The sequence below is a fragment of the Pseudonocardia sp. GCM10023141 genome, from assembly GCF_042653605.1.
In genome coordinates, this window is record NZ_JBHSIR010000082.1 from 112,951 (window position 1) to 205,320 (window position 92,370).

General features: G+C 72.3%; 97 protein-coding genes, 3 pseudogenes and 1 riboswitch (1 of these 101 only partly in view). Of the genes and pseudogenes, 67 read left to right on the plus strand and 33 right to left on the minus strand.

The window, feature by feature from the left end:
* Both glnA and ACFPFQ_RS44995 read left to right on the plus strand, forming a co-directional pair.
* Window positions 1-356, plus strand: partial view of a type I glutamate--ammonia ligase gene (gene glnA / locus ACFPFQ_RS44990; RefSeq protein ID WP_379629427.1) — the 3' end only. 988 nt of this gene lie to the left of the window's left edge; the window shows 356 of its 1,344 coding nt (coding positions 989-1,344); its start codon lies beyond the left edge, outside the window; it ends in the stop codon at window positions 354-356.
* Window positions 357-382: 26 nt separating this feature from the next.
* On the plus strand, window positions 383-1,222 hold the full coding sequence (locus tag ACFPFQ_RS44995; RefSeq protein WP_379629428.1) for a GNAT family N-acetyltransferase: 840 nt from the start codon (window positions 383-385) through the stop codon (window positions 1,220-1,222).
* A 70-nt stretch (window positions 1,223-1,292) separates the two neighbouring features.
* Here the strand turns inward: ACFPFQ_RS44995 and lysS are convergent, their stop codons facing one another.
* Window positions 1,293-3,029, minus strand: coding sequence for a lysine--tRNA ligase (gene lysS / locus ACFPFQ_RS45000; RefSeq protein WP_379629429.1), 1,737 nt, complete (start codon window positions 3,027-3,029; stop codon window positions 1,293-1,295).
* Window positions 3,030-3,155: 126 nt separating this feature from the next.
* Between lysS and ACFPFQ_RS45005 the strand changes: the two genes are divergently transcribed.
* Entirely contained in the window at window positions 3,156-6,191 is a 3,036-nt protein-coding gene (locus ACFPFQ_RS45005; protein WP_379629430.1) for a bifunctional [glutamine synthetase] adenylyltransferase/[glutamine synthetase]-adenylyl-L-tyrosine phosphorylase, read from the plus strand.
* A 31-nt stretch (window positions 6,192-6,222) separates the two neighbouring features.
* A complete protein-coding gene (locus tag ACFPFQ_RS45010) occupies window positions 6,223-6,858 on the plus strand; it encodes a LysE family translocator (RefSeq protein WP_379629431.1) in 636 nt (211 codons plus the stop codon).
* A 315-nt stretch (window positions 6,859-7,173) separates the two neighbouring features.
* Here ACFPFQ_RS45010 and ACFPFQ_RS45015 read toward each other — a convergent pair whose 3' ends face one another.
* Complete coding sequence (locus ACFPFQ_RS45015) at window positions 7,174-8,073, minus strand: MerR family transcriptional regulator (RefSeq protein ID WP_379629432.1); 900 nt, start codon at window positions 8,071-8,073, stop codon at window positions 7,174-7,176.
* Window positions 8,074-8,142: 69 nt separating this feature from the next.
* On the opposite strand from ACFPFQ_RS45015, the gene ACFPFQ_RS45020 reads away from it, so the two are divergent.
* The 5 genes from ACFPFQ_RS45020 (at window position 8,143) to ACFPFQ_RS45040 (ending at window position 11,308) form a co-directional block, all read left to right on the plus strand.
* The gene (locus ACFPFQ_RS45020) at window positions 8,143-8,841 is read left to right on the plus strand and encodes a M50 family metallopeptidase (protein WP_379629433.1); all 699 of its coding nucleotides are present in this window, start codon (window positions 8,143-8,145) and stop codon (window positions 8,839-8,841) included.
* 97 nt (window positions 8,842-8,938) lie between these two features.
* Window positions 8,939-9,364, plus strand: coding sequence for a nitroreductase family deazaflavin-dependent oxidoreductase (locus ACFPFQ_RS45025; RefSeq protein ID WP_379629434.1), 426 nt, complete (start codon window positions 8,939-8,941; stop codon window positions 9,362-9,364).
* Window positions 9,365-9,414: 50 nt separating this feature from the next.
* The gene (locus ACFPFQ_RS45030; protein ID WP_379629435.1) at window positions 9,415-9,852 is read left to right on the plus strand and encodes a GlcG/HbpS family heme-binding protein; all 438 of its coding nucleotides are present in this window, start codon (window positions 9,415-9,417) and stop codon (window positions 9,850-9,852) included.
* On the plus strand, window positions 9,849-10,805 hold the full coding sequence (locus ACFPFQ_RS45035) for an EamA family transporter (protein ID WP_379629436.1): 957 nt from the start codon (window positions 9,849-9,851) through the stop codon (window positions 10,803-10,805). The genes ACFPFQ_RS45030 and ACFPFQ_RS45035 overlap by 4 nt, the downstream gene beginning before the upstream one ends.
* Window positions 10,806-10,816: 11 nt before the next feature.
* The gene (locus ACFPFQ_RS45040; RefSeq protein WP_379629437.1) at window positions 10,817-11,308 is read left to right on the plus strand and encodes a pyridoxamine 5'-phosphate oxidase family protein; all 492 of its coding nucleotides are present in this window, start codon (window positions 10,817-10,819) and stop codon (window positions 11,306-11,308) included.
* On the opposite strand, the gene ACFPFQ_RS45045 is transcribed toward ACFPFQ_RS45040, so the two are convergent.
* Window positions 11,305-11,766 (minus strand): DUF1992 domain-containing protein, encoded by a 462-nt coding sequence (locus ACFPFQ_RS45045; protein ID WP_379629438.1) that lies wholly within the window; start codon window positions 11,764-11,766, stop codon window positions 11,305-11,307. The two genes, ACFPFQ_RS45040 and ACFPFQ_RS45045, sit on opposite strands and share 4 nt — an antisense overlap.
* Window positions 11,767-11,920: 154 nt before the next feature.
* On the opposite strand from ACFPFQ_RS45045, the gene ACFPFQ_RS45050 reads away from it, so the two are divergent.
* Window positions 11,921-12,283, plus strand: coding sequence for a cupin domain-containing protein (locus tag ACFPFQ_RS45050; RefSeq protein ID WP_379629439.1), 363 nt, complete (start codon window positions 11,921-11,923; stop codon window positions 12,281-12,283).
* Here ACFPFQ_RS45050 and ACFPFQ_RS45055 read toward each other — a convergent pair.
* Window positions 12,268-13,431 carry a helix-turn-helix domain-containing protein gene (locus tag ACFPFQ_RS45055; RefSeq protein ID WP_379629440.1) on the minus strand — a complete coding sequence of 388 codons (1,164 nt, stop codon included), beginning with the start codon at window positions 13,429-13,431 and terminating at the stop codon, window positions 12,268-12,270. The two genes, ACFPFQ_RS45050 and ACFPFQ_RS45055, sit on opposite strands and share 16 nt — an antisense overlap.
* Before the next feature lie 95 nt (window positions 13,432-13,526).
* Between ACFPFQ_RS45055 and ACFPFQ_RS45060 the strand changes: the two genes are divergently transcribed.
* From ACFPFQ_RS45060 to ACFPFQ_RS45075, 4 genes are all read left to right on the plus strand, one after another.
* Window positions 13,527-14,180, plus strand: coding sequence for an ATP-binding cassette domain-containing protein (locus tag ACFPFQ_RS45060; RefSeq protein WP_379629441.1), 654 nt, complete (start codon window positions 13,527-13,529; stop codon window positions 14,178-14,180).
* Window positions 14,168-16,108: a YhgE/Pip family protein gene (locus tag ACFPFQ_RS45065; protein ID WP_379629442.1), complete on the plus strand. Its 1,941-nt coding sequence runs from the start codon at window positions 14,168-14,170 to the stop codon at window positions 16,106-16,108. Before ACFPFQ_RS45060 ends, ACFPFQ_RS45065 begins: the two co-directional genes overlap by 13 nt.
* Window positions 16,109-16,250: 142 nt before the next feature.
* Window positions 16,251-17,519, plus strand: coding sequence for an aspartate aminotransferase family protein (locus tag ACFPFQ_RS45070; protein WP_379629443.1), 1,269 nt, complete (start codon window positions 16,251-16,253; stop codon window positions 17,517-17,519).
* 57 nt (window positions 17,520-17,576) lie between these two features.
* On the plus strand, window positions 17,577-18,299 hold the full coding sequence (locus ACFPFQ_RS45075) for a GntR family transcriptional regulator (protein ID WP_379629444.1): 723 nt from the start codon (window positions 17,577-17,579) through the stop codon (window positions 18,297-18,299).
* A gap of 16 nt (window positions 18,300-18,315) precedes the next feature.
* Here ACFPFQ_RS45075 and ACFPFQ_RS45080 read toward each other — a convergent pair whose 3' ends face one another.
* On the minus strand, window positions 18,316-19,728 hold the full coding sequence (locus tag ACFPFQ_RS45080) for a DHA2 family efflux MFS transporter permease subunit (RefSeq protein WP_379629445.1): 1,413 nt from the start codon (window positions 19,726-19,728) through the stop codon (window positions 18,316-18,318).
* 94 nt (window positions 19,729-19,822) lie between these two features.
* Here ACFPFQ_RS45080 and ACFPFQ_RS45085 point away from each other — a divergent pair, with 94 nt between their 5' ends.
* The 12 genes from ACFPFQ_RS45085 to fdhD all read left to right on the plus strand — a co-directional run bounded on the left by ACFPFQ_RS45085 (window position 19,823) and on the right by fdhD (window position 31,213).
* A complete protein-coding gene (locus tag ACFPFQ_RS45085) occupies window positions 19,823-20,299 on the plus strand; it encodes a MarR family winged helix-turn-helix transcriptional regulator (protein ID WP_379629446.1) in 477 nt (158 codons plus the stop codon).
* 101 nt (window positions 20,300-20,400) lie between these two features.
* Window positions 20,401-20,802: a hypothetical protein gene (locus ACFPFQ_RS45090; RefSeq protein WP_379629447.1), complete on the plus strand. Its 402-nt coding sequence runs from the start codon at window positions 20,401-20,403 to the stop codon at window positions 20,800-20,802.
* On the plus strand, window positions 20,799-21,002 hold the full coding sequence (locus tag ACFPFQ_RS45095; protein WP_379629448.1) for a hypothetical protein: 204 nt from the start codon (window positions 20,799-20,801) through the stop codon (window positions 21,000-21,002). The genes ACFPFQ_RS45090 and ACFPFQ_RS45095 overlap by 4 nt, the downstream gene beginning before the upstream one ends.
* Window positions 21,003-21,061: 59 nt before the next feature.
* The gene (locus tag ACFPFQ_RS45100; protein ID WP_379629449.1) at window positions 21,062-21,760 is read left to right on the plus strand and encodes a response regulator; all 699 of its coding nucleotides are present in this window, start codon (window positions 21,062-21,064) and stop codon (window positions 21,758-21,760) included.
* On the plus strand, window positions 21,757-23,121 hold the full coding sequence (locus tag ACFPFQ_RS45105) for a HAMP domain-containing sensor histidine kinase (protein WP_379629450.1): 1,365 nt from the start codon (window positions 21,757-21,759) through the stop codon (window positions 23,119-23,121). Before ACFPFQ_RS45100 ends, ACFPFQ_RS45105 begins: the two co-directional genes overlap by 4 nt.
* A 117-nt stretch (window positions 23,122-23,238) precedes the next feature.
* The gene (locus ACFPFQ_RS45110) at window positions 23,239-24,168 is read left to right on the plus strand and encodes a LysR family transcriptional regulator (RefSeq protein WP_379629451.1); all 930 of its coding nucleotides are present in this window, start codon (window positions 23,239-23,241) and stop codon (window positions 24,166-24,168) included.
* Between the two features lie 92 nt (window positions 24,169-24,260).
* The gene (locus ACFPFQ_RS45115; protein ID WP_379629452.1) at window positions 24,261-25,298 is read left to right on the plus strand and encodes a hypothetical protein; all 1,038 of its coding nucleotides are present in this window, start codon (window positions 24,261-24,263) and stop codon (window positions 25,296-25,298) included.
* Between the two features lie 68 nt (window positions 25,299-25,366).
* Complete coding sequence (locus tag ACFPFQ_RS45120) at window positions 25,367-25,843, plus strand: formate dehydrogenase subunit gamma (RefSeq protein WP_379629453.1); 477 nt, start codon at window positions 25,367-25,369, stop codon at window positions 25,841-25,843.
* The gene (locus tag ACFPFQ_RS45125) at window positions 25,840-27,342 is read left to right on the plus strand and encodes a formate dehydrogenase beta subunit (protein WP_379629454.1); all 1,503 of its coding nucleotides are present in this window, start codon (window positions 25,840-25,842) and stop codon (window positions 27,340-27,342) included. The genes ACFPFQ_RS45120 and ACFPFQ_RS45125 overlap by 4 nt, the downstream gene beginning before the upstream one ends.
* On the plus strand, window positions 27,339-30,164 hold the full coding sequence (gene fdhF / locus ACFPFQ_RS45130) for a formate dehydrogenase subunit alpha (protein ID WP_379629455.1): 2,826 nt from the start codon (window positions 27,339-27,341) through the stop codon (window positions 30,162-30,164). The genes ACFPFQ_RS45125 and fdhF overlap by 4 nt, the downstream gene beginning before the upstream one ends.
* A 17-nt stretch (window positions 30,165-30,181) precedes the next feature.
* A complete protein-coding gene (locus ACFPFQ_RS45135; protein ID WP_379629456.1) occupies window positions 30,182-30,370 on the plus strand; it encodes a formate dehydrogenase subunit delta in 189 nt (62 codons plus the stop codon).
* Window positions 30,371-31,213, plus strand: coding sequence for a formate dehydrogenase accessory sulfurtransferase FdhD (gene fdhD / locus ACFPFQ_RS45140; RefSeq protein WP_379629457.1), 843 nt, complete (start codon window positions 30,371-30,373; stop codon window positions 31,211-31,213).
* Between the two features lie 76 nt (window positions 31,214-31,289).
* On the opposite strand, the gene ACFPFQ_RS45145 is transcribed toward fdhD, so the two are convergent.
* Together ACFPFQ_RS45145 and ACFPFQ_RS45150 are read right to left on the minus strand one after the other, a co-directional pair.
* The gene (locus tag ACFPFQ_RS45145; protein WP_379629458.1) at window positions 31,290-31,742 is read right to left on the minus strand and encodes a hypothetical protein; all 453 of its coding nucleotides are present in this window, start codon (window positions 31,740-31,742) and stop codon (window positions 31,290-31,292) included.
* A 2-nt stretch (window positions 31,743-31,744) separates the two neighbouring features.
* The gene (locus tag ACFPFQ_RS45150) at window positions 31,745-32,707 is read right to left on the minus strand and encodes a ribonucleotide reductase (RefSeq protein ID WP_379629459.1); all 963 of its coding nucleotides are present in this window, start codon (window positions 32,705-32,707) and stop codon (window positions 31,745-31,747) included.
* Between the two features lie 201 nt (window positions 32,708-32,908).
* Here ACFPFQ_RS45150 and ACFPFQ_RS45155 point away from each other — a divergent pair, with 201 nt between their 5' ends.
* Both ACFPFQ_RS45155 and ACFPFQ_RS45160 read left to right on the plus strand, forming a co-directional pair.
* Window positions 32,909-33,151 carry a hypothetical protein gene (locus tag ACFPFQ_RS45155; RefSeq protein ID WP_379629460.1) on the plus strand — a complete coding sequence of 81 codons (243 nt, stop codon included), beginning with the start codon at window positions 32,909-32,911 and terminating at the stop codon, window positions 33,149-33,151.
* Window positions 33,152-33,211: 60 nt separating this feature from the next.
* Window positions 33,212-34,936 (plus strand): aminotransferase class V-fold PLP-dependent enzyme, encoded by a 1,725-nt coding sequence (locus tag ACFPFQ_RS45160; protein ID WP_379629461.1) that lies wholly within the window; start codon window positions 33,212-33,214, stop codon window positions 34,934-34,936.
* Between the two features lie 7 nt (window positions 34,937-34,943).
* On the opposite strand, the pseudogene ACFPFQ_RS45165 reads toward ACFPFQ_RS45160, so the two are convergent.
* Together ACFPFQ_RS45165 and ACFPFQ_RS45170 are read right to left on the minus strand one after the other, a co-directional pair.
* A pseudogene (locus ACFPFQ_RS45165) lies at window positions 34,944-35,606 on the minus strand (aldo/keto reductase); the annotation flags it as partial.
* 40 nt (window positions 35,607-35,646) lie between these two features.
* Window positions 35,647-35,853: pseudogene (locus tag ACFPFQ_RS45170) on the minus strand (aldo/keto reductase); the annotation flags it as partial.
* 97 nt (window positions 35,854-35,950) lie between these two features.
* On the opposite strand from ACFPFQ_RS45170, the pseudogene ACFPFQ_RS45175 reads away from it, so the two are divergent.
* Together ACFPFQ_RS45175 and ACFPFQ_RS45180 are read left to right on the plus strand one after the other, a co-directional pair.
* A pseudogene (locus ACFPFQ_RS45175) lies at window positions 35,951-36,196 on the plus strand (GntR family transcriptional regulator); the annotation flags it as partial.
* Between the two features lie 317 nt (window positions 36,197-36,513).
* Complete coding sequence (locus tag ACFPFQ_RS45180; RefSeq protein WP_379629462.1) at window positions 36,514-36,777, plus strand: hypothetical protein; 264 nt, start codon at window positions 36,514-36,516, stop codon at window positions 36,775-36,777.
* Here ACFPFQ_RS45180 and ACFPFQ_RS45185 read toward each other — a convergent pair.
* Together ACFPFQ_RS45185 and ACFPFQ_RS45190 are read right to left on the minus strand one after the other, a co-directional pair.
* The gene (locus ACFPFQ_RS45185) at window positions 36,746-37,441 is read right to left on the minus strand and encodes a CPBP family intramembrane glutamic endopeptidase (protein WP_379629463.1); all 696 of its coding nucleotides are present in this window, start codon (window positions 37,439-37,441) and stop codon (window positions 36,746-36,748) included. The two genes, ACFPFQ_RS45180 and ACFPFQ_RS45185, sit on opposite strands and share 32 nt — an antisense overlap.
* A gap of 59 nt (window positions 37,442-37,500) precedes the next feature.
* Entirely contained in the window at window positions 37,501-38,442 is a 942-nt protein-coding gene (locus ACFPFQ_RS45190; RefSeq protein WP_379629464.1) for a helix-turn-helix domain-containing protein, read from the minus strand.
* Window positions 38,443-38,652: 210 nt separating this feature from the next.
* On the opposite strand from ACFPFQ_RS45190, the gene ACFPFQ_RS45195 reads away from it, so the two are divergent.
* The gene (locus ACFPFQ_RS45195) at window positions 38,653-39,561 is read left to right on the plus strand and encodes an alpha/beta hydrolase (RefSeq protein ID WP_379629465.1); all 909 of its coding nucleotides are present in this window, start codon (window positions 38,653-38,655) and stop codon (window positions 39,559-39,561) included.
* A 176-nt stretch (window positions 39,562-39,737) separates the two neighbouring features.
* Here the strand turns inward: ACFPFQ_RS45195 and ACFPFQ_RS45200 are convergent, their stop codons facing one another.
* Both ACFPFQ_RS45200 and ACFPFQ_RS45205 read right to left on the minus strand, forming a co-directional pair.
* On the minus strand, window positions 39,738-40,904 hold the full coding sequence (locus tag ACFPFQ_RS45200; RefSeq protein ID WP_379629466.1) for a flotillin family protein: 1,167 nt from the start codon (window positions 40,902-40,904) through the stop codon (window positions 39,738-39,740).
* A 2-nt stretch (window positions 40,905-40,906) separates the two neighbouring features.
* Window positions 40,907-41,161 (minus strand): hypothetical protein, encoded by a 255-nt coding sequence (locus ACFPFQ_RS45205; RefSeq protein ID WP_379629467.1) that lies wholly within the window; start codon window positions 41,159-41,161, stop codon window positions 40,907-40,909.
* Between the two features lie 208 nt (window positions 41,162-41,369).
* Between ACFPFQ_RS45205 and ACFPFQ_RS45210 the strand changes: the two genes are divergently transcribed.
* The 6 genes from ACFPFQ_RS45210 to ACFPFQ_RS45235 all read left to right on the plus strand — a co-directional run bounded on the left by ACFPFQ_RS45210 (window position 41,370) and on the right by ACFPFQ_RS45235 (window position 45,122).
* On the plus strand, window positions 41,370-42,170 hold the full coding sequence (locus ACFPFQ_RS45210) for an alpha/beta fold hydrolase (RefSeq protein ID WP_379629468.1): 801 nt from the start codon (window positions 41,370-41,372) through the stop codon (window positions 42,168-42,170).
* Window positions 42,171-42,251: 81 nt separating this feature from the next.
* The gene (locus tag ACFPFQ_RS45215; protein ID WP_379629469.1) at window positions 42,252-42,995 is read left to right on the plus strand and encodes a GntR family transcriptional regulator; all 744 of its coding nucleotides are present in this window, start codon (window positions 42,252-42,254) and stop codon (window positions 42,993-42,995) included.
* Window positions 42,996-43,063: 68 nt separating this feature from the next.
* Window positions 43,064-43,966, plus strand: a complete 903-nt coding sequence (locus ACFPFQ_RS45220; RefSeq protein ID WP_379629470.1) for a VOC family protein — start codon at window positions 43,064-43,066, stop codon at window positions 43,964-43,966.
* A 26-nt stretch (window positions 43,967-43,992) separates the two neighbouring features.
* Window positions 43,993-44,577, plus strand: a complete 585-nt coding sequence (gene mug, locus ACFPFQ_RS45225; protein ID WP_379629471.1) for a G/U mismatch-specific DNA glycosylase — start codon at window positions 43,993-43,995, stop codon at window positions 44,575-44,577.
* Window positions 44,574-44,948, plus strand: a complete 375-nt coding sequence (locus ACFPFQ_RS45230; RefSeq protein WP_379629472.1) for a hypothetical protein — start codon at window positions 44,574-44,576, stop codon at window positions 44,946-44,948. The genes mug and ACFPFQ_RS45230 overlap by 4 nt, the downstream gene beginning before the upstream one ends.
* Window positions 44,949-44,954: 6 nt before the next feature.
* On the plus strand, window positions 44,955-45,122 hold the full coding sequence (locus ACFPFQ_RS45235) for a hypothetical protein (protein ID WP_379629473.1): 168 nt from the start codon (window positions 44,955-44,957) through the stop codon (window positions 45,120-45,122).
* A gap of 9 nt (window positions 45,123-45,131) precedes the next feature.
* On the opposite strand, the gene ACFPFQ_RS45240 is transcribed toward ACFPFQ_RS45235, so the two are convergent.
* Window positions 45,132-46,376 (minus strand): PucR family transcriptional regulator, encoded by a 1,245-nt coding sequence (locus ACFPFQ_RS45240; RefSeq protein ID WP_379629474.1) that lies wholly within the window; start codon window positions 46,374-46,376, stop codon window positions 45,132-45,134.
* Between the two features lie 156 nt (window positions 46,377-46,532).
* Here ACFPFQ_RS45240 and ACFPFQ_RS45245 point away from each other — a divergent pair, with 156 nt between their 5' ends.
* The 3 genes from ACFPFQ_RS45245 (at window position 46,533) to ACFPFQ_RS45255 (ending at window position 51,260) form a co-directional block, all read left to right on the plus strand.
* Window positions 46,533-47,972, plus strand: coding sequence for a class I adenylate-forming enzyme family protein (locus ACFPFQ_RS45245; protein ID WP_379629475.1), 1,440 nt, complete (start codon window positions 46,533-46,535; stop codon window positions 47,970-47,972).
* Window positions 47,973-48,060: 88 nt separating this feature from the next.
* Complete coding sequence (locus ACFPFQ_RS45250) at window positions 48,061-49,848, plus strand: DUF3556 domain-containing protein (RefSeq protein ID WP_379629476.1); 1,788 nt, start codon at window positions 48,061-48,063, stop codon at window positions 49,846-49,848.
* Window positions 49,845-51,260, plus strand: a complete 1,416-nt coding sequence (locus ACFPFQ_RS45255) for a phytoene desaturase family protein (protein ID WP_379629477.1) — start codon at window positions 49,845-49,847, stop codon at window positions 51,258-51,260. The genes ACFPFQ_RS45250 and ACFPFQ_RS45255 overlap by 4 nt, the downstream gene beginning before the upstream one ends.
* A 62-nt stretch (window positions 51,261-51,322) precedes the next feature.
* Here the strand turns inward: ACFPFQ_RS45255 and ACFPFQ_RS45260 are convergent, their stop codons facing one another.
* Entirely contained in the window at window positions 51,323-52,495 is a 1,173-nt protein-coding gene (locus tag ACFPFQ_RS45260) for an FAD-dependent oxidoreductase (protein ID WP_379629478.1), read from the minus strand.
* Window positions 52,496-52,586: 91 nt separating this feature from the next.
* Here ACFPFQ_RS45260 and ACFPFQ_RS45265 point away from each other — a divergent pair, with 91 nt between their 5' ends.
* The 8 genes from ACFPFQ_RS45265 to tsaA all read left to right on the plus strand — a co-directional run bounded on the left by ACFPFQ_RS45265 (window position 52,587) and on the right by tsaA (window position 58,995).
* A complete protein-coding gene (locus ACFPFQ_RS45265) occupies window positions 52,587-53,150 on the plus strand; it encodes a TetR family transcriptional regulator (RefSeq protein ID WP_379629479.1) in 564 nt (187 codons plus the stop codon).
* A 193-nt stretch (window positions 53,151-53,343) separates the two neighbouring features.
* Window positions 53,344-53,838, plus strand: a complete 495-nt coding sequence (locus ACFPFQ_RS45270) for a cupin domain-containing protein (RefSeq protein ID WP_379629480.1) — start codon at window positions 53,344-53,346, stop codon at window positions 53,836-53,838.
* 5 nt (window positions 53,839-53,843) lie between these two features.
* Entirely contained in the window at window positions 53,844-55,088 is a 1,245-nt protein-coding gene (locus tag ACFPFQ_RS45275; RefSeq protein WP_379629481.1) for an MFS transporter, read from the plus strand.
* Window positions 55,085-55,456 carry a DUF3870 domain-containing protein gene (locus ACFPFQ_RS45280; RefSeq protein WP_379629482.1) on the plus strand — a complete coding sequence of 124 codons (372 nt, stop codon included), beginning with the start codon at window positions 55,085-55,087 and terminating at the stop codon, window positions 55,454-55,456. Before ACFPFQ_RS45275 ends, ACFPFQ_RS45280 begins: the two co-directional genes overlap by 4 nt.
* Before the next feature lie 101 nt (window positions 55,457-55,557).
* The gene (locus tag ACFPFQ_RS45285) at window positions 55,558-56,418 is read left to right on the plus strand and encodes an MBL fold metallo-hydrolase (RefSeq protein ID WP_379629483.1); all 861 of its coding nucleotides are present in this window, start codon (window positions 55,558-55,560) and stop codon (window positions 56,416-56,418) included.
* Window positions 56,418-57,401 (plus strand): quinone oxidoreductase family protein, encoded by a 984-nt coding sequence (locus ACFPFQ_RS45290; RefSeq protein WP_379629484.1) that lies wholly within the window; start codon window positions 56,418-56,420, stop codon window positions 57,399-57,401. Before ACFPFQ_RS45285 ends, ACFPFQ_RS45290 begins: the two co-directional genes overlap by 1 nt.
* Entirely contained in the window at window positions 57,398-58,399 is a 1,002-nt protein-coding gene (locus tag ACFPFQ_RS45295; protein ID WP_379629485.1) for an NADPH:quinone reductase, read from the plus strand. Before ACFPFQ_RS45290 ends, ACFPFQ_RS45295 begins: the two co-directional genes overlap by 4 nt.
* Window positions 58,400-58,413: 14 nt before the next feature.
* Window positions 58,414-58,995 (plus strand): tRNA (N6-threonylcarbamoyladenosine(37)-N6)-methyltransferase TrmO, encoded by a 582-nt coding sequence (gene tsaA / locus ACFPFQ_RS45300; RefSeq protein WP_379629486.1) that lies wholly within the window; start codon window positions 58,414-58,416, stop codon window positions 58,993-58,995.
* 19 nt (window positions 58,996-59,014) lie between these two features.
* Here the strand turns inward: tsaA and ACFPFQ_RS45305 are convergent, their stop codons facing one another.
* Window positions 59,015-59,674 (minus strand): pyridoxine/pyridoxamine 5'-phosphate oxidase, encoded by a 660-nt coding sequence (locus ACFPFQ_RS45305; RefSeq protein ID WP_379629487.1) that lies wholly within the window; start codon window positions 59,672-59,674, stop codon window positions 59,015-59,017.
* A gap of 44 nt (window positions 59,675-59,718) precedes the next feature.
* On the opposite strand from ACFPFQ_RS45305, the gene ACFPFQ_RS45310 reads away from it, so the two are divergent.
* Together ACFPFQ_RS45310 and ACFPFQ_RS45315 are read left to right on the plus strand one after the other, a co-directional pair.
* Window positions 59,719-60,309 (plus strand): hypothetical protein, encoded by a 591-nt coding sequence (locus tag ACFPFQ_RS45310; RefSeq protein WP_379629488.1) that lies wholly within the window; start codon window positions 59,719-59,721, stop codon window positions 60,307-60,309.
* 39 nt (window positions 60,310-60,348) lie between these two features.
* Window positions 60,349-60,996, plus strand: coding sequence for a class I SAM-dependent methyltransferase (locus ACFPFQ_RS45315; RefSeq protein WP_379629489.1), 648 nt, complete (start codon window positions 60,349-60,351; stop codon window positions 60,994-60,996).
* Here the strand turns inward: ACFPFQ_RS45315 and ACFPFQ_RS45320 are convergent.
* Window positions 60,970-61,305 carry a cupin domain-containing protein gene (locus ACFPFQ_RS45320; protein WP_379629490.1) on the minus strand — a complete coding sequence of 112 codons (336 nt, stop codon included), beginning with the start codon at window positions 61,303-61,305 and terminating at the stop codon, window positions 60,970-60,972. The genes ACFPFQ_RS45315 and ACFPFQ_RS45320 overlap by 27 nt on opposite strands.
* A 498-nt stretch (window positions 61,306-61,803) precedes the next feature.
* Here ACFPFQ_RS45320 and ACFPFQ_RS45325 point away from each other — a divergent pair, with 498 nt between their 5' ends.
* From ACFPFQ_RS45325 to ACFPFQ_RS45345, 5 genes are all read left to right on the plus strand, one after another.
* On the plus strand, window positions 61,804-62,664 hold the full coding sequence (locus ACFPFQ_RS45325; protein WP_379629491.1) for an amidohydrolase family protein: 861 nt from the start codon (window positions 61,804-61,806) through the stop codon (window positions 62,662-62,664).
* A 109-nt stretch (window positions 62,665-62,773) separates the two neighbouring features.
* On the plus strand, window positions 62,774-63,358 hold the full coding sequence (locus tag ACFPFQ_RS45330) for a dihydrofolate reductase family protein (protein ID WP_379629492.1): 585 nt from the start codon (window positions 62,774-62,776) through the stop codon (window positions 63,356-63,358).
* A gap of 54 nt (window positions 63,359-63,412) precedes the next feature.
* A riboswitch (cobalamin riboswitch) is annotated at window positions 63,413-63,596 on the plus strand.
* Window positions 63,597-63,631: 35 nt separating this feature from the next.
* Entirely contained in the window at window positions 63,632-64,696 is a 1,065-nt protein-coding gene (locus ACFPFQ_RS45335) for an ABC transporter substrate-binding protein (RefSeq protein ID WP_379629493.1), read from the plus strand.
* Window positions 64,697-64,700: 4 nt separating this feature from the next.
* Window positions 64,701-65,774: a FecCD family ABC transporter permease gene (locus ACFPFQ_RS45340; RefSeq protein ID WP_379629494.1), complete on the plus strand. Its 1,074-nt coding sequence runs from the start codon at window positions 64,701-64,703 to the stop codon at window positions 65,772-65,774.
* Window positions 65,771-66,550, plus strand: a complete 780-nt coding sequence (locus tag ACFPFQ_RS45345; protein ID WP_379629495.1) for an ABC transporter ATP-binding protein — start codon at window positions 65,771-65,773, stop codon at window positions 66,548-66,550. Before ACFPFQ_RS45340 ends, ACFPFQ_RS45345 begins: the two co-directional genes overlap by 4 nt.
* Window positions 66,551-66,603: 53 nt before the next feature.
* Here the strand turns inward: ACFPFQ_RS45345 and ACFPFQ_RS45350 are convergent, their stop codons facing one another.
* Both ACFPFQ_RS45350 and ACFPFQ_RS45355 read right to left on the minus strand, forming a co-directional pair.
* Window positions 66,604-68,403 (minus strand): glycoside hydrolase family 15 protein, encoded by a 1,800-nt coding sequence (locus ACFPFQ_RS45350; RefSeq protein ID WP_379629496.1) that lies wholly within the window; start codon window positions 68,401-68,403, stop codon window positions 66,604-66,606.
* A gap of 1 nt (window position 68,404) precedes the next feature.
* A complete protein-coding gene (locus tag ACFPFQ_RS45355; protein WP_379629497.1) occupies window positions 68,405-69,451 on the minus strand; it encodes a glucose 1-dehydrogenase in 1,047 nt (348 codons plus the stop codon).
* Window positions 69,452-69,572: 121 nt separating this feature from the next.
* Between ACFPFQ_RS45355 and ACFPFQ_RS45360 the strand changes: the two genes are divergently transcribed.
* The gene (locus tag ACFPFQ_RS45360) at window positions 69,573-70,877 is read left to right on the plus strand and encodes an NAD(P)/FAD-dependent oxidoreductase (RefSeq protein ID WP_379629498.1); all 1,305 of its coding nucleotides are present in this window, start codon (window positions 69,573-69,575) and stop codon (window positions 70,875-70,877) included.
* Window positions 70,878-70,988: 111 nt separating this feature from the next.
* Here the strand turns inward: ACFPFQ_RS45360 and ACFPFQ_RS45365 are convergent, their stop codons facing one another.
* Entirely contained in the window at window positions 70,989-71,117 is a 129-nt protein-coding gene (locus tag ACFPFQ_RS45365) for a hypothetical protein (protein WP_379629499.1), read from the minus strand.
* An 18-nt stretch (window positions 71,118-71,135) separates the two neighbouring features.
* On the opposite strand from ACFPFQ_RS45365, the gene ACFPFQ_RS45370 reads away from it, so the two are divergent.
* The 3 genes from ACFPFQ_RS45370 to ACFPFQ_RS45380 all read left to right on the plus strand — a co-directional run bounded on the left by ACFPFQ_RS45370 (window position 71,136) and on the right by ACFPFQ_RS45380 (window position 72,796).
* The gene (locus tag ACFPFQ_RS45370) at window positions 71,136-71,762 is read left to right on the plus strand and encodes a TetR/AcrR family transcriptional regulator (RefSeq protein ID WP_379629500.1); all 627 of its coding nucleotides are present in this window, start codon (window positions 71,136-71,138) and stop codon (window positions 71,760-71,762) included.
* Window positions 71,763-71,802: 40 nt separating this feature from the next.
* Window positions 71,803-72,021 (plus strand): hypothetical protein, encoded by a 219-nt coding sequence (locus ACFPFQ_RS45375; protein ID WP_379629501.1) that lies wholly within the window; start codon window positions 71,803-71,805, stop codon window positions 72,019-72,021.
* A 160-nt stretch (window positions 72,022-72,181) separates the two neighbouring features.
* A complete protein-coding gene (locus ACFPFQ_RS45380) occupies window positions 72,182-72,796 on the plus strand; it encodes a maleylpyruvate isomerase family mycothiol-dependent enzyme (protein ID WP_379629502.1) in 615 nt (204 codons plus the stop codon).
* 134 nt (window positions 72,797-72,930) lie between these two features.
* On the opposite strand, the gene ACFPFQ_RS45385 is transcribed toward ACFPFQ_RS45380, so the two are convergent.
* Window positions 72,931-73,131: a hypothetical protein gene (locus ACFPFQ_RS45385; RefSeq protein ID WP_379629503.1), complete on the minus strand. Its 201-nt coding sequence runs from the start codon at window positions 73,129-73,131 to the stop codon at window positions 72,931-72,933.
* 125 nt (window positions 73,132-73,256) lie between these two features.
* Here ACFPFQ_RS45385 and ACFPFQ_RS45390 point away from each other — a divergent pair, with 125 nt between their 5' ends.
* The gene (locus ACFPFQ_RS45390; protein WP_379629504.1) at window positions 73,257-73,820 is read left to right on the plus strand and encodes a hypothetical protein; all 564 of its coding nucleotides are present in this window, start codon (window positions 73,257-73,259) and stop codon (window positions 73,818-73,820) included.
* Between the two features lie 8 nt (window positions 73,821-73,828).
* On the opposite strand, the gene ACFPFQ_RS45395 is transcribed toward ACFPFQ_RS45390, so the two are convergent.
* The 5 genes from ACFPFQ_RS45395 to ACFPFQ_RS45415 are packed head-to-tail and all read right to left on the minus strand — an operon-like array spanning window position 73,829 to window position 78,225.
* Window positions 73,829-74,596 (minus strand): SDR family NAD(P)-dependent oxidoreductase, encoded by a 768-nt coding sequence (locus ACFPFQ_RS45395; RefSeq protein ID WP_379629505.1) that lies wholly within the window; start codon window positions 74,594-74,596, stop codon window positions 73,829-73,831.
* Complete coding sequence (locus ACFPFQ_RS45400) at window positions 74,593-75,306, minus strand: nucleoside/nucleotide kinase family protein (protein WP_379629506.1); 714 nt, start codon at window positions 75,304-75,306, stop codon at window positions 74,593-74,595. The genes ACFPFQ_RS45395 and ACFPFQ_RS45400 overlap by 4 nt, the downstream gene beginning before the upstream one ends.
* A gap of 53 nt (window positions 75,307-75,359) precedes the next feature.
* Window positions 75,360-76,175 (minus strand): ATP-binding cassette domain-containing protein, encoded by an 816-nt coding sequence (locus tag ACFPFQ_RS45405; RefSeq protein WP_379629507.1) that lies wholly within the window; start codon window positions 76,173-76,175, stop codon window positions 75,360-75,362.
* Window positions 76,172-77,185, minus strand: a complete 1,014-nt coding sequence (locus tag ACFPFQ_RS45410) for an ABC transporter permease (RefSeq protein WP_379629508.1) — start codon at window positions 77,183-77,185, stop codon at window positions 76,172-76,174. Before ACFPFQ_RS45410 ends, ACFPFQ_RS45405 begins: the two co-directional genes overlap by 4 nt.
* Window positions 77,182-78,225: a substrate-binding domain-containing protein gene (locus ACFPFQ_RS45415; protein WP_379629509.1), complete on the minus strand. Its 1,044-nt coding sequence runs from the start codon at window positions 78,223-78,225 to the stop codon at window positions 77,182-77,184. Before ACFPFQ_RS45415 ends, ACFPFQ_RS45410 begins: the two co-directional genes overlap by 4 nt.
* A 176-nt stretch (window positions 78,226-78,401) precedes the next feature.
* On the opposite strand from ACFPFQ_RS45415, the gene ACFPFQ_RS45420 reads away from it, so the two are divergent.
* On the plus strand, window positions 78,402-79,634 hold the full coding sequence (locus ACFPFQ_RS45420; protein ID WP_379629510.1) for an ROK family transcriptional regulator: 1,233 nt from the start codon (window positions 78,402-78,404) through the stop codon (window positions 79,632-79,634).
* A 20-nt stretch (window positions 79,635-79,654) separates the two neighbouring features.
* Here ACFPFQ_RS45420 and ACFPFQ_RS45425 read toward each other — a convergent pair whose 3' ends face one another.
* Window positions 79,655-79,999: a VOC family protein gene (locus ACFPFQ_RS45425; RefSeq protein ID WP_379629511.1), complete on the minus strand. Its 345-nt coding sequence runs from the start codon at window positions 79,997-79,999 to the stop codon at window positions 79,655-79,657.
* Between the two features lie 112 nt (window positions 80,000-80,111).
* Here ACFPFQ_RS45425 and ACFPFQ_RS45430 point away from each other — a divergent pair, with 112 nt between their 5' ends.
* Window positions 80,112-81,086, plus strand: a complete 975-nt coding sequence (locus tag ACFPFQ_RS45430; RefSeq protein ID WP_379629512.1) for a zinc-binding dehydrogenase — start codon at window positions 80,112-80,114, stop codon at window positions 81,084-81,086.
* Here the strand turns inward: ACFPFQ_RS45430 and ACFPFQ_RS45435 are convergent.
* Window positions 81,041-82,039, minus strand: a complete 999-nt coding sequence (locus tag ACFPFQ_RS45435; RefSeq protein WP_379629513.1) for a helix-turn-helix domain-containing protein — start codon at window positions 82,037-82,039, stop codon at window positions 81,041-81,043. The two genes, ACFPFQ_RS45430 and ACFPFQ_RS45435, sit on opposite strands and share 46 nt — an antisense overlap.
* Window positions 82,040-82,124: 85 nt before the next feature.
* Between ACFPFQ_RS45435 and ACFPFQ_RS45440 the strand changes: the two genes are divergently transcribed.
* A complete protein-coding gene (locus ACFPFQ_RS45440; RefSeq protein ID WP_379629514.1) occupies window positions 82,125-82,340 on the plus strand; it encodes a hypothetical protein in 216 nt (71 codons plus the stop codon).
* 88 nt (window positions 82,341-82,428) lie between these two features.
* Here the strand turns inward: ACFPFQ_RS45440 and ACFPFQ_RS45445 are convergent, their stop codons facing one another.
* From ACFPFQ_RS45445 to ACFPFQ_RS45465, 5 genes are read right to left on the minus strand one after another with little or no spacing between them, the layout of a single operon-like run.
* A complete protein-coding gene (locus ACFPFQ_RS45445; RefSeq protein ID WP_379629515.1) occupies window positions 82,429-83,958 on the minus strand; it encodes a hypothetical protein in 1,530 nt (509 codons plus the stop codon).
* A gap of 42 nt (window positions 83,959-84,000) precedes the next feature.
* Window positions 84,001-84,375 carry a hypothetical protein gene (locus tag ACFPFQ_RS45450; protein WP_379629516.1) on the minus strand — a complete coding sequence of 125 codons (375 nt, stop codon included), beginning with the start codon at window positions 84,373-84,375 and terminating at the stop codon, window positions 84,001-84,003.
* Window positions 84,372-85,292 (minus strand): hypothetical protein, encoded by a 921-nt coding sequence (locus tag ACFPFQ_RS45455; protein WP_379629517.1) that lies wholly within the window; start codon window positions 85,290-85,292, stop codon window positions 84,372-84,374. The genes ACFPFQ_RS45450 and ACFPFQ_RS45455 overlap by 4 nt, the downstream gene beginning before the upstream one ends.
* Window positions 85,259-86,071 (minus strand): hypothetical protein, encoded by an 813-nt coding sequence (locus ACFPFQ_RS45460; protein ID WP_379629518.1) that lies wholly within the window; start codon window positions 86,069-86,071, stop codon window positions 85,259-85,261. Before ACFPFQ_RS45460 ends, ACFPFQ_RS45455 begins: the two co-directional genes overlap by 34 nt.
* Window positions 86,041-86,733: an ATP-binding protein gene (locus ACFPFQ_RS45465; protein WP_379629519.1), complete on the minus strand. Its 693-nt coding sequence runs from the start codon at window positions 86,731-86,733 to the stop codon at window positions 86,041-86,043. Before ACFPFQ_RS45465 ends, ACFPFQ_RS45460 begins: the two co-directional genes overlap by 31 nt.
* A 157-nt stretch (window positions 86,734-86,890) precedes the next feature.
* Between ACFPFQ_RS45465 and ACFPFQ_RS45470 the strand changes: the two genes are divergently transcribed.
* The 4 genes from ACFPFQ_RS45470 to ACFPFQ_RS45485 all read left to right on the plus strand — a co-directional run bounded on the left by ACFPFQ_RS45470 (window position 86,891) and on the right by ACFPFQ_RS45485 (window position 92,349).
* A complete protein-coding gene (locus tag ACFPFQ_RS45470; protein WP_379629520.1) occupies window positions 86,891-87,118 on the plus strand; it encodes a hypothetical protein in 228 nt (75 codons plus the stop codon).
* Entirely contained in the window at window positions 87,096-88,346 is a 1,251-nt protein-coding gene (locus ACFPFQ_RS45475) for a 5-methylcytosine restriction system specificity protein McrC (RefSeq protein WP_379629521.1), read from the plus strand. Before ACFPFQ_RS45470 ends, ACFPFQ_RS45475 begins: the two co-directional genes overlap by 23 nt.
* Before the next feature lie 192 nt (window positions 88,347-88,538).
* On the plus strand, window positions 88,539-90,623 hold the full coding sequence (locus ACFPFQ_RS45480) for a hypothetical protein (RefSeq protein ID WP_379629522.1): 2,085 nt from the start codon (window positions 88,539-88,541) through the stop codon (window positions 90,621-90,623).
* Window positions 90,624-90,696: 73 nt separating this feature from the next.
* Window positions 90,697-92,349: a fibronectin type III domain-containing protein gene (locus ACFPFQ_RS45485; RefSeq protein WP_379629523.1), complete on the plus strand. Its 1,653-nt coding sequence runs from the start codon at window positions 90,697-90,699 to the stop codon at window positions 92,347-92,349.
* Window positions 92,350-92,370 lie beyond the last annotated feature (21 nt).

Here is a 92,370-nt window from a genome sequence, read left to right on the forward strand (position 1 = left end):
CCTCCACGCGCCGGGTCGAGATCCGCACGCTCGACACCGCCTGCAACCCCTACCTCGCGTTCGCCGTGATCCTCGGCGCCGGGCTGCAGGGCGTGGCGAAGGGCTACGAGCTGGGCGCCCCCACCGAGGACGACGTCTGGTCGCTCACCGAGACCGAGCGCCGCGCCATGGGCTACGAGTCGCTGCCCCAGAACCTGACCGAGGCGCTCGCCGCGATGGAGCACTCGGAACTGGTGGCCGAGATCCTCGGCGAGCACGTCTTCGACTTCTTCCTGCGCAACAAGCGGGCGGAGTGGGACGGCTACCGGCGCCAGGTCACCCCCTACGAGCTGGCCACGTATTTGCCTGTCCTCTGACCGCACCCGCGTTCTACCGTGGCGCGATGGAGATCGTCGCGCATGACGACACGGCCGCGTTCGCGCAGCTCGTGATGCCCCTGCTGGCCGCCGACCCGCTGCGCCACACCGTCACGATCACGGTGCTGGACGGCCACCTCGGTACCGGTGACGAGATGGCCGTGCGGCTGACGCTGCAGGACGCCGGCGGCGTCGTCGGGGCGGTCCTGCGCAGCCCTGGCCGGGCCGCGATGGGGTCGGCGGTCCCGGTGGAGCACGCGGAGACGGTGGTGGCCGCGCTCGCCGAGATCGACCCGGAGCTGCCGGGGGTGTCGGGTCCCGTCGCCGAGGCGGAGGCGATCGCGGCGGCGTACGCCGCGCGCGGCGGCGCCACGGACGTCGCGATGCGGCAGCGCCTGTTCGCCCTCGACACGCTCGTGCCACCCGCGGGCGTGCCCGGGGCGGCGCGGGTGGCCGATGCCGCGGATCTCGACGTGCTCGGTGGCTGGCGCCATGCGTTCGCCGAGGAGGCGAGCCCGCACGGCTGGGAGGGCACGATCAGCCCGCGTCACACCGTGGAGCGGGCGCTGCGGGGCGGGGCCGGTGAGCTGCTGTGGGAGGTCGACGGCGAGGTGGTGGCGCAGGCGTCGGCCCGGCGGCCGTCGGCCGGGATGTCGCGGATCGGGCCGGTCTACACCCCACCCGAGCACCGCGGCCACGGCTACGCGGCGGCCGTCACGGCGGCGGCGTCGCAGTGGGCGCGCGATGCCGGGGCCGATCGGGTCGTCCTGTTCACCGACCTCGCCAACCCGACCGCCAACCGGCTCTACCCGCGCATCGGTTACCAGCCGGTGCACGATGCGGTGGAGTTCACCTTCACCCGCTGACCGTCGAGAACGTACCTACCGTGATCATCAGCCGCTGTGGATCACGGGAAGTACGTTCTCGACGGGGTCGTCAGCCGGTGAGCAGCGCCCGCACCCGGTCGGCGCCCACGGCCAGCAGCAGCGTGGGCAGCCGCGGGCCGGTGTCTCGCGTGACCAGCAGCCGGTAGAGCAGCGCGAAGAACGTGCGCTGGGCCACCTTCAGCTCCGGGGTGGGCGGGGCGTCGGCCGTGAGCCCGGCCTGCAGCTTCGGCACCGCGTAGACGAGCGTGGTGAGGCCGTCGAGCGACCAGTGGTCGTCGAGGCCGTCGAGCAGGATGCGCAGCGCGTCACGCTCGGTGTCGCCCAGCGACGCGAGCAGCTCGGCGTCGGGGCTCTCGCGCACCTGGGTGCGCTGCTCGGCATCGACGTGGGTGGTGATCCACGACTGCGCGCGGTCCAGCCGCGGGCGAACCTCGTCGAGGTCACGGACCGGGTTCTGCGGGTCGAGCTCGGCGAGGATCCGCAGCGTCTGCTCCTCGTCGCCGGTGGTGACGTCGACGACGGAGGCGAGCGTGCCGAACGGCAGCGTGCGCGGCGTGACCGGCAGCTCCCGCTCGGCCGTGCGGGCGGCGCGGCTGTGCGCAGCGAGGTCGGCGGGCTGCGCGGTGCCCGCGGCGATGCGTCGCTCGAGGGAGTCCCACTCGTCGTAGAGGCGCTGGATGGCCTGGTCGAACCCGACGGTGAAGGACTGGTTGGGCCGGCGCCGCGCGTAGAGCCAGCGCAGCAGCGGCGCCTCCATGATCTCCAGCGCGTCGGACGGGGTGGGCACCGCGCCCTTCGACGACGACATCTTGGCCATGCCGCTGATCCCGACGAACGCGTACATCGGGCCGATCGGCTGCACGCCGCCGAAGACCTCGGCCACGATCTGCCCGCCGACCACGAACGACGAGCCGGGGGAGGAGTGGTCGACGCCGGACGGCTCGAAGATCACGCCCTCGTAGGCCCACCGCATGGGCCAGTCGACCTTCCAGACCAGCTTGCCGTGGTTGAACTCCGAGAGCTTCACCGTGTCGCCGTGGCCGTAGCTGCACGTCCACGTCAGCTCGGTGGTGCCGTCGTCGTAGGCCGTGACGGTGGTGGTGTCGCGGTCGCACACCGTGCAGTAGGGCTTGTACGGGTAGTAGCCCGCCGCGCCGGTGCTGCCGTCGTCCTCGTCGGCCGCACCCGAACCCGCCGCGGCCTCCAGCTCGGCCTCGTCCACGGGCTTCTGCTGCTTCTTCGCGGGTGCCGGCTTGGCCTTGGTGCGGTAGCGCGCCAGCACGGCGTCGATCTTGGCCCGCTCGCGCATCGCGAACAGGATCTGGTCGCGGTAGGCGCCCGAGGTGTACTGCTCGGTCTGGCTGATGCCCCGGAACCCGATGCCCAGCTCCGCGAGCGCCGCCTTCATGGGGGCGATGAAGTGCTCGGCCCATGAGGCGTACGGGCTGCCGGGGGGCGGCGGCACCGCCGTCAGCGGCTTGCCGATGTGCTCCGACCACGACGGGTCGATGCCGGCGGGCACCTTGCGGAACCGGTCGTAGTCGTCCCAGGAGATGATGTGGACGCAGTCGCGGCCACGGCGGCGGATCTCGTCGGCCACCAGGTGCGGCGTCATCACCTCACGCAGGTTGCCCAGGTGGATCGGGCCCGACGGGCTCAACCCGGACGCGCAGACGATCGGCTTGCCCGGCGCGCGGCGATCCGCCTCGGCGATGACCTCGTCCGCGAAGCGGGAGACCCAGTCGGCCACCCCGTCCGTCACCCCGTCCGTCTCTGCCGCAGCCACGATCGGCACGTCCCTTCCCACATCCACAGCGAATACCGCGCCATTGTCCCGCGCGGCACGAAACGCGCTGCGCACGGGCGCCCGATCCGACGGTCGGGTCGCGGCGGGGTAGGGCAGGATCAGTGTGTGGATCGGCGCACCGGAGGATCGCTCGCTCGACTGGGCCTCACCGAACCCTGGGCGGAGGCCACGCTCGCGGAGCTGGGCTGGTGGGCGGGCGACAAGCCGATCAACGGCGCCGAGTCGATCATGTGGGCGCTCGCGCGCAGCCCCGATCCCGATCTGGCGCTGCGCTCGATCGAGCGGCTCTTCGCCGTGATTCCCGATCGCGCCGACATCGAGGCCGCGCTGCGCAGCGACGAGGCGCTGCGCGGCCGGCTGATCGCGGTGCTCGGCAGCTCCACGGCGCTGGGCGATCACCTCGTCACCCACCCCGACCGCTGGCACCGGCTCGGCGGGGAGGTCGGGCCCGCCGACGCCGAGGGAGCCATCACCACCATGCTCGCGGCCGTCGGCGCGGATCCGGACGGGCTGCCGCCGGGTTCGGCGGGCGGAGCGGTCGCCCGGCTCACCGGCGCCGAGGCGATCATCGCGCTGCGCACCGCCTACCGCGACGAGCTGCTCGCGCTCGCCGCCGCCGACGTCGCGGCCGTGAGCGAGCCGGAGCTCCCGGTGCTCGACGTCGCCGACGTCGCCGCCCGGCTGGCCGACCTCGGCTCGGCCGCGGTGCACGCCGCGCTGGCCGTGGCCGCCGCGGAGAGCGCCGGCAGCGAGCCCGGACGGCTCGCCGTGATCGCGATGGGCAAGACCGGCGGGCACGAGCTCAACTACGTCAGCGACGTCGACGTCGTGTTCGTCGCCGAGCCCGCCGACCAGGCCACCACCCGGCTGGCCAGCCGCATGATGCGGATACTCGGCGAGGCCTGCTTCGAGGTCGACGCCAACCTGCGCCCGGAGGGCCGCCAGGGTGCGCTCGTCCGCACCCTCGACGGGCACGTGTCCTACTACCAGCGCTGGGCCAAGACCTGGGAGTTCCAGGCGCTGCTCAAGGCACGTCCGATCGCGGGCGACGTGGAGCTGGGTGCCGCGTACGCCGAGGCGGTCGCGCCGATGGTGTGGAGCGCTGCGGGCCGCGACGACTTCGTCGCCGACGTGCAGGCGATGCGTCGCCGCGTCGAGGAGCACATCCGACCCGACCAGGCCGATCGCGAGCTCAAGCTCGGCCCCGGGGGCCTGCGTGACGTCGAGTTCGCGGTGCAGCTGCTGCAGCTCGTGCACGGGCGCACCGACGAGTCGCTGCGCTCACCATCCACGTTGGACGCGCTGGTGGCGCTGTCGGACGGCGGGTACGTCGGCCGGGAGGACGGCGCCAACCTGGCCGCGTCCTACCGGTTCCTGCGGCTGCTCGAGCACCGGCTGCAGCTGCAGCGGATGCGCCGCACCCACCTGCTGCCCGAGGCGAAGGACACCGCGGCGCTGCGCTGGCTGGCGCGCGCCTCCCGGATGCGGCCCGACGGCAGGCGTGACGCCGTCGGCGTGCTGATGGCGGAGTGGACGCGCAACGCGCGGCGCGTGCGCAGGCTCCACGAGAAGCTGTTCTACCGCCCGCTGCTCACCGCGGTGTCGCGCATGTCGGCCGACACCGCGCGGCTGTCGGAGTCCGCGGCCGCGGCCCGGCTGAGCGCGCTGGGCTGGGTGTCGCCGGAGGGCGCGCTCGGCCACCTACGAGCGCTGACCTCAGGGGTCTCCCGGGCCGCGGCGATCCAACAGACGCTGCTGCCGGTACTGCTCGACGAGCTCGCCCGCAGCCCCGACCCCGACCGCGGGCTGCTGGCCTACCGGCGGGTGTCCGAGGCGCTGGCCACCACGCCCTGGTACCTGCGGCTGCTGCGCGACGAGGGGCTGGTCGCCCAGCGGCTGATGCGGCTGCTCGGCACGTCCGCGCTGGTGCCCGACCTGCTGGTGCGTGCGCCGGAGGTGCTGCGGCTGCTCGCGGCGCCCGCGGGCGGTGGCGACGAGCTGATCAAGGACCCGGCCGAGGTGGCCGCATCGCTGCGCGCGGCCGTGGCCCGGCACCAGGACCCCGACTCGGCCGCGGCCGCCGCGCGCTCGGTGCGCCGCCACGAGATGCTGCGGGTGGCGTGCGCCGACCTGCTCGGCGTGATGTCCACCGAGCAGGTGTGTGCCGCGCTGAGCTCGGTGTGGGCGGCGGTCCTGCAGGCCACGCTCGAGTCGGTGGAACGCGCACTCGCGGCCACGTCCGGGAAGCCGGCGCCGGCCACGATCGTCGTGATCGGGATGGGTCGCCTCGGCGGCGCGGAGCTCGGCTACAGCAGCGACGCCGACGTGATGTTCGTCTGCGAGCCTGCCGCCGGAGCAGGCGAGCAGGACGCGGTGCGCTACGCCACCACGGTCGCGGAGACGGTGCGGCGCCGCCTGTCCGCGCCCAGCCCCGACCCCGCGCTCGTCGTCGACGCGGACCTGCGGCCGGAGGGCCGGTCCGGGCCGTTGGTGCGCACGCTCGAGTCCTACCGGGGCTACTACGCGCGCTGGTCGGAGACCTGGGAGTCCCAGGCGCTGCTGCGGGCCCGGCCGGTGGCGGGCGACGACGACCTGGGCCGCCGCTTCGTCGAGCTCATCGACCCGATCCGGTACCCGGAGGCGGGGCTGCCGGCGGCGGCCGTCGGGGAGATCCGGCGGATCAAGGCCCGGGTCGACGCCGAGCGGCTGCCCCGCGGGGCCGACCGCAGCCTGCACACCAAGCTCGGACTCGGCGGGCTCGCCGACGTCGAGTGGACGGTGCAGCTGCTGCAGTTGCAGCACGCCGGCACCGTGGCGGGGCTGCGCACCACCGCCACGCTCGACGGGCTGCGCGCGGCCCAGGCCGGCGGCCTGCTCGCGGCCGAGGACGTCGTCGCGCTCGCCGCGGGCTGGACGATGGCCACCCGCGCCCGCAACGCCGTGATGCTCGTGCGCGGCAAGCCGGGTGATCAGCTGCCGCGATCGGGCCGCGAGCTCGCCGCGGTCGCCTACGCGCTGGGGCACGCGGCCGATGCCGACCCCGGCATCTTCCTCGACGAGTACCGCCGCACCACGCGGCGCGCCCGTGCCGTGGTGGAGCGGGTGTTCTACGGCTGGTCGCAGGAGCGGGAAAGCCCGTGAGTTGCTCCGCCCGAGCGGCTACGTTGCAGGGGTGCCCACCGTCTCGACGCTCCTGACCTTCGCGCTCGCCGGTGTCGTACTGGTGGTGATCCCCGGGCCGAGCGTGCTGTTCATCGTCGGACGTGCGCTGGCCCACGGCAGGCGCGCCGCGCTCACCAGCGTCGCGGGCAACACGGTCGGGGCGTCGCTGGTGGTGCTGGTCGTCGCCTTCGGGTTCGGGGCGGTCGCGGCGGAGTCCGTCGAGGTCTTCACGGTGCTCAAGCTGGTGGGCGCCGCCTACCTCATCTACATCGGCGTGCAGACGTTCCGCTCCCGCGGCGACCTCGCCGCCGCGCTCACCGGACCGGCGGGCCCGCTCGGCAAGCGGCTGTTCCTGCAGGGCGTGATCGTCGGCGTCACCAACCCCAAGGTGCTGGTGTTCTTCGCCGCCGTCCTGCCGCAGTTCGTCGACGCGCATGCGGGCAACCCCGTCACGCAGATGCTGGTGCTCGGCCTGCTGTTCGCGGTGCTCGCCTCGTCGCTCGACAGCATGTGGGGGCTGGCCGCGGGCTTCGCGCGCAACTGGTTCGTCACCTCCCCGGCCCGCCTGCGCCGCGTCGGCGGCATCGGCGGCATCATGATCATCGCGATGGGCGCGGGCCTGGCCGTGAGCGGCCGCCGGGACTGACGCCCCGACGCGCAGCGCCGTCCACCCCAACTCGCGGTGCAATCCATCGCAACTCGCGGGGCCGTTCGTCGCAACTCGCGGTGCACTTCGTCGCAACTCGCGCGCAGTCCGTCACAACTCGCGGTGCGTTCTGTCCCGACTCGCGCGCAGCGGGTGATCCCGCGCCCCGCGAGTCGGGGTGGATGTGCCCGCGAGTCGGGACGAACGGCCCCGCGAGTTGCGCTCAAGTGCCCCGCGAGTTGGGGTGAACGGGCCCCGCGAGTTGGGATGGATGGGCCCGCGAGTTGGGGTGAATGGGCCCCGACCCGCGGCCGGTCAGGCGCGCAGGGCGGCGATCATCCACTCGAAGAGTGGGACGGCGGGTTCGCGCTGCGGCCAGCCGTTGAGCGTTCCCAGCAGGGACCAGTACCGCTCGACGCGACGGTCGGTGAAGACCCCCATCTGGTCGGCGAGGCTCGCGCGGCCGGCCGCGTCGAGGTCGTCGGTCAGGATGTTGGCCAGCACGGCCGCGGCCTCCGGCGCGTCCGGGGCGATCCCGGCTGCCATCGCCGGACCGACGTGTTCGATGACCGTGGCTGGTTCGTAGGACGTCGGCCGTGCGGTGGCGTCCGATCCGGCCACCGCCATCTCCCGCACCCGTTCGCGGAACGACGGGTCGGTGACGAGCTCGGCCAGCTCCACCCACGCCTCCACCTGCTCGGTGGTCGGGTCGTCGGGCAGCTGCGCCGGCATGATGCGCATCGAGTCGGCGATGCCGGCGCCGGGGGCGTCGGGGTCGGTGCCGGCGAACGCCGTCTCGACGAACTCGTCGATCAGTTGCTGGCGCTCGGCGGCGGAGAGTCGGGCGAGGTCGTTCATCAGTGTTGCCTTCCGGGCGGACGGTGCTCCCCGCGCGAGCAGCGTGCACACGGCGCGCTGCGTCCGCAGGGTGCGGATCTGGGAGTCGATGGCGTGGACGTGCGCCGCGGCGACGTCCTCGACGGTGCGACGGCGTTCCAGCACGAGCCGGACGTCGTCGAGGCCGAGGCCGAGCTCGCGCAGCGTGCGCACGAGATCGAGACGCGCGACGGCACGGGCGTCGTAGCGGCGGTAGTTGCCGTGGGAGCGGTCCGTCTCGGGCAGGACGCCCTCGTCGGACCAGAACCGGATGGTGCGAACCGGGACGCCCGAGCGCCGGGCGAGCTGCCCGATGGTCAGCAGGGTCGTGTCGGTCATGGCACCAGCCTCGACTCTCCAGTGGGTGGAAGGTCAAAGCAGTTAACACCGTCCTGCCAGACTGGGCACGTGCAGGATCCGACGACGGTGCTCGACTCCCTGCGCATGCTCGTCGCCGACCGCCCGGTCCCGCTGATCGCGGCCGTGCTCGCCCTGATCGCGGTGGGATGGCCGCTGCTGTGGCGCCTGACGCGCACGGTGGTCACGATCGCCCACGAGGGCGGGCACGCCGTGGTCGCCGTGGTGGCCGGGCGCGGGCTCACCGGCATCCGGCTGCACCCCGACACGTCCGGCGTCACGGTCTCCACCGGCGCGCAGCGCGGCCCCGGGCTCGTGTTCACCTTCCTCGGCGGCTACCCGGCTCCGTCGCTGCTGGGGGTCGGTGGTGCCGCGCTGGTGGCCGTCGACCGGTCCGCGCTGATGCTGTGGATCGCGGTGGGGCTGCTGGTGCTGACGCTGGTCCAGATCCGCAACGTCTACGGCGGTGCCGCGGTCGTCGCCACCGCCGCGCTGGTCGGCGCGGTGGCGTGGTGGGGCGAGCCGCGGCTGCAGACCGGGTTCGCCGCAGCGCTGTGCTGGTTCCTGGTGTTCGGCGGGCTGCGGGCCGTGCGGGAGTTGCAGCGCGGCCGCCGCGGCGGGCGGCGCGGCGACTCCGACGCCGACATGCTCGCGCAGCTCACCCACGTGCCCGGTGGTGTCTGGGCCGCGTTCTTCTGGCTGCTGGGCGGCGTGGCCGTGATCGTCACCGGGTGGGTACTGCTGTTCTGAGCCGAGCGATGTCCCGCAGACGATCGCAGCGTCGGAATATGGGACTCTTCCAACAGGTTTGCTCGGGAAACGCGGGCACAGCAACGGAGGAGACAGCATGACGAGTCCGGCAATGAACGACTGGAACAAGGGCATCATCGACGAGTTCCGGGCGAACGAGGGCAGGGTCGGTGGGCCGTTCGAGGGCGCCCCGATGATCCTGATCCACCACGTCGGCGCGAAGTCCGGCACCGAGCGCGTCGCGCCGCTCGTCTACTTCCCGCAGCCCGACGGCAACATGGTGATCGTGGCGTCCAAGGGCGGCGCCCCGACCAACCCGGACTGGTACCACAACCTCAAGGCCAACCCGAAGATCGACGTCGAGGTCGGCACCGAGACGTTCCCCGTGGTCGCGACCGAGCTCGACGAGGCGACCCGTGACGAGCTCTGGGTGAAGATCGTCGAGGAGCGCCCCGGCTTCGGCGAGTACCAGACCAAGACCACGCGCAAGATCCCGGTGTTCGTGCTGACCCGCGAGGGCTGAAAAGGCAGGATGCTCCTGGAGCACTCCGCCGACCTCGAGGACGAAACACCGTGAGCATCACCCTGGATCAGGCCCAGACCATCGTCGCCGCTGCGCTGCAGCACGGCACGCACGCGGGCTTCAACCCGCTGACGGTCGCGGTGCTGGATCCGGGGGGTGCGCTCGTCGCGCTCGGGCGCCAGGACGGCTCGGGCAACCTGCGCCCCGACATCGCCGTGGCCAAGGCCTGGGGCGTGCTCGGGATGGGCATGACCAACCGGGCGATCGCGGCCCGCGCCGCTGACTCCCCGGAGTTCTTCACCTCCGTCGCGGCGCTGGCGGGCGGGCGGATCCTGTCGGTCCCCGGCGGCGTGTTCGTCCGCGACGCCGACGGCAGGCTGCTCGGGGCCGTGGGTGTCACCGGCGACGCGTCGCTCAACGACGAGGCGGCGGCCGTTGCCGGTATCGCGGCGGCCGGCCTCGTCGCCCAGACCGGCGCCGAGGATTGATCGGCGGGTCCGCAGCCGGCCGCACCCGCGCGGGCCTCGCCCTCGCCGTCGTCTCCGCCCTCACGTTCGGCACCTCAGGCCCGTTCGCCAAGGCCCTGGCCGATACCGGCTGGTCGTCGTCGGGCATCGCGCTGGTCCGCATCGGTGGCGCGGCGCTGATCCTGCTGATGGTGCTCGCGATCGTGCGCCCCGGAGTAGTGGCGGCGCTGCGCGCCGACGGCCCGGCGCTGGTGCTCTACGGCGTGCTCGCGATGGCGTTCGTGCAGCTGGCGTTCTTCAACGCGCTGCGCACGCTGCCGGTCGCCGTCGCGCTCCTGATCGAGTACACCGGCCCGGTGCTGGTGATCGCCTGGGTCTGGGTGGTGCGGCGACAGCCCCCGAGCCGGCGCACGCTGGGCGGTGCGACCGTCGCGATCCTCGGACTCACGCTGGTGGTGCAGCTCTGGGACGGCGTCGGCATCCAGGTCGAGGGGCTGCTGTGGGGCCTGCTCGCCGCTGTCTGCCAGGCGTCCTACTTCCTGCTCGCCGACCGCGCGGGCAGCGCGACGCCGCCGCTGGTGCTCGCGGGCGTCGGGATGACGGTCGGGGCGGTGGTCGTGGGCCTGCTCGGGATCGTGGGGCTGATGCCGATCGTGATCAACACCGCCGCCCCGGAGGTGCTGCTGGCCGGGACGAACGTCGGCTGGCCGGTGACGGCGACGCTGCTCGTGGTGGTCTCGTCGGTGATCGCCTACCTCACGGGGGTGCTCGCGATCGCACGGATCGGGGCGTCACGGGGTGCCCTCGTCGCGCTGCTCGAGGTGGTGGCCTCGGCGATCGCGTCCTGGCTGTTGCTGGGCGAGGTGCCCACGGCCATGCAGATCGTGGGCGGCGGGCTGATCCTCGTCGGCGTCGCGGCCACCACCCCACGGGCCCGGGAGAACCTGACGGAACCTGACAGGGTTGGTGCCTAAGGTCGGTGACCATGACGACATGGCAGGAGTTCACTGCGGTCGCGCCGCGGATCGCCGAGATCTTCGAGCGCCGCCACACCGCCACCGGCAACCTGTGCATGCTGGGCACGCTGCGGCCCGACGGGTTCCCGCGCATCAGCCCGATGGAGCCACGGTTCTTCGAGGGGCAGCTGTGGATCGGCGGCATGCCGGACACGGCCAAGTTCAACGACCTGGTCGCCGACCCGCGCTTCACGCTGCACACGGCCACCGTCGACACCCAGGTCAGCGAGGGTGACGCGAAGGTGTGGGGCACCGTGCAGGATGTCCACGACCCGGCGCTGCACCAGCGCTACGCCGAGGACCTGTACGCGCAAACAGGCTTCGACCTGCGCGGCGCCACGTTCGACCACTTCTACGCCGCCCACCTGGTGGGTGCGGCGGCGGTGGAGGTCGGCGACGGGCACATGGACGTGACGGTGTGGAAGGAAGGCGCCGCGGAGCGGGTGATCCGCAAGCACTAACCCCGCCGCTGCCACCAGCGCCTGCGGGCCGGCGGTGGCGGAGCCGCGGGCTCGGCGCGCTCGACCGGCGCCGGGTGCTCGGCCCGCCAGCGCTGCACGGCAGCGTCGACGTCGATCCGGTGGATCGGCAGCTTCGGTCCCTGCGGCGCGCGCAGGAACGCGACGATCCGCCCGTTGAGCTCGGTGACGGTGTCGCGGACGGCGCCTTCGGTCGGCATGCCGCGCAGCGCGTCGGGCAGGCGATCGATCTCCTTGCGCAGCTGGATCGACGGCGGCAGCAGCGCCTCCACGGAGACGCCCTCGCGCTTCATCCAGTCGTCGATCCACCAGTTGTCGTTGTGCGGCTGGTCGATCCCACGCAGCGGTTTGCCCTTGCCCGGCAGGTTGTCGAACGCGCCCTGTTCCTGGGCGAGCCGGATCTGCTTGTCGACGGTGGTCTCGTACGGCTGCGGCTCCATGGCGGTACCCCCCGTGGTGAGCTCCCTCGGATGATCTCGACGATACCTGCGGTGAACCGCCCGGCCACCCACGTCAGGAAGGACGCCCTCCTGACGTCGAGCGTCGGCAGGGACGCCCTCCTGACGTCGGGGACCGGCTGGCAGGATCGGCCCCATGCCACGACTGATCCCCTCCCCGAGCCGCGTCACCGCCGCGGGTGAGCCGCCCAAGACGATCGACGAGTTCGTGGGGCGCGTGAACTCGGGTGACGGTGCGCTCTCGATGGCGCACATGCGCAGCCCGTCGGGCTGGGCCGAGCCCGGCCAGACCCCGGAGTTCGACGAGTACACCCTGGTCCTGCGCGGCGCGCTGCGTGTCGAGCACGCCGATGGCGACCTCACCGTCGCGGCCGGGCAGGCCGTGCACACCGCGCCGGGGGAGTGGGTGCGCTACAGCTCGCCAGGGCCCGACGGCGCCGAGTACGTGGCCGTCTGCCTGCCCGCCTTCGCCATGGAGATCGTTCACCGCGACGAGTGATCGGCTACCTGCGCCAGGCTGCGCGCCACGTCCAGGGCCAGGCGCTGCCAGGCGTCGCGCGGATCGCGGCCGGTCAGCGCCGTGACGCGGCGCAGCCGGTAGCGCAACGTCTGCGGGTGCAGGTGCAGCAGCTCCGCCGCCCCCGACGCCGATCCGGTGGACAGGAACCCGGCGAGCCCGTCGAGCAGGTGCCGGTTGCCGGGTTCGGTGAGCGGCCCGAGCACGCTGCGCACCACGGCCGCCGGATCGGCGCCGGGGCGTGCCGTGAGCAGCGTGAGCAGTTGCGCGTCGCCGTCGTCGAGCAGGACGCGCCGGTGGAACGCGTGCTCCGGAGCGGTGTCGAGGGCATCGACGGCCAGCCGCAGCGCCGCGGGGCCGGACGTGACCGCGCGCAGCAGGCAGCCGCGCCACCCGCGGCCGCGCAGAGCCGGTTCGACGGCTCCGGCGACCCGGTCGGGCAACAGCAGCACCGTGCGCCGGTCGCGGACCGTGGCCAGGTGCTCCTGCCCCGGCCCCGCCACCAGTCCGAGCGACGGCAGCAGCTCGGCAGCCGTCGCGGCGTCGACCACGAGCAGCAGCGGGGCAGGCGGCAGCGTCACGTCGAGTTCCCGGCAGCGGCTCGCCAGCACCCCCGGTGAGGTGTGCCGGCCGGCGAGCAGGTCGTCGAGCAGGTCGCGCAGCGCGCGGTCGCGGTCTCCGGTGAGCCGGTCGCGCGCCGCGGCGTAGCCGGCGAGCACCGACTCCGACAGCTCGTCCATGGACATGAGCACGGTGCGGGCGAGCGCGCGCACGTCGCCCGGGTCCAGGGTGTCGCCCCCGGCGTCGAGCACGAGGTCGGTGGCCGTCACCGCCGCCACCCGGTACGCGCGGAGCACGGCGGCGACCGGTCGCCCGTCCTCGCCGCGCGCGCCGCCGATCGCGCGGAACCGGCGGCGGTCCTCGTCGTCGAACGCGACGTCGCCCGCCCACGCGTCGAGCAGCCTGCGCAGCACCCAGGACGTGATCGCGTGGAGCTCGCGGTGCTGCTCGGCGTCGAGCCCCCGGTAGGCCGGCACCGCCTCCTCGACGGCGGCCACGGTGTCGCGGATCAGCTCCGGCAGCCGTGAGCGTGCGCTCGCGCCCGCCCGCTGCCGTTCGTCGTGGCCCAACGAGCTGCTCCCGCCTTGTCACTGGTTGATGAACTCCCTGCGCGCCGGTGCGAGCATCCTTGATCGAACTTGTCAGCGCCAGCACTCTGATCTCCATGACCCACGCCGCTGTCCCGGAAGCGCCCGAGCCGGAGCCGGTGCTGCGCGCCGAGAGCCTGGGCCTGCGCACCCGCCGCGGCTGGGTGTTCCGCGACCTCACCCTCGCCGTGCCGGCCGGTGGCGTGGCGGCACTGTGCGGCGCGGCCGGCAGCGGCCGTTCGATGGCGCTGCTCGCCCTGTCCGGACGCGCCACGACCAGCGCGGGCACGCTCGACGTCGCCGGCGCGGTCGCCCCCGCGGTGATCCGCACCCGGGTTGCCGTCGCGCGCATCGGCGGCGCGGTCGAGCTCGAACCGGACCTGCGCATGGCCGACCACATCAGCGAACGGCGCCTGCTCGGTGCCACCGGACCCATCGACGGTCCGGCCGACGCGCTCGGCGTGACGTTGCGGCCCGGCGCCGTCGTGGGTGATCTCGGCGGGCTCGACGCGCTGCTGTTCGCGGTAGCGCTGGCGGCGATGGACCGCGCGGCGGTCATCGTCGTCGACGACGTCGACCTGGGGCTCGACGACCGGGACCGGGATCTGGCCTGGCAGGCGCTGCACCGCCTGTCCGAGCACGGTGTCGCGGTGGTCGCCGCGGCTGCGGAGGCCCCGCGCACCGGCGCGGTCGTGAGGTACCTGCAGGGGAGTGAGTCGTGGGCATCCTGAAGCTGGCGCTGCTGGAGCTGCGGCGCTTCCGCACGCCGCTGCAGAAGGTGGCGCTCGTGTTCGCGGCCTGCGTGCCGCTGATCTACGGCGCCACCTACCTGTGGTCGAACTGGGATCCCTACGCGCTGCTGAACAAGATCCCGGTCGCCGTCGTGAACGCCGACCAGGCCGTCACCGTGGACGGCAACCGGGTGGCGGCCGGTGAGCTGTTCACCCAGGAGCTGCGCAACAACCCGACGTTCGACTGGCGCTTCGTCGATCGCGCCGAGGCCGATCGCGGGATCGACGAGGGCAGCTACTACTTCCTCATCGCGGTGCCGTCGGACTTCAGCGCGAAGCTCGCCAGCGGCGCGGGCGGCACCCCGCAGCGGGCGTCGATGCAGATCGTCCTCGACGACGCCAACGGCTACGTCGTGGGCAAGATGGCCGAGCAGGCCCAGCTCACGCTCGCCAACCAGATAGACGCCGCGGCCGTCAGCGCGTACTTCCAGTCGGTGTTCGGCAACCTCGACCGGTTGCACAGCGGCATCGCCCAGGCCGCCGACGGGGCCGGGCAGCTGCGGGCGGGCGCCGACCGGGCCCGCGACGGCGCGAAGTCGCTGGCCGACGGGTTGGGCCAGCTCAAGGCAGGTGCCGACCAGCTCGCACCCGGTGCCCGGCAGGTCTCCGACGGCGTCTCCAAGATCGCCGACACGGTGGTACCGATCGCCGGGCGCATCGCCGACGCGATCCCGTCGGTGACCACGACCGCGGCCGACGCCGCGAGCCGAGCCGCCGCGCTGAGCAGCGCCGCGGCGAGCGCGGCCACGGCCGTCGACGGCGACGCGTCCTCGGTGTCGGGCGCGCTGGCCGCGCTCGGGCAGGCGCATCCCGAACTGGCGAATGACGCCGCCTACCAGCGCGCGACGGCCGCGGCGGCGAAGGCGACCACGTTCACCTCCGACGTCGCGACGAAGGCCACCACCCTGCGCGACGGGACCGCGGCGGTGGCGGCCGGCACGCGCACGCTCGCCGCCGACGCTCCCGAGCTGCAGTCGCGCCTGCGTGGTGCCGCCGGGGACATGCAGCGCCTCGCCGCCGGTGCCGGTGCGGTCGCCGACGGCGCCGTGAAGCTGGACACCGGGCTCGGCGCGGCCGTGCCGGGAGCCAACCAGCTCGCCGACGGCACGGGCCAGCTCGCCGGCGGCGCCGACCAGCTCGCCACCGGGCTCACGGGCGCCGAAGCCCAGATCCCGGTGCTCAGCGACGACGCGAAGCGCAGCAACGCCGCCACCCTCGCGTCCCCGGTGGACATCGCGCTGTCCAACCTCCACCCCGCCGACCAGTACGGCCGCGGACTCGCCCCGCTGTTCTTCGGGATCGCGATGTGGGTGTTCGGCATCGTCGCGTTCCTGCTGCTGCGACCGCTGTCGGATCGGGCGCGCGCGAGCCGGGCGTCGAGTGCCGCCGTCGCGTTCGCGGGGTTCCTGCCGCCGCTGGCGGGGGCCCTGATCGGGGCCGGGCTGCTGGACCTCGTCGTGGACCTGGGCCTCGGGCTCGCCCCGGTGCACCCGTGGATGCACCTCGGGCTGGTGGCACTCGGGGCCGCGACGTTCGTCGCGATCGCGCACCTGCTGCGCTCCTGGCTCGGCGGCCTGGCCAGCGCGCTGATCCTGGTGCTGCTGATCCTGCAGCTCACCGCGAGCGGCGGCATCTACCCGGTGGAGACGCTGCCCGGCTTCTTCCGCGTCCTGCACCCGCTGCTGCCGATGAGCTACCTCGTCGACGCGTTGCGGGTGACGATCAGCGGCGGCAACACCGCGCACGTCGGGCGGGACGCGCTGGTGCTGGCCGGGTTCCTGGTCGTCTCGCTGGCCCTGACGGTGCTGGTGACCAGCCGCAAGCGGGTGTGGACCATCGCGAAGCTGAAGCCGGAGCTGAGCATCTAGGGCGCCGAACGGCTACCTCGGGATCGCAGCATGGTGGCCATCCTGCGATCTGACGCTTGGATGGCCACCATGCTGAAGTCCCCCCGGGCGTCCCCCGGGGCGGTGCTGGCTGAACGGGCGTCATGGGGGCAGGATCGGACGCATGGTCGATTCCCACGCCGACAGCTCCTATTGGCACCCGTTCGCCGCGATGGGGGCGGTGCGCCGCTCCGAGCTGGTGATCAGCCGCGCCGATGACGTCTGGGTCTGGGACGACGCCGGCACCCGCTACTTCGACGCGACGGCGAGCCTGTGGTGCGTCAACGTCGGCCACGGGCGGCGCGAGATCGCCGACGCCGTGCACCGCCAGATGCTCGAGGTGGCCACCTACCAGACCTTCGGCGACATCATCAACCCGCCGGTGCGCGAGCTGACCGCCCGGCTCGCTGCGCTCGCCCCGATGCCCGGTGCGAAGGTGTTCCTCGGCAGCGGCGGCGGCGACGGGATCGACACCGCCGCCAAGCTCGCCCGCGAGTACTTCGTGCGCACCGGTGAGCCCGGGCGCACCGTCCTGATCAGCCGCACCAACGCCTACCACGGCACCCACGGCTTCGGCACCGCGCTGGCCGGCATGCCGCCCAACCACATCGCCGGCCCGTGGATCCCCGACACCGCCACCGTCGCGCACGACGACGCCGAGGCCCTCGAGGCCGAGATCGCGCGCCTCGGCGCCGACCGGGTGGCCGCGTTCTTCTGCGAGCCCGTCATCGGCGCGGGCGGGGTGCTGCCGCCCGCGCCCGGCTACATCGAGCGCACCCGCGAGATCTGCGAGCGCCACGGCGTGCTGTTCGTCGCCGACGCCGTCATCTGCGGGTTCGGCCGCCTCGGCACCTGGTTCGGCATCGAGCGGTTCGGGGTCGTGCCCGACCTGATCGTCTTCGCCAAGGGCATCACCAGCGGCTACCAGCCGCTCGGCGGGGTCGTGGTGCACGAGCGCATCGCCGCGCCGTTCTGGGACGAGCCCGGCGCCGCCCCGTTCCGCCACGGCGCCACGTACGCCGGGCACCCGGCCGCGGCCGCCGCGGCGCTGGCCAACCTCGACATCCTCGACGGCGAGGGCCTGCTCAAGCGCGCCGACGAGCTGGAGGGCGAGCTGCTCGGCGCGCTGCAGACGTTCGCCGACCACCCGCTCGTCGGTGAGGTCCGCGGCGGCACCGGCGTGCTCGGCGCGCTGGGGATCGACCCGGAGCGCCTGGCCGCGGACCCGGGCCTGCCCGCGAAGATCGCCGCGGCCGTGCGAAGCCGGGGCGCACTGGTCCGGCCGATGGGCAGCGCCGTGGCGTTCTCCCCGGCGCTCACCACGCGCCCCGAGCACCTCGAGGTGCTGGTCGACGCGCTGCGCGGCGGCCTCGACGCGGTCGCCGCCGGCTGAGCGCCGGGCCGGACTGCATTTCGTATGCTGTCGGCAACTGACCGCCCTGGAGCACTGATGCCACCGTCCGCGTCGCCGCTGCCGACAGCGGGTCGCATCACGCGACCGCTCTCGCTGCGCGAGAGCGCCTACGATGCGATCCTCGCGATGATCGTGAACCGGAGCCTCGAACCCGGCCGGCACCTGGTCGAGAACGAGCTCGCGGCCACGCTCGGTGTCTCGCGGCAGCCGGTGCGCGAGGCGCTGCAGGCGTTGAGCAACGACGGCTGGGTCGACCTGCGGCCCGGGCACGGGGCGTTCGTCCACGATCCCAGCGACGACGAGGCCGATCAGCTGCTCGCCGTGCGCGGCCTGCTGGAGGCCGAGTCGGCGCGGCTGGCCGCGCTCAACGCTGCCGCCGACGGTGTCGCGCAGCTGCGCGCGGTGTGCGAGCGTGGCACCGCGGCGTGGAAGGCACAGGACATGCCGGCGGTCGTCGCGGCCAACACCGCGCTGCACGCCCAGGTGATGCGCCTGTCGGGCAACACCGTGCTGCAGGAGCTCGCCGCGCAGGTCGACCGCCGGGTGCAGTGGTACTACACGCCCGTGGCGCGGCACCGCGGCGGGCAGTCCTGGAAGGAGCACGCCGAGCTGATCGACGCGATCGCGGCCGGTGACGCCGACGGCGCCGCGTCGGTGATGAGGTCCCACACCGAGCAGACCCGCCGCTGCTACTCCGAGCGCAAGGCCGAGGGGCGGCTCGAGACCGACGTGTTCCACAGCGGCACCGCCGGCGGCTGATCCCCGCGGGGCGGCGTCAGCGGGTGCCGGCCGTGAGCACGCGGGCGCTGCGTCGCTGCTCGATCACCAACCAGGCGGCACCCCCCAGCGCGGCCAGCGTCGACCCCGCCATCCACCAGAACGTCGCGTGGAAGGCCGGGGTCGTGGCCGCCCCGGTCGCGCCCGCGGGCAGCGCCGCGGTGAGGATCACGACGAACACCGCGCTGCCCAGCGCCCCGCCCACCCGCGACAGGATGTTCACCTGGGCCGTGGCGTCGGGCACCTGGTCGTGTCGCACGGTGGCCAGCGCGGCCGAGACGGCCGGCATGCCCGAGAGCGCGAGCCCGATCCCGCGCAGCACCTGCAGCGCCTCGACGACCACGAGGTCGGCGTCGGCGGGCAGCAGCGCGAACGGGATCGTGGTGGCCAGCGTCAGCAGCAGCCCGGCCACGGTGACCCGACCGCCACCGAAGCGGTCGGACAGCCGACCCGCGACGGGGAAGGTGGCCGCGGCGCCGAGGCTGAACGCCATCAGCAGCAACCCGGTCTCGACGATGCCGGTTCCGCGCTGGAACAGGAACAACAGCGGCATCACGATCATCCCGCCGGCCAGCGCGGCGCCGTTGAACAGGACCTCGAAGCTCGCCGCCGCATAGGTGCGGTTGCGCAGCAGGCGCAGGTCGAGCAGCGGGTCGTCGCGGCGCAGGGCACGCCGGGTGAACGTCGCGAGCGCGCCGATGCCGAGCACCAGCGGCAACGCCACCGCCGTGGCCACGACCGTGCGCTGCTGGGCGGCCTCGGTGATCCCGTAGATCAGCAGCGGTAGCCCGGTGCCGACGAGGAGCAGGCCGCCGACGTCGATGCGACCGCTCGGCGTCCGCTCCCCACGGGGCAACAGCCGCGACGCGATGAGCAGCGCCACGATGCCGATGGGCACGTTGATGAGGAACAGCCACGGCCACGACCCGTTCGCGATGATCAGCGAACCGACCGGCGGGCCGATCGCGGGGGCGAGGATCGCCGGCACCGCGGACGTGCTCAACACCCGGCCCATCCGGGACGGCCCGGCGGCCTGGGCCACGATCGTCATCCCGGCCGGCACCATGAGCCCGCCGAACAGGCCCTGCACCACGCGGAAGGCGATCAGGACCTCGGCCGTCGTCGCCAGTGCGCAGAGCGCGGACGCCACGGTGAACCCGGCAAGCGACCAGCTCCAGAGCCGCCCGGCGCCGAACCGCCTGCTCAGCCAGCCACACGCCGGTAGCGCGGCGGCCAGCGCGAGCAGGTAGCCGCTGGTGATCCACTGGGACGAGGCGAGCGAGGTGTCGAGACCCTGCGTGATCGCGTCGAGCCCGACGTTGGCGACGGACGAGTCGAGTCCGGCCAGCACGCCGCCGAACGCGACGAGTGCGGCCAGCCGCCAGACCGATGCGGGGACGGGTGTGGTCATGGCGCAACCTCGCTGAACTCGTGGGGATTCCTACGTTGGATTTCCAACGCTAGCAGAGTGATGGGGATTCCCACGGTTGCGTTACGGTCGGCCGGTGAGCGACGACATCCGCGTGGCCGAGTTCGCACCGTCTCGGCGGCTGTGGCGCCTCCCGTCCTGGCTGCTCAACCAGGCTGCCGCGCGGGCGAACCGGCTCGTGGCCGGGCAGTTCGGGCGGCCCGGCCTGCGTTCGAGCTACGCGGTTCTGGCAGGTCTCGACGAGTTCGGCCCGATCAGCCAGGCCGAGCTCGGTAGGCGGCTGGGCATCGACCGCAGCGACATGGTCACCCTGCTCAACGACCTCGAGCGCGACGGGCTGGCGCAGCGGACCCCCGACGAGAACGACCGGCGGCGCAACGCCATCCGGATCACCGACGCCGGCACGGCGGCCATGCGGGCGTTCGACGGGCGGGTGGAGGCGGCGCAGGACGAGTTCCTCGCACCGCTCACCGTGGCCGAGCGCGCGCAGCTCGTCGGGCTGCTGCACCGGCTGCTGGAGCACCACGCGGGCTACCGGGCAGAAGCAGGCTGACGCTTACACGATCCGAACACCGCCTGGACGCAGCCCTGATCGCCGCCCGCCATCGTCATCGGTGTCCGGCAACCCCGCCGGACCGGTGCGAGGAGTTCACGATGACGATGACACGGTGGCTGGGCGGGCTGGCGACCACGGCCGCGACCGCGGGTCTGCTGCTGGCGGGCGGCGGTACGGCGTTCGCAGACGGGACGCCGCCGACACCGGTGCCGGTGCCCACCCAGCAGAACTCCGGACAGAAGGATTCCGTGTGCGCCGTGCGGATCCCCAACGCGCTGGCGCGCATCGACAAGCTGACGGCCCGGATCAACGGGAACGCCACGACCCGCGGGTCCACGGCGTGGCTGCAGGCGCGGTCCGACCAGGCGCGCACCAGCGGCTATCCCGCACTCGCCGACCTGCTCGCCGACCGCGTGTCGAACCGGCAGGCGCGGCTCACCGAGCTGGCCAACCTCAAGTCCGAGCTCCAGACCGTGCAGAGCAAGGACTGCGCGTCGTGAGGTGGGCAAGGGCGGTCGTGCTCGGCGCCGCGCTCGTGGCCGGGACCCTGGCACTCGGTGGCTGCCAGTCGAGCCCCGCCCCCGCCGCCGGGAGCAGCGCTGTGGGGAGCAGCGCCGTGGGGAGTACTGACAGCATCGGCAGCATCGAGGCCACCCTCGACCGGATCGAGCACGATCTCGACTCCGACACGTCGCGCTGATCCGATACCCGCGGTGGCACGATCTGCTCGACCCGACCGGCCCCGTCCCGAGGTAGGCCATGGATCCACGTCCGGAGCGTGACGCGCGAGGCCTCGTCCTCGTCGTGGAGGACGATCGCGCCATCGCCGACCTGGTGGGCCTCTACCTGCGCCGTGAGGGCTTCGGGGTGCAGGTCGAGTCCGACGGTGCGTCCGGGCTGGCCGCGGTGCGGCGGCTGCGTCCGGTCGCGGTGGTGCTCGACGTCGGGCTGCCCGGCATGGACGGGGTGGAGGTCTGCCGCACGCTGCGCGCCGAGCAGGACTGGACGCCGGTGCTGTTCGTGACCGCCCGCGACGACGAGGTCGATCGGATCCTCGGCCTGGAGATGGGCGCCGACGACTACGTCACCAAGCCCTTCAGCCCCCGCGAGCTGGTGGCCCGCGTGCGGACCGTGCTGCGCCGGTCCGGGATCGCGCCCGGCCGCGAGGAGGTGCTGCAGGTGGGGGCGGTGTCGGCACACGTCGATCGCAGGCGCGTGCAGGTGGCCGATGCCGAGGTGGCGCTGACGTCCACCGAGTTCGACCTGCTCGTGCACCTCATGCGCGCTCCCGGCCGGGTGTTCAGCCGGGAGCAGCTCCTCAGCGCGGTGTGGGGCTACGCCGCCTCGGCGGGCACGCGCACCGTCGACGTCCATGTGGCGCAGGTGCGCGCGAAGCTCGGACCCGGCAACCCGATCCGGACGGTGCGCGGTGTCGGCTACGCGGCGGACGCGTCGTGACCGCTGCGCGCGGCTCGCTGGCGTGGCGGATCACGGCCAGCTGCCTGCTGGTCGCGATCGTGGCCGTCGGTGTTGCGGCGCTGGTGTCGTTGCGCCTGGTCGCGACGACGGCCCGGGACGTCACGGCCGACGCGCTGGCGCAGCAGGCCGACGTCGTGGCGGCCCAGCTCGACGACGCCGCCCGGCCGGTGCAGGGGGCACTCGGCCTGCGCAGGGTCGTGCAGGTGCTGCAGGGCCAGGGCATCACGGTCGTGGTGCTGCCCGACCGGCGCGACACCGCGACGGGGCCGGTCGCCGTGGCCGTGCAGAAGTCGGGCGCCGCCCGGGCCGTGCAGGGCACGCCGGTCTCGGCCGTCGTCGACGTGGCCGGCACCGCCTACCTCGTCGAGGCCCGGCAGGCGCCCTCGGGAGCGTTCGCGCTGGTGCGCACCACCGACGTGGGCCCGCTCGGCGCCGGGGTGCTGCGGCGCAACATCGGGGTCGCGCTGCTCGCGGGCGGGGTGGCGGCGCTCGTGGTCGGCGGGGTGGTGGGCACGCTGCTGGCGCGTCCCCTGCGCCGCACCGCGGCCGCGGCCCACCTGCTGCGCGGCGGCCGTCGTGACGTCCGGGTGCCGGTGCAGGGGCCGAGCGAGGTGGCCGAGGTGGCCGGTGCCGTCAACGAGCTCGCCGACGCGCTCGCGCGCAGCGAGCACCGGCAGCGGGAGTTCCTGCTCTCGGTGTCGCACGAGCTGCGCACACCGCTCACGGCGGTGCGCGGCTTCGCCGAGTCGATCGCCGACGGTGTCGTCGAGGGACCGGACGCCGCCGCAGCCGGTCGGGTCGTCGTCGACGAGGCCCGGCGGCTGGACCGGCTGGTCACCGACCTGATGGAGCTGGCCCGGCTGGAGGCCGACGACTTCAGCATCGACCTGGCCACCGTCGACCTGGTTGCGCTCGTGGGTGACGCGGCCACCGTCTGGCGGGCCCGGGCAGCCGCGGGCGCGGTGGTGCTGCGGCTGGTCGTGCCGGCGGAACCGGTACCGGTCATGGCCGATCCGCGGCGGCTGCGGCAGGTGCTCGACGGGCTCGCCGAGAACGCGCTGCGGGTGCTGCCGGCGGGCGCGCCGCTGGTGTTCGAGGTGCGGGCGGGCGGGGAGCTGCAGGTGCGAGACGGCGGCCCGGGGCTGGCGCCGGAGGACTACGCGGTGGTGTTCGACCGGGGCGCGCTGCACGCGCGCTACGAGCGCAGGCGTCCGGTCGGTGTCGGTGGCATCGGGCTGGCGCTCGTCCACGGGCTGGTGACGCGGATGGGCGGCACGATCGCGGCGGAGCAAGCGGTGGAGGGCGGGGCGTGCTTCACGGTGCGGCTGCCGGCGCCCTGACGGCGGGACCCGGGCGTTGCAGGAAGGCCACCTTCCCGCAAGAATATTGCGGGAAGGTGGCCTTCCTGCAACAGGGGATGCGGCCACCTCCACCCTGCAACGGGAGGTACCAGCGCGGTGCTCTTGCGCCAGTTGGAGTACCTCTGCGCGCTGGCCCGCGAGCAGCACTTCGGGCGCGCCGCGAAGCTGAGCCACGTCTCCCAGCCCGCCCTGTCGGAGGGCATCCGCCGGTTGGAGTCGGAGTTGGGCGTGCAGATCGTGCGCCGCGGGCGCAGCTTCGAGGGGTTCACGCCAGAGGGTGAGCGGGCGGTGGCGTGGGCGCAGCGCATCGTCGCCGACTCCGACGCGCTGCGCGGTGACCTGTCGAGCATGCGCGCCGGCATGTCCGGCGTGCTGCGCATCGGCGCCATCCCCACCGCGCTTGCCGCGGTCTCCCTGCTCACCGCGCCGTTCTGCGACCGGCACCCGCTGGTGCGGGTGTCGCTGGAGTCGTTGTCGAGCCGCGAGATCGTGCACCGGCTCGCCGAGTTCGACCTCGACATCGGCATCACCTACATCGACGGCGAGCCGCTGGGTGCCGTCCGCACGGTCACGCTCTACCGCGAGCGCTACCTGCTGCTGACCTCGGTCGACGGGCCGTTCGCCGACCACACCTCCGTCGGCTGGGCGGAGCTGGCGAGCACGCCGATGTGCCTGCTGGCCCCGGTGATGCAGAACCGGCGGATCATCGACCGCTACTGCGCGGAGGCCGGCGTCACGGTCGTGCCGTCCGTCGAGGCCGACACCGTGTCCGTGCTCTACGGGCACGTCGCGACGCGCCGCTGGTCCACGGTGATCGCGCACGCCTGGCTGCACCTGTTCGGGGTGCCCGCCGGGATGCGGGTGATCCCGATGGACCCGCCGCGCCGTCCGCACCGGATCGGGCTGGTGCTCACCGAGCGCGAGCCCGAGCCGATGCTCGCCCACGCGCTGCTCGACGTCGCCCGCCACGTCAACGTGCGCAAGGAGCTCGATGCGCTGCTCGCGGCCCATCTCGGCGAGGCGTGAGTCCGGTCACATTTCCGGGACCGGGCCCAACGGGTGGCCGCCCGGCGCCGTCATCCCGGATGCCGATCACCACCGTCGTTGGGGAGCCCGAGATGTCGCAACTGGCGCGCAGCGCGCTGCTCGGGACGAGCATCGCGGCCGTGGTGATCACCCTGTCGGGATGCACGCTGGTGCCGTTCGCCCCGCTCCCGCCACCGGGCCCGTCCGGCGGGCCCTCCCGCCCCGCCGCCGCCGTCCAGGTGGCCTCCATCCCGCTCACCGACCGCCCTTCGAACGTGGCGATCAGCCCGGACGGCCGGCAGGCCTGGGTGGCGGGGGACACCGCCGTCACGGTGATCGACACGGCCGCGCGCAGCGTGCTGGCCACGATCTCGTTGCCGGAGACCCACGATCGCGACGTGGCGTTCGCCCCCGACGGGAGGCGCGCCTACGTCTCGGCGAAGGACGGGATCGCCGTGATCGACACGGCCGGTCGCGCGGTGGTCGGTGAGGTCGACCTCGGCGGCGCCGTGCTGACCGCGGAGAGCGTCGTGGTGACCCCGGACGGGCGGCAGGTCTTCGCCGCCGGGTCGGGGGAGGTCGTCGCGATCGACGCGGCCGCGCTCTCCGTGACCGGCAGCACCACCGTGGATCGCTACGTGAACACCATGCGGATGGCGATGGCCCCGGACGGCCGGACGCTGATCGTCACCACCAGCACCGGAGCCGCTGTCCTCGACACCGCGACCCGCAAGCAGGTCGACACCGTCGGGCTGAGCCGCAGCGGTGGCTCCGGGGTCGGGTTCGCCCCCGACGGGCAGCGCGCCTACCTCAGCGACATCTCGGCGAGCGAGGTGGTCGCCGTCGATGGACGCAGCACGGTCGTCCAGGCCCACGTCCCCCTCGAACTGCACTCGCCGGGCCCGGTGACGGTGAGCCCGGACTCGCGGCGGGTCTTCGTCGGCGGCTACGGGGTGGGTGGCGCGATCTTCTCGGTGATCGACGCCGGCACCGACACGGTGCTGGCCGGTCTGACGATCAGCCACCAGCCCCGTGACCTGGCGCTCACCGCGGACGGTGGCCTGCTCTACGCCACCGACTGGGCGGGGCGGACCGTCTCGGTTCTCGACGTCAGCGCGCAGAGTCGATAACCGGCGCCTATCACATCATCGGTAAGCGTGCTTTGACCTGCGGTGATGCCGGTTGAGACGATGCGCCGATGACCAGCGCCACACGCCAGGATCGATCGCCGACGGAGTGTGCGCTCGCCGCGGTCGCCACCCACCGCAGCGCCCGCGGGGCGCTGCTGCCGATCCTGCACACCGTGCAGGCCGAGCTCGGCTTCGTCGACCCCGCGGTGGTGCCGGTGATCGCCGACGCGCTGAACCTCTCGATCGCCGAGGTCCACGGTGTCGTCACGTTCTACCGCGACTTCCGCAGCACCCCGGGCGGCGCCACCGCGGTGCGCGTCTGCCGTGCCGAGGCCTGCCAGTCCGTCGGCGCCGAGGCGCTGGCCGAGCACGCCAAGGACACGCTGGGCGTCGGGTTCGGCGAGACCACCGCCGACGGCGCGGTGAGCCTCGACGAGGTGTTCTGCCTCGGCAACTGCGCGCTCGGCCCGGCCGTCCAGGTGGCCGGACGGCTGCACGGCCGCGTCACCCCGGCCCGCTTCGACGCGCTGGTGGCGCAGGCATGACCGTCTACGTTCCCCGCGACTCCGCCGCCCGCTCGGTCGGCGCCGACGAGGTCGCTGCGCTCCTGGAGCGCGCGGGCGCCGACGTCGTGCGCACCGGTTCGCGCGGCATGCTCTGGCTCGAACCGCTCGTCGAGGTCGCGACACCGGCCGGGCGGGTCGGCTACGGACCGGTCGCCCCCGAGGCCGTCGACGGTCTGCTCGCGGCGGGCCTGCTCGACGGCACCGCGCCCGGCCTGGGCCTGGTCGAGGACCTGCCCTGGATGCGCCGCCAGCAGCGCCTGACGTTCGCCCGCGTCGGCGTCATCGACCCGCTCTCGGCCGATGACCACGAGGCCTACGGCGGCAACGCCGGGCTGCGGGCGGCGCTCGCGCTGGCGCCCGCCGACGTCGTCGCCGAGGTCACCGACTCCGGCCTGCGCGGGCGCGGCGGGGCCGGCTTCCCCACCGGGGTCAAGTGGAAGACGGTCCTGGGCGCCACGGGCCCGCTCAAGTTCGTCTGCTGCAACGCCGACGAGGGCGACTCCGGCACGTTCGCCGACCGGATGCTCATCGAGGGCGACCCGTTCACCCTCATCGAGGGCATGACGATCGCCGCGCACGCCGTCGGGGCGTCCGAGGGCTACGTCTACCTGCGCTCGGAGTACCCCGACGCGATCGCCACGCTGCGCACCGCCATCGACAGCGCCCGCGGGCGCGGCTGGCTCGGCGAGCACGTGCTCGGCTCGGACCTCGCGTTCGACCTCCACGTGCGGGTGGGCGCGGGCGCCTACATCTGCGGCGAGGAGACCTCGATGCTGGAGAGCCTCGAGGGCAAGCGCGGCACGGTCCGCCCGAAGCCGCCGATCCCGGCGCTCGAGGGCCTGTTCGGCAAGCCGACCGTCGTCAACAACGTGCTCTCGCTCGCGTCCGTCCCGACGATCATGGCGAACGGCGCCGCGGCCTACGCGGCGCTGGGCACCGGACGCTCGCGCGGCACCAGCGTCTTCCAGCTGGGCGGCAACATCGCCCGCGGCGGGGTCGTCGAGACCGCGTTCGGCATCACGCTGGGCGAGCTCGTCGACGACCTCGGCGGCGGCAGCGCGTCGGGCCGCCCGGTGCGGGCGGTACAGGTCGGCGGCCCGCTCGGGGCGTACCTGCCGGTCGAGCAGTTCGACCTGCCGATGGACTACGAGGCGTTCGCCGCGGCGGGGGCCATGGTGGGCCACGGGGGAGTGGTGGTCTTCGACGACACCGTGGACATGGCGGGGATGGCCCGCTTCGCTCTTGCGTTCTGCGCGGAGGAGTCGTGCGGCAAGTGCACGCCGTGCCGGGTGGGCGCGGTGCGCGGCGTCGAGACGATCGACCGGATCCGGGCCGGGGAGAACCGCTCGAAGAACCTCCTGCTGCTGGAGGACCTCTGCGAGCTCATGACCGACGGCTCGCTGTGCGCGATGGGTGGGCTCACACCGATGCCGGTACGCAGTGCCGTGAAGCACTTTGGGGAGGACTTCGCCCGATGAGTCTGTTGAAGGAACCCGACTTCGGCACCCCCGCCCGTCCCGGTGCGGCCACCGTCGACGTCACGATCGACGGGGTGGCCGTCTCCGTGCCGCCCGGTACCTCCGTGATGCGCGCTGCCAAGGAAGCCGGCATCGACGTGCCGAAGCTGTGCGCCACCGACTCGCTGGAGGCCTTCGGCTCCTGCCGGCTGTGCGTCGTGGAGATCGACGGCGCCCGCGGCACCCCGGCGTCGTGCACCACGCCCTGCTCGCCGGGCATGGTGGTGCACACGCAGACGGAGAAGGTCGCGAAGCTGCGCCGCGGGGTCATGGAGCTCTACATCTCCGACCACCCGCTCGACTGCCTCACCTGCTCGGCCAACGGTGACTGCGAGCTGCAGGACATGGCGGGCGTCACCGGGCTGCGCGAGGTCCGCTACGGCTCCGGCGTCGACGCGGGCGCCAACCACATGGACCTGCTCACGGACTCGTCCAACCCCTACTTCGACTTCGACGCCTCCAAGTGCATCCTCTGCTCGCGCTGCGTCCGGGCCTGCGACGAGGTGCAGGGCACGCTGGCACTGACGATCGAGGGCCGCGGGTTCGACTCGCACGTCGCCGCGGGCATGGGCGGCACGTTCATGGACTCCGACTGCGTCTCCTGCGGCGCCTGCGTGCAGGCCTGCCCGACGGCCACGCTGCAGGAGAAGTCGGTGGTGCAGCTGGGCATGCCCACCCGCAGCGTGATCACCACCTGCGCGTACTGCGGCGTCGGGTGCTCGTTCAAGGCCGAGATGCGCGGCGACGAGCTGGTGCGGATGGTGCCCCACAAGGACGGCGGCGCCAACGAGGGCCACTCGTGCGTCAAGGGCCGCTTCGCATTCGGCTACGCCAGCCACCCCGATCGGGTCATGAAGCCGCTGGTGCGCGAGCGCATCACCGACGAGTGGCGCGAGGTCTCCTGGCAGGAGGCGATCGGGTTCACGGCCCGGCGCCTGCTGGAGATCCAGGCCGAGCACGGCCCCGGCTCGATCGGCGCGATCACCTCGTCGCGGTGCACCAACGAGGAGGTCTACGTCGTCCAGAAGATGGTGCGAGCCGCCTTCGGCAACAACAACGTCGACACCTGCGCGCGGGTCTGCCACTCGCCCACCGGCTACGGGCTCAAGCAGACGTTCGGCACGTCGGCGGGCACGCAGGACTTCAAGTCCGTCGAGCAGGCCGACGTGATCATGGTGATCGGCGCCAACCCGACCGACGGGCACCCGGTGTTCGCGTCGCGGATGAAGCGGCGCCTCCGCAAGGGCGCGCAGCTGATCGTCGTGGATCCGCGGCGCATCGACCTGGTCCGGTCCCCGCACATCGAGGCCGCGTACCACCTCCCGCTCGCACCGGGCACGAACGTCCCGATGATCAACGCGATGGCGCACGTCGTCGTGACCGAGGGTCTCGTCGCCGCGGACTTCGTGGCCGAGCGCTGCGAGGGCTTCGCCGAGTGGGCGGAGTTCATCGCCCGCCCGGAGAACAGCCCCGAGGCGGTCGCGGTGACCACCGGCGTGCCGGCCGCCGACATCCGGGCCGCCGCCCGGCTCTACGCGAGCGCGGGCAACGGCGCGATCTACTACGGGCTGGGCGTCACGGAGCACAGCCAGGGCTCCACGATGGTCATGGGCATGGCCAACCTCGCGATGGCCACCGGCAACATCGGCCGCGAGGGCGTGGGCATCAACCCGTTGCGCGGGCAGAACAACGTGCAGGGCTCGTGTGACATGGGCTCGTTCCCGCACGAGCTGCCCGGCTACCGCCACGTCTCCGACGACGGCGCCCGCGACGTCTACGAGCAGCTCTGGGGCGTCCCGCTGCTCGACGAGCCGGGGCTGCGCATCCCCAACATGTTCGACTCCGCGCTCGACGGCTCGTTCCGGGCGCTGTTCGTGCACGGCGAGGACATCGCCCAGTCCGACCCCAACATCCGCCACGTCCACGCCGCGCTGGGCGCGCTCGACCTCGTGGTGGTGCAGGACCTGTTCCGCAACGAGACCTCCAAGTTCGCGCACGTGCTGCTGCCGGGCACGTCGTTCCTGGAGAAGGACGGCACCTTCACCAACGCCGAGCGGCGGATCAACCGGGTGCGCCCGCTGATGCCCGCGAAGACCGGCAAGCAGGAGTGGCAGATCATCTGCGAGATCGCGCAGGCGATGGGCTACCCGATGCACTACGACACGTCCGCACAGATCATGGACGAGATCGCGATCACCACACCGACGTTCGCCGGGGTCTCCTTCGCCCACCTCGACGAGGTCGGCAGCATCCAGTGGCCGTGCAACGCGGCCGCCCCGGACGGCACCCCGACCATGCACGTCGACGGGTTCGTGCGCGGCAAGGGCGCGTTCGTGCAGACCGAGTACGTGGCCACCCCCGAGCGCAGCACGCGCAAGTACCCGCTGATCCTCACCACCGGCCGGATACTGAGCCAGTACAACGTGGGCGCGCAGACCCGGCGCACCGCCAACGTCGCGTGGCACCCCGAGGACCTGTTGGAGCTCCACCCGCACGACGCCGAGGTGCGCGGCATCAACGACGGCGACACGGTCAGCCTGGCCAGCCGGGTCGGCACCACCACGCTGCGGGCCGTGATCGCCGACCGGATGCCCGTCGGGGTCTGCTACACCACGTTCCACCACCCCGTCACCGGCGCGAACGTGGTCACCACCGAGCACTCCGACTGGGCCACCAACTGCCCGGAGTACAAGGTCACCGCCGTGCAGGTGGCGCTGGTGAACGCGAAGAAGGCCGCGCTCGCCGAGCAGGCGGCGCTGCCGGTCCCGGTGGCGGGCTCGTGATGTCGCCGGAGCTGCGGATGGCAGGGGATGTGGCGCTGCACTTCCGCCATCGCCCGCCGGAACAGGCCGCCCGTGCCGTCGCGGAGCACCTGCGCAGTTTCTGGGACCCGCGGATGCGGCGCACCCTGCTCGCCGCGGTCGACGCCGGAACCGACGTCGACCCGCTCGTCGTGCGGGCCACCGCCCTGCTGAGGGAGACTGGGTAGATGGGACGCCTCACGGCCCGCCGGCCCGTCGTCCGGATCGGGCCCACCGGACGCTCCTCGCGGCCCGACTCGCTGGCCGTCGAGGAGCCGATGGAGCTGCGCATCGCCGGCACGCCGCTGTCGGTCACGATGCGCACCCCCGGCCACGACGTCGAGCTGGCGCACGGGTTCCTGCTCACCGAGGGCGTCATCACCAGCGCCGCCGACATCGCCACGGCGCGCTACTGCGACTCGTTCGACGACGACGGCCGCAACACCTACAACGTGCTCGACGTGGCGCTGGCCCCGGGCGTCGCGCCGCCGTCGGTGGGTGTCGAGCGCAACTTCTACACCACGTCGTCGTGCGGGGTGTGCGGCAAGGCGTCGCTGGAGGCGGTGCGCACCAGGTCGGCGTTCCCGCTGGACTCCGACGACGTCTCGGTGCCCGTCGGGGTGCTGACGTCCTTGCCGGATCAGCTGCGCGCCGCGCAGCGCGTCTTCGAGTCCACCGGCGGGCTGCACGCCGCGGGCCTGTTCACCGCGGCCGGCGAGCTGCTCGTGGTCCGCGAGGACGTCGGGCGCCACAACGCCGTGGACAAGGTGCTCGGCTGGGCGCTGCTCGACGGCCGGATCCCCGCACGGGAGTGCGTGCTCATGGTGTCGGGGCGCGCGTCGTTCGAGCTGGTGCAGAAGGCGACGATGGCCGGGGTGCCGGTGCTGGCCGCGGTGTCGGCGCCGTCGTCGCTGGCCGTGGAGCTGGCCGTGGACGCCGGGATGACGCTGATCGGCTTCCTGCGCGGCGAGTCGATGAACGCCTACAGCCGCGCCGACCGCATCCCGCTGGGCATCGCCCAACCCATCTGACCGTCGAGCACGACGTTGCCATGATCATCCAGCCCTGTTGATCACGACAACGTCGTTCTCGACGGGCTTGGGAGGGTCAGCTGATGCGGGTGGGGACGCGGCCGAGTTCCGCGAGCGACTCCACCACGAAGTAGACGGCGCGGTAGAACTGCAGGACGTTGCCGCGGCGCAGCTCGATGTCACGACACATCAGCAGCCGGCCCGCGTCGGCGCCGTCGAACAGCTGCCGCCACACGTCGTGCTTGGCGGTGAGCAGGTAGGTGGCGCCCGCGGCTTCGGCGTCGCCGACGACCGTGGCGCGCACGCACTGCCCCTCGGACCATTCGAGCAGCAACGTCTCGCCGGGACGGCCGAGGTCGGCGAGCGCCCACGAGCTGCTGTAGCGGGCGCGGGCGTTGTCGATCCACTCCCAGTAGGTGGGGAGCTTCGACTCCTTGAGCTCCTCGGCCGGGCCGCGGTTCACGGCGTCGCGGGCCGCGGCCGCCCACTCTGGGGTCAGGAAGTCGAGGGTCGCCTCTGTCGTGGTCATGCTCAGCCCCCCGCCAGTTCCGGCTCGATGTTCTGCAGCTGTTGCTGGATGTCGGGTGGCAGGTCGATGCCGACGTCGGAGCACTTCATGTTCAGCTGCCGGATCATGAGCCGGCGCACCTCGTCGGGGTCCCAGCCGAGCGAGTCGAGCGCCATCCGGCGGCTGACCGCGCCGTTCATGGACAGGATCGTGCGCAGCGTCTCGTGGATCTCCAGGAGCATCGACGGCTCCGCGCGCACGGCGTCGCGCAGGAACCGCATGCCGCCCTGGACGTGGCGGGCCTCGTCACGGCAGGTGGCGGTGAAGCCGGCGAGGTAGCCGGGCAGGAACCCGCGGGTGCGGCAGTAGCTCAGGGTGATCTTCATGACCGACAGCGCGAGCACGCCCTCGATCCACAGGAAGTACGTGGTGCCGTAGCGGACCCGCGCGGCCTCGTCCTGCGGGTCGCGGCGCAGCTCGTCGGCCTGGGAGGCGAGCAGCCCGAACGGCCCGACGAACGTCTCCGACACGTAGGGGTAGGAGGCGTCGAGCACGTCCTGGATCGTCTCGCCGGGCAGCGCGACGACCTCGCGGTAGAACCGGTCGAAGAAGACGGTGTGGCGCGCCTCGTCCTCGATCTGGCTCGACATGTAGATCTTGGATTCCTCGCTGCCGCCCAGCATGAACACCGGCAGCTCGATCTCCACCTGGCGCTCGCCGTGGTGGAAACCCGAGGAGATCGCGATGAACGACTCGCGCTCGGCCTCGGTCATCCGGTGCTTCCAGTCGTCGGCGTCCTTCGTGAAGTCCAGGTCGTAGACGTCCCAGCGCTGCCGCAGGTAGCGGCGGTAGAGGTCCATGTAGCCGGGGAGCTTCTTGAGGTCGGCGTGCAGGTAGTCGAGCACGTCGTCGATGTCGATGCCGCCGATCTGGGCCAGCGTCGAGGTGTCGACCGCCTGCGACACGTCCTCATGGATTGCCGTCATCGCCGACCCCCGTCTGCACCAGTTCTAGAACCCCATTCACCGTACGGGACGTTGTGCGCGCCGTCACGTCACCCGCAGTCAGCACCTCGCTCACCGCCCACACGATCGGGTGGTAGGGGACAAAACCGGAAGCGCGCGGGGCCGATCCGGCGATGAAGGGGTGAGTCGCGACGGAACCGCGGCACTGGGGAAGGAAGTCACATGGGCGCCGACGACAGGATCGACCAGGGTGCACACGCTCACTGGTTCGTGCCCACCCTTCCCGCGGCCGACGCCGGGCAGCTGCGCCGCGAGCTGCAGATCGTGGCGGCACTGGAGCAGCTCGGCTCGGCGATCAAGCCCGACCAGCAGGCCAAGGACCGGGCCAAGCAGCAGCTGATGGCCCTCATGGCCGCCGAGGCGCCCACCGCCGGTACCCCGCGCGGCATCAGCATCGCCTCCTGACCGGTCACGATTCGCCCGCATCGCGATGGTCGGCGGCCGACGGCGGCTACCGTCGTGGGCATGGCGAACACCGCGGAACCACCGGTCGTGCCCAGCGCGCTGGTGCAGCGCATCCGCGAGTCCGTCATCGGCGACGACCAGGTCATGCACGGGCCCTACGGGCCGCGCCGCGTCACCTACGCCGACTACACCGCGAGCGGCCGGGCGCTGACGTTCCTCGAGGACTTCATCCGCGCCGAGGTGCTGCCCCGCTACGCCAACACCCACAGCGAGTCCAGCGGCACGGGCCTGCAGACCACCCGGCTGCGTGAGGACGCCCGCCGCATCATCCGCGAGGCGATCGGCGGTGACGCCTCCACCGCCGTGCTGTTCTGCGGCTCCGGCGCCACCGGGGCCGTCGACAAGCTCATCGGGCTGCTCAACCTGCGGATCCCGGCCGACCTCGACGACCGCTACCAGCTCTCGGCCCGCATCCCGCGCGACGAGCGGCCGGTCGTGTTCACCGGTCCGTTCGAGCACCACTCCAACGAGCTGCCGTGGCGCGAGTCGATCTGCGACGTCGTGACCATCCCCGAGGACCGCGACGGCCACATCGACGTCGAGGTACTGGAGGCACGGCTCGTCGAGTACGCCGGACGGCCGCTGCGGATCGGGTCGTTCTCCGCGGCGTCCAACGTCACCGGGATCGTCAGCGACACCCACCGCATCGCCGATCTGCTGCACCGCCACGGCGCCCTGTCGTTCTGGGACTTCGCGGCCGCGGCGCCGTACGTCGACATCGAGATGAACCGGGACTGCGACGAGCACCCGATGTGCCACAAGGACGCGATCTTCCTGTCCCCGCACAAGTTCATCGGCGGCCCGGGCACGCCGGGTGTGCTCGCCGTGCGCCGCGAGCTGCTGTCCAACCGCGTGCCGGTGGTGCCCGGCGGCGGCACCGTCACCTACGTCAACCCGCTCGAGCACCGCTACCTCGACGACCCGGAGCACCGCGAGGAGGGCGGCACCCCCGCGATCGTCGAGTCCATCCGGGCCGGGCTGGTGTTCCAGCTCAAGTCGGCTGTGGGCGTCGAGACGATCCGGGCCAGCGAGGACCGCCTGTTGCGCCACGTCGTCGCGTCGTGGCGCACCCACCCGTCGATCGAGATCCTGGGCAACCTCGACGCCGAGCGGCTGTCGATCGTGTCGTTCCTCATCCGCGGGCCGGGCGGCAAGTACCTGCACCACAACTTCGTGGTGGCGCTGCTCAACGACCTGTTCGGCATCCAGTCCCGCGGCGGCTGCTCGTGCGCGGGCCCGTACGGCCACCGGCTGCTCGGCATCGACATCGAGCGGTCCCGGGCGTTCGAGCGCGAGATCCAGCACGGCTGCGAGGGCATCAAACCGGGCTGGGTGCGTGTCAACGTCAACTACTTCATCTCCGACGAGGTGCGCGACTACCTCGTCGAGGCCGTGCGGCTGGTCGCCGACCACGGCCGGAAACTGCTCACCGACTACAGCTTCGACCCGGCGTGCGGGCTGTGGACCCACCGCGCCGGGCCCGTCGAGCCGCCGTTGCGGCTCGACCAGATCAGCTACGACCCGGCCACCGGGCAGATGCACTACCCCCGCCACGACGAGCCGCTGCCCGAATCGGTGCTGGCGGGCTACCTCGACGACGCCCGCGCCACGTTCGCCGGTGCCGGGGGATGTCCCGAGAGCGATGCGGCCCCGCTGGGGGTGTCTGCGGAGTTCGAGCACCTGCGGTGGTTCGAGCTGCCTGCATCCTGCGTGACGGCGGGCTGACCGGGCCTCACCGCGCGACGTCGAGCCGCTCGCGCTGCTCGGTGGACAGGACGAGTGTCGCCGCGGCGATCGCGCCGCTCACCTGTTCCGGCGTGCTGACACCGACGATGGGCGTGATCGGGACCCGACCACCGCGCAGCCACGCCAGCACCACGTGGTTGCGGTCCGTACCGGTCTCGGCGGCGACCTCGTCGAGCGCGGCGAGCCTGCGGGTCGTGCCGGGGTGGTCGTACTCGGGCGCCAGCGGCTTGTCGGCCCGGGTATAGCCCCCGCTGAGTAGGGGCGTGTAGGCCCACAGGAGCATGTCGGGATGGTGCTCCAGGTAGTGCAGCACCTCGTCGGTGACCGCGCCGAAGCGGTGCGACGCCGCGGGAGCGGTACCGGGTCGCGGCTGCAGGTAGGTGTGGTGCTGCTGGATCGCGGAGAAGGCTGCGGCGCCGGTGGACCGCGCGATCTGCCGGGCCCGCTCGACCTGCCAGACCGCGTAGTTGGAGCAGCCCAGCCGTCCGACCGTGCCCGCGGCCACCAGCTCGTCGAAGGCCGCGACGGTCTCCTCCAGCGGCGTCCGCGGATCGGGCATGTGCGCCCAGCGCAGCTCGACGTGGTCGACGCCCAGCCGTTGCAGGCTCCCCTCGATCCCGCTCTTGACCGCCTGCGGACAGGCCCTCCGCCGACGCGGGGAACGACCCGGCCCCGGTCGGCTGGGCGCCGACCTTGGTGCTGATCCGGACGCGGTCGCGCACGCCGGGCCGCCGGGCCAGCCAGCGCCCGAGCACGACCTCGCTCTGCCCGCCGAGCCCGGACGGGTCGATCCAGAACGCGTAGCAGTTCGCGGTGTCGATCCAGACGCCACCGGCGTCGACGAAGCGGTCGAGGCTGGCGAGGAGCGCTGCTCGTCCACGGTCGTGCCGAACCACATGGCTCCCAGCACCAGCTTTTCTGTCATGCCGGCCACGCTAGGGCGAAGTGGAACGTTGATGGCGTCCAATATCGTGATGGATTCCCAGACCAATCATGGATTCCCAGACCAATCGAGCCTGGGCGACGCTGCTGGACCTCGACGCCACGGGCCGCGGCCGCCTCCACGATCGGTTGGCGAACGCGCTCCGGACCGCGATCCGCGACGGGAAGCTGGCCCGGGGCGACGCCCTCCCGCCCAGCCGCGCACTCGCGGAGGGGCTCGGCTGCTCGCGCTGGGTCGTGACGGAGGCGTACGCGCAGCTCGTCGCGGAGAGCTACCTCGCGGCCCGGGTCGGTTCCGCGACGCGGGTCGCCTGGGTCCCCGGGTCCGGATCGTCGCCACCCCCGACCCCGCGCGCGCCCGCAGCGCCATCGGTCCGTTACGACCTGGCTCCCGGGCTGCCCGACGTCCGGGCCTTCCCGCGCCGCCGGTGGGTCGACGCGGTGCACGCCGTCACCGGCTCGGCACTGCGCTACGACCTCGGCCTGCCCGATCCCGCCGGGCACCCGGTGCTGCGCACGACCATCGCCCAGTACCTGCGAGGGTCGCGCGGCGCGGAGCCCGGTGCTGCGTCCGTGTCCATCTGCGCCGGCATCACCGACGGGCTGGTGGGCGTGTGCCGGGCGCTGCAGGCCGACGGCATCGCCGACATGGCCGTGGAGGAGCCCGGCTCGCCGCCCGGTCGGCGGCGGCCACCGGCCTGCGGCTGGCCGACCTGGCCGACTACCGCGTCGGCGTGTCGGAGGAGCCCGCGCTGGTGCTCGGGTACGGCAACATCGGCGACTCCGAGATCCCGGCAGCGGTCGCGCTGCTGCGTGCGGCCCTGGGCGCGATCACTCCGGGTGCGATCACTCCGGAGCCGGTCGATCCGGACCGGTAGCCCGGCCCTCCCCGTGCCACGCCGGTGCCACGGCCGGCCGCGTGAGCAGCAGCGCGCGCAGGTCGAGCGCCGCGTGCAACACGATCGGGAGCAGCAGGCTCTGCGTCCCCAGCGCGATCGCCGACATCACGGCGCCGAACACCGTGGTCGTGACCACCCCACCGACACCCTGGTAGCGGTGGGCCGCTCCGAAGACGACCGTCAGTACCGCCGCGGCGAGCACCGGGTGCAGCCCGAGACCGACGGCGACGGCCAGCAGCAGTCCGCGGAACACCAGCTCCTCGGAGGCTCCCGCGCCGACCGCGACCGCCGCGGCCCAGTACCGCTCGGTGCGGGTCACCGGGATCATCGGGGCGATCGATTCCGGGGCCACCGGCAGGCCGGTGCCGCTGCGGGCGCCGCGGACGCCGAGCACGATCCCGGCGGCGACGGCGGCGGCCAGCCCGATCGATGCGCTGATGAGCACCGGTCCGGCACCGGCGGGCCAGTTCGGCAGCGCCAGCCCGATCGACCCGCTGCTGACGCCGCGATCGAGCACCAGCGTCAGAGCGACCGCCGCCAGCGCCGACCACTGGACCCCGACCGTCAGGCGGAAGAAGGAGATCAGCGCACCCGGGTCGTGTCGTCGCTGCCGGGCGAGCTTGGCGAACACCGCCCTGCCCACCACGGCTCCGCCGGACGTCAGGAGGGCGTCCTTCCTGACGTGCGGGGTTGCGCGCCGCCTCAGCCGCGGCCCGTGCGCACCGCGTTGGGGGAGCAGCCGTACTGGCGCCGGAACGCCCGGCTGAAGCCGGCCTGGTCGGCGAATCCCCACCGGTGCGCCACGGCCGCGACGGTGGTGGCGGGACCGAGCCGCGCGAGGTCGGCACGGGCGCGGACGAGGCGGCGGCGCCGTACGTAACCGCTGACGGTGTCGCCGTGGCGTTCGAACAGCACGTAGAGCGCGCGCAGCGACAGGGAGTGCGCCGCGGCGATGCGATGCGGGCGCAGCAGCGGGTCGCCGAGGCGCTCCTCGATGTGGTCGCGGATCTGTTCCCACCGCGGCTCGCCTGCCTGCTCCCGGTCGGCACCGGGCAACGCGGCCGCGAGCAGTTCCAGCGCGGCGGCCGCTGCGGCTGCGGCGGCGCCCGCGTGCAGGTCACCGACCGCCGACACCGCGGCCAGGTGATCGGTCAGCAGCCGTGCGGCGGGCCCGGCCAGCCGCACGACCGGCCCGTCGTCGATGGGGCGGATCCCGGAGATCCGCGCGCGCGGCACGAGCAGCGTGCGCTTGCGCAGCCCGCCGGGCACCACGAACCGGGCCGGCCTGCTGCTGTTCCAGACCAGCGCCTCACCGCGCTCCAGCACGATCCGGCGGTTGTCCTGCTCGATGTGCTCGCGGCCCTCGAGCACGATGAGCACCCCGAGGTACTCGCCGCCGGTCCGCCCGATCTCCGCCCGGCCGCGACGGCCCGAGCAGGGCCCGGTGGCGCAGTCGACGAGCAGCAGGTCGTCGACGGCACGGGCGGCGATCGTGGCCGTGGCGCGGGGATCGGGGTCGCGGTCGACGTCGATCTGCCAGGGTAGGTGCGTGCGGTTGATCATGTGTCGCAGCGCCTCGGGCCGCTCGGGTGCCGGCCACTGCTGCAGCGACCAGGTGCCTGCCGTGCTCGTTGCGGAGACCACGTCGCGCTCCCGCCGTTGGGCTCGCCCGAGTATCCGGCGGCACGCCCGGCCTGTCCACAGCGCCGTCTGCCCAGGCGCCGTCTGCCCAGGCGCCGTCTGCCCAGGCGCCGTCTGCACAGCGTGCACGGGTGGCCCGGTGCTGTGCAGCGACGGTCAAGACCGGCCCGGCGCGCTGCGGCAGCGTCAGTCGCACCGACGTGGAGGTGCTGCATGCGAGACGACGTGGAGTTCGCGGCCGAGGACGGCGTGACGTTGCGGGGATGGCTGTATCGGCCCGAGGGGAGCGGCGGGCAGTTCCCGGTGATCGTGATGGCGCACGGGTTCTCGGCGACCAAGGAGATGCACCTCGACGACTTCGCCGAGTTCTTCGCGGCGGCGGGCTTCGCCGTGCTGGTCTACGACAACCGCAACCTCGGCGCCAGCGACGGTGAGCCGCGTGGCGAGCTGGACCCCTGGCAGCAGATCCGCGACTACCGCACCGCGATCACCTGGGTGTCGGCCCGCCCGGAGATCGACGGGAGCCGCGTGGGCGTGTGGGGGTCGAGCTACAGCGGCGGGCACGTGCTCGTCGTCGCGGCCCAGGACCGGCGCGTGAAGTGCGTGGTGGCGCAGGTGCCGCTGATCAGCGGGTACGACAACGCGCGCCGCCTGGTGCGGGCCGATCACCTCGCCGGGCTGCGGGAGGCGTTCGACGCCGACCGTGTCGCCCGGTACGCGGGGGAGCCGCCCGCGATGATCCCCGTCTGCTACGTCGACGACCCTGCCGAGCCGTGCGCGCTGCCGACGGCCGACACCCACGACTTCTTCCTCGGCCCGATCCTGGAACGCGCCACCACCTGGCGCAACGAGGTGACGCTGCGCTCGGTGGAGATGTTCACCGAGTACGAGCCGGGCGACTACCTGCCCCGGATCAGCCCCACCCCGCTGATGATGGTGGTGGCGGCGGGTGACCACCTGACCGTCTCGGATCTCAGCCTCGCCGCCTACGGCCGGGCGAACGAGCCCAAGCAGCTGCTGGTGCTGCCGGGCGGGCACTTCGAGGCGTACGTGGGCGACGCGTTCCGGACCTCGGCCCCGGCGCAGCGGGACTGGTTCCTGACCCACCTCAGCAAGCAGTAGCGCACCTCAACACCCGGCGCGCCCACCGGTGACGGCGCCAACCAGTTGGCCTCGGCGCCGATGTCGGGACGTTGGCGCGGTGGCCAACTGGTTGGCGCGGTGAGGCCCCGGTTCGACGGCGCCAACGGTGTGGCCACCGCGCCGATGTCGGGACGTTGGCGCGGTGGGCGGGCCGCTCAGTTCGTCAGCGCCCGCTGCTCCGGCTCCGTCCAGTCCGGGGTGGAGCCGTTGGTGGTGCTGGCGGGCGCCGGGTCGGCTACCTGCCCGGCCAGGCCGTTGCGCACCGAGTCGAGCAGGGCCAGGCCCTGGCCGGCCAGCGACGCGACCACGCCCGACAGCCCGTCGGCGCCGTCGAGCACCGTGAGGTTGGCGCCCTGCAGGCCCTCGGCCGCGGCGCGGAGCATCTCGGGCAGCTGCTTGATCACCAGCTGGTCCAGCGCGATGCGGCCCTCGGCGGCCGCCGCCTCAGCCGACATCTTCGTGGCGTCGGCCTGCGCCCGCGCGAGCGTGCGGGTGGCGGCCGCCTCGGCCTCGGCGGGCTTGACGATCTCGGCGATCAGCTGCGCCTCCCGCAGCTCGGCGTTGCGCTGCGCGACGAGCGCCTGCTCGGCCAGCACCGCCTGCTGGGCCTGCGCCGCGGCCAGCGGGCCCGCCTGGGACGCCTTCTGCTCGGCCTGGTCGATCTCGGCCTGGAACTGGGCGCGCGCGACGGCGGTCTGGCGGCTGTACTCGGCCTGGTTGCGCGCGCTCTCCTGCTGCGCCTTGGCGCTGGCCTGGTCTGCGGCGGCCTGCGCGATCTTCGCGGCCTGGTTGACGGCGGCCTGGTGCGGCGCGGCGAGCGCGGCGATGTAGCCCGCGCCCTTGTCGTCGATGCTGCTGATCTGCAGGGAGTCGACGGCGAGGCCGATCTTGCCCATCTCGGCCTTGCTGGCGTCGAGGATGGCCTCGCCGAGCGTCTGCTGCTCCCGGATGATCGCCTCGACCGTCATGCTGCCGATGATGCTGCGCAGGTGGCCGCTGAAGATCCGGCCGACGAGCGTGGGCATCTGGGACTGGTCGCCCTGGAACCGGCGGGCCGCCGCGGCGATCGACTCGTGGTCGTCGCCCACCTTGAACGCGATCACCGCCTGGACGCCGAGGGTGAGGCCCTGCTGGGTGAAGCAGTCCTCGACGACCTCGGCCTCCTGCATCGCCAGCGTCAGCCGCGACGCCCGGGAGAAGATCGGGATGACGAACACCCCGTGGCCGGTGACGATCTTGAACTGCAGCGCGTCGTCACCCCGCTGCTTCTTGCCGCTGATGAGCAGCGCCTCGTTCGGTGCGGGTACGCGGTATCCGAACATCCCTACATCGCCCCCTTCGGGCTGAATTCCTGCTCAGCGCCCGGACCTGGTTCCACCCACGGTTCGACGTCGATCTGGCGCGCGCCGCGGGAATTGATGACCAGCACGCGGGAGCCGATCGGGATGGGCTCGGGGGAGAAGGCGATGTAGTAGTGCGGCAGGCCGCCGACGACCACCCTGACCTCGCCGCACAGCACGCCACCGCGCACCCGCATCGTCACCGACCCGATCTTGCCGACCAGTCCCTGGCCCGTCACCATGCTCTCCGTCCGGCGCTGCACGCTCGCGCGATTCCGAGCATGTCACTCCCGGTTCGTCGCCGCTACGACGTGCGCCATTCGTGATGTCGAGAACGCGAGCGAAGCGCACAAAGGCGACAATGTGCGCAGGAATGTCGAGGCCCGATCCTGCGGCGCCGCAGTTCGTGCTTCGATCACCGCATCGTCTCGGGATCAAGGAGTCCACGTGCGGGTAGTGACGAACGACGGGGTCGCGCTGCATGTCACGGTCGAGGGCGACGGGCCCACGGTGGTGCTGCTGGCCGGGTTCGCCGCGCCCGTCAGCACCTGGGTGTTCCAGGTCGACGCGCTGACCGCGGCGGGCTACCGCGTGGTCGCGATCGACCGCCGCTCCCACGGCCTGTCCGACGCACCCGGCCACGGTCACCGCATGGCGCGCCACGGCAAGGACCTCCACGACGCCCTGACCGCGCTGGACCTCGCCGACGTCGCCGTCGTCGGCGGGTCGATGGGCGCGGGCACCATCTGGGCCTACCTCGACCTGTTCGGCACCGAACGGGTCCGGGCCGTGGTGAGCGTCGACCAGACCCCGCGGATGCGCAACGGCGAGGGCTGGGCGCACGGCTTCTACGGCTTCGACGACACGAACGCCGGCACGTTCTTCGCGGGCGGCGTCGCCGCCACCGGCCACGGCCGCCCGCCCGAGCGGTCGCAGGCCGCGATGGCGCGGCTGGTGCAGCGGCTGGGCCCGGACGTGCTCGCGGGCGGGATCCGGCCCGAGACGATGCCGCTGCTGCGCGACCACGCCCAGCAGGACTGGCGCGACGTGATCGCCCGCGTCGACGTCCCGGTGCTGATGGTGGCGGCGCGGGAGAGCCAGTTCTGGCCGTGCGAGCACGCGGCGGCGGCGATCGCGGGCAACCCGCTCGGGCGGGCCGTGGTGCTCGAGGACTGCGGCCACGCGGCGAACATCGACCAGGTGGAGCCGTTCAACGCCGCGATGCTGGCGTTCCTGCGCGAGGCCTGACGCTACCGGCCGAGCTCCGGTGTCCACACCTCGAAGGGCGTGGTTCTAGGAGATGTGATCGCCGCTGCCTACCCTGTGGGCGTGTCGGTAGGAGAACTGCTCAGGGGCCGGGCCGGCCTGCGCATCACGGACCCGCGTCGCACCAGCATCGAAGTGCATGCACACCTGCGGGAGCTGATCATCGCGGGCGCGCTGCCGCCGGACACCGAGCTCAACCAGGCCGAGCTCGCCCGGATCTGGGCCGTGAGCCGCACGCCGCTGCGCGAGGCGTTCCGGATGCTGCAGGAGGAGGGGCTGATCTCGGTCGAGCCGAACCTGCGCAGCCGGGTGCTGGGCCTCGACCCCGACGAGCTCGAGCTCATCTACGCCGCCCGTGTCACGCTCGAGTCGCTCGGCGTCGCGCTGACGGCGGGGCGGTTGACCCGCGACGAGAGCCGGGCCGCGGCCGCGGCGCACCGCGAGATGGACCGCACCTACCGCGCCGATGACCTGGCGAGCTTCGCCGTCGCCCACCGGCAGTTCCACCGGCTGCTCGTGGGCCGCTGCGGTCCGTCGGTGCTGCGCACGATCAGCTCCTACGCCGAGCAGAGTGAGCGCTACATCCGCCGGGACCAGGTGCACCACCGCGATGCGTTCGCCGCGCGGCAGCAGGAACACGCGGCGATCCTCGATGCGGTCCGCGACGGCGACGCCCCGCGCGCGGTCGGCTGCATGTCGGGGCACCTCGCCGGCACGGCCCGGCGGGTCATGGCCGACGTCGCCCCGGGGCACGGGACGTGGGCGGTGGATGCGGCGGTGGAGTTGATCGCCGCTCGGGAGGGTTGACACGGCTTGGCGGCACAAAGTGTGTGCACTATCGTCGGGTTCGCGCAGTGCCCGACGAGAGGAAGATCATGACGACGCCGCAGTCGGCCGTACGGGTGTCCAAGCTGGGCTACCTCGGGTTCGAGACCCCCGACCTGGACCGGATGGTGGAGTACTACACCAAGGTCCTGGACTTCACGCTCGTCGAGCAGTCTCCGCAGGGCGCGTTCCTGACCACCGGGTTCGACCACCACTGCGTGGTGCTGACCAAGGGCGGGCCGAAGGCGCGCACCCACGTCGGCTTCGAGATCTGGGAGTCGCTCGACGACGCCGAGCGGCGCCTGCGGGAAGCCGGCTACGCGACGCAGCGCCGCAGCGACATCGGCCCGGGCACCCCGGACGTGCTGGTGCTCGACGAGCCCGGCACCGGCACCCCGCTGCACCTGATCACCGCGCAGGAACCGAGTGGCGTCGACGGCTACACCCCGCTGCGCCCCACCAAGCTCGGCCACGTCGCCGCGTTCACGCCGGCGCTGGACCCGATGCAGACGTTCTACCAGGACCTGCTCGGCTTCAAGTGGTCCGACACCGTCGGAGACTTCTTCGTCTTCCTGCGCTGCAACGCCGATCACCACGCCGCCAACTTCATGGCGAGCACGAAGTTCGAGGGCATGCACCACGTCGCGTACGAGATGCGCGACCCCGAGCACCTGATCACGATGCTCGACCACCTCGCGAAGAACGACTACCGGCTGCACTGGGGTCCGGGCCGCCACGGTCCCGGCCACAACCTGTTCACCTACCACCGCGACCCCGACGGCAACACGATCGAGCTGTTCACCCAGATCGACATCGTGCACGACGAGGCGAAGGGCTACTGGGAGCCGCGGCCGTGGCACGAGGAGTACCCGATGTACCCCAGGACGTGGGAGGTCGACCTCGCCACGGTCAACCAGTGGGGTCCGGTGGACCGGGCGTCGCTGGATCACTGACGCACCCGGTGCGGTAAGCAGGGACCATGCCGCCGCGCACCCGCCACACCGCCACCGAACTGGCCCCCGCCGGCGCGTCGACGCTGCCCGACCTCATCGCCGACGACCTGTGCGTCCTGATCGCCGGCATCAACCCGGGCCTGTCCTCCGCGGCGGGCGGGCGGCACTTCGGCAACCCGGGCAACCGGCTGTGGCCCGCGCTGTTCCGCGCCGGCTTCACCCCGCGGCTGCTGGACGCAGGCGAGGCGCCGGAGCTGCTCGCTCTCGGCATCGGGATCACGAGCATCGTGAGCAGGCCGACCGTCCGCGCCGCGGAGCTCACCCGCGCCGAGTTCGTCGCAGGCGGAGCGGCGCTGCGGGGGCGGGTGCTGGCCCGGCGGCCGAGGTGGCTGGCGCTGCTCGGCGTCACCGGATACCGCGCCGCCTTCGCCGCACCCGGCGCCCAGGTCGGGCTGCAGCCCGAGTCGATCGGCGCGACCCGGATCTGGGTGCTGCCCAACCCGAGCGGGCTCAACGCCCACTACCCGCCCGCGGCGCTGGCGCGCGAGTTCACGCGGCTGCGGGAGGCGACGGGCCTGCCCGACCGCTCCGCCGGGACCCGGCCGGCATGAGCGTCCTGCGCTCGGTCGCCGCCACTCCCGCCGAGATCCGCGAGCCGCGCGCAGGCGACGCGCTGGTGGAGCCGGCCGACGTCGTCATGGATCGTGCCTTCACCGTGCCGGGCGATCCCGAGACGGTCTGGCCGTGGCTCGTCCAGCTGGGCAAGGGCCGCGGCGGCTGGTACCTGCCCGCCTCCATCGAGCGCGTGCTCCCCCGGGACCGGCGCGCCACCCGCCGGATCGACGACCGTTGGCAGCACCTCGCCGTAGGCACCGTCATCCCCGACTACGGCGGCCGCGACGAGACCTTCACCGTCGCCGAGATCGCGGCGCCCACCACGCTGGTCCACCGCTCCCGTCGCGGGCACACGGACGTGAGCTGATCGATCGTGCTGAGGCCCGTGGCCGAGGGCACCCGCGTGCTGCTGCGGCTGCGGTTGGGCCCGGTGCGCCACGTGCGGACGGCCGTCACGGTCGGGGGGCTGTTCGACCTGCTCACCATCGCCGGGATGGCCGCCGGGCTGCGCGAACGGCTCACCGCCGCGGCACCGGGCTGACGCGGCGCCTCAGGCGTCGGGGTGGATCCGCCCGGCCAGCTGCGCGCAGGCCAGCAGCGCCACCTCGACGTCGAGCCGGTCGTCGCCGATCGGGCGGCCGCGGATCTCCTCGGCCTTGCGCACGCGGTAGTGCACCGTGTTCTTGTGCAGGTGCAGCTGCGCCGCGGCCTCGGTGAAGCTGCCGCCGGACTGCAGGAAGACCCGCACGGTCTCCCGCAGCCGCGCGGCGCCCGCGTCGTCGGCGGCCAGGTCGCCCAGCACCCGCTCGACCCACGCACGCAGATCGGCGGGCTGGTCGGTGAGCAGCGCCGCCACGGCCACGTCGTCGAACGCGACGACCCGGGGGTGGACGTCGGGCGCGGCCTCGACCACCGTGCGGGCGCGGAGCGCCTCCCGCAGCGTGGCCCGGAAACCCGGCAGCCCGCGCCCGGGCGCCCCGAGCGTGGCGCGCAGCGCCGGCCGCAGCTCGAGCAGCTCCCGCAGGCTCTCGAGCAGCGGCGCCGGTGCCGCCGGCCCGCTGATCCATGCCCACATCGTGCGGTCGTCGGCGAGCATCGTGGTGGGGGCGCGCCCGGAGCTCTCCTGCAGCAGCCTGCTCACCGCCTGCAGGTCGCGGCCGGGCTCTGCGGTGTCGAGCCCGGCCCACACGACGACGGCCTGGTGCCTGCCCTCCATCGGCAGGCCGATCAGGTCCTGTGCCGCCCGCCCGGTCAGGCCCTCGTTCTCCAGCACGATGCGCAGCTGCGCGGCCCGCGCGGCCCCGGTGCGGCTGTCCCAGCTGCGCCGCTCCGACTCGTAGATGTCGATCAGGCCCTCGATGACCTGGTCGATGTAGCGGCTGGCGTGCGCGGCGATCTCGGCGGCGGCCGCCAGCGCGTCCGGGGTGCTCAGGTCGAGCTCGCCCAGGCAGCGCAGCGCCCACTGGACGAACCGGTGCTCGCCGAGCCGGTAGGCCCGCAGCAGCCCCTCCAGTGACAGGTCGTGCTGGGCGAAGCGGCGCGCGTACTCCGCTGCCGCCCCCGGCACGGTGATCCGGTCGAGCGGGATGGCGTGGACCAGCATGTCGACGATCGCCACCAGGTTCGACGAGGTGCTGGCGATCATCAGCCTGCGCACAGTGTCGTCGTGGCGGAACTCGGGGATGACCTCGACGAAGAAGTCGGTCAGCTCGACGGTGAGGACGGGCAGCTCGGCGTCGAGGCGCCGGGCCACCTCCGCGACGACCCCGTCGACTCCACCTGCGACACCACCCACGCCGGCACCCTACTGGTCACTTCGGGGGTGGGTGTGCGCCTTGTGCCCCCGGTACAAGGCCCGCGGGGTACTTCGTGGCGCAGTCCCATGGTTCAGGTCACAGCGCGGTCGTAGGTTTCGGTCAGCTTCTTTCGCCGATGGTGCCGGAGAGAATTCATGGAGATCGCAGAACTGCCGACGTTGCGGGCCGCTCGGAATCCGGGCGGGTCGTGCCTCGCCGATGACGGGGAATCACTCGACAATGCGGCCTTCCGCGATCGGGTCCATTCCGCGGCGGCCGTTCTGCGATCCCGGGGAATCGGCGCGGGTGACGTCGTCGCGGTCATCCTGCCCAACCGGGTCGACCTGGTCGTCACGCTCTTCGCCGCCTGGCACCTCGGTGCCGCGGTGACGCCGGTGAACCCCGCGCTCACCGCCCCCGAGATCGGGTACCAGTTGGCCGACTCGGGCGCCGCGGCCGTCGTCGGGGACCCCGCAGCATCCCCGGCGGTCACGCTGGACCTCGCGGCGCTCGCCGCCGGTGCGGGCGATCCGGGCCCGCGTGCCACCGGTGACCTGGCGCTGATCATCTACACCAGCGGGACCACCGGCCGGCCCAAGGGCGTGCTGCTCGACCACACCAACATCGCCGCCATGTGCACGATGATCATCGACGCGCTGCGGCTCGACGCCGGTGATCACAGCCTGCTGGTGCTGCCGCTGTTCCACGTCAACGGGATCGTCGTGAGCATCCTGTCGCCGCTGCTGGCGGGCGGCCGCGCCACGATGAGCGGGCGGTTCCGGGCCGAGACGTTCTTCGCGACCGTCGAGCGGGTGCGCCCCACCTACTTCTCCGCGGTACCGGCGATCTACGCCCTGCTCGCGGCGCTGCCCGCCGACGTCCGGCCGGACACGTCCGCGCTGCGCCGCGTGATCTGCGGCGCAGCCCCGATGCCTGCCGAGCTCATCACCCGGTTCGAGCAGCGCTACGGCGTGCCGATCGTCGAGGGTTACGGGCTGTCGGAGGGCACCTGCGCCTCCACGATCAACCCGGTCGACGGTCCGCGCCGTCCCGGCACGGTCGGGCTGCCGCTGCCCGGGCAGGAGGTGGCGCTGATGGCCCCGGACGGCACGATCGTCGCCGACGGCCCCGGCGAGGTCGTCGTCCGCGGGCCCAACGTGATGCGCGGCTACCTCAACCGTCCACAGGAGACCGCGGCCACGATCGTCGACGGCTGGCTGCACACCGGTGACGTCGGGCGCTTCGACGCCGACGGGTACCTCGTCCTCGTCGACCGGATCAAGGACATGATCATCCGGGGCGGCGAGAACCTCTACCCCAAGGAGATCGAGAACGTCCTGCACGCCCACCCGGCGGTGGTCGAGGCCGCCGTCGTCGGCGTGCCGGACCCGGTCCTCGGCGAGGTGCCCGTCGCGAACGTGGCGCTCTACCCGGGCGCCACGGCCACGGCCGCCGACCTGCTGGTGCACTGCCGCGCCTCGCTGGCCCGGATCAAGCTCCCCACGCGCATCGACATCGTCGACGCGCTGCCCAAGAACGCCGTCGGCAAGATCGACAAGCTGGCCCTGCGCCGATTGCCGGTGCGGATCCGCTAGCGCACCCGTCCGGCCGGTCCGCATTCGATCCCGATTGTGGACGGGCTCCCGCACGCCCGGAAACGCTCCGCCGAGAAAGGTCGACGACATGGGTTTCAAGACAGGCGATTTCCCGCCGGTGGACGTGGAGACGTTCCTCGAAAAACCGCTGCAGGAACGCATCAAGGCACTCGCTCTGCACTGGGTGGAATACGGGTTCGGCTCCCCGAAGATGATTCCCACGACCTATGTCGTGAAGGTGCTGGTGCTCTACGTACTGGTCGGCACGGCCCTGGTCACGTGGACCTCGGGCGTCGGGCCGTTCTGGGACGTCACGACCTGGTGGAACCAGCCGGTCGTCTACCAGAAGCTCGTGCTGTGGACGGTGTTCCTGGAGGCCGTCGGCCTCGCCGGCTCGTGGGGCCCGATCGCCGGCAAGTTCAGGCCGATGACCGGCGGGATCCTGTTCTGGGCGCGCCCCGGCACCATCCGGCTGCGGCCGTGGCGCCGCGTTCCCGGCACCGACGGCGACCGGCGCACCGTGCTCGACGTGGTGCTGTACCTCGCCTTCCTGGCCACGCTGCTGCTGGCGGTGCTGCTGCCCGGCGTCTCGAGCGCGACCCTGACGGCGGTGCTGCCGACCGTCTCGTCCGGCGTCGTGAACCCGGCCCTGCTCGTGGCGCCGATCGTGCTCTACGTGCTGTGCGGCCTGCGCGACAAGACGATCTTCCTGGCGGCCCGCGGCGAGCAGTACCTGCCCGCGCTGGTGTTCTTCGCCGTGCTCCCGTTCGTCGACATGATCATCGCGCTCAAGCTGCTCATCGCGATCGTGTGGATCGGCGCCGGGGCGTCCAAGTTCGGCAGGCACTTCGCCAACGTCGTGCCGCCGATGGTCTCCAACAGCCCGTGCATCCCGTTCCGCTGGTTCAAGCGCATGCAGTACCGCGACTTCCCGCGCGACATCCGCCCGTCGAAGGTGGCGGGCGGGCTGGCCCACATCGGCGGCACGGTCGTGGAGATCGTGGCCCCGTTGGTGCTGCTGCTGTCGACCAACCACTACGTCACGCTGGCCGCCGTCGTGCTGATGGTGGCGTTCCACCTGTTCATCACCTCGACGTTCCCGCTCGCGGTGCCGCTGGAGTGGAACGTCCTGTTCGCCTTCGCCGCGATCTTCCTGTTCCTCGGCTTCCCGGCATCGGCGGGCTACGGTGTCGGCGACATGTCCTCGCCGTGGCTGACCGCCGGGATCATCGCCTGCCTGCTGTTCTTCCCGGTGCTGGGCAACCTGCGCCCGGACCTGGTGTCGTTCCTGCCCTCGATGCGCCAGTACGCCGGCAACTGGGCCTCGGCGCTGTGGGCGTTCGCGCCGGGCACCGAGCAGAAGCTCGACGCCGTGATCCGCCCGACCACCAACCAGATCGACCAGCTGCAGGCTCTGGGCTACCCGCAGCCGATCGCCGAGATCACCATGCAGCAGACCATCGCCTGGCGCGCCATGCACAGCCAGGGCCGCGGCCTGTTCTCGGTGCTGATCAACACCATCCCGGAGCTGGACCGCTGGACGGTGCGGGAGGCCGAGTTCACGTGCAACTCGCTGATCGGGTTCAACTTCGGCGACGGGCACCTGCACAACGAGGACCTCATCACCGCCGTGCAGAGCCGGTGCGCGTTCGCGCCGGGCGAGCTCGTCGTGGTCTGGGTCGAGTCGCAGGCCATCCACTCCAGCGTGCAGCACTACAAGGTGATCGACGCGGCGCTGGGTGTCATCGAGCGCGGCACCTGGAACGTCGCCGACGCCGTGCACGAGCAGCCGTGGCTGCCGGGCGGCCCGATCCCGACACAGGTCGCCTGGTCGGCCGCCAGCGGGACGGGTACCGATGTGAGGGCGACGGCATGAGCACGGCCGTGGTGGTGGGGGCCGGGCCCAACGGGCTGACCGCGGCTGCGCTGCTCGCCAGGGAGGGTGTGCAGGTCACGGTGCTGGAGGCCGCCGACGAGATCGGCGGGGGCACGCGCACCGCCGAGGGGATCGTGCCCGGCCTGCTGCACGACCACTGCTCGGCCATCCACCCCATGGCCGTCGGATCGAGCGCACTGCAGAGCCTGGACCTCCACCGCCACGGCCTGCGCTGGCTCCGCCCGGAGATCGACTGCGTGCACCCGCTCGACACCGGCGACGCGGGGGTGCTGCATCGCTCGGTCACCGAGACCGCCGCCGGCCTCGGTGTCGATGGCGGCCGGTGGCGGGCGCTGTTCGAGGGCCCCGCCGCCGGCTACGACGAGCTGGCGCAGGACATCCTGCGCCCGCTGCTGCGGGTGCCGCACCACCCGCTGCGGCTGGCCCGTTTCGGGCTGCCCACCGTGGCGCCTGCCGCGCTGCTCGCCCGGCTCTTCCGTGACGAGCGGGCCCGCGCGCTGTTCGGCGGGGTGGCGGCACACGCGTTCCGGCCGCTGCACCACCCGATGTCCTCGGCGATCGGGCTGGGCATCCTCACCGCGGGCCACCGCCACGGGTGGGCGGTGGCCGCAGGCGGGTCCCGCTCGATCACCGACGCGCTCGCCGCCGCGCTCCTCGACTGCGGCGGGAAGATCGAGACGGGCGTGCGCGTCTCGTCGCTCTCGCAACTGCCCGCGGCGGATGTGCGGATCTTCGATCTCGCCCCCGATGCCGTCGCCGACGTCATGGGCGACCGGCTGCCCGCGCGGGTCGCCCGAGCCTACCGGCGGTTCCGGCCGGGGCCCGGTGCGTTCAAGGTCGACTTCGCGGTGGCGGGCGGCGTGCCGTGGACGGCGGAGCCGGCCCGGCGGTCGGGCACGGTGCACCTGGGCGGCACGTTCGCCGAGATCGCCGCTTGCGAGCGCGACGTGAACGCCGGCCGGATGCCGCAGCGGCCGTTCGTCCTCGTCGGGCAGCAGTACCTGGCCGACCCGCAGCGTTCGGTCGGCGACGTCCATCCGCTGTGGACCTACGCGCACGTCCCGCACGGCTACACGGGCGACGCTACGGAGGCGATCACCGCGCAGATCGAGCGGTTCGCCCCCGGCTTCCGCGAACGGATCATCGGCACGCAGACGTGCTCGCCTGCCGGGTTCGCCGCGTTCAACCCGAACTTCGTGGGCGGCGACATCATGACCGGGGCCAAGACCGTCCCCCAGCTGGTGTTCGGGCCCCGCCGGGCGCTCGACCCGTACGCGGTGGGGGTGGCGGGCACCTACCTCTGCTCGGCCGCGACGCCGCCGGGGCCCGGGGCGCACGGCATGTGCGGGGCAGGTGCGGCGGCGTCGGCGCTGCGGCATTTGCGCCGCTAAATCGGCCCTGCGGCGCCTGCGCCGTTGATCGGCGCTGCGGCACATGCGCGGCTGATCGGCGATCAGGGCGCCGTGGCCAGCGCGAGCTCGGAGAGGTTCATCGCCATCGCCCGCCGGACCGGCGGCAGCGACCCGATGCCGCGCATCGCGAGGTTGCGCACCGTCGTGGCCGGCCCGGACAGCGTGGCGGCGCGGGTCATCCGGTCGGTGAGCGTCACGACCTGGCGGGCCACCGGGCGCCGGATCGCCTCGTAGCGGTCCAGCACGGCCGGGTCGGCGCCGTCGGCGAGCACGTCGCCCAGCAGCCCGCCGAGTGCGATCGCGTCCTGGATCCCGGTGTTCATGCCCTGCCCGCCTGCGGGGCTGTGCACGTGTGCGGCGTCGCCCGCGAGGAAGACGGGACCGCGCCGGAACGCGTCGGCGAGGCGGTGGTGGACACGGAACCGTGATCCCCACACCACGTCGCGGACCGCCGATCCGCCGGTGGGGCCGCGCGTCTCGATCAGCCGGGTCACGTCGGCTGCGGTGATGTGCTCGGGTGCGTCGTCAACGGTCGCGACCACGCGGTGGTGCCCGTGCGGCAGTGGCGCCACGACGAGGAAACCGTTGGGGGAGAAGAACATCTGCACCTCGTCGCCCGGCAGGTCCCAGTCGAGGTGGATGTCGGCGAGCACGAACGACTGCGCGTACGCCGACCCCGTGAACGCGATCCCGGACTGCTCGCGGACGCCGCTGTGCATCCCGTCCGCGGCCACGACGTAGCGGGCGTCGATCGTGGACCGGGCGCCGTCGGGCCCGACCAGCTCGGCCACGGCCCGGCCGTCGACGATCTCGAGCCGCCGCACCTCCCGTCCGGTGTGGACGGTGCCGCCGAGTGCGGAGAGCCGGTCGTGCAGGATCGCCTCGGTCATGTTCTGCGGCAGCATCAGCGTGTACGGGTAGCGGGTCGGCAGCCCGCCGAAATCGAGGCGCACCAGCGTCCGGTCGCGGTCGCGGATGGTGAACGTCGGCACCACCACGCCCTCGGCGACCATCGCGGGCGTGGCGCCGATCCGCTCCAGCACCTCCAGCGTCCTGGCGTGCACGACCGCGGCCCGCGAGGTGCCCGCGCCGACTGTGGCGCGCTCCACCAGCACGTGGTCCACGCCGCGGGCGCTGAGCACCGCCGCGGTGCTCAGCCCGACCGGTCCGGCCCCGACCACCAGTACATCCGTCTCCGACGGCAGCGTCGACATCTCTCCTCCAACGGTTGTTTGCCAACATTTGTTGGCAATACTAGACCGATGGCTCACGGAATGCCAACGCGCGTTGGCATATGCTCGGGTGATGGTGTTCACGGAGCGGTCCCGGGCCAGCCGCGACGCGGTGCTCGCGGCCGCCCGGCACGCGTTCGCCGAGCACGGCTACGAGCGCACCACCGTGCGCGGGGTCGCGAGCGCGGCCGGGCTCGACCCGTCGATGGTCATGCGCTACTACGGCAGCAAGGAGGGCCTGTTCGCCGCCGCGGTCGACGTCGATCTGCGCCTGCCCGACCTGTCGGCGATCCCGCGCCCGCAGCGCGGCGCCGCGCTCGCCGAGCACTTCCTGACGCTGTGGGAGGACCCGCCGACCGCCGAGGTGCTCGCACTGCTGCTCCGCTCGGCGGCCACGAACCCGGCGGCGGCCGACCGGATCCGCGACGTGTTCACCGGCCAGGTCGTCGCACTCGCCCACACACTCGACCCGGCCGACGAGACCGCAGCGCGGCGCCGGGCCGCGCAGCTCACCGCGCACATGCTCGGCACCGCCCTGTGCCGCTACGTCCTGCGGCTACCACCGGTCGCGACGCCGAGCCGCGAGGCGGCCGCGGCCGCGATGGCGCCGGTGGTGCAGGCGATCCTCGACGCCTGACCGGCGCGATCCGACCCTTGTCGCCGCCCGCGGCGTCGTCTATGGTCTCGCCGTCAACGTTGGACGCCGATGGTGCGGAGCAGCCGGGTCGAGGCCCGGGACCACCCCGCACCCCCCTCCGCGTCCTCTCCCTTGACGGGCGTCGCTGCCGCGCCGCCGTGCGATGCGCCTGTGCGCGCACCGAGGGAGAGCCATGTCCCTGCACGCCGCTGCTGGGTCCGTCCCCGACGAGGTCGCCGACATGGGCGGCACGTCGTTCCGGACGCGCGCCGTCTTCGGGAACTCGTCGTCGCTGATGATCGCGACGCGGCCCGACGGCTACCACTCCACCCCGCACACGCACGACTGCGAGCAGCTCAACTGGATGCAGGACGGCGAGCTGTGGGTGTTCGTCGTCGACCGGGCGTTCCACCTGCGCACCGGTGACTTCCTGCGCATCCCGGCCGGGGCGCTGCACTGGTCGTGGAACCGGTCCGGTGCCCCGTGCACGCTCGTCGAGGTGCACACGCCCGGGCTGCAGCACGATCCCCTGATCTCCGGCTACGCCGTCGGCCTGCACGACGAGGGGGAGGTCCCGGAGTTCCTCGGCTCGCCGGTGAGCGAGTTCCCCGACGACCCGGCGTTCGACGTGGCCGTCGCCGAGAAGGCCGCGACCGACGATCCCGCTCCTGCTGTCGACGCGGGCTGATCGCGATGACCCGGATCCCGTCCCCGGCGACCTACCGCTGGGTCGTGCTGGCCGTGCTGTGGCTGACGCTGCTCGTGTCGTACTTCGACCGGGTCGCCATCGCCGCGGCGCTGCCGTTCATGTCCGGTGAGCTGCACCTCTCGCCCTCGCTGGCCGGGGTGCTCAGCGGCGCGCTGCTGCTGAGCTACACGATCGTCCAGGTGCCCGCGGGCTACCTGTCCGACCGGTTCGGGCAGCGCCGGATCATCGCGGCGGCCATCGCGTGGTGGACGGTGTTCAGCGTGCTCACCGGCGTGCTGTCGGGCAGCATCGCCGCCCTGCTGGTGGTGCGGTTCATGATGGGGGTGGGGGAGGGCTTCCACCCGCCACCCCTGTGGCGGGTGCTGTCCAACTGGTTCGAGCCGGGCCGCCGGGCCCTGCCGCTGGCGCTCATGCTCACCGCGCTGACGCTGGGTCCGGCTCTTGCGCCCGCGCTCACGTTCCCGATCATCAGCGCCTGGGGCTGGCGGTGGGTCTTCTACCTCACGGTGATCCCGGGGCTGCTCACCGTCCTGCTCGTCCTGCGGTGGCTGCGCGACAGCCCGCAGCACGCGAACCTGACCGAGCGCGCGCTCGTCGCGAACGCCGGACCGGCTCCGCGGCGGCAGTGGTGGGTGCCCCACATCTGGCTGACGTTCGCCGCGTTCTTCTTCTTCGGCTTCGTGCTCTACGGCCTGATGGGCTGGCTGCCCACCTACCTGATCACCTATCGCGGCCTGGACCTGGCGGGCGCCGGGGTGCTCGCGACCGCGCCGTACCTCGCGGGGACGGTCGGGATGCTGCTGGGGGCGTGGGTCTGCCAGCGCCGTTTCAACCACCTGCGGCGCCGGTTCATCGCGGTGAGCTACCTGGCCACCGCGGCCTGCATCACGGCGACGGTGCTGGCCCCGACCGTCACCGTGGCGGGGGTGTTCCTGACGCTCTCCGGGTTCTTCCTCTACTCCGGGCTCGGGCCGTTCTGGTCGGTGCCGATGGACATCGTGCGCCCGCACGAGGTCGGGATGTGGCTGGGGTTCATCAACATGGGCACCCAGCTCGCCGGGTTCCTCGGCCCCATCCTCATCGGAGCGCTGATCCAGGCGACGGGCTCGTTCACCCCCGCGCTGGTGGCGATGATCGGCGCGCTCGTGGCGGCCGCCCTGTGCCTCTCGCTCGTGCGGACCCCGGTGACCGGGGACGCCCCGGCACCAGCGCCGGCGGTGGTGTCGTGATCACGGTGGTGGAGCCGCAGGTCGCGGCGCGCTGGCAGACTGCCGCGATGGACCCGCGCACCAGCGTGATCGTCGTCGGGCACGCGAAGGTACCGGCGCTGTCGGCATCGCACGCCGTGCAGGAGTACTTCACGGTCAGCCTGCGGGTCGACCGGGCCACCGGCGTCGTCACCGAGGTCGACTCGACCGCGGTGACGGGGCTCGTCCGCGGCTGGCTCGCGGAGGTGCTGCTCGGCGTCGACCTCGGCGGCGACATCACCGCGGCCCTCACCGAGATCGAGCAGGCCTACCTCGGGCATGCCGCCGGCGCGATCCGGCAGGCGACCCACGACGCGTGGCGCCGCTTCGCGTCCTACCGCAGCAAGTAACCACGACAACCGCTCCGCCACCACCGCACCGCCCGACCCGACGACCCGGTCTCCCGGGCCGTCGGGTCGGCGAGGGTGCCCGTCGCATCCTGGAGAACCCCTTGTCCCCCTACGAGATCCGCCGCCTCAACTTCGGGTCGGTGACGATCGACGCGTCCATGCGGTTGCGCGGTGTCGCGCCGGGCCGCGTGATCGACGTGCCCGCGCAGGGCTTCCTGCTGCTCGGCGCCGCGGGGCCCGTACTGGTCGATGCCGGCTACCGCGACCCGTCCGTGCTCGGCATGGGTGGCACCGTCGGCCCCGGTCAGGGATTCGCCGAGCAGCTCGCCGCGCACGGCGTCACACCCGCCGACCTCACGTGCGTGATCATGACCCACCTGCACCGCGACCACGCCGGCCATCTCGACAAGGTCCCGATGACGGTGCCGGTGGTGGTCAACCGCAGCGAGCTGGGCAGCGCCTGCACCGGCATCCAGGGCCGCGCCTACGCCCGCGACGACCTGCACCACCTGATCGACCGCGTCTACACCCCGGGCGCGCTGCAGTTCCTCGACCTCGAGCACGCCGGCCCGAGCGAGCTGTTCCCCGGCATCACCTGCCGGCTCTGCGGCGGGCACACCCCCGGCTCGCTCGCGGTGGTCGTCACGACCGCCGACGGCCCGGCCTACCTGTGCGGTGACCTGTTCTACGACGTCGAGGGCGCACTGCGCCGCCAGCCGAAGGACGGCTTCGTCGCCGGCGTCCAGCCCTCGTTCCTCGTGGCCGACGACCCGGCGCTCAGCAACAACTTCACCACCTCGGTGCTGCAGGAGATCGGCGCGATCAAGCACGCCCGCGGCTACCGGTTCATCCTGGCGGCCCACGACGACCCGGGCGTGCTCGAGGGCGGCCACTACGTGGGTCGCATCCTGGGCGACGTCGTGCCCGGCCCGATCACGCGTGTCGACGGGGAGCAGGGCTGATGCGGGCGCTGGTCATGAGCGAGCCGTCCGCCGGGAGTGACCGCACCGCGGTCCGGGACATCGACGTCCCGCGCCCCGGGCCGGGCGAGGTGAGCATCGACGTCGCGCACGCCGGCATCAACTTCATCGACGTGATGGCCCGCCGCGGCGATCCCGGCTACGCGTCGTCGTGGCCCTACGTCCCCGGGCTGGAGGTGTCCGGGACCGTGCGCGAGGTCGGCCCCGGTGTCAGCGGGGTGCTGGCGGGGGAGCGGGTGGCGGCCTTCACCCGGGGCGGCGGGTTCGCCGAGGTCGCCGTCGCCGACGCGGCGCTCGTCGTGCCGGTGCCCGAGACGGTGCCCACGGCGGTGGCCGCGGCTGCGCCGCTGATGCTGGCGACGGCGCTGCTGCTGCTCACCGACGTGGCCAGGGTGCAGCCCGGCGAGACCGTGCTCATGCAGGCTGCGGGCGGGGGTGTCGGCAGCGCCGTGGCGCAGTTGGTCCCGGTGCTCGGCGGCGGGCTGCGCATCGGCACGGTCGGGCGCGCTGCCAAGGTGGCCGCCGCCCGGGAGCAGGGCTGGGACGTCGCGCTGGTGCGCGATGCGGACCTCGTGGCGGGCATCCGCAGCGCGGCACCGGCCGGGGTGGACGTCGTGCTCGACCCGGCCGGCACCACGCTGCTCGACGTCGACCTCGACGTGGCGGCACCGGGTGCGCGCATCGTGCTGTTCGGCAACCCCGGTGGCGGCACGCCCGACCCGCTGCCGCCACTGGGCCGGCTCATCGGCGGCAACGTCGCGCTTGCGGGGTTCAGCATCAGCCGGCTCACCGCGACGGCCCCGGCGCGCGTGTCCGGGGCGCTGCGCCGGGTCGTGGAGCTGCTTGCCGACAAGCGGCTCGACGTGGCGATCACCGAGGTCGCGACGCTGGCGGCCGTCCCCGAGGTGCACCAGCGCCTCGCCGAGTCGCGCGGGTCGGGCAAGTACGTGGTGGCACTGCAATGATGCGAGCGGCCTGGTACGAGCGCACGGGCGCCGCCGCCGACGTGCTCGTCGTCGGCGAGCGTCTCGACCCGCACCCCGGCGCCGGCGAGGTGCGCGTCGCCGTCGCGGTGGCCGGGATCAACCCGCGCGACGTCAAGCGCCGGGCGGGGGCGGGCGATCGCACGATGGACGATCCGCTCGTCATCCCCGGCGACGACGGCGCCGGCGTGATCGACGAGGTCGGGCCCGGCGTGGGGGCGAATCGTGTGGGGGAGCGGGTGTGGGTCCACTCCGCGACGTTCGGGCGGCAGCACGGGACGTCGGCCGAGCACGTCGTCGTGCCGGCGGCCCACGCGATCGCGTTGCCCGGGGACGTTCCGTTCGCGGTGGGTGCGTGCCTGGGTGTCCCCGCTCTGACCGCGCACCGCTGCGTGTTCGCCGATGGCAGCGTCGACGGGCAGACGGTGCTCGTGACCGGCGGCGCGGGTGCGGTCGGTCGCTACGCCGTCGCGCTGGCCAAGCGCGGTGGTGCCACGGTGATCGCCACCGCCGGAGGCCCCGAGCAGGAGGAACTAGCGCGCGCCGCGGGCGCCGACCACGTCGTCGACCGCCACCGGTCCGACGCGGCCGCGGTGATCGCCGGGCTGGCCGGACCCGGCGGCGTCACGCGGGTCGTGGACGTCGCGTTCGGGGCGAACCTGCCGCTGACCTCGGCGGTGGTGGCCACCGGGGCGACGATCGCGACTTACGCCTCCGCCGCCGTCCCGGAGCCGGCGCTGCCGTTCTACGCGCTGATGCGCCGCGGCATCACGATCCGCACGGTGCTGGTCTTCGTCATGCCGCCCGCAGCGATGCGCGCGGCCGTGCGGGACGTCACGGCGATGCTGGCGGACGCCACGCTCACGCACCCGATCGCGGCCACCCACCCGCTGGATGACATCGTGGCCGCCCATCGCGCCGTCGAGCGGGGCGGGCGGATCGGCAGGACCCTGCTGCGGATCGGTCCGGCCGCGCCGTAGGGAGGGGAGATCACGTGGAGCCGCTACCGGATCTCGACGCCGCCGGCCGGGACGGGGTGCGGGCCGCGGTGCCCGGCCTGGCCCCGATCGGCTACGTCCGGAGCACCTACACCGACCCGGCGCAGACCCCGATCCAGTCCACCCGCAACGGCGCCGCCGTCGGCCGCGTCGAGGTCTTCGCCGAGTTTGCCGCGGGCCTGGACGGCGTGCGCGAGTTCGACCACCTCTGGATCGTCGCGTGGCTCGACCGAGCGGAGCCGACACCGTCGGACGGGCGGGTCGTGCCGTTCATGCTGGCGCACACCGGGCAGCGGGTGGGGATCTTCGCCACCCGCCACCCCGCGCGGCCCAACCCGCTCGCGCTCAGCGTCGTGCGCGTGCTGGACGTCGACGAGACCGGCGTGACGTTCGCCGGGGTGGACCTCTGCCACGGCACCCCGGTGCTCGACGTCAAACCCTGGCAGCAGCACCTCGACATCCCGCGCTACAGCGAGGGCTGGGAGGCCATCAGCAGCATCCGCGGGGGCTGGTACCAGCAGCGCGGCGTGGCCGGGACCGGGCAGACGCTGCCCGATCCCGGGCGGCCGCCGGAGTAGAGCGACCCGCCGATCATGGCTACAGCCGGTCCCGGGACCACGTGTCATCGCGCCGGGTGTAGCGCAGCCGGACGTGCTGGCGCGCCTCGTCGCCCTGCCAGAACTCGACCTCGTCGGCCTCCACGCCGAACAACGTCCACTCCGGAGCGACGAGTGCGGGATCGCGCGTGACCCGCTCGACGGCCTCCAGCACCGCGGCTGCGCGCTCCGCGTCGTCGACGAGGACCTCGCTCTGGAGCCCGAGCAGCGCGGCCGCCCGCGCGCCCGGGGAGCGGCCCAGGTAGTCGGCGGCGCTGTCCTGCGCGGCGGCCGTGGTGACGGCGCCGCGGACGCGGACCTGGCGGCCCAGCACCGGCCAGTGGAACGTGAGCGCCGCCCGCGGCGTGCCGGCGAGCTCCTTGCCCTTGCGGCTGCCGGAACCGGACGCGAACTGCCACACGCCGGCGCGCAGGTTCTTGAGGATCAGCACCCGAGCCGACGGCCGCCCGATCGGGTCGACGGTGGACAGCGTCATCGCGTGCGGCTCGAGCACCCCCGCGGCGATCGCGGCGTCGAGCCACTCCGCGAACAGGGTGTCCGGATCGCCCGGCGCGGTCGCGGGGTCGAACGGGGGGAGCGGGCCCGCGAGTGAGGGCAGGTCGCGCAGGCGCTGCTGCAGGGCCTTGGCGTCCATGGTCATCCGTCGAGACCAGATAGGGATGCCGCGTCCGCCACAATCCGGTCATGCGGCTGGGCATCGCTCATCACTTCGGCTGGGCCGTGGCCGTCACGGCGTCCGACGACCACGCGGTCGTGGATCGACGCCGGATCGCGCTGGTCGAGCCCGGCGTTTCGGCCGCGCCGATCCACAACGAGGGCAACCCGCACCCGCTGCACGGGTCGGCTGAGCCGCCGGCCGATGCGGCTCTCGCGGCGCTGGTGGCCGAGGTCCGCGCGTCGGCGGCCCGGGCGGCCTCGGCAGCGCTGGACGAGCTCGCGGCCGGGTTGCCCGCCCCGATCGTCTCGATGTCGCTGCGGGCCTGGCCGGTCGACTTCCCCACCGACATCGCCGTCCAGCGGCGGGTGCCCTACGAGAGCCGCGCCGACTCGGTGATGTACTGCGAGGTGCTGGCCGAGCTGGCCCACCACCGCGGTTGGGCGGTGCACCGCTACAGCGCCAGGGACGTCGAGGGACAGGCGGTCCGGATACTGGGGGAGCGGGCGAAGGTGGTGCTGCACGGCCCGCGGGCGGTGTGGGGGGCGCCGTGGGCGAAGGACCATCGGATGGCGCTGGCCGCAACGGTCGTTGCCGCGTGCGGCGGGCACGACACCTGAGGCGTGGGAGAGTGCAGCCGTGATCATCGAGGTGAGGGCATGACCGCAGCGTTCGATCGCAGTTTCTGGGAGCAGCGCTGGTCGCAGGCCCTGCGTGAGCACGGGGACGCCGTCGCGAAGCGCCCGCCGAACGCCCGACTGACCGGGGCCGTCGCCGACCTGGCTCCCGGTGTCGCACTCGACGCGGGCTGCGGCCACGCGTCCGAGACGCTCTGGCTGGCTGCCCGCGGGTGGCGGGTCACGGCGGTCGACTTCGCCGCGAGCGCGCTCGCGCACGCCCGCTCGACGGCCGAGGCGATCGGGGCGGACGTCGCCGAGCGCGTCGAGTGGGTGGAGGGCGATCTCGCGACCTGGACCCCGCAGCCCGGCCACTACGACCTCGTTCTGTGCCTCTACGTCCACGTGGCGGGGTCGGTCGCGGAGCTGGTGGGCCGGATGGCGACGGGCGTCGCGCCCGGCGGGACCCTGTTCCTGGTCGGGCACCGCCCGGTCGACCCGGCCACGGGCGCGGCGACCCCGGCCGCCGGTCAGGTGCAGGTCTCCGTCGACGATGCGGTCGCCGCGCTCGACCCCGCGCTGTGGGAGCTCGTCGTGGCCGAGGACCGGCCGCGCGCGGTGGGTGGCAGCGGCGTCGATGCCGTGATCCACGCGCGCCGCCGGTCACACCCGGTCGGCCGCGACGGCTGATCGCGGCGGGTCGGGTTCGTCGCGGTCGTGATGGCCGCGACGCGCGTCCCGGTCGAAGATCCCCAGTATCTCGGCCGGGCCGCCCGCCGTCCCGATGGCGTGCGGGAGCATCGTCGGGAACTCCGCGGCCTGGTTGGTCTCCACGCGCAGGCGGCGGTTGCCGAGCAGCAGGATCACGGCGCCCGCCAGGACCACCAGCCACTCCCGACCGGCGTGGGCCCGCAGCCGCGCAGGATTGTCCGGCGGCGGCTCCAGCAGGCGTTGCCGGACGACCGTGATGCCCGGATCGGCGCGCACGCTCCAGCGCATGTCCTGGCGGGCCGCGTCGTGGACTCGCAGACCGACTTCGCATGCCGTCGCAGGTCGTCGCACACGTTCCACACCCTGCGAGGACGGGAGACGGTGTGCGAAGTCAACCTGTTCGCCCGCTCGCCTCGGCGACAATCGGCGACGTCAGCGAGTGAGGCTGCGGGTCCGGCGGCCCGCTGGGTCCGCGACGTGACCGCGCTGGTGGTCAACCCCTGACCGCTCGCACACACCGCAGCGTCCCGGCACACACCGTGCACGGTGTGTGCCGTGCACCGGAGGTGTGTGCGAGCGCGTCAGCCGCCGTTCGGGTCATCGGCGCGGTGGCTGCGGGGGTGGCGCGGTCGGGTGCGGCGGCGCCCATGTCCGGGTTGGCGTGATCCCCGGGCCGTCACACGGCACCCTCCGGCGGACTGATTATCTGAAGTATTGCTCAGATGTGCATGCTTCGCTACATTCACTATCCGACACGTTCGTTGAGCATTGGGTAAGGGAGTGCGGATGGCATCCACTGAGAAGGTCAAGGGGCGCGTCATCGATGCGCACAGCCACATCGGGACGATGGACGCGTGGCAGTTCTACAACCTGAAGGAGCCGGTCAAGCCCACGGTCTACGAGTTCGCCAACGCGAAGGAGTACCTGGGCTACATCGACAACCTCGGTGTCGAGCGCGGCCTGATCCTGCCCAACTACGGCATCCCGGTGCAGGGCCACGCCTTCTCGCTCAACGACCTGGTGCTCGACTCCGTCACCAACAACGAGCGCCTCGTCGGCGGCCTGTGGGTCTCGATCCTGCCGCAGAACAAGGAGCTCACCCTCAAGACGCTCGAGAGCGCGGGTGAGCGCGGCATCAAGGCGCTCAAGACCACGTTCCTGCTGGGCGGCAACCCCGACCCCAACACCTGGGACGACGAGACGCGCGAGCTGGCCGAGGCCTGCTTCGACGCCGCTGAGCAGCACGACCTGGTGTTCCACTTCCACACCAGTGCCGGTGGTGCCTCGGACATCAACAACTTCATCCCGCTGGTGGAGCGCTACGGCAAGCGCGTCAAGATCTACCTGGTGCACTTCGGTGGCGGCGTCAGCGGCCACATCAAGCTCGTCCCGCAGTTCCTCGACTGGGTGGAGGAGGGCTACCAGGTCTACTGCGACACCACGTGGACGATCGGCTTCGGCGCCCGCTGGCTGATGACCGAGATCGAGAAGCGCGGTATCGGTGAGGACCGCGTGCTCTTCGCGTCCGACGAGCCGTGGAGCGACTTCTGGGGCGAGTACTGGAAGATCAACGGTGCTCCGGTGAGCGACGAGCTCAAGCAGCGGATCCTCTACAAGAACTACGAGCAGCTCTACGGGGAGAAGTAACCCCTCGACGAAACTTCGCCGGCGGGTGTCGATGTCGCCGATCGTCGTTCGTGTAGCGGGTGACGGGCCGCCGCTGGGGCGGTCCGCTACCCGGAAGGACACCCACCCCATGCGTTCGATCGGTACCTACCTGAGCATCACCCTCGACGGCGTCGTGCAGGGCCTCGGCCGTCCCGACGAGGACACGCGCGGCGGGTTCACGCACGGCGGCTGGGGCGGCGCGTTCCAGGACGAGGTGATGCAGCAGGAGGCCGGCAAGGGGATGGGCAAGCCGGCGGACATGCTCTTCGGCCGTCGCACCTGGACCGACTTCATCACCGCGTGGGGCTCCCGCACGGACGGCAACCCGTTCACGAAGCACATGAACGGCGTCCGGAAGTACGTCGTGTCCCGCACCCTCGACGACGCCGACGCCTGGGAGAACTCGGTCCTGCTGCGCGGTGACGCGGCGCAGACCGTCGCCGAGCTGAAGGATCGTCCCGGCGCGAACCTGATGATCATCGGCAGTACCGCACTGGTGCGCAGCCTGCACGCCGCGGGCCTGATCGACCACTACACGCTGCTGATCCACCCCATCACCCTCGGCAGCGGCGCGCGGCTCTTCGAGGGTCCGGCCCCGCTGACCGAGTTCACGCTGACCAGCAGCGTGGTGACCACCACGGGCGTGATCATCGCGAACTACACGCGCACCTGACCGGTGCAGGGTGACGTGGACTGCAGGGGCCGCTCGGTGGTGCGGCGGGCTGCTAGGTTCCGCCACGAGGCCAGTCACGCCCAGTGAATGGGTCAGGGAATCCGGTGTGAATCCGGAGCTGACGCGCAGCGGTGAAGGTGACGGGCGAGGCGACATGCCACTGGACCCCACGGTCCGGGAAGGCGCCTCGTCCGGATGATCCTGAGTCCGAAGACCTGCTGGCCGACAGCCGTCCGGGCTTCGCGATCCGAGCCCCTGAGCAGAGGCCTCTGCATGACCATCTCCCGACTCCGGTTCCCGGCCGCACTGGCCGTCGTCGCCGCGGCGCTGGCCGCCTGCGGTGGCGCGCCGGCCCCGGCGATCACCGCGGCGCCTGCCACCGCAACGGTGACCAACTGCGGTATTCCGGCCAGCTATCCCACGCCGGTGCAGCGCATCGTCGCCACGAGCAACTCCGCGAACGTCGGCACGCTGATGAGGATCGGGGCGCTGCGCCAGCTCGCGGCCGCCACGCTGACCCCCGGCAACGACGCCGTGATGAGCGCCCTCTACGGGCCGGGCATCGAGAGCGTGCCGCGGCTCAAGAGCCCCATCTCGATGGAAGCGGTGCTCGCCCAGCGGCCCGGCCTGCTGGTCGGCTCCTTCAGAGGCCTGTTCGCCGGTGCGTCCGGGGTCACGATCGAGTCCGCGGCGGCCAAGGGCATCGCCACCTACGTGATCTCCGACAGCTGCCGCCAGGATCCCGGCGCCGGCAAGGACTCCAAGCTCGGCACCATGGATCCCTGGGACGCGGTGCGCGCCGACGTCACCAACTACGGTGTCCTCACCGGCCACCAGCAGCAGGCGAGCGCCGCGCTCGCCGAGCTCGACACGCGGCTCAAGGCGCTCGCCGACGCGCCCCGACCGGCCACGAAGCCGAAGATCCTGCTCTTCGACAGCGGCACGAACGACCTCTACACCTCGGGGCGCAACGGCCCGCCGCAGGGGATCATCGACGCGGCCGGGGGCACGAACGTCTTCGCGGCACAGGACACCACCTGGTTCCACGCGAGCTGGGAGAGCGTCGCGCAGTCACAGCCCGACGTCATCGTCGTCATGGACTACCGCTCGGGCAACGCCGACGAGGTCGCGCAGAAGAAGGCGACGATCACGAGCCAGCCGGGGCTCAAGGACCTTACTGTCGTGGCGCAGAACCGGATCGTCGTGCTCCCGCTGGCCCTGTTCACCAGCGGCTTCCCCAACATCGACGCCGCCGACGAGCTGCGCGTCGCGCTCGAAGGGTTGGGGCTCGCGCCGCCCAGCGGCATCGTCGGGAAGCTGCCGGCCGACCTGAAGTAGACCGGTGCCGACCTCGGAGCGTGTCGCCGACCGGCGAGCCACGCGCCGCGTCCCGCTGGCCGCCGTGCTGCTGGTGCTCGTCGCGGCGCTGGTGGTGAGCGCGCTCGCCTCGGCGGCCTTCGGCGCGGCCGACGTCTCGCCGGGCGTGGTCGTCGACGTCCTGCGGCACCGGCTCCTCGGTGGCCCCACGGGCGTCGATCCGGTGGCCGACGCGATCGTCTGGGAGATCCGCGGGCCCCGCGTGGTGCTCGCGATCGTCGTCGGTGCCGGTCTCGCGCTGGGCGGCAGCGGCATGCAGACGCTCGTGCGCAACCCGCTCGCCGACCCCTACCTGCTCGGTGTCTCCTCCGGCGCCAGCGTCGGCGCGACCGCCGTGATCACGCTGGGCACGTTCGCCGGCGCGGGGCTGTGGGCGCTGTCGGCGGGTGCGTTGCTGGGGGCGCTGGGCGCGGCGTTGCTCGTGTTCGGGGTGGCGATGGCCCAGGGTGGCCTGACCCCGCTGCGGCTGGTGCTCACCGGAACCGTGTTGTCGTCGGCGTTCGCGGCGATGGCGAGCTTCCTCGTGTTCCGCAGCGCCGACCCGCAGGCCGCGCAGTCGGTGCTGTTCTGGCTGCTGGGCAGCCTGTCGGGGGCGACGTGGGAACAGTCGTTGCTCCCGTTCGTCGCCGTGGCGGTGATCGGGGCGGTGCTGCTGGCCGGCAACGGCTGGCTCGACGCACTGGCCGCGGGCGCGGACGTGGCCGCCGCGCTGGGCGTGCCCGTGCGGCTGGTGCGCAACGTGCTCTTCGTCCTGCTCGCGATCATGATCGGGGTACTGGTGGCCGTCGCGGGCGGGATCGGCTTCGTCGGGCTGATCCTGCCGCACGTCAGCAGGCTCGTCGTGGGTGCGCGCCACCGCCGGATGCTGCCGGTCGCGGCACTGGCGGGCGGGCTGTTCCTGCTCTGGGTCGACGTGGCCGCCCGGACGCTGGCCGCGCCCAGCGAGATCCCGCTCAGCGTCGTCACCGGTGTCATCGGCGCCCCGGTCTTCCTGCTGCTGCTCGGTCGGCGGCGCTACAGCTTCGGATCCGTGTCGTGATCGCGCACCTGAGTGTCCGCGGGCTCGCGTGCGCCATCGGCAGGCGCGTCATCCTGCGCCACGTCGACATCGACGTGGCCGGCGGCGAGGTCGTCGGGATCGTCGGCGCCAACGGCACCGGCAAGTCCACGCTGCTGCGGGCATTGGCCGGCATCCGACCGGCCGCCGCAGGCGAGGTGCTCGTGCACGGTGAACGGCTGGCCGCGATGCCGGCCAGGGCCCGGGCGCGGGCGCTGGCGCTCGTGGAACAGGAGGACGACCTGCCCGCGGACCTGCTGGCGGGGGAGCTGGTGGCGCTCGGGCGGATCCCGCACCGGCCGCCGTGGGCCGGGGGTGACGCGACGGAGCGCAGTGCCGTGCTGTCCGCGCTCGCCCAGGTGGACCTCGCGTTCGCCGTCGACGTCCCGGTCGGGCAGCTGTCGGGCGGGGAACGGCGCCGGGTCCTGCTGGCGCGTGGCCTGGCCCAGGAGTCGCCGCTGCTGCTGCTCGACGAGCCGACCAACCACCTCGACGTCCGGCACCAGCACGCGTTGCTGCAGACCGTCCGGTCGCTGGGTCGCACCGTCGTCGCCGCGATGCACGACCTGGACCTCGCCGCGGCCTACTGCGACCGCATCGTCGTGCTGCACGACGGTGGCGTGCTCGCGGTGGGGACTCCGGAGCAGGCGCTGACCCCGGACCTGGTGCGGCAGGCCTTCGGCGTGCTCGCGACGCCGGTGGTCCATCCCGGCACCGGTCGCGTCCACCTGCTGTTCTCGGCGGACGGAGGCGCCTGACGGCGCTGTCCCGGGTGGTTGTGCCGTCCAGCTCGATGAGCGCGGCACCGCGGCTACGAGGCCACCGACCCCCGCGGCGGAGTCCCGGCCGGCGCCCGGTCGAGCCGGTGTGCGGCGTTGATCAGGCCGACGTGGCTGAATGCCTGCGGGAAGTTGCCGACCTGCCGGCCGGCGCCGGTGTCGTACTCCTCGGCGAGCAGGCCGAGGTCGTTGCGCAGCGCGAGCAGCTTCTCGAACAGCGTCCGGGCCTGAGCCGGGCGGCCGGCGCCGTGCAGTGCTTCGACGAGCCAGAACGAGCAGGCCAGGAAGGCGCCTTCGGCGCCGGGCAGGCCGTCGACCTTGTCGGCGTCAGGTCGGTAGCGCAGGACCAGGCCGTCCTGGAGGAGTTCGCGCTGCACGGCGTCGATGGTGCCGACGATCCGCGGGTCGTCCCAGGGTAGGAACCCGGTGCGGGGAATCAGCAGCAGCGCGGCGTCGAGGCCGTGGCTGCCGTAGTACTGGGTGAAGGTGCCGCGGGTGGTGTCGAAGCCGCGGTCGAGGATCTCCTCAGCGATCCGGGTGCGCAGGAACCGCCAGCGGTCGGCGGGTCCGGTCAGGCCGAACCGCTCGACGGCCTGGATACCGCGGTCGACGCCGGCCCAGGCCATCACCTTGCTGTGCACGAAGTGGTGGCGCCCGCCGCGGACCTCCCACAGGCTGTCGTCGGGTTCGTCCCAGTGCCCCTCGAGGTAGTCCAGCAGGGCACGTTGCAGGCCCCAGGCCGGGCCCCGGGCCTTCAGACCCTCCTCGCGGGCGAGGTGCAGTCCGTCGAGGACCTCGCCCCAGACGTCGAGCTGGAACTGGTCGGCGGCGGCGTTGCCCACCCGCACCGGGGCGGCGCCCTGGTAGCCGGCCAGCCACGGCAGCTCGTACTCGGGGATCCGCCGCGTCCCGTCGACGGCGTACATGATCTGCAGGTCGGCCGGGTCCCCGGCCACCGCCCGCAGCAGCCATTCCCGCCACGCGGCGGCCTCGTCGTCGAAGCCGCTACGCAGCAGCGCCTGCAGGGTCAGGGTCGCGTCGCGCAGCCAGCAGTACCGGTAGTCCCAGTTGCGGGGCCCGCCCAGCTGCTCGGGCAGCGAGGTCGTCGGTGCGGCGACGATCCCGCCGGTCGGGGCGTAGGTCAGGGCCTTGAGCGTCACCAGCGAGCGGCGCACGGCCTCGCCGTAGGGCCCGGTGTACCCGCAGGCGGCGATCCAGTCCGCCCAGTAGCGCTCGGTGTCGGCCACGGCGCCGGCCGCCAGCACCTGGCGGGGGCGGGGCCGGTGGGACGGGGAGTGGGTGAGCACGAAGGGCACCGACTCGCCGGCCCGGACGGTGAAGGCCGCGGTGCTGGTCAGGTGGCGGCTGTGCAGGTCGACCGGGGTGCTCAGCCACGCTGCGTCCGGTCCGGCGATCGCGCCGAGGTGGCGCCCGTCGCGGCGCACCCACGGCACGACGTGGCCGTAGTCGAACCGCAGCCGCAGGTCCATCCGCATCGGCACCGCGCCGGACACTCCGTGCACGACCCGGACGACGTCGGCGGCCGCACCCCGCACCGGCATGCAGTCGGTGATCCGGACGGAGCCTTCCGGGGTGTCCCATTCGCTGTCCAGGACGAGGGAGTCGCCGCGGTAGGACCGCCGGGTGCACGGCCCGCCCGCGGTGGGCGCGAGCAGCCAGCGGCCGGCCCGCTCGTCGTCCAGCAGCGCCGCGAAGCAGGCCGCGGAGTCGAAGCGGGGCAGGCACAGCCAGTCGACCGACCCGTCCCGGCCGACGAGTGCGGCGGTCTGGGTGTCGCCGAGCAGCGCGTAGTCCTCGATCCGGCCGGCCACCTCAGCCGGCTTCGAGGTCGAGGACGACCTTGACGTCGTCGTCGCGGGCATCGAGGGCGTCCGCGATGCGCTCCAGCGGGACCCGACGGCTGATCATGCGTTCCAACCAGCCGCGGTCGGCCCTGGTCAGCGCTTCGGCGGCCTGCTCGTAGTGGCGGCGGTTGGCGTTGACCGAGCCGAAGACGACATCGTTCTCCAGGACCATGCCCCGGTTGAGCCCGCCGACGTCGACGCCGACCTCGCGGCTTCCCGAGGACACCCCGGTGAGGCAGACGACCGCGTTGCGGGCGCTGCGGGTCATCACGTCGAGTACCAGCGATCCGGCGCCGGTGCACTCGATGATGATGTCGGCGTCGGCGTCCACGTCCTGCAGGTCGGTGTGATAGCTCGCGCCGAGGTCGGCGACGAGCTGGGGTTTCGGGCCGGAGCTGACCTGGTCGAGCACCCGGACGTCGTAGCCGCGTTGCACACCGAGCAGGGCGGCGAGCAGTCCGACTGGTCCGGCGCCGGTGACCAGTACCCGTCGTGGTGACCAGGCGGCGCGGTGCCCGATGCTCTCGACGTGCTCCCAGGCCTTCGCCAGGATCGTGGTCGGCTCCATCAGCACCCCGACCCGGTCCAGTGCCGGGTCGAGCCGGACGGCGAATTCGGGGTGGATCCGGTAGTGCTCACTGGCGTAGCCGTGTCGGGCTTTGATACCGCGTTCGGTGTAGCGCCCATTGGCGCACATGTCCCACTGGCCCGCGGCGCAGTTCGCGCAGGGGACAGGGTCGGGTCGGCGCACGATGCCGACGACCAGGTCGCCGGGGGTGAAGCCGGAGCCGTCCGGGGCATCTTCCACCCGGCCCAGGGACTCGTGTCCAATGATCAGGTGGTCCTCGCCGGGTGGGGCCTCGCCGTAGGCGCCGTCGACGATCTCGTGGTCGGTCCCGCACACGCCCACCGCGAGGGTCCGGACCAGGATCGGACCGTCGGCCTCCGGCGGGTCGGGCATCTCCCGTACCCGCGCCGAGTCCCTCGTGCCGGGGGTCACGGTCAATGCCTTCATCGGTCCACCGTCATGGTTGTGGCGTTCCCGGTCGGGCCGGCTCGCAACCGTGATCGGCCAGACGGGTGGCGCCGGCCGCGACCGGGTACCCCGGCTCGAAACCGATTCCTGAGGAGGGCACATGGGCACCGACCGACCTCGGGTGGTGGTCGTCGGTGGTGGGTTCGCCGGCATGTACGCGGTGCGCAGGCTGGCCGGCGCCGGCCTGGACGTGACGCTGCTCGACCGCAGCACCACCACGCTGTTCCAGCCGTTGCTCTACCAGTGCGCGACGGGCCTGCTGTCCGAGGGACAGATCACCAGCCCGCTGCGCTCGCTGCTGCGCCGCCACCGAGACGTCCGGGTGGTGCTGGGCGAGGCCCATGACCTGGATGTCGACCGCAAGGTCGTGACCGCGCGACGACCCGATGCCAGCACGTTCGAACTGCCCTACGACCACGTGGTGATCGCCGCGGGGATGCGCCAGTCCTACTTCGGCCACCCCGAGTTCGCCCGGCACGCCCCCGGGATGAAGAGCATCGACGACGCGCTCACCATCCGCCGCCGGGTGCTCGGCGCCTTCGAGATGGCCGAGACGCTGCCCGACACCGAGCAACGCCGCGAGTGGCTCACCTTCGCGGTGACCGGGGCCGGACCGACCGGCGTCGAGCTGGCCGGGCAGATCCGGGAGCTGGCGATGCGGACGATCGAGCGCGAGTTCCGGGAGATCGACCCGGCCGAGGCGCGGGTGCTGCTGTTCGATGGAGGCGATGCCGTGCTGTCCTCGTTCGGGCCGGCGCTGTCGCGCTCGGCTCAGCGCACGCTGGCCGGTCTCGGCGTGGAGACCGTGCTGGGCGTGCGGGTCACCGACGTCGACGCCGCCGGGCTGGTCACCACCGCCTCGGACGGCACGACGACCCGCTACGACACCCGCACGGTGCTGTGGACGGCCGGCGTCACGGCGGCGCCGTTCCTCGCCGCGGTGGCCCGCGCGGTGGGCGCCGAGCCCGACAAGCAGGGTCGGATCCCGGTCCGCCCGGACCTGACCGTGCCCGGCCACCCCGAGGTGTTCGTGGTCGGCGACGTGATGAGCCTGGACGGGCTGCCCGGGGTCGCCGAGGTCGCGATGCAGTCCGGCCGGCACGCCGGCTCGGAGATCCGCCGGCGGATCGGCGAACCGGACACGCCCGCGGTCCCGTTCCGGTACCGCGACCTGGGCAGCGCCGCCTACATCGGGCGCGGCCACGCCGTGCTCCGGTTCGGGCCGGTGAAGGTGTCCGGCCTGGTCGGGTGGCTGGCCTGGGGGGCGATCCACATCGCGTTCCTCGCCGGTGTCCGCAACCGCTTCGCCACCCTGGCCTCCTGGCTGTGGACGCTGGCCTTCCACCGCCGCGGCGAGCGGGCGCTGACCTACGGGGACCCGTCGACCGCGGAGCAGCCGTACTGATGAGCTCGTCGGCGAGGAGGCCGTTGACGCGCTCGGTGGCGGCGACGGCGACGAGATAGCTGCGTTCCCAGGGCAGGCCCTTCATCGCCTCACACCATTCGTGACCCGCGGTCAGGATGTGGCGAACGGGTCGACCGGGCTGCCGGAACCCATCGCCACAAGGCCCACGACGTGCACGGTCGAGATCGTCGACAGGCGGTCGTGTGTTCGACGTGCCAGCACTTGCAGGCGGGTGAACATGCGTTTACTTTTGTAAATGTGACCACACTTCCGGATGATCGGACCGCGCGGGCGAGGATCCGCGACGCCGCTCTCGCCTTGTTCGCCGAGCGCGGGCCCGACGCGGTCACCGTCCGCGACATCGCGTCGGCGGCCAGGGTCTCGCCTGCTCTGGTCGTGCGGCATTACACGTCGAAGGACGGATTGCGCGCCGCGGTGGACGACCATGTCGCACAGGTCTTCGAGAACATGCTGACCCAGGTCGCCGAGCCTGCGCCCGGCAACGTCCTCGACCCGGCCACCCTGCCCACCCTCGCGGACATGGTGGCGGGCAGTCTCCCCGCGGACTCACCGATCCCCGCCTACCTCGCACGCCTGCTACTGGCGGGCGGACCAGTGGGACCGGCGCTGTTCCGGAGGCTCTACGCGGTGAGCCAGGACGCGCTCGCGGCCATGGTGGAAGCCGGGTCTGCCAACGCCGGCGACGACCCGGCGGTGCGGGCCGCGTTCCTACTGGCAAGCGACCTGGCCGTGCTGATCCTGCGAGCACATCTCGATGACGTACTCGGTACCGACCCGCTCTCAGCCGTGGGTATGCGGCGATGGGGTGCGGAGGTCTTGTCGATCTACCGCGATGGCCTGGGAGGTGGTGTCGACCGGAGCTGACCGGACCTTCCACCCCTGCTCGTCCGAATCGAGGTACGTCATGTCCAGCACTCACTCGCCCGCCACGCTGCTCTCCGCCGCGATCACCAGGGCCGGGTCCCGGCTGCTGCGATCCGGCCGGTTGATGCGCACACCGATCTGGATCTACCCGCGCGCGTGGCGCAGGTTCAAGCCCGTCCTCGAGTCGACGCTGGGAATCCCGATCGAAGCGGAACACACCCAGCTGCCGATGGTCGAACTCCGACTCACCCCACGCTGACGCCGGCGCCCAGCGGGCCAATCGCACGGCACGGCACAGCTCACCGCATCTTGAGCGCGGGAGCGATCTCATCCGACCCGCCGTCCAGGCATTCCCGCGCTGCAGCCACCGCGCCCACGATCATGACACCCACCGAGACCAAAGCCTGAGAAGGGATGCCGTGAACGCTCTCCAGATGGCGACGGCCGAACGGACCGACCTGGCGGATCTTCTGGCGACGCTGACGCGCGAGCAATGGGAAGCCCCCTCGCTGTGCGAGGGCTGGCGTGTCCGCGACGTGGTCGCTCACGTGATGAGCTTCGACATCCGTCTACCGAGGATGTTCCGCCGTGCCGTCCGCGGTCGAATACTTCACATCAACCAGGTCGGCGTCGACGAACGTGCGCTGCTGAGTACCGACGATCTCCTCGACGAGCTGCGGGCTCACCTGCGGCCAGCGGGGCTGGCCGCAATCTTCGGAGGACGTCTCGCCCTGCTCGATGTCACCATCCATCATCAAGACATCCGCCGGCCGCTCGGTCTGCCACGCAAGATTCCGGCTGAACGGCTGCGCCTGGTCCTGGACAACAGCGTGCGCAGCCTGGAGTTGCCGACGTGGCGCATCGCCCGCGGTGTACACCTGATCACGTCCGATCTGGACTGGAGCCACGGCTCAGGGCCAGAGGTCTCAGGACCTGCGGAAGCCATGCTGATGGCGATCACCGGTCGGTCCTGCGCCGTCGGTGAGCTGACCGGTCCAGGGCAGCCGGTGGTGGCCGCCCGGCTTGCCCGCTGACTTCATCGGTGCCCGGGCAGATTGCTCGCCAGGCCGAGGCCGCGGCAACACCACTGTCATTTCGGTGGCGTCGAACCACTGTCGTGCCACGTCCTCCGCGTCGTGTCCGAGCACGAGCGCACGGATCTCCCCGGTCACGGCGTCGACGGCGCGCCGCACGCCCTTGCCGTGGAACCGCTGCGGTCGCCGTCGCGCAGCCGCTGGGGCGGCAGGCCGACCTGTGCGGCCAGGTCCGGCACCGATCGGGCGCGGACGGTCAGCCCGGCCAGCACCGTCACCAGCCGCAGGTCCAGCGCGCCCGCTGTGCGGACCTCCTGCTCGGTCAGGTCGTGCAACCAGGGTGCACGCGCACGATGATCCCATGTCGCGACGTGGGCGAGCGGCGAGCGGGGGCCGCGAGGCGAGGCCGCGTATCGCGATGCGACGCTCGACCGGTCCGGCTCCCAGTACGGTGGCGCCCATGACCGCAGCCGGCAGTGGCGCCTGGGAGGACGACATCGTCCGGGCCTTTCATTCCTTCACCACCGACGAGTCGGCCGCACTCGAGATCGTGCTGATCGACGCGGTGGCCGACTGGCTGCTCTCGGCTGCCAACCCGGGCAGCGACTACAGCGAGGAACATGCCGGGCACATGGTGTCCACGCTGTTCACGGCACTGGACACGGCCCGCACGTTCACCCCGACGTCGGCGCCGCCGCTCACCGACGAGATCCGCGCCACCCGCGTGAGCGTCGTCGAGGGGGCGCACCAGATCGCCGCCGCCGGGTCGGACGGGATCGGGCTGATCGTGTCGCGGCTGATGCCGTCGGTGCTGGCCGAGCTGTCCAACAACGCGGGCGCACCGGGCAAGCAGGCCCACGGCGTGTTCGTCTACCTGCTCTACGCGGTGGCGATCGGCACCGGCACCGAGCACCTCCCCGCCGTGCTGGACGGGCTCGGCGCCGTGTTCTCGGGCTGGGGCACGGTGCTGCGCGATGGCTACGTCGTGCCGTGGCGGCCGCGTCCCGCGGCCACCGACTCCTGACCCGCCCCTCACCAGAGCGTGTAGCCACCATCGATGACCAGCACCGAACCGGTGACGAACGAGGACGCCGGGCTGGCCAGGTAGAGGGCGGCGGGGGCGATCTCGGATGCCTGGGCGTAGCGCTGCATGGGCACCTCGTCGATCCAGTAGTGCTTGTACTCGGGAAGGTCGATGTCGGAGATCTCGGTCTTCGTGTAGCCGGGCGCGATCGCGTTGACCCGCACCGACCGGGGTGCCCACTCGGCGGCGAGCGATCGGGTCAGGTGGTGCACGCCCGCCTTGGACACGGCGTAGGGCGCGTGCCACTGCGGCCGGTTGATGATCATCCCGGACATGGAGCCGACGTTGACGATCGCGCCGCTGCCCCGCGCGACCATGCCCTCACCGATCACCTGGCTGGCCTTCCAGACCGCGTCCAGGTTGGTGGCCATGACGCGGTCCCAGCCCTCGTCGTCGATCGTGAGGGACTCGCCGTGGATGCCGATGCCGGCGTTGTTGATCAGGATGTCGATCGGCCCGAGCTGCTGGGACACGCTGTCGCGCATGGCCTCCAGGTCAGGGCGGCTGGTGACGTCGGTCGTCGTCGCCATCGCGGTGGCCCCGATGCCGGTGAGCTGGGCGACGGCGTCGCTGTTGCGCTGCTCGTCGCGGCCGGCCACGGCGACGGCCGCCCCGGCCTCGGCGAGTGCCACGGCGATGGCCCGGCCGATGCCGCGGTTGCCGCCGGTGACCACGGCGACCTTGCCGTCGAGCCGGAACTGGTCGAGGACCGTCATGCGTGCTGCTCCGTTCCGGCCGCTGCGGACCGTTCGTCGGCGGTGCGCAACCGGACGATCCGGTCGGCAGCCTGTCGTGTTCCGGCGATCAGCACGGCGTTGCGCTGGTCCGAGCCGTGCGATCGCTCGCGGGCCTCGTCGACGGAGCGTCCGAAGCGCATGTGGCGGGCGACGAGCCGCTCGAAGCGCAGGTCCTCGTCCGGCTGCAGGTACCAGGCCTCGTCCAGCAGCGTCCGCACCTCGCCCCAGCGCGGGCCGTCGACGAGCAGGTAGTTGCCCTCGGTGATGACCAGCGGCACGGTGTTCGCGACGGGTACCGCGCAGGCGATCGACTCCTCGATGCCGCGGTCGAAGAACGCGGCGTAGACGGTCGGATCCTCGGCGGCGCGCAGCCTGCGCAGCAGGTTGACGTAGCCCGCGGCGTCGAACGTGTCCTCCGCGCCCTTGCGGTCGTGGCGGCCCAGCCGGTGCAGCTCGGCGTTGGCGAGGTGGAAGCCGTCCAGTCCGACCATCACGGCGTCCTCGCCGAGCGCCGCGGTGAGCGTCTCGGCCAGCGTCGTCTTGCCGGATCCGGGTGCGCCCGCGATGCCGAGGATGCGGCGCTGCCCGGCGACGATCAGGCCGCGGGCGGCGGTGATCAGGTCGTCGAGCCCGACCTCCTCGACGGGATCGCCGCCGGGATCGGGTGCCGACTGCGAGTGGGCGGTCATGTCTTCGCCTTTCGGGAGTGCCTTTCGGGAGTGCGGTGCCGACGCGCCGGACGTCACGAGGTCGGGTCGAGCGGGGCGAGCGTGTCGGGCGGCCGGGCTCCCGTCATCACGGCGACAACCTCCTCCATCGAGGTGGTCCGCGGCTGCACCAGCGCGACCCGGCGGCCCAGCCGGTGGATGTGGATGCGGTCCGCGACCTGGAAGACGTTGGGCATGTTGTGGCTGATGAGGACGACCGGCAGCCCGTTCTCCCGCACTCGCAGGATGAGGTCGAGCACCTGGTTCGTCTCCCGCACGCCCAGTGCCGCTGTGGGTTCGTCCATGACGACGACGCGCGTGGCCCATGCGGCGACGCGGGCGACGGCGACCGCCTGGCGCTGCCCGCCCGACAGTGTCTCGACCTGCTGCCGGATCGACTGCACGCGGATGCCGAGGTCGACCATCTGCTGGGCGGCCTCCCGGCGCATGGCGGGCTTGTCGAGCTTGCGGAACACGGTGCCGAGCAGGCCGGGGCGGCGCTGCTCGCGGCCGAGGAACAGGTTCTGGGTGATGTCGAGCGCGGGCGCGACACCGAGTTCCTGGTAGACCGTCTCGATCCCGGCCCTGCGCGCGTCGAGCGGGCTGCGGAACTGCACCACCTCGCCGTCCAGACGCATCGTCCCGGAGTCCGGCACGACCGCCCCGGTCAGGGATTTGATCAGCGTCGACTTGCCGGCACCGTTGTCACCGATCACGGCCAGTATCTCGCCCGGTCGCAGGTCGAAGTCGCAGTCGTCCATGGCGATCACCTGGCCGTAGTGCTTGGTCAGGCCGCGCGCCTCGATCACCGCTGCCCCTCCGTCGCCGCTCATCGGGCCGTCGCCGCTCATCGGGACTGCCTCCGTCGTACGAGGTGATCGACGCCGACCGCGATGACCACCAGCACTCCGGTGGCCACCTGCTGGTAGAGCGAGTCGATGCCGGCCTGGGTCAGCCCGTTCGCGAGCACCGTCACGATCAGCGCGCCGATCAGCGTGCCCACGACGCCGCCGCGCCCACCGAACAGGCTGGTGCCGCCGATGACGACCGCGGTGATGCTGTCGAGGTTCGCCGTGCTGTAGCCGCTCGGATCCGCGGTGGGGGTGCGACCCAGGGCCTGCCACGCGGCGAAGGTGTAGATGACCGCGGCCACGACGTACACGCCGAACAGCAGGCGCTTGACCTTGATGCCGGCCAGTTCGGCGGCGCGCGGGTTGTCGCCGATGGCGTAGACCCGCACCCCCCACGCGGTCTGGCCCAGCGCATAGGCCAGCAGCGCCGTGAGCCCGATCCACAGCAGCACGCCGAAGGTGAGGGTCACCCCACCGACCGTCGGGCCCTGGTTCAGCACGGTCAGCAGGCCGGAGTCGATCGGGTAGCTCGCCGAGTCGGTGAAGATGCGGGCCGCGGCGGTGATCACCGAGAGCACGCCGAGCGTGACGATGAACGGTGGCAGCCGGAAGTTCGCGATGAGCAGGCCGTTGACCGCGCCGACCGCGACGCAGACGACCAGCCCCACGACCAGTGCGATCACCGGGTCGCCGGTCACGGCGATCTGGCCGATCACCACCGAGCCGAGCACCATGATCGCGCCGTTGGCCAGGTCGATGCCGGCGGTCAGGATGATCAGGGTCTGGCCGATGGCCAGCGTGCCGACGACGACCGACTGCTGGGCGATCAGCGACAGGTTGCCGACGTTGAAGAACGTGCTGGTGGTGACGCTGAAGACGATGATCGCGACGATCAGCGCTGCGAGCGGCCCGGCGATCTGGTGCGTCGCGATGCGACGCAGGGTGCCGGCACCGCCGGCCCTCTTCTCGAGGGCCGGCGCGTCCGCGTCACGCAGATCGGTCTGGGTCACGCTGCGGGCCCCCAGCAGTTCTGCAACCCCCACGCCGAGGTCTGGGACTCGAGCCCGGAGACGGGCTTGTCGGTGATGAGCACCGTGCCGGAGTCGGTCAGCCCGGCCTTCGGCTTGGTGCCGTCCTTGACGAAGGCGGCAGCGGCCTCGACGGCCAGCTGCCCCATCTTGCTGGGGAACTGCATCGCGGTGGCGCCGATGATGCCGTCCTTGACGTCCTGCACACCGGAGCAGGCGCCGTCGACGGAGACCATGGCGACCTTGCCGGCCAGGCCCTTGTTCTTGATGGCGGTGTTCGCACCGTGCGCGCTGGGTTCGTTGATCGTGTACACGGTGTTGATGTCCGGATGTGCCGAGAGCAGGTTCTCCATCGCGGACTGTCCGGTGTCGACGGTGCCCTTGGTCAGCGCGGTACCGGAGACGAGCGGGGAGTCGACGGCGATGCCGTAGCCGGCGAGGAATCCGTTGTGCCGCCCGCTCGCGGGCCCGTCGGACAGGTCGTAGTCGAGCAGCGCGATGTGGGGATCGCTCGGGGCCGTGGCCTTGGCCCACTGGCCGATGAGCTTCCCGGCGGCGAGGTTGTCGGTGGCGAAGGTGGCATCGGCCGCCTCGAGCGGGGTCAGTGACGCGTTGACCGTCATCACGAGGATGCCCGCGTCCCTGGCCTTCTTCACGACGGGCACCAGCGCCGTGGCGTTGGCCGGGTCGAGGACGATGGCCCGCACCTTGTTGGTGATCATGTTCTCGATCGCGGTGACCTGGGTGGCGGAGTCACCGGGCACCTTCGCCTCGGCCTTCATCACCTTCCAGCCCTTGGCCGTCGCGGCCGCCTCGGTCGCCTTCTCCAACGTCCCGAAGAAGGGGTTGCTGAGGTTCAGCTCGACGATCCCGATCGTCACCGGGGTGTCCGGCGCGGCGGCCGCGGGCGAGGGCGCGGTGCTCCCACCCGATCCGCACCCGGCGACGGCGAGCGCGCACGCCGCGGTCAGGGCCGTGGCGCCGACCCGTGCAGGGCTCTGGGCCCATCGGATGATCTTCATTGAACGTCCTCCCGGCTGCGGGGAATGTCGTCGGCCCAGGTGCGCGACCAGGTCGGCACCCGCCAGATACTGAGCGCCGTTCAGATTACTGTCAAGCATAAGAATCCGAATTATGTCTGGTCATCGACATAAGTGCGGTGGTTTACTGCGAGCCAGATCTCGCCTGGAGGTGGCCGATGACCGACCCGATCCGCACCGACAGGGCGGCCCCGGGCCCGGCGCGGGCCGAGGACGGACCGGGACGGATCCTGGAGCTCATCGCCCGCGGGCACGCGCGCACCCGCGGCGCCATCGCCGCCGCCACCGGCCTGTCCCGGTCCACGGTCGGGCAGCGGCTCGACCTGCTCTTCGCCGCCGACCTGATCCACGAGGGCGCCGACAACGTGCCGTCGAGGGGCCGCCCGTCGCGGGCACTGCAGCTCAACCACGGGGCCGGGCTGATGATCGGTGTCGACATCGGTGAGGAGCGCACCCGTATCGCCGTCACCGACCTCGACACGGCCATCCTCGCCGACCGCGTCGAGCGGCTCGCCGTCGGTGACGGCCCGGACGTCCTGCTCGACCGGATCACGGCGACGGTGCGGGACATGATCGATCAGGCCGATCTCGGGCACAAGCCGATCGCGGGGTTCGGCCTCGGGCTGCCCGCGCCGGTCGACTACGACGCCGGCTGCGTGCGCGGTTGGTCGATCATGTCCGGGTGGGACGGCTTCGACATCCGCGCCCACCTCGCGGCGGTGTGGCCGGTGCCGATCCTCATCGACAACGACGTCAACCTGCTCACCCTCGCCGAGCACCGCCGCTTCTGGCCGGGACAGCGCCACCTGTTCTACGTCAAGGCGGGCACCGGCGTCGGCAGCGGCATGATCATCGGCGGTGACATCAACCGCGGGGCGCAGGGCGCGGCGGGTGACATCGGGCACGCCCACATCCCCGGATTCGGCGATCCGCTGTGCCGGTGCGGGAACCTCGGCTGCCTGGAGTCGCTCGTCGGCGGCTGGGCGTTGGCCCGCGACCTGCACAGCAGCCAGCAGATCGACGTGCACGACGCCCGCGACGTGGCCGAACGGGTCAAGCGCGGCGACAGCGAGGCCGTGGCGAGCCTGCGGGCCGCGGGGCGGGTGCTCGGCGAGGCCGTCGCCTACGCCACCAGCCTGCTCAACCCCGACGTGATCGTCATCGGCGGGATGCTCGGGACCATCGGAGACCACATGCTGGCCGGGGTCCGGCAGGTGATCTACCAGCGCGCGCTGCCGCTGGCCACCCGCGACCTGAAGATCCTCCCGACGCGGTACCGGTCCCGGGCCGGCATCGTCGGGGCGGGGTACCTCGTGCGCGACCACGTGCTCGACCCCGCGACCCTCGACCGAACGCTCGCCGCGGGCGGTTCCCCGTTCGCAACGGTCTGAGTCCCGCGATCCGGGCCCGATCAGCCGACCGGCGCCCCACCGACCCCGACCTCGTTGCCGTCGGGGTCGCGGAACACGGCCTTGCGCACACCGTTGCCGTAGGTCTCGCGCAGTTCCGGCTCGATCCCGCGCCCGGCTGCCGCCTCGACGAACCCGTCGAAGTCGCCGACGAACAGGGTGACCTGCGCGTGGCCGGCGTGCTCGGGCTGCAGCTCCACGTACAGGTGGCGGTGCTGCGCCACCGTCCAGACGCGCTCGGTGTCGTTGGGCTCGAACGACTCGACCGCGCCGAGGAACCGGTCGAACCACTCCACAGCGCGGGGGAGATCGCTGACCGCGACGCCGGCGAACAGATCGATGTCCATGTCCCACCTCCTTCCACGGCAGACCGGCCGCGTCGCGTGAACTCATCGGTCCGGCCGCAGCGTAGGGCTCCGGGCCCGGGCGAAACGGTGGCCGATGGATGAGGATGGGCCGATGCGACGGGTGGTGTGCTCGGAGTTCGGTGATCCGGAGCTCCTCCGGGTGGTGGAGGAGCCGACTCCGGCTCCCGGCCCGGGCGAGGTGCTCGTGGAGGTCGACGCGGCGGGGGTCAGCTTCGTGGACGGGCTGATCGTCCGGGGCGGCTACCAGGTGAGACCGCCCCTGCCGTTCACCCCCGGTGCGGCCGTGGCCGGCAGGGTCGTGGCACTCGGTCCGGGTGTGGACGCTCCTGCCGTCGGCACGCCGGTAGCGGGGCTGGCGATGGGGTTCGGCGGGTTCACCTCGCACCTGGTGGTGCCGGTGGGTTCGGCCGTCGCACTGCCGGCCGGGGTCGATGCAGGCGTGGCGGCCGCTGCGGTGGAGAGCTACTCCACGCTGGTCTTCGCCGTGACCCGGCGGGTGTCGATCGCGGCGGGGGAGCGGGTCGTGGTGCTCGGGGCCGGCGGCGGGATCGGCCTGGCCGCCGTCGACGTGGCGCGCAGCCTCGGCGCGCGGGTCATCGCGGTGGCGTCGTCGCCGGAGAAGCGGGCGGCCGCGATCGCGGCCGGCGCGGAGGCGGCCATCGACTACCACGATCTGAAGGACGGGATCCGGGCGGCGACCGACGGGGGCGCGGATGTCGTGATCGACCCGGTCGGCGGGCCCGCTGCCGAGTCGTCGCTGCGCGCGCTGCGCGCGGGCGGGCGCTTCTGCGTCGTGGGTTTCGCGTCGGGGGAGATCCCGCGGCTGCCGGCGAACATCGTGTTGCTGCGCAACCGGTCGGTCCTGGGTGTGGACTGGGGTGACTGGGCCCGCGAGGTGGGCGGGCCGGAGGGGAACGCGGCGTTGCTGGCCGACGTGCTGGGGCGGATCGCGCGAGGTGAGCTGCACCCACCCGCCCCGACCACCGCCCGGCTGGACGAGGCCGGAGCGGTGCTGCGCCGCTACGCGGAGCGGGGGGTCGTCGGCAAGTACGTCCTCGTCCCGTGATCGACGCCAGGCTGCCGGAACGTTCGGCGGTAGTCGCCCGGCGCGACGCCGACCGCGGTGCGGAAGTGGTGGCGCAGCATGGCCGCCGTACTGAACCCGCAGCTCGCTGACACCTCGTCGATCGTCAGCGTCGTGTCCTCGAGCAGCTGGCGCGCGCGCAGTACCCGTTGCTGGGTGAGCCAGCGGTGCGGGGTCGTGCCGGTCTCGGCGAGGAAGCGCCGGGTGAAGGTGCGCTCCGACATGTGCGAGCGCCGCGCGATGTCGGCGACGCTGTGCTCGACGTCGAGGTTCTCGAGCACCCAGTCGAGGGTCGGCGCGATCGCCGCGCCGTCGTACTGGGGGACGGGGAGCTGGAGGAACTGCCGCTGCCCACCGTCGCGTTGCGGCGGGACGACCATGAGCCGGGCGACGGTGTTGACCGCGGCGGTGCCCAGCTCGCGGCGTATGACGTGCAGGCAGGCGTCGATACCCGCCGCGGAGCCCGCGCTCGACACCAGGCTGCCGTCGTCCACGAACAGCACCGCGGGGTCGATGACGGCCCCGGGGTGGCGCGCCTGCAGCTCGGCGGTGCACTGCCAGTGCGACGTGCAGCGCCTGCCGTCGAGCAGCCCGGCGGCGCCGGCGACGAACACGCCCGAGCAGATCGTCAGCACCGTCGCGCCGGCCGCCGCGGCCGCCCGCACGGCCTCGAGGGCCGCTTCGGGGTACTCGCGCAGGTTGGTGGCCGGAATCGCGACGAGATCGGCACCGGCCAGCCCGTCCAGACCGTGGCGGGCGACGATGTCGACGCCGCTCCCGGCGCGGACCGGCGCCCCCGCCTCGACCCCGCAGACCCGGAAGTCGATGGGCGGCAGGCCGTCAGCGGTCCGGTCGACGCCGAAGACCTCGCACAGGATCCCGAACTCGAAGACGATCAGCTCGTCGAGCACGAGCACGGCGACACTCCGGAGCATCGGCCGAGCATACTTGTCGGGATATCGATGGACAATGACATCTATCAAGCGGCGCACCCTGGCCCCGGCGGCGCATGATCGAACTATGTCCAGCACCGCCCCGAACCTGAAGATCTGCGAACGCTGCTACTCGAACATCGAGGACGGCGAGGCGTTCGTGGCACTCGCCCACATCGCCGGCGTCGGCCCCGACGGCGTGCCCGAGTGGCGCTCCGCCTACCTCCATGCTGTTGGTGGCAGCAGCGGATACGCCGCGGCAAGTCCGCAGCTGTGCCTGGTGGCCGCTCACCCACACCGGTAGGGCCACCTCGACGTCGCAGCCCGTGCGGATCAGGTCATGGAGCGGGGGCGCCGGAACAGCCGTGTCGCGATCGCCGCTGCGCCGGCTGTCACGACGTCGACAGTGGAAGGTGGGGCCCGATGTAGCCGACGTAGATCACCCGTGTCCGCGCAGTTGCGTCCAGGTAGTGCAGCCGAGGGCTGATCGTCGCCGATTGGGCGATCTTGAAGTGCGCACCCATGAACGCGCGACCCGACGGCTCGACCTCGGCCGGGACGGGGAGCTCACGGGGATTTCGGAGCTGCGGGTTGCGCTGGACGTCCCCGGACTCGGTGGACGCGTGGCGGTTCCCCGAGAAGGTGCGACACGCCGCTGGGGTGTCGGCGAGGTAGGCGCTGACGTCGCCCGCGAATCCCTCACCGAGACTGATCCGGGCGTAGTCGTCGAGGGCCAGCAGCGCATCCCAGGTCTTGCCCGCCCACGACCGTGAGTTCCCGTGCTTGTCCAGATCGAGGGTGACTCCGCCGTCGCCGGTGAAGGTCACGTGCTCCAGCTCGGCGAGGCGTTCGAGCAGGTCGACGAAGGTGTCGGGCCGGATGTCGCGGATGTCGAGCTCGGGTTCGGTCCAGGCCACGTCCGCTCGCCCGACGACTACCAGCTGCTTGCGCAGGTACCGCAACCGACGCTCGGCTTCGGCGCGGTCCTCCTCGGCATCGGCCCGCTCGCGCTGCTCGATGGCGAGTTCCTCGAGTGCGAGGTCGCGCTCGAGGCCCGCGTCGTCGACGCTGTCCTGCAGTTCCCTCAGCCGGGTGCTGATCCGCTGCTTCGTGGAGTCGGCCCGTTGCCCGGTGCGGGCCAGAGTCTCCAGCAGACCCAGGTTCAGCCGGCGCACCGCACGGCTCGACTCGCGTTCCAGGCTGCGCCGGGTCAGGTACCGGTGGCGCTCCGCGTCCAGGGCGTTGCCGATGTCGACGCCGGGGAGGAACGTCCGGACGAATCCCTCGGAGACCTGGTGCGCCGGCTGGACAAGGTAGTTGAACCGGTCGGTCGCGGAGGGGGACAGGACCCACGCGTTCGCGATGCCCTCGGTGTCGTCGAGCAAGCTCTCGACGGCGTCTCGCCACAGCGCGATGCCGGTCTCGTAGGGACTGGCGGCGACGAATGCCAGGCCACGCCGGGCCGGGTCGACGAGTGCTGCGACCACCTTCTCGACGTCGGGATCGCGAACGATGCGTGGATGGGCGTTGAGCAGTTGCGAGCCATCACGCGCCGGAAGGGCTCGCACGAGCCGGCGGGCCAAGCGCGGCGTGGCCGTCCAGCCGTGGCGGTCAGGGCTATGGATGTCCAGCCACACCCACCCGCGGTTGCCGGTCGGCGAGTTGTGCACCGTCAGCTCGCTGGTCCAGGTGCCTGAGGGGGTGTTCTCCACGATGCGCGCCCGCATCGTCTGTGAGCTCGCCTCGTCGGTGTGGTGCTGCATCGACCCCTGGACGTCGCGGCCGATCTCGATGGGCTCGGCGCTGAGACGCAGCGACGAGTCGTACCGCTTGTGCTTCAGCCAGGCGGCGAGCTCGACGCGGCTGACGTCGATCAGGTCCGGGGTGTCGTGGGTGCGCAACAGCGAGCGGAAGCCGAGCATGGCAGCCCTTCGGATCCTTCTGTGTCGGGTGCTGGGCGGATCTCAGCGGCCGGCCAGGTCGGCGGCGGCGTTGTACACGCCGCGGTGCCAGCCGCGCAGTTCTGTGGACGTCGGCGACAGCTCGTAGGCGTGGTGGTGCGCCGCACGGCTCAGGGTGTGCCACAGGTTCGTGCAGCTCTGTCCGAGGTCGCGGTCGACCGTGCGGGTCAGCGTGAGCAGCTGGGCGCGCCGCGAAGCTGCGGCGACGTCGGGCCGGCGGCGCTCCCAGTAGTCGTCCAGTGCGTGCTCCAGCGCGAGGCGGATCAGCCACGTGCACGCCCGCGGCCACGCCCCGTCCTCGATCAGGTCGGGGTTGTGCAGCAGTTGGTCGGCGACGACGAGCCTGCGCAGCGATCCGGGCGCGATCGGCGCTGTCATTGCTGGATCCAGTCGGCGAGCTGCTCGGCCTCCCGGACGACCGGGCGCAGGTCACCGCTGAGTCCGTGGTGGGCGCCCTCCTTGCAGCGCTGCAGCGCGTCCACCCCGCGGGCACCCTGTGCCTCGCGCACCGTCCGCAGCAGGTCGGCGCCCTTGTGCGGATCGTCGAGCACCGCCAACGTGACGATGTCGCTCGTCGTCCGCGCCGCGGAGATCAACTTCTCCACCTCGGTGTGCCGCTCGCCCCGGCCCAGCCGGACCCGGCGGATCTTCGAGTGTGCCGCGGCCTCCACGGCGCTGCGGCAGCAGCTGGCCACCAGCTCCCCGCGCAGGTCCGGCGGCAGGTTGTCGGTCAGCATCATGGCTCGGGCGTCGTCGAGGTAGCGGCTGACCGGGTCGGCGTTGTGGCGCAGTTCGACCACGGACCGCTCACCGCGCTGGACCTCCCACACCGTGGCCGGGACCGCCAGCCTGCGCACGGCCTCGGCGAGCCGGTCGTCGTGGCTGAAGACGATGACCTGGCGGTCGGTGGCGACCTCGGCCAGTACCTGGGCCAGCCCGTCGACCTTGGCCGGATCCATCGCCTGGACCGGGTCGTCGATGAGCAAGAACCGGAACGGGCTCTGCTCGACGGTGGCCCGCGGAAGGAACAGCGACAGGCCCAGCGCGTGCAGCTCGCCCTGGCTCATGACCCCGAGCGCGGCGCCGCCGTCGGTGCCGTCGATGCGTACGTCCAGGGCGACGTGCCGAAGAGTGCCCTTCCCGCCGAGCTTGACCGGACCGAGGTCGACGTTGCTCTGCTGGCGCAGGGTCTGCCAGACGTGCTGGGACGCGTCGGCCAGTGGAGCGAGGCGTTCGTCGCGCAGGGAGTCCGACGTGTCGGTCAGCCACTGGAGGCCTCGGGTGAGCCGGTCCAACGTCGGTGGGCGAGTTCGGTGCGGGCGCGGGCACGGGCGTCCTCGACAGCGGCTGCCAGCGGCCCGACAGCGGTGTCGAGTGCATGCGCGAGTTCCGCAGCGCCGGCCGTCCGGCCCGCCTCCTGCCAGTCCGACCATGCCTGGACGAGGGCGTCGACGGCGATCGGGACCTGGCCGGTGAGGACCTGGGGACGGTGCGCGGTCAGCACCCGTCCGGCGGCGAGGGCGGCGGTGAGCTCGTGGCTCGCCTCCCGCAGGGCGGTCGCGGTCTCCTCCAGCTCGGTGGCTCGGCGAAGGGCCTCGGCCCGCCAGGCATCATCGAGGGAGCCGGTGAGGCAGACCGGGCACGGTGCGGTGCCGTGCCCGTCGTGGTGTTCGAGGGCGGACCGCAGCAACCCCGAGACGCGGTCGGCCGACCGGGTCTCGGCCGTCGCCAGCTCACCCGCCCGGTCAGCGGCCCGGCGCAGCCGCTCTGTGGTGGCTCGTACCTGCTCGGCGGCGGGCGCTTCCAGCGCGCTGAGCGCGATCAGCGCGGCGCCGCCGGAAAGGTCGGCGGCGACGCCCGAGAAGAGCTCGGCAACCGCGGCCAGATCGGGCCTCGTCGACGCCAGCATCGTGGCGGCCCGTTCGGCCCGCGGGTCGACGACCTCCGCGAGGTCGGCCTGCAGGTCCTTCCGAGCGTCGGACACCGCTTTGACGTCGTCGGTCAACGACTTGCGGGCGAGCCGGAGGTTCTCCTTGGCGGCGGTCAGCGGCCCGAGCCCGAGCAGGTTGTGCATCGCGTCGTGCAGCTCGGTGGCTTGCCGTCGATCAGCGCCCCCAACTCGCTGTAGGACAGGAAGGGGCGGTAGGTGACCATGTCCTCGCGCCAGGCCGCGCCGTCGAAGTCCTCGCGCTCGGCACCGGACAGCTGCCGGGTCCACTGCCCACCGGTCAGCTCCTCGCCCTCGGGCCACCGGCGGGCGATGCGGGTCACGCCGGGCGCGCCTGCCGTCACGAGGTCGACACCGATGAACGCCTTGGTCGGCGCGTGCAGGTTGCGCCAGCCCTTGCGCCACACCACCGTCCGCCCCGACCAGCGCCTGCTGTCACCGGTGAGCGCGAGCTCCGCGGCTTCGGCGAAGCTGGACTTGCCGGATCCGTTGCGGCCGGTGACGAGCGTCAGGCCCGGCCCAGGTCGCAGGGGGAGGGTGGCCCGCGGTCCGACACCGCGGAAGCCCTCCACATGGACGGCCGCGAGGTAGACGTCGGGCGCCGGATCTGTCGACGGCGTCGAAGTGACCGCAGTGTCGCCGGCTTCGTGCCCGGCAACCTCGGCCGTGAGGGCATCCGCACCGCTCCACGCTGCAAGGATGGTGCGCGAAAGCGGCTCGTCCACCGTCGGGTCGGCTTCCAGCCGTTCGATCAACAGGTCGTGCAGTCGGCGCTCCGCCTGGTTCATGGTTCCCCTTTGGTGCGGTGACGGTGGATCCCCCAGCACGCAGCGTCATCGTGTCGGAGCGCAGAGAGACCGTATCGGCTCGGGATCCACCCGCGGCTGACCTGTCAGAACGGTCAGCTGACCTTTGCTGCGACCAGCAGCCGCTGCCGGGGCAGGGGTGGGATCTCGACCTGCAGCGAGGCTCCGCACGGCGATAGGCGCAGCCTTCTATCAGGATCTGGTTCCGCAGCTCGAGGACTACGCCCTGGGCGAGCCGGAGCTGCTCGTCCAGCTGCTCGGCAGTGAGATCATCGAGCGCGGCGAGATCGTGACCCATGACCCGGAGGACCTGCTTCTGGTTCTGGCCAAGGAGTTCGCGCCGGATGAGTCGGATCTCGGTGTCTGAACAGGCGAGCGTCAAGACCCACGAATACGGCTCACTGAGCCTCGCGCGATCGCAGCTCACCGAGCACGACCTCGAGCTGCTGTCGTCCGTGCCCGACAACCTCGTGCAGTGCGCCCCTTCTGCGCGGGGGTGGGAGCTGCGCACGGGGCCGGTGTGCGGGGTGCTCCACCTCGACGGCGTGCGCGTCGTCGTACACCCCAAACTGATGCCTGACGGGACGACCGTCGCGTCCTGGATCGGCTATGCGGGCGCGGCGCCGACCGACGTCGCGAGCACCCGGCGATGGTCCGTCGATGCGACGGGTCTCCCGGACATCGTGGTCTCCGCACTGGTGAAGGAATGCGCGACGATCGCGCGTGATGGGCTCCATCGCGACTACCGCCGGAACGAAGCGGTGGACACCGTTCTCCGTGGTCGCCTCGACATCCGCCGGCAAATGAGCCGTCGATACGGTCAAGTGGACGTGCTGCACATGCACCGCTTCGACCGCGAGGTGGAGGTGTGGGAGAACCTCGTGTGTCGAGCGGCTCTCGATGCCGCCGCACGTATCGCAGGGACGCGCGAGCTGCGGCAGCAGGCGCGCGTCGTCGCCGCGCACTTCCCGCCCTGTGCGTCGGCGGTTCCCACGATTCGACGGTGGCTGGTCACCGCCCGAGATCACCGCATGAACGTCCGATACCAGAGCGCCCACCTGTGGGCCGGCCTCTTGCTGAACGGCGGTGGCGTGAACGACATGCTGGTCGACGGTTCGTGGAACGCGGGCACGCTCCTGATCAACATGAACGTCCTGTGGGAGCGGGTCGTGCAGCGACCTGCGGGACCCGCACTCGATTCCCGCCCGGGGTTCGGTCCCCATCGTCGTGACCGAGCAGGGCCGCGCGACGAGACGCTTCATCCCCGATGCGATGCTGGTCGGACACGACGGGTCGGACACGGTGCAGATACCGGTCGATGCCAAGTACAAGGACTACGGATCCAAACCCTGGACCGCAACGACGCACATCAGCTGTTGACCTACGCCAGCGCCTTCCATCGACCAGGAGCGAACCCAGAGGCGCTGATCGTCCACCCGGTGGTCGGACGGGACGAGGTTCGATCGGTTGACGTTCGAGCAGTCGGGAGAACCCTCGGCAGGATCACACTCATCGGCATCGACTCTGCCGGGGCAGCGCAGCAAGCGATCGCTGCGTTGAAGGGCGCTGGCCCTTCCGATAGCCGGACGCGTTGATGTGGGGCCGAGTCGGTATTGCGCGGGATGCTCTCACCGGTCGGTCACATGACCGGCCGGGTGCCGCGTCGAGGCCGCCCGGATGCCTACCTGTCACGTTCCGTCGCCGATCCGCGACTACTAGTCGACAGGTCTGGCCGGGGAGGTGAGCGAGTGGATACGGGACGTCGAGCTCGCCGCATCCCGGCGATCGTGGTCAGCGTCCTGGCGGTGGCGTTGGTTGTCGCATCGGCGATGGTGGCCACCGGGTCCGCTAGCCCCGCGGTGGCGTTCCAACAGAGCGGGCACTGGGTGTTCAACCGCGCCGACCGTGCGATCGTCCATGTCGACGGGGGCACGCACCAGGTCGACGCGCGGGTTGCGGTCCCGAACTCGGCTGCCGACACGCTGTTCACCGTGCAGGGCCAGAAGCAGGGCTTCCTGGTCGGTCGCCAGTCGATCACTACCTTTGGTAAGTCCACGCTGACGGTGGAAGGAACTCAACCGGCAGCTGGGCCCGAGGTGCCCGTCGGGATTGAGGTCCTGGGTGGCCCCTACCTCGTCTACAAGCAATCGGGTGTGCTGGTCCGGCTCGGGGAACCGCCGGTCACCGTGCGCGCCGGTGGGGCTGTCGACCGGCCCACCTTCACCGACGATGGAACCATCTGGGTCCGCCGTCCGGACACCGGCGCCGTCTGTGCTCTGCGTCGCGGAGCCGAGAGCTTGGATTGTTCCGAAAGTACGTCTCCCGGGCTTCCGGGTGCCTTGACTGTGGCGAGCGCCTCGGCGACCTTCCTCGACACCGCCGACGACGCCGCGCAGGTGGTCGACGGGCGCGGTCCGGACACGACCACTCCTGTCGGAGTCGATCTCCCTGACACCTCGTTGATTGGTGATCGTGACACTCGCGGTCGCTTGCCCAGTGTTGTCCGCGGCGCTAACCGGCTGGTACTCGCCGACTCCTCCGGTATCCCCACGGGCCTTCCCGGTGGCACCGCGATCTTCTGCGAGCTCGGCGCCGGCGACTTCAGTGCGCCGGTGGCGGCCGACGGCATCGTCGCGGTCGTCGAGCAGATTCACAATCGCCTCCTGACGTTTGCCATCGACGGCCGGGCGCTGGGTGCAGTCGACCTGCCGCCTGGTTCCGGCCCGGCGTCGATCAGTCGTGGCGGGGACGGACGGATCTACGTCGACGATGCCAACGGCGCGGCAACCCACGTCGTCGGTGCCGACGGTGCGGTGACGTCGGTGACGACAGGCGCCAGGATCGACACGGTGGTCAGCGCGCCAGCTCCGGAACTTGTGCGGGCGCAATCACCGACGCCGCGCCTGCCCACCCTTCAGCCTGCGCCGAGCGTGAATGGTGACGAGCCCGTCCGGGTGCCGGTCGACGTGGGGCCGTCGAAGGCTCCTGAGGTGCAGCCTGTCCAGAACCCACCGGAAACGCCGACCGGGGTTGCCGCGACGCTGGGGGCGAACGGCGCGGTGACGGTGACGTGGGCCGGCGGTGTGCAGGCGGACACGACGTTCATCGTCCGCGCGACCGGAGGAAGCGAGGCCACGCAGACATCGACCCGCTCGCCTGCGGTTGTGACCGGTCTGGCCCCGGGGAGCACCTACCGCTTCGGCGTGACGGCCCAGAACACCGCGGGGCGAAGCGGAGAGTCGGTGTTGAGCCCCCCGATAACGATTCCGATTCCCCCGCCAGGAGCGCCGACGGGGCTGACGCTTACGAGAGACGGTGCGGAAGGCAACGCAGGCCTGACCGCATGGCTCAACTTCGTTTGGACGCAGCCGAACCTCAACGGTGGGCAATTGGTCAAATACCTCATCCGGGCCATCGACCGCAATGGCGATCCTGGCGAGCGTATGACGGCGGAGACGACGGTCCCCGAGGGTCAGATCGTCAACGGTTACACCTGCCTTGCCCCCTATCGCATTGAGGTGCGGGCCGTCACGAGAGCAGCCGGAAGCCAGACAGACATCACCGGTCCGGCCGCGACCGTGACGACGAAGGCGCACGACTGCACCATCGCAATGTCGATCTCTGCGGTTGCTGCAAGCGCCACGTCGGTGTCGGTCACGATGCAGAAGACCAAGGGGCAGGCATACGTCTACTGGCCGTGCAGCCTCGAACTCAATGGCACGACAAAGTGGACCGGGCGATGCGCGGACGGATCAGTCACGGTGCCCGTCACCGGTCTCGCTCCGGCGACGACCTTCTCGATCGTGCTGCGGGTCCAGCAGCAGACGACGACGGTCAGCAACACGGTCACCGTCACCACACCCACGGGATAGGTCAGACGGACGTGTTGTCACGTTCTGTGCTCATTCAGCGACATCAACGCGACAGGCCGACGGAAGGGGAGCGGTGAGCAGCGAGGCCTCACGCCGCCGCATACCAGGCGTCCTGCTCAGCATCGGCCTTGTGCTCGCGGTCGTCGTCTCCGTGATGGTTGCCACCGGCGGGACCAGCCCGGCCATCGCCTTCCAGCAGGCCGGGCACTGGGTGTTCAACCGCTCGGAGAGCTCGGTCGTGCACATTGACAGCGGGACGCACCAGGTCGATGCACGGGTGTTGGTGCCCGGCGCGGCGACCGACGCTGCCTTCGCGGTTCAGGGTGAGAAGCAGGGTTTCCTCGTTGGTCGACAGTCCATCACGGTCTTCGGGAAGTCGACGCTGACCGTCGACGCGACCCTCCCAACTGGGCAGACCGAGCTGCCGATCGGTCTCGAGGTAGTGGGTGGGCCCTACCTCGTCTATCGACAGGCGGGCACCCTCGTGCGGCTCGGGCTGCCGCCCTTGTCGGTACAGGTCGGCGGGCCCGTCGGCAGGCCGGTATCGACCAGTGATGGGACGGTCTGGCTGCACCGTCCCGACAACGGAGCCATCTGCGCAATGCGCCGCGGCTTGGCCGCCCTCGATTGCGGCTTGGAGACCACAGCCGGCGCGCCTGGCTCCCTGACTGTTCTGTCAGACGCACCCACCTTCGTCGACACGGCGAGGGACTCGGCCCAGATCATCGAGTCATCGACGTTGACTGCTGGGGTGGGGATCGGTGTGGACCTTCCTGAAGGTGCCCTGATCGGTGATCGCGACACTCAAGGACGACTGCCCGCCGTGGTGACCGGGCCGAACCGCCTCGTCCTTATCGATTCCAGTGGGATTCCAGCTGGCCGGCCGGGCGGCCCGGCGATTGAAGTCATGCTCGGCGACGGCCAGTTCACAGCGCCCGTCGCGTCCGATGGGATCGTCGCTGTCATCGAGCAGGCCCGAAATCGCTTGTTGACCTTCGGTATCGATGGCCGCCCGCTAGGAACGGTCGACCTGCCGCCGGGTGGAGGCGCCGCGTCTATCGCCCGTGGTGAGGACGGCCGGATCTATGTTGACGACGCGAACGGTTCGGTAACCCACATCGTCGGGACCGACGGGTCAGTCACGTCGGTTAAGACGGGCGGAGTTGTGTCGGCCGTAGTCGCTGCATCGCCAGACCAGGCGGTCCCGATCCAGCGCGAGTCCTCGCGCGATTCGCCCCGCGCTCCGCCTCAGAGAACTCCTACCCTGGATCCGAAAGGCCCGGTGCCCTCGCAGTCACCTGGACCGCCGCCGCGAGAGCCAGATCCGCCGCCGACTCCGATTCCGGGAGCGCCGGCTGGTGTTAAGGCGGTTGCCAAGCCGGACGGAACGGTCGCCGTGAGTTGGAATGCTGTCGCCGGTGCTGGTGTGCGTTACGACGTACGAGTTGACGGGAACGGGGTGGCCCAGTTCGCTGGAACCTCCGCTTCGATTCCGGGGCTGGTTGTCGGGCGGGAGTACACAATCACGGTGAGCGCGACGAACGTTGCAGGTTCCGGACCGGAGTCGGCTGGTGTCACAGTAACGCCGTTCGGTGCGGCGGACGCTCCTGGTGACTTCTCGGCTGTGCGCGTTGGTGGATCTGTGCCGACCGTCACCGTCAGTTGGACTCCGCCGGATCTTAGCTTGTTGTTTAACCTGGCGGTGCCGTGGCGTGACCCCGGTTGATCATGGGTGAAGCCCTTGGTT

Excerpts from the sequence above, each read along its gene's own strand:
- ACFPFQ_RS45390 (WP_379629504.1), top strand. The coding sequence starts at position 73,257 with ATGACCGCAGCCGGCAGTGGCGCCTGGGAGGACGACATCGTCCGGGCC.
- ACFPFQ_RS45400 (WP_379629506.1), bottom strand. The coding sequence starts at position 75,306 with ATGACCGCCCACTCGCAGTCGGCACCCGATCCCGGCGGCGATCCCGTC.
- ACFPFQ_RS45155 (WP_379629460.1), top strand. The coding sequence starts at position 32,909 with ATGGGCGCCGACGACAGGATCGACCAGGGTGCACACGCTCACTGGTTC.
- ACFPFQ_RS45360 (WP_379629498.1), top strand. The coding sequence starts at position 69,573 with ATGGGCACCGACCGACCTCGGGTGGTGGTCGTCGGTGGTGGGTTCGCC.
- ACFPFQ_RS45315 (WP_379629489.1), top strand. The coding sequence starts at position 60,349 with ATGACCGCAGCGTTCGATCGCAGTTTCTGGGAGCAGCGCTGGTCGCAG.
- ACFPFQ_RS45440 (WP_379629514.1), top strand. The coding sequence starts at position 82,125 with ATGTCCAGCACCGCCCCGAACCTGAAGATCTGCGAACGCTGCTACTCG.
- ACFPFQ_RS45080 (WP_379629445.1), bottom strand. The coding sequence starts at position 19,728 with ATGACCACACCCGTCCCCGCATCGGTCTGGCGGCTGGCCGCACTCGTC.
- ACFPFQ_RS45025 (WP_379629434.1), top strand. The coding sequence starts at position 8,939 with ATGACGAGTCCGGCAATGAACGACTGGAACAAGGGCATCATCGACGAG.
- ACFPFQ_RS45195 (WP_379629465.1), top strand. The coding sequence starts at position 38,653 with ATGCGAGACGACGTGGAGTTCGCGGCCGAGGACGGCGTGACGTTGCGG.
- ACFPFQ_RS45050 (WP_379629439.1), top strand. The coding sequence starts at position 11,921 with ATGCCACGACTGATCCCCTCCCCGAGCCGCGTCACCGCCGCGGGTGAG.
- ACFPFQ_RS45075 (WP_379629444.1), top strand. The coding sequence starts at position 17,577 with ATGCCACCGTCCGCGTCGCCGCTGCCGACAGCGGGTCGCATCACGCGA.
- ACFPFQ_RS45330 (WP_379629492.1), top strand. The coding sequence starts at position 62,774 with ATGCGTTCGATCGGTACCTACCTGAGCATCACCCTCGACGGCGTCGTG.
- ACFPFQ_RS45160 (WP_379629461.1), top strand. The coding sequence starts at position 33,212 with ATGGCGAACACCGCGGAACCACCGGTCGTGCCCAGCGCGCTGGTGCAG.
- ACFPFQ_RS45430 (WP_379629512.1), top strand. The coding sequence starts at position 80,112 with ATGCGACGGGTGGTGTGCTCGGAGTTCGGTGATCCGGAGCTCCTCCGG.
- ACFPFQ_RS45290 (WP_379629484.1), top strand. The coding sequence starts at position 56,418 with ATGCGGGCGCTGGTCATGAGCGAGCCGTCCGCCGGGAGTGACCGCACC.
- ACFPFQ_RS45310 (WP_379629488.1), top strand. The coding sequence starts at position 59,719 with ATGCGGCTGGGCATCGCTCATCACTTCGGCTGGGCCGTGGCCGTCACG.
- ACFPFQ_RS45060 (WP_379629441.1), top strand. The coding sequence starts at position 13,527 with ATGACCCACGCCGCTGTCCCGGAAGCGCCCGAGCCGGAGCCGGTGCTG.
- ACFPFQ_RS45045 (WP_379629438.1), bottom strand. The coding sequence starts at position 11,766 with ATGGAGCCGCAGCCGTACGAGACCACCGTCGACAAGCAGATCCGGCTC.
- fdhD (WP_379629457.1), top strand. The coding sequence starts at position 30,371 with ATGGGACGCCTCACGGCCCGCCGGCCCGTCGTCCGGATCGGGCCCACC.
- ACFPFQ_RS45230 (WP_379629472.1), top strand. The coding sequence starts at position 44,574 with ATGAGCGTCCTGCGCTCGGTCGCCGCCACTCCCGCCGAGATCCGCGAG.
- ACFPFQ_RS45445 (WP_379629515.1), bottom strand. The coding sequence starts at position 83,958 with ATGCTCGGCTTCCGCTCGCTGTTGCGCACCCACGACACCCCGGACCTG.
- ACFPFQ_RS45125 (WP_379629454.1), top strand. The coding sequence starts at position 25,840 with ATGACCGTCTACGTTCCCCGCGACTCCGCCGCCCGCTCGGTCGGCGCC.
- ACFPFQ_RS45150 (WP_379629459.1), bottom strand. The coding sequence starts at position 32,707 with ATGACGGCAATCCATGAGGACGTGTCGCAGGCGGTCGACACCTCGACG.
- ACFPFQ_RS45145 (WP_379629458.1), bottom strand. The coding sequence starts at position 31,742 with ATGACCACGACAGAGGCGACCCTCGACTTCCTGACCCCAGAGTGGGCG.
- ACFPFQ_RS45255 (WP_379629477.1), top strand. The coding sequence starts at position 49,845 with ATGAGCACGGCCGTGGTGGTGGGGGCCGGGCCCAACGGGCTGACCGCG.
- ACFPFQ_RS45420 (WP_379629510.1), top strand. The coding sequence starts at position 78,402 with ATGACCGACCCGATCCGCACCGACAGGGCGGCCCCGGGCCCGGCGCGG.
- fdhF (WP_379629455.1), top strand. The coding sequence starts at position 27,339 with ATGAGTCTGTTGAAGGAACCCGACTTCGGCACCCCCGCCCGTCCCGGT.
- ACFPFQ_RS45260 (WP_379629478.1), bottom strand. The coding sequence starts at position 52,495 with ATGTCGACGCTGCCGTCGGAGACGGATGTACTGGTGGTCGGGGCCGGA.
- ACFPFQ_RS45220 (WP_379629470.1), top strand. The coding sequence starts at position 43,064 with ATGACGACGCCGCAGTCGGCCGTACGGGTGTCCAAGCTGGGCTACCTC.
- ACFPFQ_RS45250 (WP_379629476.1), top strand. The coding sequence starts at position 48,061 with ATGGGTTTCAAGACAGGCGATTTCCCGCCGGTGGACGTGGAGACGTTC.
- ACFPFQ_RS45460 (WP_379629518.1), bottom strand. The coding sequence starts at position 86,071 with ATGCACAACCTGCTCGGGCTCGGGCCGCTGACCGCCGCCAAGGAGAAC.
- ACFPFQ_RS45040 (WP_379629437.1), top strand. The coding sequence starts at position 10,817 with ATGACGACATGGCAGGAGTTCACTGCGGTCGCGCCGCGGATCGCCGAG.
- ACFPFQ_RS45405 (WP_379629507.1), bottom strand. The coding sequence starts at position 76,175 with ATGAGCGGCGACGGCCCGATGAGCGGCGACGGAGGGGCAGCGGTGATC.
- ACFPFQ_RS45115 (WP_379629452.1), top strand. The coding sequence starts at position 24,261 with ATGTCGCAACTGGCGCGCAGCGCGCTGCTCGGGACGAGCATCGCGGCC.
- ACFPFQ_RS45305 (WP_379629487.1), bottom strand. The coding sequence starts at position 59,674 with ATGACCATGGACGCCAAGGCCCTGCAGCAGCGCCTGCGCGACCTGCCC.
- ACFPFQ_RS45100 (WP_379629449.1), top strand. The coding sequence starts at position 21,062 with ATGGATCCACGTCCGGAGCGTGACGCGCGAGGCCTCGTCCTCGTCGTG.
- ACFPFQ_RS45450 (WP_379629516.1), bottom strand. The coding sequence starts at position 84,375 with ATGACAGCGCCGATCGCGCCCGGATCGCTGCGCAGGCTCGTCGTCGCC.
- ACFPFQ_RS45200 (WP_379629466.1), bottom strand. The coding sequence starts at position 40,904 with ATGTTCGGATACCGCGTACCCGCACCGAACGAGGCGCTGCTCATCAGC.
- ACFPFQ_RS45015 (WP_379629432.1), bottom strand. The coding sequence starts at position 8,073 with ATGACCGACACGACCCTGCTGACCATCGGGCAGCTCGCCCGGCGCTCG.
- ACFPFQ_RS44995 (WP_379629428.1), top strand. The coding sequence starts at position 383 with ATGGAGATCGTCGCGCATGACGACACGGCCGCGTTCGCGCAGCTCGTG.
- ACFPFQ_RS45465 (WP_379629519.1), bottom strand. The coding sequence starts at position 86,733 with ATGAACCAGGCGGAGCGCCGACTGCACGACCTGTTGATCGAACGGCTG.
- ACFPFQ_RS45270 (WP_379629480.1), top strand. The coding sequence starts at position 53,344 with ATGTCCCTGCACGCCGCTGCTGGGTCCGTCCCCGACGAGGTCGCCGAC.
- ACFPFQ_RS45135 (WP_379629456.1), top strand. The coding sequence starts at position 30,182 with ATGGCAGGGGATGTGGCGCTGCACTTCCGCCATCGCCCGCCGGAACAG.
- ACFPFQ_RS45375 (WP_379629501.1), top strand. The coding sequence starts at position 71,803 with ATGTCCAGCACTCACTCGCCCGCCACGCTGCTCTCCGCCGCGATCACC.
- ACFPFQ_RS45335 (WP_379629493.1), top strand. The coding sequence starts at position 63,632 with ATGACCATCTCCCGACTCCGGTTCCCGGCCGCACTGGCCGTCGTCGCC.
- ACFPFQ_RS45245 (WP_379629475.1), top strand. The coding sequence starts at position 46,533 with ATGGAGATCGCAGAACTGCCGACGTTGCGGGCCGCTCGGAATCCGGGC.
- ACFPFQ_RS45275 (WP_379629481.1), top strand. The coding sequence starts at position 53,844 with ATGACCCGGATCCCGTCCCCGGCGACCTACCGCTGGGTCGTGCTGGCC.
- ACFPFQ_RS45435 (WP_379629513.1), bottom strand. The coding sequence starts at position 82,039 with ATGCTCCGGAGTGTCGCCGTGCTCGTGCTCGACGAGCTGATCGTCTTC.
- ACFPFQ_RS45475 (WP_379629521.1), top strand. The coding sequence starts at position 87,096 with ATGAGTCGGATCTCGGTGTCTGAACAGGCGAGCGTCAAGACCCACGAA.
- ACFPFQ_RS45090 (WP_379629447.1), top strand. The coding sequence starts at position 20,401 with ATGACGATGACACGGTGGCTGGGCGGGCTGGCGACCACGGCCGCGACC.
- ACFPFQ_RS45395 (WP_379629505.1), bottom strand. The coding sequence starts at position 74,596 with ATGACGGTCCTCGACCAGTTCCGGCTCGACGGCAAGGTCGCCGTGGTC.
- ACFPFQ_RS45415 (WP_379629509.1), bottom strand. The coding sequence starts at position 78,225 with ATGAAGATCATCCGATGGGCCCAGAGCCCTGCACGGGTCGGCGCCACG.
- mug (WP_379629471.1), top strand. The coding sequence starts at position 43,993 with ATGCCGCCGCGCACCCGCCACACCGCCACCGAACTGGCCCCCGCCGGC.
- ACFPFQ_RS45425 (WP_379629511.1), bottom strand. The coding sequence starts at position 79,999 with ATGGACATCGATCTGTTCGCCGGCGTCGCGGTCAGCGATCTCCCCCGC.
- ACFPFQ_RS45355 (WP_379629497.1), bottom strand. The coding sequence starts at position 69,451 with ATGAAGGCATTGACCGTGACCCCCGGCACGAGGGACTCGGCGCGGGTA.
- ACFPFQ_RS45365 (WP_379629499.1), bottom strand. The coding sequence starts at position 71,117 with ATGTTCACCCGCCTGCAAGTGCTGGCACGTCGAACACACGACCGCCTG.
- ACFPFQ_RS45120 (WP_379629453.1), top strand. The coding sequence starts at position 25,367 with ATGACCAGCGCCACACGCCAGGATCGATCGCCGACGGAGTGTGCGCTC.
- ACFPFQ_RS45265 (WP_379629479.1), top strand. The coding sequence starts at position 52,587 with ATGGTGTTCACGGAGCGGTCCCGGGCCAGCCGCGACGCGGTGCTCGCG.
- ACFPFQ_RS45320 (WP_379629490.1), bottom strand. The coding sequence starts at position 61,305 with ATGCGCTGGAGCGTGCGCGCCGATCCGGGCATCACGGTCGTCCGGCAA.
- ACFPFQ_RS45325 (WP_379629491.1), top strand. The coding sequence starts at position 61,804 with ATGGCATCCACTGAGAAGGTCAAGGGGCGCGTCATCGATGCGCACAGC.
- ACFPFQ_RS45070 (WP_379629443.1), top strand. The coding sequence starts at position 16,251 with ATGGTCGATTCCCACGCCGACAGCTCCTATTGGCACCCGTTCGCCGCG.
- ACFPFQ_RS45295 (WP_379629485.1), top strand. The coding sequence starts at position 57,398 with ATGATGCGAGCGGCCTGGTACGAGCGCACGGGCGCCGCCGCCGACGTG.